This is a genomic window from Maridesulfovibrio pacificus (SeqCode) (genome assembly GCF_048612815.1).
In the GTDB taxonomy this organism is placed as follows: domain Bacteria; phylum Desulfobacterota; class Desulfovibrionia; order Desulfovibrionales; family Desulfovibrionaceae; genus Maridesulfovibrio; species Maridesulfovibrio pacificus.
In genome coordinates this window covers 228,740-344,082 of record NZ_JBLZNE010000002.1, presented here as the reverse complement: position 1 = coordinate 344,082, position 115,343 = coordinate 228,740, and the positions used below count along the sequence as shown (strand labels likewise).

General features: G+C 48.1%; 93 protein-coding genes, 2 tRNA genes and 1 riboswitch (2 of these 96 running past the window's edge). Of the genes, 52 read left to right on the top strand and 43 right to left on the bottom strand.

Features of this window, described 5'->3' with window-relative positions:
* From ACNI23_RS18980 to dxs, 3 genes are all read left to right on the top strand, one after another.
* Window positions 1–122, top strand: partial view of an exodeoxyribonuclease VII small subunit gene (locus ACNI23_RS18980; protein ID WP_420250834.1) — the 3' portion only. Its footprint begins 115 nt before the window's first position; the window shows 122 of its 237 coding nt (coding positions 116–237); the start codon falls outside the window, past its left edge; the stop codon is at window positions 120–122.
* Entirely contained in the window at window positions 112–1,002 is an 891-nt protein-coding gene (locus tag ACNI23_RS18975) for a polyprenyl synthetase family protein (RefSeq protein WP_420250833.1), read from the top strand. The genes ACNI23_RS18980 and ACNI23_RS18975 overlap by 11 nt, the downstream gene beginning before the upstream one ends.
* Before the next feature lie 162 nt (window positions 1,003–1,164).
* A complete protein-coding gene (gene dxs / locus ACNI23_RS18970) occupies window positions 1,165–3,084 on the top strand; it encodes a 1-deoxy-D-xylulose-5-phosphate synthase (RefSeq protein ID WP_420250832.1) in 1,920 nt (639 codons plus the stop codon).
* Between the two features lie 82 nt (window positions 3,085–3,166).
* On the opposite strand, the gene ACNI23_RS18965 is transcribed toward dxs, so the two are convergent.
* The 4 genes from ACNI23_RS18965 to ACNI23_RS18950 form a co-directional block, all read right to left on the bottom strand.
* A complete protein-coding gene (locus ACNI23_RS18965; protein ID WP_420250831.1) occupies window positions 3,167–3,805 on the bottom strand; it encodes a hypothetical protein in 639 nt (212 codons plus the stop codon).
* Between the two features lie 80 nt (window positions 3,806–3,885).
* A complete protein-coding gene (locus ACNI23_RS18960; RefSeq protein WP_420250830.1) occupies window positions 3,886–4,401 on the bottom strand; it encodes a hypothetical protein in 516 nt (171 codons plus the stop codon).
* Between the two features lie 166 nt (window positions 4,402–4,567).
* On the bottom strand, window positions 4,568–6,250 hold the full coding sequence (locus tag ACNI23_RS18955) for a long-chain-fatty-acid--CoA ligase (RefSeq protein ID WP_420250829.1): 1,683 nt from the start codon (window positions 6,248–6,250) through the stop codon (window positions 4,568–4,570).
* Between the two features lie 186 nt (window positions 6,251–6,436).
* Entirely contained in the window at window positions 6,437–7,075 is a 639-nt protein-coding gene (locus ACNI23_RS18950; RefSeq protein ID WP_420250828.1) for a hypothetical protein, read from the bottom strand.
* A 232-nt stretch (window positions 7,076–7,307) separates the two neighbouring features.
* Here ACNI23_RS18950 and ACNI23_RS18945 point away from each other — a divergent pair, with 232 nt between their 5' ends.
* Window positions 7,308–8,261 (top strand): chemotaxis protein, encoded by a 954-nt coding sequence (locus ACNI23_RS18945; RefSeq protein ID WP_420250827.1) that lies wholly within the window; start codon window positions 7,308–7,310, stop codon window positions 8,259–8,261.
* Window positions 8,262–8,319: 58 nt separating this feature from the next.
* Here the strand turns inward: ACNI23_RS18945 and ACNI23_RS18940 are convergent, their stop codons facing one another.
* Entirely contained in the window at window positions 8,320–8,598 is a 279-nt protein-coding gene (locus tag ACNI23_RS18940) for a hypothetical protein (protein WP_420250826.1), read from the bottom strand.
* A 15-nt stretch (window positions 8,599–8,613) separates the two neighbouring features.
* On the bottom strand, window positions 8,614–9,603 hold the full coding sequence (locus ACNI23_RS18935; protein ID WP_420250825.1) for an NAD(P)H-dependent glycerol-3-phosphate dehydrogenase: 990 nt from the start codon (window positions 9,601–9,603) through the stop codon (window positions 8,614–8,616).
* A 189-nt stretch (window positions 9,604–9,792) separates the two neighbouring features.
* Here ACNI23_RS18935 and lpdD point away from each other — a divergent pair, with 189 nt between their 5' ends.
* On the top strand, window positions 9,793–10,161 hold the full coding sequence (gene lpdD / locus ACNI23_RS18930; protein WP_420250824.1) for a prenylated flavin chaperone LpdD: 369 nt from the start codon (window positions 9,793–9,795) through the stop codon (window positions 10,159–10,161).
* 45 nt (window positions 10,162–10,206) lie between these two features.
* Here lpdD and rhtB read toward each other — a convergent pair whose 3' ends face one another.
* The 3 genes from rhtB to ACNI23_RS18915 all read right to left on the bottom strand — a co-directional run bounded on the left by rhtB (window position 10,207) and on the right by ACNI23_RS18915 (window position 12,934).
* Window positions 10,207–10,833 carry a homoserine/homoserine lactone efflux protein gene (rhtB, locus tag ACNI23_RS18925; RefSeq protein WP_420250823.1) on the bottom strand — a complete coding sequence of 209 codons (627 nt, stop codon included), beginning with the start codon at window positions 10,831–10,833 and terminating at the stop codon, window positions 10,207–10,209.
* A gap of 160 nt (window positions 10,834–10,993) precedes the next feature.
* Window positions 10,994–12,346: a multiheme c-type cytochrome gene (locus ACNI23_RS18920; protein ID WP_420250822.1), complete on the bottom strand. Its 1,353-nt coding sequence runs from the start codon at window positions 12,344–12,346 to the stop codon at window positions 10,994–10,996.
* Window positions 12,347–12,364: 18 nt separating this feature from the next.
* Window positions 12,365–12,934: a cytochrome c3 family protein gene (locus tag ACNI23_RS18915; protein ID WP_420250821.1), complete on the bottom strand. Its 570-nt coding sequence runs from the start codon at window positions 12,932–12,934 to the stop codon at window positions 12,365–12,367.
* Between the two features lie 270 nt (window positions 12,935–13,204).
* On the opposite strand from ACNI23_RS18915, the gene ahbB reads away from it, so the two are divergent.
* The 8 genes from ahbB (at window position 13,205) to ACNI23_RS18875 (ending at window position 20,921) form a co-directional block, all read left to right on the top strand.
* Window positions 13,205–13,690, top strand: coding sequence for a siroheme decarboxylase subunit beta (gene ahbB, locus ACNI23_RS18910; RefSeq protein ID WP_420250820.1), 486 nt, complete (start codon window positions 13,205–13,207; stop codon window positions 13,688–13,690).
* Between the two features lie 103 nt (window positions 13,691–13,793).
* On the top strand, window positions 13,794–15,062 hold the full coding sequence (gene hemL, locus ACNI23_RS18905; RefSeq protein WP_420250819.1) for a glutamate-1-semialdehyde 2,1-aminomutase: 1,269 nt from the start codon (window positions 13,794–13,796) through the stop codon (window positions 15,060–15,062).
* Window positions 15,063–15,265: 203 nt separating this feature from the next.
* Window positions 15,266–16,291 carry a cobalt-precorrin 5A hydrolase gene (locus ACNI23_RS18900; protein WP_420250818.1) on the top strand — a complete coding sequence of 342 codons (1,026 nt, stop codon included), beginning with the start codon at window positions 15,266–15,268 and terminating at the stop codon, window positions 16,289–16,291.
* On the top strand, window positions 16,288–17,046 hold the full coding sequence (gene cobJ, locus ACNI23_RS18895; RefSeq protein WP_420250817.1) for a precorrin-3B C(17)-methyltransferase: 759 nt from the start codon (window positions 16,288–16,290) through the stop codon (window positions 17,044–17,046). Before ACNI23_RS18900 ends, cobJ begins: the two co-directional genes overlap by 4 nt.
* 138 nt (window positions 17,047–17,184) lie before the next feature.
* Window positions 17,185–17,589: a cytochrome c3 family protein gene (locus tag ACNI23_RS18890; protein WP_420250816.1), complete on the top strand. Its 405-nt coding sequence runs from the start codon at window positions 17,185–17,187 to the stop codon at window positions 17,587–17,589.
* 70 nt (window positions 17,590–17,659) lie between these two features.
* Entirely contained in the window at window positions 17,660–19,747 is a 2,088-nt protein-coding gene (locus ACNI23_RS18885) for a midas domain-containing protein (protein ID WP_420250815.1), read from the top strand.
* A 244-nt stretch (window positions 19,748–19,991) separates the two neighbouring features.
* On the top strand, window positions 19,992–20,189 hold the full coding sequence (locus tag ACNI23_RS18880; protein ID WP_420250814.1) for a hypothetical protein: 198 nt from the start codon (window positions 19,992–19,994) through the stop codon (window positions 20,187–20,189).
* The gene (locus ACNI23_RS18875) at window positions 20,190–20,921 is read left to right on the top strand and encodes a ubiquinone/menaquinone biosynthesis methyltransferase (protein WP_420250813.1); all 732 of its coding nucleotides are present in this window, start codon (window positions 20,190–20,192) and stop codon (window positions 20,919–20,921) included.
* Window positions 20,922–20,923: 2 nt separating this feature from the next.
* Here ACNI23_RS18875 and ACNI23_RS18870 read toward each other — a convergent pair whose 3' ends face one another.
* Window positions 20,924–21,133, bottom strand: coding sequence for a DUF2065 domain-containing protein (locus tag ACNI23_RS18870; RefSeq protein ID WP_015850645.1), 210 nt, complete (start codon window positions 21,131–21,133; stop codon window positions 20,924–20,926).
* 141 nt (window positions 21,134–21,274) lie between these two features.
* Here ACNI23_RS18870 and ACNI23_RS18865 point away from each other — a divergent pair, with 141 nt between their 5' ends.
* The 6 genes from ACNI23_RS18865 to ACNI23_RS18840 all read left to right on the top strand — a co-directional run bounded on the left by ACNI23_RS18865 (window position 21,275) and on the right by ACNI23_RS18840 (window position 32,467).
* The gene (locus tag ACNI23_RS18865; protein WP_420250812.1) at window positions 21,275–22,585 is read left to right on the top strand and encodes a nucleotide sugar dehydrogenase; all 1,311 of its coding nucleotides are present in this window, start codon (window positions 21,275–21,277) and stop codon (window positions 22,583–22,585) included.
* Between the two features lie 14 nt (window positions 22,586–22,599).
* Window positions 22,600–23,298: a futalosine hydrolase gene (gene mqnB / locus ACNI23_RS18860; RefSeq protein WP_420250864.1), complete on the top strand. Its 699-nt coding sequence runs from the start codon at window positions 22,600–22,602 to the stop codon at window positions 23,296–23,298.
* A 50-nt stretch (window positions 23,299–23,348) separates the two neighbouring features.
* Window positions 23,349–24,317, top strand: coding sequence for a polyprenyl synthetase family protein (locus tag ACNI23_RS18855; RefSeq protein ID WP_420250811.1), 969 nt, complete (start codon window positions 23,349–23,351; stop codon window positions 24,315–24,317).
* Window positions 24,318–24,345: 28 nt separating this feature from the next.
* Window positions 24,346–26,832 carry a GGDEF domain-containing response regulator gene (locus ACNI23_RS18850; protein WP_420250810.1) on the top strand — a complete coding sequence of 829 codons (2,487 nt, stop codon included), beginning with the start codon at window positions 24,346–24,348 and terminating at the stop codon, window positions 26,830–26,832.
* Between the two features lie 32 nt (window positions 26,833–26,864).
* Window positions 26,865–29,843, top strand: a complete 2,979-nt coding sequence (locus ACNI23_RS18845; protein WP_420250809.1) for a phosphoribosylformylglycinamidine synthase subunit PurS — start codon at window positions 26,865–26,867, stop codon at window positions 29,841–29,843.
* Between the two features lie 191 nt (window positions 29,844–30,034).
* The gene (locus ACNI23_RS18840; protein ID WP_420250808.1) at window positions 30,035–32,467 is read left to right on the top strand and encodes a glycosyltransferase; all 2,433 of its coding nucleotides are present in this window, start codon (window positions 30,035–30,037) and stop codon (window positions 32,465–32,467) included.
* A 157-nt stretch (window positions 32,468–32,624) separates the two neighbouring features.
* Here the strand turns inward: ACNI23_RS18840 and groL are convergent, their stop codons facing one another.
* Window positions 32,625–34,211: a chaperonin GroEL gene (groL, locus tag ACNI23_RS18835; protein ID WP_420250807.1), complete on the bottom strand. Its 1,587-nt coding sequence runs from the start codon at window positions 34,209–34,211 to the stop codon at window positions 32,625–32,627.
* Window positions 34,212–34,257: 46 nt separating this feature from the next.
* Window positions 34,258–34,530: a co-chaperone GroES gene (locus ACNI23_RS18830; protein WP_320007531.1), complete on the bottom strand. Its 273-nt coding sequence runs from the start codon at window positions 34,528–34,530 to the stop codon at window positions 34,258–34,260.
* 484 nt (window positions 34,531–35,014) lie between these two features.
* On the opposite strand from ACNI23_RS18830, the gene ACNI23_RS18825 reads away from it, so the two are divergent.
* The 3 genes from ACNI23_RS18825 (at window position 35,015) to ACNI23_RS18815 (ending at window position 38,513) form a co-directional block, all read left to right on the top strand.
* Window positions 35,015–35,287: an HU family DNA-binding protein gene (locus tag ACNI23_RS18825; protein ID WP_015850656.1), complete on the top strand. Its 273-nt coding sequence runs from the start codon at window positions 35,015–35,017 to the stop codon at window positions 35,285–35,287.
* A 191-nt stretch (window positions 35,288–35,478) separates the two neighbouring features.
* Window positions 35,479–36,849 (top strand): MATE family efflux transporter, encoded by a 1,371-nt coding sequence (locus ACNI23_RS18820; protein ID WP_420250806.1) that lies wholly within the window; start codon window positions 35,479–35,481, stop codon window positions 36,847–36,849.
* A 170-nt stretch (window positions 36,850–37,019) separates the two neighbouring features.
* Window positions 37,020–38,513, top strand: a complete 1,494-nt coding sequence (locus tag ACNI23_RS18815) for a hypothetical protein (protein ID WP_420250805.1) — start codon at window positions 37,020–37,022, stop codon at window positions 38,511–38,513.
* Window positions 38,514–38,587: 74 nt separating this feature from the next.
* On the opposite strand, the gene cbiM is transcribed toward ACNI23_RS18815, so the two are convergent.
* Window positions 38,588–39,196: a cobalt transporter CbiM gene (cbiM, locus tag ACNI23_RS18810; RefSeq protein ID WP_015850659.1), complete on the bottom strand. Its 609-nt coding sequence runs from the start codon at window positions 39,194–39,196 to the stop codon at window positions 38,588–38,590.
* A gap of 147 nt (window positions 39,197–39,343) precedes the next feature.
* The gene (locus ACNI23_RS18805) at window positions 39,344–40,972 is read right to left on the bottom strand and encodes a PAS domain-containing hybrid sensor histidine kinase/response regulator (RefSeq protein WP_420250804.1); all 1,629 of its coding nucleotides are present in this window, start codon (window positions 40,970–40,972) and stop codon (window positions 39,344–39,346) included.
* Window positions 40,973–41,198: 226 nt separating this feature from the next.
* Between ACNI23_RS18805 and ACNI23_RS18800 the strand changes: the two genes are divergently transcribed.
* The 6 genes from ACNI23_RS18800 to ACNI23_RS18775 all read left to right on the top strand — a co-directional run bounded on the left by ACNI23_RS18800 (window position 41,199) and on the right by ACNI23_RS18775 (window position 47,782).
* The gene (locus ACNI23_RS18800) at window positions 41,199–41,372 is read left to right on the top strand and encodes a hypothetical protein (RefSeq protein WP_420250803.1); all 174 of its coding nucleotides are present in this window, start codon (window positions 41,199–41,201) and stop codon (window positions 41,370–41,372) included.
* 135 nt (window positions 41,373–41,507) lie between these two features.
* A complete protein-coding gene (locus ACNI23_RS18795; RefSeq protein ID WP_420250802.1) occupies window positions 41,508–41,684 on the top strand; it encodes a FeoB-associated Cys-rich membrane protein in 177 nt (58 codons plus the stop codon).
* A 715-nt stretch (window positions 41,685–42,399) separates the two neighbouring features.
* Window positions 42,400–44,226 carry a biotin/lipoyl-containing protein gene (locus ACNI23_RS18790; RefSeq protein WP_420250801.1) on the top strand — a complete coding sequence of 609 codons (1,827 nt, stop codon included), beginning with the start codon at window positions 42,400–42,402 and terminating at the stop codon, window positions 44,224–44,226.
* Between the two features lie 33 nt (window positions 44,227–44,259).
* Complete coding sequence (locus tag ACNI23_RS18785; RefSeq protein ID WP_420250800.1) at window positions 44,260–44,538, top strand: OadG family protein; 279 nt, start codon at window positions 44,260–44,262, stop codon at window positions 44,536–44,538.
* A 9-nt stretch (window positions 44,539–44,547) separates the two neighbouring features.
* Window positions 44,548–45,675, top strand: coding sequence for a sodium ion-translocating decarboxylase subunit beta (locus tag ACNI23_RS18780; protein ID WP_420250799.1), 1,128 nt, complete (start codon window positions 44,548–44,550; stop codon window positions 45,673–45,675).
* Between the two features lie 361 nt (window positions 45,676–46,036).
* On the top strand, window positions 46,037–47,782 hold the full coding sequence (locus tag ACNI23_RS18775) for a phosphoenolpyruvate carboxykinase (protein ID WP_420250798.1): 1,746 nt from the start codon (window positions 46,037–46,039) through the stop codon (window positions 47,780–47,782).
* A 90-nt stretch (window positions 47,783–47,872) separates the two neighbouring features.
* On the opposite strand, the gene ACNI23_RS18770 is transcribed toward ACNI23_RS18775, so the two are convergent.
* Window positions 47,873–49,222, bottom strand: a complete 1,350-nt coding sequence (locus tag ACNI23_RS18770) for an L-serine ammonia-lyase (protein ID WP_420250797.1) — start codon at window positions 49,220–49,222, stop codon at window positions 47,873–47,875.
* Between the two features lie 95 nt (window positions 49,223–49,317).
* Between ACNI23_RS18770 and ACNI23_RS18765 the strand changes: the two genes are divergently transcribed.
* On the top strand, window positions 49,318–49,722 hold the full coding sequence (locus ACNI23_RS18765) for a 2-thiouracil desulfurase family protein (RefSeq protein ID WP_420250796.1): 405 nt from the start codon (window positions 49,318–49,320) through the stop codon (window positions 49,720–49,722).
* 175 nt (window positions 49,723–49,897) lie between these two features.
* Here ACNI23_RS18765 and ACNI23_RS18760 read toward each other — a convergent pair whose 3' ends face one another.
* The gene (locus ACNI23_RS18760; protein ID WP_420250795.1) at window positions 49,898–50,167 is read right to left on the bottom strand and encodes a hypothetical protein; all 270 of its coding nucleotides are present in this window, start codon (window positions 50,165–50,167) and stop codon (window positions 49,898–49,900) included.
* Between the two features lie 10 nt (window positions 50,168–50,177).
* Window positions 50,178–50,834 (bottom strand): YkgJ family cysteine cluster protein, encoded by a 657-nt coding sequence (locus ACNI23_RS18755; protein WP_420250794.1) that lies wholly within the window; start codon window positions 50,832–50,834, stop codon window positions 50,178–50,180.
* 385 nt (window positions 50,835–51,219) lie between these two features.
* Here ACNI23_RS18755 and dsrA point away from each other — a divergent pair, with 385 nt between their 5' ends.
* The 4 genes from dsrA (at window position 51,220) to ACNI23_RS18735 (ending at window position 55,574) form a co-directional block, all read left to right on the top strand.
* The gene (dsrA, locus tag ACNI23_RS18750) at window positions 51,220–52,533 is read left to right on the top strand and encodes a dissimilatory-type sulfite reductase subunit alpha (protein ID WP_420250793.1); all 1,314 of its coding nucleotides are present in this window, start codon (window positions 51,220–51,222) and stop codon (window positions 52,531–52,533) included.
* A 15-nt stretch (window positions 52,534–52,548) separates the two neighbouring features.
* On the top strand, window positions 52,549–53,694 hold the full coding sequence (dsrB, locus tag ACNI23_RS18745) for a dissimilatory-type sulfite reductase subunit beta (RefSeq protein ID WP_420250792.1): 1,146 nt from the start codon (window positions 52,549–52,551) through the stop codon (window positions 53,692–53,694).
* Between the two features lie 64 nt (window positions 53,695–53,758).
* Window positions 53,759–54,007: a dissimilatory sulfite reductase D family protein gene (locus tag ACNI23_RS18740; RefSeq protein ID WP_420250791.1), complete on the top strand. Its 249-nt coding sequence runs from the start codon at window positions 53,759–53,761 to the stop codon at window positions 54,005–54,007.
* A 181-nt stretch (window positions 54,008–54,188) separates the two neighbouring features.
* Window positions 54,189–55,574 carry a cobyrinic acid a,c-diamide synthase CobB gene (locus tag ACNI23_RS18735; RefSeq protein WP_420250790.1) on the top strand — a complete coding sequence of 462 codons (1,386 nt, stop codon included), beginning with the start codon at window positions 54,189–54,191 and terminating at the stop codon, window positions 55,572–55,574.
* 2 nt (window positions 55,575–55,576) lie between these two features.
* Here ACNI23_RS18735 and ACNI23_RS18730 read toward each other — a convergent pair whose 3' ends face one another.
* The gene (locus tag ACNI23_RS18730) at window positions 55,577–56,323 is read right to left on the bottom strand and encodes a hypothetical protein (protein ID WP_015850676.1); all 747 of its coding nucleotides are present in this window, start codon (window positions 56,321–56,323) and stop codon (window positions 55,577–55,579) included.
* A 109-nt stretch (window positions 56,324–56,432) separates the two neighbouring features.
* On the opposite strand from ACNI23_RS18730, the gene lgt reads away from it, so the two are divergent.
* From lgt to ACNI23_RS18710, 4 genes are all read left to right on the top strand, one after another.
* Complete coding sequence (lgt, locus tag ACNI23_RS18725) at window positions 56,433–57,245, top strand: prolipoprotein diacylglyceryl transferase (RefSeq protein WP_420250789.1); 813 nt, start codon at window positions 56,433–56,435, stop codon at window positions 57,243–57,245.
* Between the two features lie 246 nt (window positions 57,246–57,491).
* Window positions 57,492–60,320, top strand: coding sequence for a FecR domain-containing protein (locus ACNI23_RS18720; RefSeq protein WP_420250788.1), 2,829 nt, complete (start codon window positions 57,492–57,494; stop codon window positions 60,318–60,320).
* A 210-nt stretch (window positions 60,321–60,530) separates the two neighbouring features.
* Window positions 60,531–62,615, top strand: coding sequence for a FecR domain-containing protein (locus tag ACNI23_RS18715; RefSeq protein WP_420250787.1), 2,085 nt, complete (start codon window positions 60,531–60,533; stop codon window positions 62,613–62,615).
* 178 nt (window positions 62,616–62,793) lie between these two features.
* A complete protein-coding gene (locus ACNI23_RS18710) occupies window positions 62,794–63,375 on the top strand; it encodes a hypothetical protein (protein WP_420250786.1) in 582 nt (193 codons plus the stop codon).
* 100 nt (window positions 63,376–63,475) lie between these two features.
* On the opposite strand, the gene traT is transcribed toward ACNI23_RS18710, so the two are convergent.
* From traT to ACNI23_RS18690, 4 genes are all read right to left on the bottom strand, one after another.
* Window positions 63,476–64,216 (bottom strand): complement resistance protein TraT, encoded by a 741-nt coding sequence (traT, locus tag ACNI23_RS18705; protein ID WP_420250785.1) that lies wholly within the window; start codon window positions 64,214–64,216, stop codon window positions 63,476–63,478.
* A gap of 11 nt (window positions 64,217–64,227) precedes the next feature.
* Window positions 64,228–66,462, bottom strand: a complete 2,235-nt coding sequence (locus tag ACNI23_RS18700) for a S1C family serine protease (protein ID WP_420250784.1) — start codon at window positions 66,460–66,462, stop codon at window positions 64,228–64,230.
* 101 nt (window positions 66,463–66,563) lie between these two features.
* On the bottom strand, window positions 66,564–70,739 hold the full coding sequence (locus ACNI23_RS18695; RefSeq protein WP_420250783.1) for an acyl-CoA dehydratase activase: 4,176 nt from the start codon (window positions 70,737–70,739) through the stop codon (window positions 66,564–66,566).
* Window positions 70,740–70,788: 49 nt separating this feature from the next.
* Window positions 70,789–71,592 carry a glutaminyl-peptide cyclotransferase gene (locus ACNI23_RS18690; RefSeq protein ID WP_420250782.1) on the bottom strand — a complete coding sequence of 268 codons (804 nt, stop codon included), beginning with the start codon at window positions 71,590–71,592 and terminating at the stop codon, window positions 70,789–70,791.
* Between the two features lie 179 nt (window positions 71,593–71,771).
* Between ACNI23_RS18690 and ACNI23_RS18685 the strand changes: the two genes are divergently transcribed.
* Window positions 71,772–72,752 (top strand): tetratricopeptide repeat protein, encoded by a 981-nt coding sequence (locus tag ACNI23_RS18685; RefSeq protein WP_420250781.1) that lies wholly within the window; start codon window positions 71,772–71,774, stop codon window positions 72,750–72,752.
* Here ACNI23_RS18685 and ACNI23_RS18680 read toward each other — a convergent pair.
* From ACNI23_RS18680 to ACNI23_RS18670, 3 genes are all read right to left on the bottom strand, one after another.
* The gene (locus ACNI23_RS18680; protein ID WP_420250780.1) at window positions 72,749–73,411 is read right to left on the bottom strand and encodes a potassium channel family protein; all 663 of its coding nucleotides are present in this window, start codon (window positions 73,409–73,411) and stop codon (window positions 72,749–72,751) included. The genes ACNI23_RS18685 and ACNI23_RS18680 overlap by 4 nt on opposite strands.
* A gap of 99 nt (window positions 73,412–73,510) precedes the next feature.
* On the bottom strand, window positions 73,511–74,872 hold the full coding sequence (locus ACNI23_RS18675) for a TrkH family potassium uptake protein (RefSeq protein WP_420250863.1): 1,362 nt from the start codon (window positions 74,870–74,872) through the stop codon (window positions 73,511–73,513).
* Window positions 74,873–75,011: 139 nt separating this feature from the next.
* Window positions 75,012–76,937 (bottom strand): ATP-binding cassette domain-containing protein, encoded by a 1,926-nt coding sequence (locus tag ACNI23_RS18670; RefSeq protein WP_420250779.1) that lies wholly within the window; start codon window positions 76,935–76,937, stop codon window positions 75,012–75,014.
* 272 nt (window positions 76,938–77,209) lie between these two features.
* On the opposite strand from ACNI23_RS18670, the gene ACNI23_RS18665 reads away from it, so the two are divergent.
* Window positions 77,210–77,611, top strand: coding sequence for an Hpt domain-containing protein (locus ACNI23_RS18665; RefSeq protein ID WP_420250778.1), 402 nt, complete (start codon window positions 77,210–77,212; stop codon window positions 77,609–77,611).
* An 82-nt stretch (window positions 77,612–77,693) separates the two neighbouring features.
* Here ACNI23_RS18665 and ACNI23_RS18660 read toward each other — a convergent pair whose 3' ends face one another.
* Entirely contained in the window at window positions 77,694–78,134 is a 441-nt protein-coding gene (locus ACNI23_RS18660) for a flavodoxin (RefSeq protein ID WP_420250777.1), read from the bottom strand.
* 561 nt (window positions 78,135–78,695) lie between these two features.
* On the opposite strand from ACNI23_RS18660, the gene ACNI23_RS18655 reads away from it, so the two are divergent.
* The 3 genes from ACNI23_RS18655 (at window position 78,696) to metC (ending at window position 82,214) form a co-directional block, all read left to right on the top strand.
* Window positions 78,696–79,787 (top strand): bifunctional 3-deoxy-7-phosphoheptulonate synthase/chorismate mutase type II, encoded by a 1,092-nt coding sequence (locus ACNI23_RS18655; protein ID WP_420250776.1) that lies wholly within the window; start codon window positions 78,696–78,698, stop codon window positions 79,785–79,787.
* Window positions 79,787–80,872, top strand: coding sequence for a 3-dehydroquinate synthase (gene aroB, locus ACNI23_RS18650; protein ID WP_420250775.1), 1,086 nt, complete (start codon window positions 79,787–79,789; stop codon window positions 80,870–80,872). Before ACNI23_RS18655 ends, aroB begins: the two co-directional genes overlap by 1 nt.
* 181 nt (window positions 80,873–81,053) lie before the next feature.
* Entirely contained in the window at window positions 81,054–82,214 is a 1,161-nt protein-coding gene (metC, locus tag ACNI23_RS18645; protein ID WP_420250774.1) for a cystathionine beta-lyase, read from the top strand.
* 18 nt (window positions 82,215–82,232) lie between these two features.
* Here the strand turns inward: metC and ACNI23_RS18640 are convergent, their stop codons facing one another.
* Genes ACNI23_RS18640 through ACNI23_RS18630 form a run of 3 tightly spaced genes read right to left on the bottom strand, consistent with a single transcriptional unit; the run spans window position 82,233 to window position 85,502 of the window.
* Window positions 82,233–84,095 (bottom strand): ArnT family glycosyltransferase, encoded by a 1,863-nt coding sequence (locus ACNI23_RS18640; protein WP_420250773.1) that lies wholly within the window; start codon window positions 84,093–84,095, stop codon window positions 82,233–82,235.
* A gap of 3 nt (window positions 84,096–84,098) precedes the next feature.
* Window positions 84,099–85,094 carry a glycosyltransferase family protein gene (locus ACNI23_RS18635; protein ID WP_420250772.1) on the bottom strand — a complete coding sequence of 332 codons (996 nt, stop codon included), beginning with the start codon at window positions 85,092–85,094 and terminating at the stop codon, window positions 84,099–84,101.
* 60 nt (window positions 85,095–85,154) lie between these two features.
* Window positions 85,155–85,502: a pilus assembly protein PilZ gene (locus tag ACNI23_RS18630; RefSeq protein ID WP_420250771.1), complete on the bottom strand. Its 348-nt coding sequence runs from the start codon at window positions 85,500–85,502 to the stop codon at window positions 85,155–85,157.
* A gap of 283 nt (window positions 85,503–85,785) precedes the next feature.
* Here ACNI23_RS18630 and ACNI23_RS18625 point away from each other — a divergent pair, with 283 nt between their 5' ends.
* The 3 genes from ACNI23_RS18625 to ACNI23_RS18615 all read left to right on the top strand — a co-directional run bounded on the left by ACNI23_RS18625 (window position 85,786) and on the right by ACNI23_RS18615 (window position 89,990).
* Window positions 85,786–86,358, top strand: coding sequence for a DUF4136 domain-containing protein (locus ACNI23_RS18625; protein WP_420250770.1), 573 nt, complete (start codon window positions 85,786–85,788; stop codon window positions 86,356–86,358).
* Between the two features lie 138 nt (window positions 86,359–86,496).
* Window positions 86,497–86,690: riboswitch (cobalamin riboswitch) on the top strand.
* A gap of 76 nt (window positions 86,691–86,766) precedes the next feature.
* Window positions 86,767–89,040 (top strand): 5-methyltetrahydropteroyltriglutamate--homocysteine S-methyltransferase, encoded by a 2,274-nt coding sequence (gene metE, locus ACNI23_RS18620; RefSeq protein ID WP_420250769.1) that lies wholly within the window; start codon window positions 86,767–86,769, stop codon window positions 89,038–89,040.
* A gap of 68 nt (window positions 89,041–89,108) precedes the next feature.
* Window positions 89,109–89,990 carry a methylenetetrahydrofolate reductase gene (locus tag ACNI23_RS18615; RefSeq protein ID WP_420250768.1) on the top strand — a complete coding sequence of 294 codons (882 nt, stop codon included), beginning with the start codon at window positions 89,109–89,111 and terminating at the stop codon, window positions 89,988–89,990.
* A gap of 85 nt (window positions 89,991–90,075) precedes the next feature.
* On the opposite strand, the gene ACNI23_RS18610 is transcribed toward ACNI23_RS18615, so the two are convergent.
* The 3 genes from ACNI23_RS18610 to ACNI23_RS18600 all read right to left on the bottom strand — a co-directional run bounded on the left by ACNI23_RS18610 (window position 90,076) and on the right by ACNI23_RS18600 (window position 92,538).
* Entirely contained in the window at window positions 90,076–90,738 is a 663-nt protein-coding gene (locus ACNI23_RS18610) for a hypothetical protein (protein ID WP_420250767.1), read from the bottom strand.
* A gap of 163 nt (window positions 90,739–90,901) precedes the next feature.
* Complete coding sequence (locus tag ACNI23_RS18605) at window positions 90,902–92,212, bottom strand: tetratricopeptide repeat protein (RefSeq protein WP_420250766.1); 1,311 nt, start codon at window positions 92,210–92,212, stop codon at window positions 90,902–90,904.
* 239 nt (window positions 92,213–92,451) lie between these two features.
* Window positions 92,452–92,538 (bottom strand) — tRNA-Leu (locus ACNI23_RS18600).
* 192 nt (window positions 92,539–92,730) lie between these two features.
* Between ACNI23_RS18600 and ACNI23_RS18595 the strand changes: the two genes are divergently transcribed.
* Window positions 92,731–93,771, top strand: coding sequence for a hypothetical protein (locus ACNI23_RS18595; protein ID WP_420250765.1), 1,041 nt, complete (start codon window positions 92,731–92,733; stop codon window positions 93,769–93,771).
* Between the two features lie 2 nt (window positions 93,772–93,773).
* Window positions 93,774–96,239: a cytochrome ubiquinol oxidase subunit I gene (locus tag ACNI23_RS18590; protein ID WP_420250764.1), complete on the top strand. Its 2,466-nt coding sequence runs from the start codon at window positions 93,774–93,776 to the stop codon at window positions 96,237–96,239.
* Between the two features lie 55 nt (window positions 96,240–96,294).
* Here the strand turns inward: ACNI23_RS18590 and ACNI23_RS18585 are convergent, their stop codons facing one another.
* Together ACNI23_RS18585 and ACNI23_RS18580 are read right to left on the bottom strand one after the other, a co-directional pair.
* Window positions 96,295–97,860 (bottom strand): DEAD/DEAH box helicase, encoded by a 1,566-nt coding sequence (locus ACNI23_RS18585; protein WP_420250763.1) that lies wholly within the window; start codon window positions 97,858–97,860, stop codon window positions 96,295–96,297.
* A gap of 568 nt (window positions 97,861–98,428) precedes the next feature.
* Entirely contained in the window at window positions 98,429–99,292 is an 864-nt protein-coding gene (locus ACNI23_RS18580; protein WP_420250762.1) for a hypothetical protein, read from the bottom strand.
* A 188-nt stretch (window positions 99,293–99,480) separates the two neighbouring features.
* On the opposite strand from ACNI23_RS18580, the gene ACNI23_RS18575 reads away from it, so the two are divergent.
* On the top strand, window positions 99,481–100,467 hold the full coding sequence (locus ACNI23_RS18575) for a phospholipase D family protein (RefSeq protein ID WP_420250761.1): 987 nt from the start codon (window positions 99,481–99,483) through the stop codon (window positions 100,465–100,467).
* A gap of 75 nt (window positions 100,468–100,542) precedes the next feature.
* Here ACNI23_RS18575 and ACNI23_RS18570 read toward each other — a convergent pair whose 3' ends face one another.
* From ACNI23_RS18570 to ACNI23_RS18550, 5 genes are all read right to left on the bottom strand, one after another.
* Window positions 100,543–101,442, bottom strand: coding sequence for a hypothetical protein (locus ACNI23_RS18570; protein ID WP_420250760.1), 900 nt, complete (start codon window positions 101,440–101,442; stop codon window positions 100,543–100,545).
* Between the two features lie 170 nt (window positions 101,443–101,612).
* On the bottom strand, window positions 101,613–104,297 hold the full coding sequence (locus ACNI23_RS18565) for an adenosylcobalamin-dependent ribonucleoside-diphosphate reductase (RefSeq protein WP_420250759.1): 2,685 nt from the start codon (window positions 104,295–104,297) through the stop codon (window positions 101,613–101,615).
* Between the two features lie 547 nt (window positions 104,298–104,844).
* A tRNA-Leu gene (locus tag ACNI23_RS18560) sits at window positions 104,845–104,931 on the bottom strand.
* Window positions 104,932–105,144: 213 nt separating this feature from the next.
* The gene (locus ACNI23_RS18555) at window positions 105,145–106,434 is read right to left on the bottom strand and encodes a citrate synthase (RefSeq protein WP_420250758.1); all 1,290 of its coding nucleotides are present in this window, start codon (window positions 106,432–106,434) and stop codon (window positions 105,145–105,147) included.
* A gap of 411 nt (window positions 106,435–106,845) precedes the next feature.
* Window positions 106,846–108,219 carry a sigma-54 interaction domain-containing protein gene (locus ACNI23_RS18550; protein WP_420250757.1) on the bottom strand — a complete coding sequence of 458 codons (1,374 nt, stop codon included), beginning with the start codon at window positions 108,217–108,219 and terminating at the stop codon, window positions 106,846–106,848.
* 258 nt (window positions 108,220–108,477) lie between these two features.
* Here ACNI23_RS18550 and ACNI23_RS18545 point away from each other — a divergent pair, with 258 nt between their 5' ends.
* The 4 genes from ACNI23_RS18545 to ACNI23_RS18530 are packed head-to-tail and all read left to right on the top strand — an operon-like array spanning window position 108,478 to window position 112,253.
* Window positions 108,478–109,461 (top strand): 4Fe-4S dicluster domain-containing protein, encoded by a 984-nt coding sequence (locus ACNI23_RS18545; RefSeq protein WP_420250756.1) that lies wholly within the window; start codon window positions 108,478–108,480, stop codon window positions 109,459–109,461.
* The gene (locus ACNI23_RS18540) at window positions 109,454–109,924 is read left to right on the top strand and encodes an iron-sulfur cluster-binding protein (protein WP_420250755.1); all 471 of its coding nucleotides are present in this window, start codon (window positions 109,454–109,456) and stop codon (window positions 109,922–109,924) included. The genes ACNI23_RS18545 and ACNI23_RS18540 overlap by 8 nt, the downstream gene beginning before the upstream one ends.
* Window positions 109,925–109,974: 50 nt before the next feature.
* Complete coding sequence (locus tag ACNI23_RS18535) at window positions 109,975–111,603, top strand: tetrathionate reductase family octaheme c-type cytochrome (protein WP_420250754.1); 1,629 nt, start codon at window positions 109,975–109,977, stop codon at window positions 111,601–111,603.
* A 2-nt stretch (window positions 111,604–111,605) separates the two neighbouring features.
* A complete protein-coding gene (locus ACNI23_RS18530; protein WP_420250753.1) occupies window positions 111,606–112,253 on the top strand; it encodes a cytochrome b/b6 domain-containing protein in 648 nt (215 codons plus the stop codon).
* Between the two features lie 82 nt (window positions 112,254–112,335).
* Here ACNI23_RS18530 and ACNI23_RS18525 read toward each other — a convergent pair whose 3' ends face one another.
* The 4 genes in view from ACNI23_RS18525 to ACNI23_RS18510 are tightly spaced (at most 23 nt apart) and all read right to left on the bottom strand, a layout consistent with a single transcriptional unit that may run on beyond the window.
* Complete coding sequence (locus ACNI23_RS18525) at window positions 112,336–112,530, bottom strand: 4-oxalocrotonate tautomerase (protein ID WP_420250752.1); 195 nt, start codon at window positions 112,528–112,530, stop codon at window positions 112,336–112,338.
* Window positions 112,531–112,549: 19 nt separating this feature from the next.
* The gene (locus ACNI23_RS18520; RefSeq protein WP_420250751.1) at window positions 112,550–113,035 is read right to left on the bottom strand and encodes a hypothetical protein; all 486 of its coding nucleotides are present in this window, start codon (window positions 113,033–113,035) and stop codon (window positions 112,550–112,552) included.
* A gap of 23 nt (window positions 113,036–113,058) precedes the next feature.
* Entirely contained in the window at window positions 113,059–114,993 is a 1,935-nt protein-coding gene (locus ACNI23_RS18515; RefSeq protein ID WP_420250750.1) for a molybdopterin biosynthesis protein, read from the bottom strand.
* A gap of 12 nt (window positions 114,994–115,005) precedes the next feature.
* A protein-coding gene (locus ACNI23_RS18510) for a molybdopterin molybdotransferase MoeA (protein ID WP_420250749.1) crosses the window boundary here: on the bottom strand, window positions 115,006–115,343 show its 3' end. It continues 904 nt past the right edge of the window; 338 of the gene's 1,242 nt are visible here — the last part of the coding sequence; its start codon lies beyond the right edge, outside the window; the stop codon is at window positions 115,006–115,008.

The window sequence follows — 115,343 nt, the reverse complement described above, 5'->3', positions numbered from 1 at the left end:
CTCTTTCCAAGGAATGCGCCACACAGCTGGAAAAGGCCCGTAATGAAGTTAAAATAGTCACTGGCGGCGAAGTTGAAGACTTTGACGTTGAGACAGAAGAGGATACAGCGGATGACAGTTAAAGAAAAACTCGCAGTGCATGCTGCGGATGTTGAAAAATATTTGGGTGAATGTCTTAAGGGTATGGGGATTCCTGAGAATCTTCTTGAATCCATGGAATACAGCCTTATGGCTGGAGGCAAGCGCCTGCGCCCCGTGCTTGTTTTGGTCTGGGCTCAAATGCTCGGTGCCAAGAAAGAGGCGGTCATGCCTTTTGCTGCCAGCCTTGAGATGATTCATACCTATTCGCTGATCCATGATGACCTTCCGGCTATGGATGACGATGACCTGCGTCGCGGCAAGCCTTCGAACCATAAAAAGTTTGACGAAGCTACTGCGATTCTCGCAGGTGATGGCCTGCTCACCGAAGCTTTCGGTTTCATGGCTAAAGCTGACGCGCCTGCTGAATATGTGGTTGAAGCCATTTCATTGATGGCGAAATCCGCAGGCAGTCCGGGCATGGTCGGCGGTCAGGTTGTGGACATGAGCTACACCGGTCGTGATGGTGTTACCCTTGATGAGCTCAAGGTAATGCATTCCATGAAAACTGGTGCTCTTATTCTTTCTGCTTGTAAATCAGGCGCAATTCTGGCTAAAGGAGCAGGAGCGTCTGAAGATGATGTCAGACGAGCAGAAGAATATGGAAGACTCATAGGCGTTGCATTTCAGATCGTGGACGATGTTCTGGATGTTGTCGGCGATGAAGAAACCCTCGGCAAGCCTGTGGGTAGCGATATCGAGCAGGGTAAGTCCACTTACCCCAGCCTGATCGGACTTGATGAAAGCAAGGAACTGGCTCGCAAATATGTTGATGAGGCAGTTGAATTGCTTTCACCGTATTCTGGTGAAGAAGCCGAGTTCCTCGCAGAGCTGGCCCGCTATATAGTGGACCGGGTTTACTAGGACAAAGTTAAGTTCGGCTAGGAATAAATTTTTTATACGTTATGAAGTTAACAGCGTTAAGCAGTGTGCGCCAAGCAGTGGATTCCAGAGGGAGTTGGGGAGTTTGCTGTTACGCTGCTTAAGTTTACAGATATTGAAACCAGTGGTGAGGTTCATTGGAATATGAGTAAAAATGATTCTTCCTGCGGATGCGGCAAATATGAGCTTCTGCAGAAAATAAATAATCCTGCGCAGGTTCAGGAACTGAGTGACGAGCAGTTGACTCAGCTTGCTGAAGAACTGCGTCAGTGTATCATAAATACCGTTTCCGTGGGCGGTGGGCACCTTGCTCCTTCTCTCGGAGTGATTGAACTGACTTTGGCGTTGTTCAAGTGTTTCAATCTTGATCATGACCGTCTGGTCTGGGACGTGGGTCATCAGGCCTATGCCCATAAAATTTTGACCGGACGCTACAACGAATTTCATACATTACGTCAGAAAGACGGGATCAGCGGATTTCCGCGGATGGCGGAAAACACCTATGACCATTTCGGCGTAGGACATTCCAGTACCTCTATTTCCGCAGCTCTCGGTATGGCTGTAGCCAGTGATCTTGAAGGGGATAACCGTAACTGTGTGGCAGTTATCGGTGACGGCTCCATGACAGCCGGACAGGCTTTTGAGGGTCTGAACCAGGCCGGTGGCATGAAGCGTAAGATGGTTGTTATTCTCAATGATAACGAAATGTCCATCTCCACTAACGTGGGCGCTCTTTCTGCGTTCCTTAGCCGCAAGCTTTCCCATCCGGTAATGAACCGTTTCAAGAAGGACTTTGAGTCCATCTTGAAGCAGATTCCCAAAATCGGTGATGACTTGGCCATGTACGCCAAGCGTGGTGAGGATTCTTTTAAGAGTTTCTTCACTCCCGGAATGCTTTTCGAGTCCCTTGATTTCACGTACCTCGGCCCCATTGACGGTCATAATCTGAATGAGCTGGTGGATGTTCTGGAACAGGTTAAGAAAATGGACGGCCCGGTGCTGGTCCATGTCCTGACCAAGAAAGGCAAGGGGTATACCCCGGCAGAAGACAACCCCACCTATTTTCACGGCGTGGGCAGTTTTGAGCCGGAAACAGGCCGTGCCAAGAAGTTCAAGGGTGGACTGCCTTCCTATACTGAAGTTTTCGGTAATACCCTCTGTAACCTGGCGGAAAAGGATGACAAGATTGTTGCCATTACTGCCGCCATGCCAGAAGGGACCGGGACCGATAAATTCCGTGAGCGGTTCCCTGATCGCTTCGTGGATGTAGGTATCTGTGAGCAGCATGCGGTGACCTTTGCCGCAGGGCTGGCGACCTTAGGTTTTAAACCTGCGGTAGCAATCTACTCCACCTTCCTGCAGAGATCCTATGATCAGGTGGTACATGATGTCTGTTTGCAGAATTTGAATGTGAATTTCTTCCTTGACCGTGGTGGATTGGTCGGAGCCGATGGTGCGACCCATCACGGCGTATTCGACATGTCCTACATGCGCCATATTCCGAATTTGATTTTTATGGCTCCCAAGGATGAAGCAGAACTTTCCCGTATGGTCAGAACTGCCATTGATTTTGACGGTCCTGCTGCGGTTCGTTATCCGCGCGGTGTCGGTATCGGGGCAATCCTTGAAGAGACACCCAGTACTCTCCAAATCGGTGAAGGTGAGCTGCTGCGTGACGGTTTTGACGGAGTAGTCATCACTGTCGGCTCTAGGGTCTGGCCCGCAGTGGAAGCTGTAGAAGCGATTGATGAAGAATTCGGCAAGGCTGTTGCGGTCTTCAACGCCCGCTTTATCAAGCCGCTGCCTGAAAAACAGATTCTGGAACTGGCTTCTCGCTTCAAGAAGATCCTCATCGTGGAAGAGAATGCCAAGGCCGGCGGTTTCAGTTCTGCAGTAGTCGAACTTCTGGTGGACAACAATGCCATCGATGGGCACGAGATCAAGCGTCTCGGTATCCCTGATGAGTTCATCGAGCACGGAACCCAGCTTGAGCTTCGCAATGAGCTTGGCATTGATACCGCTGGTATGAAAAAAGCCATGGTCGAGATGCTTGGACTGGATTAATTACTCAGTTCTTATTTCATATAAAAAGTAAAGGGTTAGTCTCATATGAGACTAACCCTTTTTTGCTGGTTTGCGTAATAAATTAATTTTTGCTCAAAGCATCTGAAATTACCGGTGAGTTGATGATCTTGGTCAGCTGTTCCTCCAGTGCCTGCGGAACAACTTTCATGGCATGAGCGGGGGGATTCACCATGCTGCCGCCGAGTTCGTCTTCACCTTGCAGGGTTGTCTCTGTTAATTTTTTGCCGGATTCGTTGTAAACAGTAGCCCTGAAATCATAGTGCATGGCTACGCTGTACATTGTGTCTGATTTCCAATTGAGGATAGATACGAGCATGGAACGGCTTTTCTTTTCAGCAGACAACTTTGCTACAGCTGTTTCAGTCTTTGTCAGGGGAGAAATGCTAACTTTGCTTACTTTGTAACCCTGTTTCTCCATTCCGGCAGCAAGGGCATTTAAAATGTCTTCGGCAAGCGGATTGCCACTCAGGGTTGTTACGTCAAACGGGTTACCGAACCCTCCGCGTTGGAGACCAACAAAATTTTGAGTTTTATCACCATCGACTACATAAGCACGGGCATCCTGAACACCTAAGGCAACTTCATTATTAGACGAATGAGAAACTTCAGGAACGGCATTAGCCAGATCGTATTTGTTTCCTACAGCGCAGCCGGTGAGTGTTACTAACGATAAAATGCAAATTAAAAATAGTTTTTTCATAATGATATTCCGAAAGCAGGTTAGAAGTTTTTACGATTTTGGCTGCTTGTATATTATCGGAATAATAAAATCTACTTTTTTTAAATTTTTAGCAGGATCAGCCCGTCTTCGGATGGAAGTTCTTTCGGTGCATTCTCCTTCAGATATTTCAGTACTTGGGAAGATTCAACCACAACGCCTTTTTTCAGCAGGGTCTGTCCTGCCTCCTGCGCAATTAGGTTGAAGAGCTTGAGATAAATCTTGGCCTCTCCTGAATTGACTGTCTCGGAAGCTTTGGCGCTGATGTCAGAGCGGAATGCACCGATTGGGGTATCCCGGCACATGGCGATACCGCTGATTCCCGGCAGGGCACCGGAAAGCGATACTTCGTCCCCGTCCTTGATCTTTACACCGTCAATATCATCTACAGGGGAACCGTTCACGAAAATGGCCCGAACCCTTGTTTCGGCATAGTCCGGACTGAGTCCGATTTCATCAACCATGAATTGCCGAACACTCAGGCCGGAAGTAGTATGGATAAATACTCCCTTTTGCAGCAGGGTGATTGTTCCGGGAATTCCTTTTTGCATAGTTACGGTCTTGAAAGTATCGGGCACGGCAGTCCTCACAAAATGAATGTTTAATTGTGCTTGTTTTGGCATATTTAGTTGTAATTATTGATAAATATGCGCCGTAATTAATTGGCTGTCAAACGGCTGAATAAAAAAGCCTGCCTGTAATCATTACAGGCAGGCTTTAGTTGCTGATATATTTTGAAATAAACTATTTCATTTTTTTCTTCTGGGCTTCCTCTTCACGAAGGGCTCGACGAAGAACTTTACCAACCATGGTTTTGGGCAGTTCACTGCGGAATTCAACCTGTCTGGGGACTTTATAGCCGGCCAGCTTGTCACGGCAATAAGCAATGACCTCGGCACGGTCCATGCTCAGGCCTTCTTTCAACACGATATAGACCTTGATGATCTCACCACGTGTTTTGTGGGGTAATCCTACAGTAACAGCTTCCTTAATCTTTGGGTGTTTGTAGAGAACTTCATCCACTTCGCGGGGGTAGATGTTATAGCCGCTGGAGATGATCATATCTTTCTTGCGGTCCACGATGTAGAAGTAACCTTCCTCATCCATGTAGGCGATATCTCCGGTGTAGAGCCAGCCGTTGCGCAGGGTACCCGCAGTTTCATCCGGCTTGTTGTAGTAGCCTTTCATTACCTGCGGTCCTCGGATAACAAGCTCACCCATTTTTCCCGGAGGAAGTTGAACGCTGCCCACTTCCATATCTACAATTGCAGCATCAGTGGAAGGCAAAGGCATGCCGATGGAACCGGGCTTTTTCTTGCCTCTCAGCGGATTGAGGTGAGTTACCGGAGAAGCCTCGGTCAGCCCGAATCCTTCAACAATGGTTGCTCCGAAAACTTCCTTGAATTGCTTGATTCCCTCTACCGGCATGGGAGAGGAACCGGACAGACAGTATTTGACTGACTTTACATCGTATTTCTCAACTTCCTTTTGCTGGAGCAGGGAAATGTAAAGTGCCGGGGCTCCCGGGAAAAGGGTCGGCTTCAGCTTGTGCATGGTTTTGAGCACATCCAGAGGCACATAGCGCGGGAATGGAACCATGGTTGCACCGAGCAAAGTCGGGAAGTTCAGGCAGACAGTCAGGCCGTAGATATGGAAATAGGGCAGGATACCCATTACAATTTCTTTATCACCGCCAAGTCTGTTGAGCATGGCGTGGCATTGCTGAACGTTTGCACCGAGGTTTGCGTGGGTCAGGTTGCAACCTTTGGAGAGACCGGTGGTTCCGCCTGTGTATTGCAGCAGGGCAGTGTCTTCCGGTCTGATATTCTGTGCGCTGTAGCGTTCTTTGCCTTTACGAAGGATATCCCATTTGAGGATTGAGGAGTCGTTGTAAGGAACTTTGGGGGAATCTTTTTCCCGCATGCACTTCAATTTGTAGAGGCTGTTCAGTGGAAATTTGAGTGTGTCGGAAATTCTGGTGACCAGATATTTACGGACTGAGAGTTTGTCGCGCAGTTTTTCGATTTTGGACCAGAGCAGATCAATGGTGATCAGCATTTTTGCCCCTGAATCGCTGAGCTGGTGAACTATCTCGGTCTCCATGTAGAGCGGGTTGGTCAGGGTGACGACGGCTCCGGCTTTGAGAATTGCAAAGTAGGTCATGATCATCTGCGGGGTATTGGGCAGCATGATAGCGATCCGGTCTCCCGGTTCAATGCCCAGCTTGCGCAGGTTCGCAGCCATTATTTCAACTTCGCGTTGCAGCTTGCCATAGGTTATTGACCAGTTCTGGAATTCGATGGCCTTGCGTTTCGGCCATTTCTCGGCTGTGAGGTCCAGATATTCAAATAACGGGCGATACACAAAATTTACGGTCTGAGGCACATCCGGATCATAGTGATCCAGCCACGGGCGATTAATCTCCACTCCTTACCTTCCCTTATTCCTTAATCCAAAATCTTGAATTTTAATTCTTTTTTTCAAGAAATTGGCTGCTTTTCAAAAATTAGATTGCAGCACAACTTTCTCATCCCCCCGCACAGAGGATTCCGCTTCCCTTTGAGAGGGGCGAGTATATTGATCTGTTTAGATTCTTGCAAGTTTGTAAGTTTCTTAATTACGGGCGGATTTTGAAAAAACGTCCAGAAGGTATGCAGAAAGTGCCTGATTGGCTCCCTGTCCGCATTTAGAAAAGGGGCAGCCCAGTTCGTAGGGAACTTCCATGGGGCGCGGGGTGCCATGGTAGACTACGGAATCACGTCCGGCCTTTGATTCTTTGACCAGAATCTGCATGGTAATGAAACATGTGTTGGGACCACTGCGGATACGTTGTATTTCAGGGGTCCATTCATTAATCAGCACGGGGTATTCTGCGAAAAATGGATCACCGTAGAAACCATTGTTTGCAAATCCGACCCGTTGGGACTCCCCGGCGGCGGCAAGTTTAGGGGAAATTGAACCGATGCGGGCTTCAATCAGGTAATTGGCATTTCCATCAGGATCGTAGCTGTAGCCGATTCCTTCAAGGGATTGAATCAGGTTCTGTTCAATAGGCACCACACCTGATTCAACTTTATTAGGAAGTCCGTTGCCCTTGAGGTCGAAAAGCACAACCTGAACATTAAAAGATCCTGGGGTAGGGTTAAAAACTGTTATGGGAACGGTCGGCTTGGTTTCATGAGCGGCGCAGCCATACAAAAAAATGAACAAACAGAGACAAAAGAGTTTTACAAGGCTGATTTTTTTTAACATAACTACCCCTTTAGTTGTATTTTCGATCTTCTGTATAAGTTGTATATCAATACGTATGTCCTAGCAATAACAAGGCGTATTGTTTGACCTGACGTTTTTCGAAGAGCAATAACAAGTGTCTTTATTCTTAAAAAAAAGGTAATAGCTTGAAATAGTACGTGCAGGCATCTACAATAGAAGTCTATGCGGAGATCTGGTAGAATTAGGGATTGATTTTTGAGGGAGTCACCATATGCGGGATAATGAAATATTACTGGATACCGGGACTAACGAGTTCGAAATTATTGAGTTTTTTATCGATGAGGTTGACGGTGGTGCTGATGATCGTGACTATTTCGGTATAAACGTGGCAAAAGTGCTTGAAGTTGTTGAAGCTCCTGATGGCCTTGAGGCTGCTGAAGGTGCTCCGCATCCCAGTTATCTGGGTACCATGTCTCTGCGTGATATAATTCTTCCGGTTATTGATCTGGCGGTCTGGCTTGGTATCGAGCGTAAGGAGTCTGATTACGAACTGATTGTGGTTACCGAGATAAACAACGTAATCACAGGGTTTCTTGTGACCGGGGTAACCCAGATTCATCGGATAGGCTGGGGAGACCTTAAGACCCCCAACAAGTACATCGCGGACCTTGATACCAACTGCATTACCGGCACAGTGCATCTTGATGAGCGTTTTGTACTCATGATCGATCTTGAGCGAATTTTGGGTGAACTTGATCCTGAAATGGCTGAGCGAAGTGACGGTAATATCTATACCGCCCCGGAAAAGATGACCGCTGTTTTGGTGGACGACTCTGTTTCAGTTCGTGCTCTGCTTAATAAAAATTTTGAATCCGCCAACTTTGAGGTCAAGCTCTACACCAACGGTCAGGAAGCTCTGGAAGCACTTAAAGAAATAAATGCTGAAGCCAAAGAAAGCGGCGGATCAGTTGGTAATGTGATTGATATTGTCGTTTCAGATATTGAGATGCCCCAGATGGACGGCTATACACTGACTAGAAATATTAAGGAGCATGCAGACCTTTCCTGCCTGCCGGTAATTCTTTTTTCTTCTTTAATAACAAAAGGTCTTTACCATAAGGGTGAAGCAGTCAAAGCGGATGATCAGATTACCAAACCGGAATTTAACGAACTTACCGGCCGGGCCATAAGCCTGATTGAAAAGTATAGGGCTAAGCGGCAGTAGTTTCAGTTTCCGATCAAAAGCAAAAATCCCCTTCGTAGTTCTACGAAGGGGATTTTAATTATTTTTTGATCCAGCCGCGCCTTTTCATGCATTTTTCAAATGTAGTTTCGTAGGCATAGTTCTCGGAAAACTCGGCTTCGTAAGTGGTCGGTTCCGGTGGTGCGTCATCTGTCTGCGCTCCAACTGGAACATTCTGCTGATTCTGATTTTCGCAGAATTCCCGGTCGCGTTTGAAAATTTCCTTTTCCTTGGCCGGGTCGGAAATATTTGGGTTGTGCCAAGAACCGCATCCACCGAGCATCAACAAGGCCGCAGTCAGCAAAAGAATTTTTTTCATTCGAAACTCCTTAAGTTATTCCGCCTTGAGATCGCGGTTCATCAGATCGCAAACAGCAGTGGCGGGATCTTTGTCTTCATATAGAATTTTGTAAACCTGTTCGGTTATCGGCAGCTCTACGCCCAGTTTTTTTGCGAGAAAGTAAACTGATTCGGTTGTTTTTACTCCCTCGGCCACCATGCGCATTTTCAGGATTTCACTCAGTTTCATTCCCTGGCCGAGCTTTAAACCGACCTGTCTGTTACGGGAAAGGTCACCGGTACAGGTAAGTACAAGGTCGCCCATGCCGGAAAGCCCCATGAATGTGGAAGCTTGCGCGCCCATGGCTTCACCCAGTCTGCTCATTTCAGCAATCCCACGGGTGATCAGGGCTGCACGTGTGTTATGCCCGAATTTCAATCCGTCTGCCATACCTGCGGCAATCGCCATGATATTTTTAATGGCACCGCCCAGTTCTACTCCCCGGTAGTCCGGGTTGGTATAGATACGCAAATACGGGGTAGAGAAAATATCCTGCACCTCTGCGGCCAGTTTCTCGTCTTCGCAGCCGAGCACGATTGATGTCGGAAGTTCAGCACTCAGCTCATAAGCAAAGGTGGGGCCTGATAGGTGGGCAAATCTTGGATTTAAACCTTCCAATGATTCATATACCACCTGTGACATGGGTGCTCCGGTGTTCAACTCAATACCTTTGCTGGCGCAGATAACTGCAGGATTCTGCGGAAAGTACTGCTTCATATCCGCAAGAGCACTGCGCAGGAATTGGCTTGGTACCACAAGAAGGAAGTAATCTGCGCCCTCCATAATCTGCTGAGGATCACTGCTGCATTTGAGGTCCGGGGAAAGTTTGAAATCAGGAAGAAATACGGAGTTATACCCGGTGTTGCTTATTTCATCACAAAGCTCTTGTTCGCGGACCCAGAGGTGAGTGTTATGTCCTTTCTTGGCCAGAGTATTTGCAAGGGTGGTTCCCCATGCTCCTGCTCCGATTACTGCTATTTTCATCTATTATCTCCTTGGCAGTTGTAATCAGCGTGAATTTAAAATCGATTTTAAGTTACCTCCCACAGGAAAATTTGGCAACCTGTTCAAAAATGAAAGGGGTTTATCGATAATGAAAAAGAAAAATTGCGTGGATAGGGGCAGACGTATATCCTTATGTTGTTTTAGGAATTTTTAGAAAAGGACAGTCTTATGATCCGAATTGAAAAAACAACTGCCCGCTTTACCTTAATCATGACCATCGAGCGGATGGGCAAAGATTTCAATGTAAGCTTTTACGGCGGAGATGAACCGCATATAGGTGCTGTTGCCTTGGCTGTCCCGCATGCCGGATTGAGTGATCCTGCGAAAGTCGACAGCTCTGTTTCCCTTCTGACCGTTTGTGGACATAAAGAGGATGAGTTGGCCCGGAAAATTTCATATGCGCTGGCGACAACTTTTAATTGCACTGTCGCAGTAGCTTGCGGAATTCATATAGATAGTGCCACACCGCAGGAGATCAAAGACGTGCTTGAAGCGGCAGATAAGATGTTGGCTCAAATGGTGAGTGAGTTGTCCTAATTAATCAGTAGACAATGTTTATGGAAGGGCATTTTTCCCCTCTTGTTATGATGTCTTTTTAGCCGTAGCAAGAGCTAGTCCGGCACCCATAAAGAGAGTCCCGAAGATACGGTTTTGTACGAGAACTCTTTTAGGGGTGGTGAAGAAATTGCGGGCGGTTCCGGCTACGCACATGTATCCGATCATGACAAGAGTGTCGACCAAAAGAGTTGTAGCACCTAATACTAGATATTGCATCAAGGCTGGGGCTGTCGGGTCGATGAACTGCGGAAGAAAGGCAGCAAGAAAGATAATTGATTTAGGGTTGCTCAGATTAATCATCGTTCCGGTTTTAAAAAGGGAAGCAGCTGAAGTTTCATGGATTAAGTCGTTCTCCTGTGGCAGTACAGCCTGTTCTCGCCATTTTTTTATACCCAGCCATACTAGGTAGCCGGCTCCGGCATATTTTAGAGCTTCAAAAAAGAAGACGGAGGAAGCAAGTAGTGCCCCAAGGCCCGCAGCCACGCAGATCAAGTGGATAAGTAGTGCAAGCTGAAGTCCGGCTACCATGCATAAAGTTTTATTTGTTCCATACTTCATTGAAGTACTCATGGATACAACTGCTCCAGCCCCCGGTGAAATGCTAAAGATGATGGAAACAGCAATAAAAGATATCCATATGGTAAACGACATGGGCGGCATCCTCTTAAATAGGTAATATTTTGATGATCGGCTGAGCGCTGTATACATTTTTTTTATTACTTTTAAAAGCTGCGGACAGGCACTGAAATAAGAAAAAGCCCCCGAACTTATGTCCGGGGGCAGCGTGCATTCTTATTACAATCAAATCGGCTTAGATAGGACCGGTACTCATCACATGAGACAGTTCCTCGATCTTATTGTTCTTAATACGGTATTCGTAGAGTTTTTCCATGTCCTTATAAATCTGGAAGACCTGGAAGAAACCGTGCCAGTGTGAATAGTCAGGACCATTCATTGCGGTACCGTGACGTGCACGACGACCTGCATGGTGCCAGAGATAGTATTCCAGTTCCTGGAATCCATCGTTCCAAGGATCGTCCTTGATCAGGAGGCCCTTGTCAGCAAGTTCCTTCTTCATCTTCACAGCGCCGTCCCAGTATGCATTGTAGAGCTCTACAGCGCCGTCAAGAACTTTGCGCTGAGCGTCGGTGTGGGTTTTGCCGTGGCAGTTGGCGCAGACTTTACGCATGAGCTTATCGCCCTTTTCGCCATCGCCGCGTTCACCACTGCGGATAACGCTCTTCTTATGCATGAGATCCCACTTCAGACGTTCGTTGACGTTGTGGGTGGTATTGAGTTCGCCAATACCGGACATGTGGCAGACAGCACAGGTAGGTGCTTCATAGTCACCGGGCTGCCATGTGTCGGGAGCACTGTCCCATTTCCATTCTTCGCCGTGAGCCTCAAAGAACTGACCATGTTTGGATTCTTCGTAAATCTCTTTCTGCGGATGGTCGGGACCGAGGTGACAGGCACCACAAGCTGCGGGCTTGCGTGCTTCTTCGATGGAGAACTGGTGTCTGGTGTGGCAGACAGTACAGGTTCCGATGGAACCATCGGGATAACGGGTCCCTACGCCACCGGGCCAGGTAAGGTTGATAGGCTTGTTGTCCGGACCGAGTTCAACCTTGGTACCGTGACAAACCTGACAACCGGATGCGCGGGAAGAAATACTCGGTAATGAGCCTTCCTTCACACCCATGAAGATGCCACCTTCATAGTAGTACATCAGTTTTTGGAAGTTTTTGTTGTCGATGACCGGAGCACCTGCAAGCTTTGCATGACCACTCTTAAGGAACTGGTCAACTTCTTGCGGGTGGCAGCGGGAGCAAGTTTTTGATGACACCATAGGTGAAATGTAAATGTTTGATCCCTTAATGCCTTCACACTGGCTCGCCATTGGTGAGCTTTTCTCCACAACGTGGCAGTCGTAACAGGAAACGGTGGCGTGCGCCATTTTGCCCATTTTCCAGTTTTCAACGATTCCGGGTGTCTTTTTAGCGTGACACTCAATGCAGCTAGTAGCTTCTTGGGAAAATCCCCTTTTCACAACCAGTTCTTTCGGTGCGAGGTTAGGGAAAGGTGCGTCTGCGGCAAAACATACTGCTGCAGACATCACGATTGCCATTGCAATCGTCATAACTTTAACCATCTGTTTCAACATGATTACCCCCAGTTGGAATCATAAGTCCTTTTTAAAGAACTTGTTAGCCATTTCAATCATGTCTTTATGACCGACATGCGGGTGACAACTTGCGCATTTTTTGTCGGTCTGTCCGTAGAGATAAGCCCGGTGGGCGAGAAGAGCACCCGGTTTGACACCGACTGGCTCAAGTTTGATATGGCAGTGCCTGCAGGCATTATCATATGTAAATTTGAGCCGGTTCTTCTCTGCATTGGCGGCCCAGTCGTGCTCGGCTGGGTCGATGATGAGATTCATGATTATGTCGTGGGTTCCGGTGTAGGCTTTTGTAGCCATGTATTCCACAAAGTTTCCGTGCGGCAGATGGCAGTCTACGCATTGTGCTGCGAAGCCCTGCGGGTTCTGCCCCCCATGCACGGATTTTTGCCAGGAGGCCCGGAAAGGTTTCATGGCATGGCAGGTTTGGCAGAAGACGTCCGTGTTTGTGACATCGACCATATAACCTGATGTTAAAACCATAACCACTGCAATCAAGAGTCCCGATACAACTCCCCAACGCCATCTGCGACTGAATCCGCCTTCCCCTTTCTTTTTAGGGTTTACCGGCATTGTTCAGTCACCTCCATGCTGTTAGGAGTTATCTCTAATATCCTCATTCCACTAATTAAATTAGATCTGCCATACCTCCTTGATTGAAAATAAAAAGATTGCACACAGCTAATATCTCATATCTCTGATTTTTAATCTATGACTTAAGTCAAAAAATAAAACGGCTTCTATTGGTGGAGCTGACAAAAGAAATATTTCGGTCTCAGCACTTGAGGATGAAACAATATACGGGTATCAAGGGCTGACCAAAGAAAAGACCAAGGATGGGATATGGCAAAAAAATTTACTGAACTTGAGCATAATATTCTGGCGCTGGCGGGAACCAACCTTTCTTGGAGTGCAACTCCTTACGCAGACATTGCCGAGCAGGTAGGCTGTTCCGAACAGGAAGTGCTGGACCTTTTAAGTCGTCTTAAGGATGACAAGATCATCCGCCGTTTCGGAGCAACTCTCCGTCACCAGAAGGCCGGATATGGCGCAAATGCCATGGTCGCATGGCGTGTTACTGAAGATCAGGAACCGGAAAAAGTCGGCGAATTCATGGCCGCACGTCCTGAGATCAGTCACTGCTACCTGCGCCTCACTTACGAAGACTGGCCGTACAACCTCTACACAATGATCCACGGCAAAGGCCCGGATGATTGTAAAAACGTTGTAGCAGAACTTATGGAGCAGACCGGAATTACCGATCACTGCATCCTGCGCAGTCTCAAAGAACTGAAAAAGACCTCAATGGTCTACTTTGAAGAAAAATAATTTTTAAAAAGCCTCTTCGCAGTGAAGCCGAATAAAAGGCTTTAAGCCGCCGGAGGCGAAATCTTTTTATCAAAAGCGCAAAGCGCATCAAAAGGATTCTAATATGACTTCATCATCTGAACTTTTTAATAAAGCGCAGGAACTGCTCCCCGGCGGTGTTAACAGCCCGGTCCGTGCCTGCAAATCCGTTGGGTGCGACCCTCTTTTCATCGAAAAGGCCGAAGGCAGCCGTATGTGGTCTGTGGATGGTCAGGAGCTTATCGACTACGTAATGAGCTGGGGCCCGATGATGCTCGGCCACGGCTATGAAGCAATCAAAGAAGCCGCACACAAGGCTGTAGACATGGGCGCAAGTTATGGCGCTCCCTGCCCCGGTGAAATTGAGCTGGCGGAAGAGATTATTAAAATGGTTCCTTCCATCGAAATGGTACGTATGGTTAACTCCGGTACCGAGGCAACCATGTCCGCACTGCGGCTCGCACGTGGCGTTACCGGTCGCGATAAAGTCCTCAAATTTGAAGGCTGCTACCACGGTCACAGTGACTGCTTTCTCGCAAGCGCAGGTTCCGGTCTTGCCACTTTTTCCATTCCCGGCACTCCCGGTGTTCCCGAGGGAACAGTAAAAGATACCCTGCTTGCTCCTTACAACGATCTCGATGCAGTTAAAGGCGTATTCGAAAAAGAAGGCCAGAACATTGCTGCAATCATCGTTGAGCCTGTGGCAGGTAACATGGGTCTCGTTCTGCCCAAGGAAGGATTCCTTGAAGGGCTGCGTGCACTTTGCGATGAGTACGGTGCACTGCTGATTTTTGACGAAGTTATTACCGGATTCCGCGTGACTTCCGGCGGTGTCGGTCCCCGCTTTGATGTTACCCCCGACCTAACCACCCTCGGTAAGATTATCGGCGGCGGTTTCCCTGTCGGCTGTTACGGCGGTAAAAAAGAATACATGAGCCGCATTGCACCTTGCGGTGATGTTTATCAGGCAGGCACACTTTCCGGTAACCCTGTAGCCATGGCAGCCGGTGTTGCTACTCTGCGTTCTTTGCAGCAGCAGGATTACGATGCTCTTGAAGCTCGTACCCTCAAACTGGCGCAGGATATGAAAGCCGCTTTGGAAGCTAACGGTTTCAAAGTCAGCCTGAACCATATTGCATCCATCTTCACCCTGTTCTTCACTGATCAGGAAGTAACTGATTTCGAGTCCGCCAAGACCGGTGATGCTGAGCTTTATTCCAAGTTCTACCGTCATATGCGTGAGCATGGCGTGAATCTCGCACCTTCCAGCTTCGAGTGTACTTTCACTTCCTTCGCCCACAGCGAAGCAGACTACGAAGCTACTCTGGAAGCTGTTAAAAACTTTAAAGGCTAAGAAGCCTCCGGCGGCTGGGGAAGGGAAACTTTTGGGAAAAGTTTCCCTTCCCCAGACCCCATCCCTTCAATACTTTTTATTATGCTTCGCAGTTTCAAATTAAATTTGTCTGCCAACAAAGTCCGCAATAGTGATTGAAACATTGCGGATTTCTTTTTTTCTGAGTTGTGCGTAATTTAACGGTGTACCCTAGGAGGGAAAACATGTCTGCGAGAACAGCAATATATGCCTTAACCGCCAAGGGCGCGGAAACTGCTCGTAAACTTGCAGCTTCTTTGCGGGCCGATTGTTATGTGCTGGATCGCTATGCCGCAGAAACAGACATCCTTTTTACTTCTTTCAAAGATACTGTTGCCGATAAGTTTTCCGTATACGAGGCTCATGTTTTTGTTGCTGCTTCGGGAATTGTGGTGCGTATGGTTGCTCCGTTATTGAAAAGTAAAGATGTGGACCCGGCTGTGGTTGTTGTGGATCAGGAAGGGGAGTTCGCAATCAGTCTTGTTTCCGGTCATTTGGGCGGTGCTAATGAACTCGCACGTCTTATCGGAGATAAAATCGGGGCTACACCGGTGATTACCACGGCTACAGATTGCGCAGGAGTCCCGTCCGTAGACCAGATTGCCCGTGATCAGGGATTGGTCATTGGTGATATTGGTTTAATTAAGCATATTAATGCTGCTATTTTAGATGGTGAAAAGGTTCCGGTCTATGATCCTGACTGCTTTTTGAACCTCGATGATTTAAAAGAATATTTTTATGTGATAGATAATGTTGATATAATGCTCGAGTCTCGTTGTGGTATTGTCGTGGACTGGCGTGCTCATGATTTGCCGGAACGAGTGTTAGCCCTTTATCCACGTTGTTTGACGCTCGGGGTAGGGTGCCGACGTGGGGTGCCTGCTGATGAAATTTTGGATCTGGTTCGCAGTGTCGTTGCGGATAATGGCATTGTCCTTGAGTCAATATATTGCATGGGCTCAATAGATGCTAAAAGTGATGAAGCCGGGATGATCGAAGCTGCACAGGTTTTAGGACTGGATTTAGAATTTTTCAGTGCGAATGAATTAGCTGAAATTGAGGTCGCCAATCCTTCGGGCATGGTGATGAAACATATGGGAGTTAACGGCGTCTGCGAAGCAGCTGCGATGAAACTGGCAAATGCTACGCAGATTATGGTTCCCAAAACCAAGAGTGCGCGGGTGACCGCAGCTATAGCAAAGAGAAAATGAGTAAAGGTTGTATTAAAGTAATCGGACTTGGTCCCGGTGATGAATGTTTGCTGGCCCCGCAGGCCAGACAGACTATTGAGGAAGCGGATGTTGTTGTCGGTTATACCGGGTACGTAAAGCTGGTTGCACCGGAATTGCTTGAAGGACGGGAAGTCATTTCGACAGGTATGATGGCTGAGGTGGAGCGCTGCCGTAAAGCTGTGGAAGCTGCTGTTGCCGGACGTAATGTCGCTATGGTTTGCAGCGGAGATCCGGGTATTTACGCCATGGCCGGTCTGGTTATGGAGCTGCTCGAAGCCGGAGAGCTGTTTGATAAGGTTGATTTTGAAGTAGTACCGGGGATCCCCGCTTTCACTGCAGCAGCAGCTTTGCTCGGCGCACCTTTGATGCATGATTTTGCATCCGTCAGCCTCAGCGACCTGCTTACCCCGTGGGAAAAGATTGAAAAAAGGCTTGAAGCTGCGGCTTCCGCTGATTTTGTAATTGCAATTTATAATCCGCGTTCAAAAAAAAGAGCAGGGCACCTTGGAGAAGCTGTTGAAATTTTAAAAAAATATCGGGATGGGAGCACTCCGTTGGGCATCGTAAACCGGGCTTACCGTGAAGAGCAAAAGGTGCGGGTGGTAACTCTGGATACCCTTGATGTTAATGATGTTGATATGCAAACCGTTCTGATTGTTGGAAATTCTTCAACCCGTGAGGTTGCGGGGAAAATGCTCACTCCCCGCGGTTATGCCAACAAGTATGACATTTGATTAAGTGCTGTATAACTATTTGATACCGCTAATTTTAATCAGTATATTTTTTTACCATGCTTGACATGGTTTTTTATCTAAATTAAATCCACAAGAAGACTGTAATTAGGTTAACGTTATTCTAAGGAGGAACTGAGGATGAAAAAGACCCTGCTTATCAGCATGGTAACAGCTGCTCTGGTTTGCGCTTTTGCTCTGCCCAGCCTGTATGCTGTTGATGCACCCGGCGACATGGTTCTGAAAGCTCCTGCTGGAGCTAAAATGACCAAGGCTCCGGTTGACTTTTCTCACAAAGGACACGCTGCTCTCGACTGTGCCAAGTGCCACCACAAGTGGGACGGTAAAGCTGAAGTTAAAAAGTGTTCCGTTGAAGGTTGTCACGCAGACACCAGCAAAAAAGGTAAAAAGAAGCCTACTTCTTTCTACTCTGCTTTCCACGCTAAGTCTGACATCAGCTGTGTAGGCTGTCATAAGGCTATGAAGAAAGCTAAAAAGGCAGCTGGCCCCACTAAGTGCGGCGACTGCCACCCCAAGAAAAAATAAGTTTTCTTGATGTGTAATGAAAGGGGGCTGCCCGCCCCCTTTTTTTAAATTTTTTTTAAGAGGGTAGTCTATGACCCCGGATTCACCGGAAAAAAAAGGCGCGGAAGAGGTTCTCGACCTTAATGATGTTGCTGAAGAGGTTGATGTCAGTTTTGAGCAGGAACTTGAAGACCTTTTTTCTGAGGACCTTGATATTGAAGAGCCTGAATTGACCATGGATGATTCAGACGATCTTCTTGTGCTGGATGATGTCGTCGATGAAAGTGCTGACGATGATCTTCTGGTTCTGGATGACGTTGTTGAAGAAGCCTCCGGTGATGATTTGATCGAGCTTGAAGATATTGTCGAAGACGGGGAAGATGAAGCCCTTGTTCTGGATGACGTTGTTGAAGAAGCCTCCGGTGATGATTTGATCGAGCTTGATGATGTTGTCGGGGACGGGGAAGATGAAGCCCTTGTTCTGGATGATGTTGTTGAAGATATGCCCGGGGATGATCTCCTCGAACTCGATGATATCGCTGGAGAAGCAGAAGATGTGCTTGATCTCGACGAAGTTGCTGAAGAAGCAACAGAAATTTCCGAATCTCCGGTAGTCGAAGTTGATGCTGGAGACGACATTGATTTTGAACTCGGTGAGGCTGAACTCCTTGCTGCCGACGGTGTTGAAGGCGGTGAGCTCGATGCTGACGGTCTTGATGGTCTGATTGACAACCTCGGCGGCGATGCAACTATTGCCGAAGATGATGTCGAAGACATTGATTCCTTGTTCGATGAAGATTCCGAAGTTGAGAATTTGGATTCCCTGCTGGAAGAAGCCGGTGCGGATGAAGATGATGAGCTTGACGGTCTTCTCGGTGAAGTTGAGGACAAGGTCGATCTCGGTGAGCTTGGCGAGGATGTCCTTGCTGATGAAGATATTGAAGGCTTGCTTTCCGATGACCATGAGGAAGTTGTAGAGCTCCATGAAGAAGGGCTTGAACTGTTTGATGATGCGGATGAAGAACCTGTTATTGATGTGGCTGCTGAAGTTGAAGCTGTTGAGCCTGAAGTAGTGGAACCATTGGTCGAAGAATCCGTTGCAGAAGATAGCTCCATCGATGAAAGCGAAGTTGTAGATCCTGAGTTTGTTGCTGGGGATATTGATATTGCTGCAGATCTTGAAATGGTTGCAGACGAAGATCTAGAAGCTGATGCTGATGACCTTGATCTCGGTGAATTGCTTGAAGATGCAGAGATAGATTTTTCTGATCTTGATGCGGAATTGGAAAGTGACGAGGTTGAAGTTGGCGCTGATTCCGGTGAGCAGGCAGCGATTATCGAGGAGCTTGAACAAAAGGCGGCTTCTGCTGCAAAACGTGCCGAAGCTCTTGAAATTTCATTTAATGAAGCGACTGAGCGGATCGCAGTGCTGGAAGAAGCTCTGGATTCTGCCACCGAGCGCATTTCACAGATTGATACCCTTGAGTCAAGTATGACCGCTTTTGCGGAAAATATGCGCTTGCTTGAGGAAAAAGTGATGCAAGGATGTGGTGTTGAGTCTGCTGTAAGCCAGCAACTCAGTGAAGCTCTTCGTCCTGATTCAGCTGCAGTTGTAGCTATTGCCGCTGCCGCTGCTGAGGAACTGGGCGACAAAGTTAACGATCAGGTTCAGCTTGGGTTGCGGGAAGTTCGCGCTGATGCTGAGGAACGTATTTCCGCTATTGAAGCTAAGCTTGATGAAGGCCCGGATTTTGAACCGCGCATAGCTGCTCTTGAGTCACGCCTTGATGAGACTCCCGATCATGAACCTCGTGTAGCAGCACTTGAATCCCGCCTTGACGAAGCTCCTGATCATGAGCCGCGTCTGGCCGGAATCGAAGATAAAATTGAGGCTCTGCCTGATGTGGAAGAAATTGTTAGCAAGTCTCTTGAAAAAGAACTTGATCCCGATTCTCCGGCTTTTTACCGCATTAAGAGTCGGTTGACCGAAGACATCGAAGATTATCTCGCTCCGCGTCTGGTTGAGAAAATTGATGATATGAAGGGCGAACTGGAAGAATCTTTCAAAGCATCCGTCGAAGATTTGCTAGCTGATAAGCTTGAGCGGGCAGTTCCTGCTGAAGCTGCACGGATTATCCGCGAAGAAATAGCGGCTTTAGCCCGTGAACTCGAAGGTTAGCATTTTTAAATAATGTTCTTAAATCGGTCCGGCGGACGTATGTCTGCCGGACCGATTTAATTTAGATACTCAAAAATCAGCCATCAAGCGGGTCGACTATTTGGAGGTCTCATGCTAAAGAGCCTCACAAAAGAAGGGTGCTTAACAGGTTTTCTTCTTTTTACCCGCCCGGCGCCCTACCTGTGGAGGTCGTGGCCATTTCCCACCGGGCGGGGTTTTTCAAGCCCAATTAAGGATATACATCATGGATAAGATTCAGAAGCAGGCTTTGCAGGTCGCTAAGGAAATCGTAGTTAAATTTATCGAGGTTGGAAGAATTTCCCCCTCAAATTTTTCTGAGCATTTTAACGCTATCCACGCTGACGTAGTGGCTTCCATCGTGGAGCAGGAAAATAAGCTTGCCGGAGACGATGCAAGAGACGGCAACGGGGATGCTCGATAGATGGCGCAGGTATCCCATCAGGAACACGGTAAGAAAGTCCGGGATATGTTCGGCAGGATTGCCGGATGGTATGATTTCCTGAACCATTTTTTGAGTGCCGGACAGGATATTTATTGGCGTTACCGTCAAGTAAAGCTGGTGCGTCCCAGCAAAAAAGGTCTGGTGCTGGATCTGGCTGCCGGAACACTTGATGTTTCGGTGGAACTTTTGCGTCAGTATCCTGATGTGAAAGTTCTGGCCATGGACTTTACCCATCAGATGCTCGCCTGCGGTAAGACCAAGAAACTGGAAGGCAAGCATGCTGGACGCAGCGAAAGCATTGCTGCAGTTCAGGCAGATGGAAGGGTTTTGCCCTTGCCGGATAATTGTCTGGACGGCGCCACTATTTCTTTCGGTATCAGAAATATCCTTCCGCGCGAAGATTGTTATAAAGAAGTTCTGCGTACGCTTAAGCCCGGCGCGCGGTTCTGTATTCTGGAATTCGGTTCCGGCAGCAAGAAAATCTGGAAGGGTGTTTATAATTTTTACCTCAACAAGGTTCTGCCTTTGCTGGGTAAGGTTGTTTCCGGTGATTCCGGGGCCTACTCCTATCTGGCGGATACTATCCGGGCTTTCCCGGATGAGCGTGCACTTGCTGAGGAATTGCGTGAAGCAGGTTTCGGGCGTGTGATGTTTATCCCGCTACTTTCAGGGATTGTTTATATACACGTGGCTGAAAAATCTGAAGAATAGCGCTATAAATCGGTCAGTGACTGACCGAATGAGATGAGCAGCAAACCGAATATCATGGCAATGAGCCCGAGAATGCGTAATTGCCGCGGTCCTCGCTCAATGATTGAAATAAGGATCCTGGGCATACGCTCAGAAAAAACAAAATAGGGTATCCCCTCAATAATGAAGGCCAGGCCAAGGGCGGACAGAAGAAAGGACCAATCGATATGCATAATGATAGTTATGTATATGCGCTGCTTGATTATGTCTACCCTTACGAAACAAAGTTAGAGTGTTAAATTTTCAGGCCGGAATTATTATGTAAGTGTTTTAAGAGCTTATTTTGTTATCTAAGTAATAAAGGACAATAAGTTATGATTAAATTCTCAGACATTGAAGAAAAGAAAACAACTATCGGGGTTGTCGGCCTCGGATACGTGGGCCTGCCTCTCGCAGTTGCCCTTGGCCGTAAATTCAAGGTGCTTGGACTTGATATTTCCGAACAGCGCGTCAAGGAACTCAGCGAAGGTTTTGACCGCACCAATGAAGTTCTGGAAAATGATTTCCATAACTATGTTGAATTCAGCACCGATGCATCCCTGCTTAAAGACTGCAGCGTAATTATTGTCGCTGTCCCCACCCCCATTGATGAAGCCCGTAATCCTGATCTGAGACCTGTTGTAGGTGCTTCCACCATGGTCGGCGCGAATATGTCTGCCGGCTCAATTGTCGTTTATGAGTCCACTGTTTATCCCGGACTCACTGAAGATATTTGCGTACCCATCCTCGAAGAAAATTCCGGCCTCAAATACGGCAAGGATTTCGGCGTAGGATACTCTCCCGAACGTATCAACCCCGGTGATCGTGAACACACCCTGCAGACCATCGTCAAGGTTGTTGCCGGTAACGACGCTGAAGTGGCTGATCTGCTGGATAAATTATACTCTTCCATCATCACCGCCGGAACTCATCGTGCTTCCTGCATCAAGGTTGCCGAGGCCGCCAAGGTTATTGAAAATACTCAGCGAGATCTGAATATCGCGCTTATGAATGAACTTTCCATGATCTTCGATAAAATGGGCATCGATACCCTCGATGTTCTGGAAGCAGCAGGGACCAAATGGAACTTCCTGCCTTTCCGTCCCGGTCTGGTTGGTGGACACTGCATTGGTGTCGATCCCTATTACCTGACCACCAAGGCTGAAGAAATCGGCCATCATCCGCAGGTTATCCTTGCGGGTCGTAAGATCAATGACTCCGTAGGTAAATTTATCGCCGACACTACCATCAAACAGATGATTAACGGCGACAGCAAGGTAAAGGGTGCCAAAGTAGGTGTCCTCGGCCTTACCTTTAAGGAAAACGTTCCCGACCTGCGTAACACCAAAGTTGTTGACGTAGTGGACGAACTGAAATCTTTCGGCGTGGACGTGCTTATTCACGATGCGTACGCTGATCCTGAAGAAGCTGTGGAAGAGTACAATATCACCACTTCTTCTTTTGAAGAATTTAAGGATCTTGAGGCTGTTGTTCTGGCTGTTTCCCACGATAAATATCGTGACCTTGAGCTTGATACCATCAAGAGCTGGTTCAGAAACCCTGAAAACGCACTCATTATCGATGTTAAGTGCTTCTTTGACCGTAAGGAACTTGAAGACGCTGGCATCAGGCACTGGAGACTTTAGTCCCCTTGAAGTTGATGAAACCGATTCTTTTTGCAACGGCAACAGCCAAGGAGATGAAAGCCGCGCTGGGCGGGGTTTGCAAACTGCCTCGTTTGGAGCAGGGCAAGCCCGTGGAGTTCATGTTCGGTGATCGTCCCGGTCTGTTGCTGGTAACCGGAATCGGAGTAATAAATACATCTTTCGCTCTCGGGCGGGCATTGGCGGGAAATGATGTTGGTGTTGTAGTACTGGCTGGAATTGCCGGAACATTCAACGCTGACCGTTTTCCACTTTGTTCCGCCTGCGTCGTAAGCAAAGAAATTTGGCCCGAATACGGGCTGAGAAAAGGTGATCAGGTCGATCCTAAGGGGCTGGGATTCAGCCTTGCGGAGATTGACGGTCAGCCTGTCTGGAACGAAGTGGAACTAAGTTCCGGAAAAAGTCTTTTTGAATCAGGACTTGACCGATTTGAAAAACTGCCCGAAGCTGTGTCTTTAACCGTGAGCGGTGTGACCGCCACGGCTGAGGGAGCCGCTGCATATGTAGATAAATATGGAGCGGATTTAGAAAATATGGAAGGTTTTGCGGCTGCGTATGTGTGCGCCCTTGTCGGGGTGGGGCTATGTCAGGTGCGGACTGTTTCGAACCTTGTAGGATCAAGAGATAGTAATGATTGGGATTTGCGCGGAGCCCTTGCCGAGTTGGGGCGGGTCTGCTCAGCTCTGGTCAGGTAATTTCCCAAAACTGTTCTTGTTCTTTCGCAACCGGGATAATTCATACGCGGATGATTGAGTTATTAGCCTATTTTAAAAATGAACTGCCTCTCATTAATGGTTTTCTCGATGAGGAAACTTCTAAGCTTGAGGGGCTGGTTAAGGATGTAGCCAGACATGTGCTGCTTGCGCCGGGAAAGAGGATTCGCCCGGTGCTGACGATTCTTTCCGCCCGAGGACTGGGCTACGGAAAAGATGATATTTATCCTCTGGCTGGTTCTTTGGAACTCCTCCATGCCGCAACCCTCCTTCATGACGATATTTTAGATGATGCCGACCTGCGCCGTGGCGTAGAAGCTTCGCATCTTGTTTTTGGTTCCACCGAGACTATACTTGCCGGGGATGTCTTGCTGGCTCTTGCCAATAAGATCGGTGCCGATTACGGCAAACCCCGCATCAGTTCTGTGCTTGCTTCAGGCATCATGGCCACTGTTGAAGGTGAGATTCTTGAAATTGCCCATATTTCAGAGCCGCTGATGGATCGTGATACCTATATGGATATCATCATCGGTAAGACTGCCCGCTTGATTGAAACCTCTTGCCGTCTGGGAGCCATTCTTGCCTCCGATGACCGGGCAATGGAAGATGCAGTCGGCAACTTCGGCTTGAACATGGGTATTGCTTTCCAGCTTGTTGATGATGCACTCGATTATGAATCTCCTTCTGACGATACTGGTAAGCCTGAAGGCGGTGACCTTAAAGAAGGTAAGATTACTTTACCTTTGATTCTTTATCTTGAAATGCTACAAGAAAAAGAAGCAGAGTTGTTGCTTGCTGAAATCAAGAGCCAAACCCTGCCGGATGAAAAGCGTGACCATGTGCTTGCGGAAATCAGGAAGCACGGGCTGGGGGCCAGAACCAGAACCTATGCTGCGGAATATGTGGAAAAAGCCAAGTTGTGTTTGGACCCGCTCCCCGAAGGTGAGGAAAAGCAGGTGCTCAAGCAGGCAGCTGATTTTGTGCTGACCCGGAAAAAATAGGTGAGACTAAAGGAGAGGAGCTGTCGCTATGAGTCTGGATGATATTCTTGAATCACCACGATTGATGATGAAACTCAGCTTTCCTCCGGTCATGCTCCAGATGATGCAGGAGGCCTGCAAGCCTGAACCGGACTTTGCCGTACTGGGGAAAATTATCAGTATGGACCCGGCTCTTTCTACCACTATTCTCAACCTCGTTAATTCCCCATTTTACGGTCTTTCCCAGGAAATTTCAGATTTCAAAAGGGCTGCTGTTGTGCTTGGCACCCGTGAACTGCTTAATCTGGCAGTCACAGTGACTTATCAGAAGCATATCTGTAAGCACATGGAGCTGGATGGTTACAAAATCTATAATGACTGGATGCTTACCGTTTGGGGGGCCATTTCTGCACAGCTTATTGCGACGCGTATTTGTCCAGAGCAAGCGGATAAAGTTTACCTTTGCTGCCTGCTGAAGGATATTTCCCTGTTTTTTCTGCGTTGTGCAGCTCCGGGAGAATTGCCTGAAGAAATTTCAAAGGATTCGGTAACTCGCTCCGGTCCCGCTCAGTCTGATACTGAGAATGAAATATGGGGTATGAATCATGGAGCGCTCAGCCAGCTGCTTTTAACCCGCTGGAAGATGGACACTTTAAATTGTCCTTCCCTGCAGCATCACCATGCCATCGATGAGATTGACACTTTTGATCTGCCGACTCAGGCAGTGATTCTGGCTACGAGATGGGCTGAATTGGAGTTGGGTAGCAGCGCTGCTCCATTTAATGTTCTGCAATTTGAAGTTCAGTTGCAGCGTTCCCTTGATATGGATGAGGAAGCCATTGAAGGGTTCAGGGAAGTCTGCCGTACAAAATTTCAATCCATGCTCAAGAATTTAGGCATTTCTGAGGATGGTGAGGATGCTAATTTCTACAATCATTCCATAAAGAGTCTACAGTCCAGTTACTTTTTGAGTCTGGAACTTCTCACTGCTGAGGGCGGGATTGATTCCATTGCCCGGATAATAGGCAGACATCTCAAATTGAGCTGGGATATTGTCAGCTGGGAACTGGCTCTCAAGTCTCCACATACCGATAAATATAAACTTTACCGTATTAATGACGGTAGCGGTCTTGAACTGGCGGCCAAGGATTGTATCGCCGGAGAAATTCCCTGGCAAAAACGGGGGGACGGGGAAGACATCATAAGCCGGAAAATTCTGTTCGGCAGGTTTCGATTCAACTCCAAGAATATCAGGTCTGAAGATAGAAAGAACCTTAAACTTTATTTTCGGTTCATCGGTCAGGCTTATGAACATTATTGCGCCAAACAGCACCTCATTGAGGATCGTGCAGAGACTCTGGATACTTTGCCTTTGGGCGTAGCCAGTTTGGATATTCAGGGTGACCTGATCGATATGAACGAGGAGATGATCCGCTTGCTTGGCGGTGCTTCTATTTCAGGTACTAAAAATTTCAATGATCTTTTCAAACTCGGTGTTGGTTCCGGACTTGGGGCCAGCTGGCCTGCTTTTCTCGAAGATGAAAATAGAAAGTCCTTTAGCAAGATTGTCTGCGTGAGTCTTCGAACCGGGGGAATGCCACGTGACGCATGTCTCTATGTTTCCGCTTACAAGCAGGCTCGTGGCGGAGAACAACTGATTTCTCTGGTTATGGAAGATATCAGGGAGATGTCTGAGAGTCAGATTCAGGCCCTCAAACAGCGCGATTTTCTCGAAGGGCTTGTTGATTCTATGCGAGATGTTGTGCTTACCGTGGATAGACGCGGAAATATTACTTATGCATCTTCTCGTTTTTCAAAGATTTTTTTGGGCCGCAATATTTTTGATATTGCCACTCCCAGCGAAACTTTTACCGGCCGTTGGGGACCGGATATGTTTGAGCGGGATAAAACTGTAGTTGAAGTCCTTTTGAAAAGGACCGATACAGCCGGAAGGCCTTTTGAGTTTGTTGTCAGCAAGCTGGCAGGATCAGGGGAGAAGAGTCTTATTGTTGCCCGTGATCTTACCGCTATTCGCAGGCTGGAGGATAAACTCAAACGTCAGGCTATATTTGATGGTCTGACTGATCTTTTTAACCACACCCAGTTCAACACTCTGATGGCTCGCGAAATTAATCGCAGCAGGCGGACCGGACGTCCGGTAGGGTTGCTTTTCTTCGATCTTGACGGCTTTAAGGCTGTTAACGATAACGAAGGCCATCAGGTTGGAGATGACGTTCTCAAGGGAGTGGGAGAAATCCTGCGCAATGAACTTCGCTCAGGAATGGATTTTCCCTGCCGTTACGGTGGGGATGAGTTCGGGGTGATTGTCACCGAAGTCCGGGCTGAGGCTCTTGAAAAAATAGGCAACAGAATCAGGCTCCGGGTGGAGAAGAAATTTTCTGGTAAGGTCACAATCAGCGGGGGGCTTACCGTGCTCAAGGAAGGAGATACTTCCGTCAGCATGTTGAACCGCGTTGACAAAGCTACATATGAAGCCAAGGATTTGGGCGGAAATGTACTGGTCTGGGCTGAGTAGGTCCGGATTTTAATCATTAAGAGGAGATAGCCATGCTCTGGCGTGTCGAGGTCGCACTTAAAGACCATGTCCGTGATGTCCACGGTCATAAAGTTTCCAATAAGATCAAAGAAGAACTCGGTATTGAATCCGGTGAAGTCCGGACTATCAAGGTATATACTGTAGAAGGTCTTGAGAAAGACGAAATCGAAAAGGTTCTGGAACTGGGCGTTTTGCATGACCCGGTCCTGCATACTCCTTCGTTGGAGCCGCTGGCCAAGGATTTCGCCTGGAACCTTGAAGTGGGCTTCCGTCCCGGCGTTACTGACAACGAAGGTCGTACTGCCAAGGAATCCGTTATTCTGGTTACCGATTCTGCTGATGTCGAGGCAGTAAAAGTATACACCTCCACTCAGTACCTTTTTGCCGAAGATCTCGGTCTCGAGCAGGTCAGCCATATTGCAAAAGACCTGCTGGCTAACGAACTCATTCAGCGTTACGAAATCCGTTCCGCAGATGAGTGGGTTAAGTCTCCGGGGTTCGAAGCTAAGGCTGCCCGGGTTACCGGCAAGGCCAGCGATGAAGTTGCAATCATTGATCTCGCTGCCATGTCCGATGACGAAATGATGGCTTTCAGCCGTGAGAACACCCTTGCCCTCAGCCTTGAGGAATTCCACTGCATCCGCAATTACTATGCTGATCCTGAAGTGGTTAAGCAGCGCGAGGAAATGGGGCTTACTGCTCAGCCTACCGATGCTGAGCTCGAAGCTTTGGCCCAGACTTGGTCCGAGCACTGCAAGCATAAAATTTTCAGCTCAAAGATTGAGTACGAAAACAAGGAAACCGGGGTTTCCGCCACTGTAGACAGCCTCTACAAAACGTGCATTATGAACACCACCAAGGAAATCCGTGCTGAAAAGGGCGAAGACGATTTCTGCCTGTCCGTGTTCAAGGATAACGCAGGTGTTATCAAATTTAACGACAAGCTCAATGTCTGCGTCAAAATGGAGACCCACAACAGTCCCTCCGCTCTGGATCCTTACGGCGGAGCGCTGACCGGTATTGTCGGTGTTAACCGTGACCCCATGGGTACCGGACTGGGTGCAAACCTGCTTTGTAACACTGACGTATTCTGCTTTGCTTCTCCCTTCCACGAGGGCGAACTGCCCCCGCGCTTGCTGCATCCCCGCCGCGTATTTGAAGGCGTGCGCGAAGGTGTTGAGCACGGTGGTAACAAATCCGGTATCCCCACTGTAAACGGTTCCATTGTTTTCGATGAGCGCTACCTCGGTAAGCCTCTGGTTTACTGCGGAACCGTGGGCACCATGCCTGTTGAATCCGCAGGTCGCCCCAGCCACGAGAAGAAAGCACTGCCCGGTGACATCATCGTTATGACCGGTGGACGTATCGGTAAAGACGGTATTCACGGTGCAACCTTTTCTTCCGAGGAACTCCATGAAGGTTCCCCGGCAACAGCTGTCCAGATCGGTGACCCCATCACCCAGCGTAAGATGTATGACTGCCTGATGCGCGCCCGCGATATGGGCCTGTACAATGCTATCACCGATAACGGTGCCGGCGGCCTGTCTTCATCTGTCGGTGAAATGGCCGAGGACAGCGGCGGTTGTGATCTTGACCTCGCCAAGGCTCCGCTCAAGTATGACGGCCTCAAGCCTTGGGAGATCCTTGTTTCCGAAGCTCAGGAGCGTATGACTCTCGCTGTTCCGCCGGAAAAGCTGGACGAGTTCATGGCCCTTGCCGATGAAATGGACGTTGAAGCTACCGCGCTTGGTACTTACACCGACAGCGGCCTCTACAATATCCGTTACGGCGAGAAGCCCGTTGCCTGCCTGCGCATGGACTTCCTGCATGACGGTGTGCCTCAGATGCAGCTTAAAGCTGTCTGGGAACGTCCTGAAATCGAATTTACCGGTGAGCCGGAAGTTGCTGACCACACCGAGCTGCTTAAAGACATGCTCGGCCGTCTGAACATCTGCAGTAAAGAATATGTCATCCGCCAGTACGACCATGAAGTGCAGGGCCGCAGTGTAGTCAAGCCTCTGGTTGGTGAAGAGGAAGACGGTCCCGCTGATGCAGGCGTGCTGCGTCCTGACTTTGATGATGACAAAGGTCTGGTCGTATCACACGGTATCTGCCCGAAATTCTCCGATCTCGATACCTACTGGATGATGGCCAACGCAGTTGACGAAGCTATCCGTAACGCAGTTGCTGTCGGTGGTGACATCTCTCATATGGCCGGTATTGATAACTTCTGCTGGTGCGATCCGGTTCAGTCCGAATCCACTCCTGACGGTCACTACAAGCTGGCACAGCTTGTCCGTGCAAACCAGGCTCTGTCCCACTTCTGCCGTGCTTTCGGAGTGCCCTGCATTTCCGGTAAGGACTCAATGAAGAACGACTACAAGGGCGGCGGAGTGAAGATTTCCATCCCGCCGACAGTACTCTTCTCCGCAGTCGGTATTGTTCCGGACATCAATATGTGCGTGACTTCCGATTTCAAGAAGCCCGGTGAGTTTATCTATGTGCTCGGCCTGACCCGTGACGAAATGGGCGGCTCTGAGATTGCTTCCCAGCTTAACTTTGTACATGACAAAGTGCCTCACGTTGAAGCTCTCACCGCTAAAGCGCGCTACATGACCCTTAATCAGGCTATGCGTCAGCGTCTGGTGAGTTCCTGCCACGACCTTTCCGACGGTGGTCTGGGTGTTGCTCTTGCTGAGATGTCCCTTGGCGGACGTATCGGTTGTGAAGTTGATCTTCGCTCTGTACCCACCGAGTACGGCATGTCCACCTTGTCCGTTCTCTACAGTGAGTCCGCATCACGTTTTGCAGTGACCGTGGCTCCTGAGAATGCAGCCAAGTTCGAAGAACTCTTCGCAGGCCAGATCTGCCAGCGCATCGGTATGACCGTGGGCGGCAATTCCTTCGGCCTGGTGGAAGGTTCCGCTGGTATTGTTCGCTGCAAGACCGAAGAACTTGCTACCGCTTTCAAGGAAACCTTGAACTGGTAGTCTGACAGTCAAATAAAGAATCAAAGGCCGCGTTTCCAAAGGGAACGCGGCCTTTTTTTGTTTTCTCTGAAAAAACTCTTAACCGTAACCGAACCGTGTGACTGTTACGTCCTCCTGCACTTATTAGAAAAGGCGAAAATTAATTGTACGCCTTTTCGCTCCAGTGCGTAAAATTTTAGGAGGTTATTGCCATGAAAGGCTTGAATGTGAGGGTGGACCTGCATGTTCACTCAAAATATTCAACCCGTCCATCCCAGTGGATTTTGCAGAAACTGGGTTGCCCGGAGAGTTTTACCGAACCGTTGAAGATTTATGATAGAGCACTTGCCCGTTCCATGAATATGGTCACTATCACCGATCACAACACCATTAACGGCAGTCTGGAAATCGCCCACCTTGATAATGCCTTTGTCAGTGAAGAGATAACCACATATTTCCCGAAAGACGGCTGCAAGCTGCACGTTTTGGCGTATGATATCACTGAGGAACATCATCGCGAGTTTCAAAAGCTGCGTGAAAATGTTTTCGATCTTGTTCCCTATCTTCGCGGACAGGGAATTGTTCATGTGCTGGCCCATCCTCTTTTTGCAGTTAATGAAAGGCTCACCCCCGATCATTTTGAACAGGCCTTGCTCTTGTTTAACACCCTTGAGTTAAACGGAACTCGTGATGAAATGCAGAATTCAGCCCTGCGCACCATTGTCGATAACTTGACACCTGAAAAGATTGACCAACTCGCTAATAAACACGACCTAGAGCCTTATGGTGAGACTCCGTGGGTAAAGGGGCTTACCGGAGGGTCTGACGATCATTCCGGCATTAATATCGCCCGCGTATATACCGAGGTCGTAGATGTTGAGACTCCTCAGGAGATGCTTAAGGCGGTAAGTGAAGGACGGGCTATGGTTCAGGGTAAAGCGGCTACTCCGCATACAATGGCGCACAATCTATACGGCATTGCTTACCAGTTCTATAAAAGTCATTTTGATTGTACGAAACTCAAGCGCTCTGTCGAATGCTTCCGATACATAGACAATGTTCTTGATCCCGGCGATAAGGAAAATCCGTCTATCCTCGATAAGCTTCAGAGCTTCATTTACCGTCAGCGTTCGAAAAAATATTTCAAGACATCCGATTCAGTGCAGGCCGCTTTGTTGCGCGAGGCCAATCGAATTGTTGAAAGTGATGATCGTGCCCGCAATATAAGCTGCGGTTTCAGGTATAGTCCTGAAGAGTTGGAGGACGAGTGGTTCCGCTTTGTGGGAAATGCCACAGACAAGGTCCTTTCCGGTCTGGGTGATAAGATCATCAACAGTGCTTTGGGTGCGAATCTGTTCGATGTCTTCCACACAATAGGTGCGGCTGGTTCCCTGTATACCCTGTTGGCTCCGTATTTTGTTTCCTACGGACTTTTCGCCAGTGAACGAGAGTTTGCTCGCGACTGCCTATCCGCTTTCGGTCACGCGGACCCTTTGGAGGGGGAAACCAAGATCGCACATTTTACGGATACTTTCAGTGATGTGAACGGTGTGGCCTTGACTCTGCAGCATCAGCTTGATGTGGCCCGCAAACATGATAAGAAGCTGACCGTAATTACCTGCGGCTCAGATGGTTCAAGTGATCAGGTAGTAAATTTTACCCCGGCAGGAGAATTTGATCTTCCCGAATACCCGGAACTATCTTTTAAATATCCTCCGTTCCTGCGTGTCTTGGCTCATTGTCTTGAAAACAATTACACCCTGTTGCATCTGGCTACTCCCGGTCCTGTCGGGCTGGCCGGACTGGCTGTAGCCAAGCTGCTCAAGCTTCCGGTTCACGGCACTTACCACACCGCATTCCCGCAGTACGTACGGGCTTTCACCGATGACACGGGACTTGAAGACATAGCGTGGAAATTTATGATCTGGTTCTACAATCAGATGGATACGGTTTTCGTCCCCTCGGAGGCTACCGGGGATGAACTGGCAGATAAGGGCGTTAAGCCACACAAAATCAAGGTGTATCCCCGCGGGGTGGATATCAACCGCTTTACACCTGAAAAACGCAACGGCTTCTATAATGGACGTTTCAAGGTAAAGGAAGCGGTTAAGCTACTTTATGTGGGACGTGTGTCGCGGGAAAAGAACCTTGATGTCCTAACCGAAGCTTTTAAGACGGTATCAACTATCAGGCCGGAATTGCATCTGGTTGTGGTCGGTGACGGTCCATATCTTGAGGAAATGAAGAGAAGGCTGGAAGGGTGCCCGGTTACCTTTACCGGTTATCTTGGCGGTGATGAGCTTTCAGCATGCTATGCCAGTTCCGATGTGTTTGTTTTTCCTTCGGCAACAGATACCTTCGGCAACGTAGTCCTTGAAGCTCAGGCTTCAGGGCTTCCGGTAATAGTCACCGACTCAGGAGGGCCTTGCGAGAATCTTATTGAAGATACCACAGGATTAATTGTCGAAGCCGGAAATGCTGATGCTCTAGCCAGAGCCATTGTCCGCCTTGCTGATCATCCGGAATTGCTCCAGTACATGAAAAAGAGTGCACGGACATATACAGAGAAGCGATCTTTTGATGCCGAGTTTTTGAAGACTTGGACGTTGTATGAGGATTTGTCGAAAAGATCGGCAGTGCAATAACATTAACTTACTTTTAATCATTCGAAGTGGCGAAAACCCATTGAAAAAATTTGGGATTCTTAAACCCTTTTTCAAAAGGGTTTAAGCCGCCGGAGGCAATAAAAAAGCCCGGAAGCATTATGCTTCCGGGCCTTCCTATTTATCTGTAGCTACAGAACTATTCTTCGTCTTCGACTGCGTCTGCGATAGCGCATTCGGTGGTCAGCAGGAGGCTGGACACGGAAGCTGCGTTCTGCAGAGCGATACGGGTAACCTTTTTGGGGTCGATAACACCGGCCTTGATAAGGTCTTCGTATACACCGGTACCTGCGTTGAAACCGAAACCGTCTTTACCAGCGGCAACTTTTTCTACAACTACGGAACCTTCGAAACCTGCGTTAGCAGAGATCATGCGCAGGGGCTGCTGAGCAGCACGGCGGATGATGTTGATACCTGCCAGTTCGTCGTCGTTGCCTGCTTTGAGGTCGTCGAGGACTTTAGCGCAACGTACGAGGGCGGTACCGCCACCAGCTACGATGCCTTCTTCGACAGCTGCGCGGGTAGCGTTCAGAGCATCTTCAACGCGAGCTTTCTTTTCTTTCATTTCAACTTCGGTAGCAGCACCAACTTTGATTACTGCAACACCGCCAACGAGCTTGGCAAGGCGTTCCTGAAGTTTTTCACGGTCGTAGTCAGAGGAAGAATCATTGATCTGAGCTTCGATCTGCTTAACGCGGGCTTTGATTTCTTCAACGTTGCCTGCGCCGTCTACGATAACGGTGTTTTCTTTGTCTACGCGTACACGCTTTGCAGTACCCAGACCTTCAACGGTCATAGCGTCGAGGGAGAGGCCGATGTCTTCGGAAACAACAGTCGCACCGGTGAGGGTTGCGAGGTCTTTGAGCATTTCCTTGCGGCGGTCACCGAAGCCGGGAGCCTTGATAGCGCAAACATTGAGGTTGGCGCGCAGTCTGTTAACTACGAGAGTTGCCAGAGCTTCGCCGTCCACGTCTTCTGCTACGATGAGCAGGGGACGGGACATTTTCAGAACCTGCTCGAGGATGGGGAGCAGATCTTTCATGTTGGAAACTTTTTTCTCAACGAGAAGAATCATGGGATCTTCGAATTCGCAAACCATTTTGTCGGTGTCGGTTGCGAAGTAGGGGGAGAGGTAACCGCGGTCGAACTGCATGCCTTCAACAACGTCCAGTTCGGTTTTCATGGATTTGGCTTCCTCAACGGTGATAACGCCTTCCTTACCTACTTTGTCCATGGCTTCAGCGAGGATTTCACCAATGGTGGAGTCGCTGTTAGCAGAGATGGTGCCGACCTGAGCGATTTCAGCTTTGTCGCGGGTGGGCTTGGCAAGTTTGCCGAGCTCTTCAACGATAGCTTCAACAGCGGAGTCGATACCGCGTTTGATGGACATGGGGTTACGGCCTGCAGCAACGAGCTTTACACCTTCTGCGAAGATGGACTGAGCCAGAACGGTAGCAGTGGTGGTACCGTCACCTGCGATGTCGTTGGTTTTGGAAGCAACTTCCTTAACCATCTGTGCGCCCATGTTTTCGAACTTGTCTTCAAGGTCGATTTCCTTGGCAACAGTCACACCGTCTTTGGTGATGGTGGGAGCGCCCCAGGATTTTTCGATAACAACGTTACGGCCTTTGGGGCCGAGGGTAACCTTTACTGCTTCTGCGAGGGTGTCCACACCTTTTTTAAGGCGGTCACGTGCAGTTACGTCAAATTCAATTGCTTTTGCCATGTCTTATATTCTCCTGATCTGGAAAAATTAATTTATTAAGGGGATATTATTCGACAATTGCGAGGATTTCGTCTTCGCGCATGATGATGAATTCGTCAGCATCGATTTTCAGTTCGTTGCCAGCATATTTAGCGAAGAGAACTACGTCGCCTGCTTTAACGGTCATGGGGTTGTTGTCTTTACCGGGACCTGCAGCAACAACTTCACCTTTCATGGGCTTTTCTTTTGCGGAATCGGGGATGATGATGCCGCTGGCGGTCTTCTGCTCAGTTTCTACACGCTTGATGAGTACACGATCCTGTAAAGGCTTGAGATTCATGGTTCCTCCAGAATAAATAAACTTTTTTTAGATAAGATAAGTAATCCGCGAGTTTATGGCGGATCATACTTTTAAATTTCAAAGCCTGCGTCTCTCAGCAGGCCGGATGCTTCCGCAGAAGCTGACATAAATTAAGACAGTCTGGGGATATGTCAACACCGTGAGTCGAAAAAAAGTACTGCTTTTTTTAATCAGTTTCGATTGTGAGATTTCAACCAAATTTGAGACCATGCGATCCTTTTAGCGCAATCTGCTTGACATTCCTTTGTAAATGCTTGTAAGCCGCCCATTCCGCCCTGATTTTAGGGGCCCGCTGCACCGGCGAAAAGTTACTTTTTTGTGCTTTCTAATGAATATAATGTCCTATCAGGCTAAGATTTGCTTTTCGCTATGGCTTTTTCTAAATTTCTGGTGTAGTGGGCTTTAAGGGGTACGGATATCCGCCGCCTGAGCGCGGGAAAAAATACTTTTGAAGGAGTTAACTATGAGTAAAACTGTTCTTGTTAAGAAAATCCGGGAAAAACTGGAGCTGAGTGCAAAAGACGCATCTGCCGCACTGGACGGCGTTCTCAGCGCAATCGAAGACGGCCTCAAAGAAGAAGGCAATGTTACCCTTACAGGTTTCGGTACATTTAAGACTGTAGAGCGTTCCGCTCGCACCGGACGCAACCCCCAGACCGGCGAAGCTATCCAGATTCCCGCTTCCCGTGGCGTTAAATTCACTCCCGGAAAATTCCTCAAGGACGCAGTTAAATAATTCTGGTTCTGACGAAGCTTTAAAGCCGTTTCCGGGTAACACCGGAAACGGCTTTTTTTTATGTGTACAATATATAATATTACTCATAGCCTTCCTCTCGCTCTACTGCACTTCCAGTTGAAGATGATAAAAAATGTCATGCGCTAATTAATTATAATATCTAGCTGAGTTTCAAGCTATCGGAGTTGAAAATGATATCTTTATGGAACAAACCATTCGGATACAAGCATGTGCTTGATATAAGTATGCCCCTTGCGGTGAGTATGGCTTCCACCACCATAATGCAGGTGACAGACCGTATTTTTCTCGGTCGTTATTCCATGGAGGCCATTGCCGCCGCATTGCCTGCGGGAATTATGTCCTTTCTGTTCATTTCCTTTTTTATGGGAGTGGCCAGTTATATTAATGTATTTATCGCTCAGTATACTGGAGCAGCACGACCGGAACGAGTAGCCTCAAGCCTATGGCAAGGCATATATTTCGCGCTTGGAGCGTGGGTTATTCTCGGTGTTATGGGGTTCTGGCTGACTCCGCTTCTGGAAAAGGGCGGCCATCCTCCAGAAGTTCTGGAGCTTGAGATTCAATATTTCCGTATTCTCATGCTCGGAGCCGGACTTCCTGTGCTTGATACCGCGCTTTCGGGATTCTTTGCCGGACGCGGACTGACCAGAACCGTAATGGTCGTTAATATGATAGGCGCGGCCGTCAATATTCCCTTGGATTATGCACTGATCAACGGTTTCTGGATCTTTCCTGAGATGGGTATACGCGGGGCAGCCATTGCGACAATCACTGCCGGAGCAGTTATTGTCGCCATTTATATTCCCCTTATTTTTAACAGGACCAATGAGAAAGCTTTCAAGACCCGCAGTAATTACCGTTTTGAACCGAAACTTTTCAAGCGGTTCATCTCATACGGTCTTTCTAACGGCATGCAGTTTTTCCTTGATATCTTTGCCATCACTTTTTTTGTGTACATGGTCGGGAGATTGGGAACAGTAATTCTTGCAGCCAGCAATATTGTCCTTTCCATTGATGGGGTGTCGTTCTTTCCGGCTTATGGTATTGCCGTAGGAGTCAGCACCCTTGTGGGGCAGGCCATAGGGCAGGGCAGACCTGATTATGCAAGGCGGGCCACCAAATGTGCCTTGCATATTACCACCGTCTGGATGCTTTTTATGGGACTCATCTATCTGGTTTTCCCGGAACTGCTCTTGTCGTTGTTCCGCCCGGAAAATATTACGGATGCAGTCTTTGCTGATGTGTTGGATTACGGGACACATTTCCTGCTTTTCACCGCAGCATATATTCTCTTTGACGGTACCGCTCTTGTTTATTCCGGTGCGCTCAAAGGTGCCGGTGATGTTGTCTACGTTATGAAGAGTGTGGGTGTCTGTTGTATCGCGGTAATGGTTGTACCTTGCTATATGGGAGTAGAGGTGTATCCCTCCGGACCATATTTTCTGTGGGGCATATTTACCCTGTATGTAATTGTACTGGCTGCTGCTTTCTATTGGCGATTTAAAGGAGGTAAGTGGGAAAGTATGCGGGTTATCGAATAGCATGAGATCATATTATTAATGATAAGACCGGATCGGTATTAACCGATCCGGTCTTTTTATATTATATATATTAGTGTTTTTCTTCAGTTGTATTTTCTTGATCTATTTTTTCGAGCTTGGTAGTTCTGCTCATTCAATTGTAGAGGGTAATTATAATGGGGAGAAATATTGTGTCTAGATGTTTTATATCAGTATTAATGTCGATAATTATGGTTCTTGCAATCTCGTTTTTTGCATGTGCTGAAGATTTATATATAAGTAATTTGCCTGATGGTTCAATTTCAGTGATTGATTCTAATGATCATCCTAATCCTATTTCAAAGCGTCATATAGCTGGTGTTGATACTTTGCTCACAGGCCCCGATGTTTTCGGAATGTTTTTATACAGCAATGAGTTATTTGTGACTAATGATGCCAAGAAAACAATGCTTGTCTTCGATGTCAGTGTGAATGGAAACGTTACACCTAAGAGGAAAATAACAGGTTTATCAATGCCTAGAGGGGTTGTTGTATCAGGTGGAGAACTTTTTGTTGGTGATACAGTAGATAGAAAGGGTCAAATTAGTGTTTTTGATCTCAAAGCTAAAGATGCGGTGAGTCCCAAGAGAGTCATTAAGTGTGATTTTGATGATGTAAAACTTGGTGAAGTGTGGACATTAGCTGTTTCCGGATCAGAAATATTTGTTAGTGATGGTGACAAAATTTACGTTTTTGACGCAGCTTCCAATCTAAATACAAGGCCAAAGCGAGTGATTCAACACAAAAGCGATGCTTTTGGTGCTGCTTATGGACTAGATGCTGATAGTAAAAATATTTATGTAAGTGATAGTAAAAATAGAATTATGGTTTTTCCTATCGCAAGTAGCGGCCAGGTTGAACCCATTGCAACCATTTCAGGACTAGAAACTAAGCTAAGCAGTCCATATAGCCTTACGGTAAAGAACGAGTATATTTATTCCTCTCAATATAGTGGAGGTAAAATTAATGTATACAAAACAACTGATAATGGCGAAGTTGAACCTCAATGGAGCTACACCAGTGCTGATTTCCCTGTTGCATGGATGATCGCCGTGGAAAAAAACAACTATGTTCGTCCTTCCGAGCATCAGCAGAACGGTGTTAATGTCTCGATTATATCAAATGCAGAAAATGCAACGACAGATACAGTCTTGCAGTCTGCTTACCGTACACCGTCCAACTTTGAATTGCGTGCCCCGGTAGGTTCCTTTACCGCCACAGTGGATAGCAACGGTGCTAACGGGGTTTTCCGTTTCAATTCTACGAGCTTGAGCGGTACCACCAATAACGTCCGGTTGTATAAGTGTTACGAAACGAATGGAACCTCTATACCATTTGGGTCATATTCAATTGCTGTAGATCCTGATACAGAGGGGACGTGGTGGCTGGAAGATGATAATGGTAATTATATCGATCCCGGAACTTCCCTTACAAAAGGCACTAATTACTGGGTCAACTACGTTGTAAAAGACAACGGCATATATGACGAAGACCGGACTTTAGGTTCTATTAAGGACCCGGCAGCTCTTGGTGCTGTAAATGGCGGAGGCGGGTGTGTTATGAATCCTGCTGCCGGTTTTGGTTTGGAGTGGGTGTTTCTTGTATTTGCTACCCTGATTGGATTGGTGGGTAGAAGACGGAACTAGTCTCTTAAGCTAAATCAAAAGAAAAGGCCTGATCAGGAATTTCCTGATCAGGCCTTATTTTTCCAAATAAAATATCATGTTTCTTGCGTGGCCAGCAGCATTTCCGGTCTGACTTTTTGCAGGAAGCCGTATGCAGACGCGCAGATAAAGCCTTCGATGATCATGATGGGAACGTGCCCGTAAACAATCATCTGTGCCGCTGATGCGAAGCTCTCGTCAGTAAAGGACAGAGCCAGCGCGGTCAGAAGGGCGGAGAGGGTGATCGACATTGCGCCGCAAAGGAAGGCCCCGAGGCTCATGCTGAAAAAGTTTTTCTTGAGCAGTGGGCGGAACATATAGTGACAGGCCACTGCGGGGAGAGCCATGGTTGCGGTGTTGATGCCGATTACAGTCAATCCGCCGTATTGGAAGAGTACTGCCTGCAGCAGGAGGCCAGTAAGGATAGCCGGAAAAGCTGCCCAACCGAGAAGAAGCCCCATGAGTCCGCTAAGGATTAAGTGTGCACTGGAAGGTCCTATTGGAATGTGAATCAGTGAGGCAATAAAAAAGACCGATGAGAGCAGTGCTACGGAAACAAGTTTTTCCGAATCAAGCTTTCTCAGGCCGATCATGGTTCCTGTTGCTGCTACAACTGCACCGCTGGCAAGTACCGGCAGTGAAAGGACTCCTTCTGATATGTGCATACTCGTATTCCTTATTGATAATGAGTAGGGCAGCCCTAGATCTTTTTTAGGATTTGTGAGGCTTGAGCTGCATACTTTTTTTGAAAGTATAGCACAGTAGCGAGCGTGTCAAGAATGGGCATGGATTCTTTGTCCTGCATTGCGTTGTTAGCGGTACTTTTCGAGCATTTTCAGCAGGTTTTTGTTTTCAATAGGTTTAGCAAGATAATCGTTCATCCCGGAATCCAGGAATTTTTCCCGATCACCTTTCATGGCATAGGCTGTCATGGCGATGATGGGGATATCTTTGTTCTCTTGACCTGCCTTTCCCTTTCGAATGGCCTTAGTGGCAGATATTCCGTCCATAATCGGCATCTGGATGTCCATCATTATTATATGGAAATTGTCTTTGGCTGCTGCTTCTAGAGCAAGTTGTCCATTTTCGACTGCCGTTACTTCGCATCCGGCCAGTTCCATTTGCCGTTTGGCTGCGAGTCTGTTTATGGCTTCGTCTTCAACTAAAAGGATTTTAAGCTTGTTTTTAGAGGGCTTGATCTTGTTCGTCAAAATGGGTGCTACTGTGCCTGATGTAGGGAGACCAAAAGGTATACATAAATATACAGTTGTCCCAATACCTAACTCGCTTTCAATTGAAATATTGCCGCCCATAAGCTCCGCAAGCTGTTTGCATATTGACAAACCCAGTCCCGCGCCTTGATGGGGACGCCGGTAGCCTTCGCTAAGCTGTATGAAAGGCGAGAATAACTCTTCCATCTTGCTGTCCGGTATTCCGGGACCGGTATCGCTTACGCTGAAAAGGATTTTGGTCGTGCCGTCAGTGGTATGAGGCAGGGGGTAAGTCTCAACCTTGATAGCTCCACTATTTGTAAATTTAATCGCATTGCTTATGATGTTGGTTAGAACCTGCTGAAGCCGTGAGGAATCTCCGGTGATCTTTATTGTTGTGTCCGGGTGAAGGCTTAAATTGAGTTTGAGACCTTTTTGCTGGGCGGAAGGCCGGTATAAATCCGTCAGGTTTTGCAAAATTTCCAGTAGGTCGAAGGGGGCCGGATCAACAGTGAGTTTGCCTGCTTCGACCCGTGAAAGATCAAGGATGTCCGACAGCAGGTTGGTTAGCCTTTTGACACCCACCACTGCAAGTTCAATATATTCAAGTTGTTCTTCCCGTTGCGGCGTTGATTTGAGTAATTGCAGCATACCCAGCACGCCATTTAGCGGAGTTCGTATTTCATGACTCATATTTGCGAGGAATTCGCTTTTAGCCCTGCTGGCGGATTCAGCCTGTTCTTTGGCCGTAATCAATTGGCGGTGCGCTTTCTTAATTTCAGTAAGGTCAACATCTATACAATACATGTATTTTGATCCGTCTGGATTCTTCTGCATGGCGTGGGCCGAGTATACAGGCACGATGCTTCCGTCTTTGTGGATCAGGTCCAACTCACCTGCGGGGATACGGATACCTTTGTCGTGCCAGTCCCGGATGTGGCTGATTACTGCTTCTCGCATGTATTCTGGGATAATAAGTTCTTCCAGTTTCTTTCCCAGTGCTTCTTCCTGCGAATATCCATAGAGCTTTTCGCTGGCTTTATTCCAGAAAACAACTTCGCGGTTCTTGTTGTATCCTTGGACCGAAACCATCTCTACATGGTCTATGAGTTTTCTGAATCGTTCTTCAAGATAATTACCAGTGCCATAGAGCTGTTTTTCTAACTCAGCTATGCGTTCGTTTTTTTGTTTCAGTTCTTTGGCTAACTGCTCTTTGCTGATATCAATCATATGCTTCCCCAATGGTTTCATGTAGATTCTTATAAATATGCCATATTGCCCTACTCATGCACAGGGGAGATTTGATAAAAGGGAATGTCATCTCTGCCAATTTTATGACTTGAATTGGAAAGTGCGGTGAAGTGATTTATGATATGTATTTCAGATTGTTAAGCGATTAGCGGTTTTCAGGTTTCTTGGTACGCATGTTGCTTTCTCCCGTGCAGGAGGTAAACAAATGCGAAATAAAAGATTTTCTGAGAAAGCCATCCCTCTTTTTTTTGACGTTGTGGTCTGGGGAGGCTTTGCTGCCTTTCTGGTTGCGACATATATTGCCTGTCAGACTCTTTTGGAGCGCTTTCCCGGTCCTATAAATAAGATTATGAGTATGTTTCAGGATTTTGTCGCATGATTCCATGAGCCGTCGAGCGATCCCGGCATCTGATATGTCCTGGGCAAGGAGGAGAAGTTCTCCAATAGGGTTGACTTCATATAAATAGGGGTTACATTAAGATGAAAATGAAATCCCCTATCAATGGAGCTTTTGATGGAAAATTTAATAGTTTTCGGTGCAATTGGAATAGCTGCAATTTATCTGGCCAGAAAATGGTTTAGTAAAGGAGGGGGTGGTTGCGGCTGCGGTTGTAACTGCTCAGCTTCGAAAGATGGAGAAGATTGCTGCGGTGGAGATGGAAATTGTATCGATGATCTTCGACAAAAGTAGTAATAGCTAATAAAAACAAATATTTTTGTGTATTTACCTTTTGTTTTTTTGATCAACTTGGAACTAAGTTGAAACAAATGGTATTTTCAGCCGTCCGTTATTTGCGGACGGCTTTTTTTTGTTTTGACATGTATACATGTATAAACTGGTGCAGTTTTCATAATTAGCTACATAGGCAGTGGGTTTTTCCGTTAAAAGAAGTTGTTTCACTCGTTAAAAACAAAAATGTAAATCGAATTGTGAAAAAATGTTCAAATGTGTTGTTTTTCGGCCCAAAAAGGGTTCGATAATGAACTTTTACACTATAAATAATATGTGTGAACGAAAATGAGATTGCAGATTTGCTAAAGGGTACCGTAAAGGGGAAGGAAATGTCTGTAGAAAAATAAATCAATTAAATTAGTGTTTTGTGTTTGAAAGGAAGGTCTTTTTGCCTGTTTGTAGGGTCAAAATACGGTCTCAGGGAAAGGCAATTTTAAATAGTACTTACTAAAATTTTTTTTAGCTACTCTTTTTTGCTGAAATTGTCAGAGGATTGTGTTAAGTACTTGTTACTTTCAGCTCGTCTCATTGCCACGCTTTATTTCAGGCTAGACGAATTCGTTCTCGTAAATTACTGGTTTCCTTTAAAAAATTTGGGTTTAACAAGAATGTGTATCCGCATGCTCCCCCGCTTGCGGCGATGTGTTCCATTCTCAAACCATAGGGAGGGGAAGTGGCCAAGAAGAAGATTAGGTTCATGTGTACAGCCTTTCGTGACGGATTTCAGTCCGTTTACGGGGCCAGAGTTAAGACCGATGATTTCCTGCCAGCCGTAGAAGCGGCCAAGGAAGCAGGTATTGATTGGTTTGAAGCTGGCGGAGGCGCACGGTTCCAGGCCCTCTACTTTTATTCCAATGAATGTGCCTTTGATATGATGGACAGGTTCAGGGAGACCGCAGGTCCCGATGCCGACCTTCAGACACTCGCTCGTGGTGTCAACGTTGTCGGACTCGAATCTCAGCCCAGTGACGTCATCAAAGCCCATGCCGATCTCTTTGCCAAGCACGGCATCACCACCATCCGTAACTTTGACGCTCTTAACGACGTCAATAACCTGATCTATAGCGGCCAGTGTATTGCTGATGCCGGACTTAAACATCAGGTTGTAGTTTCCATGATGGAACTTCCTCCGGGATGTTCCGGCGCACACGATGCCGCATTTTACGAGAAGACTCTGCGTCAGATTCTTGATGCGGAGATTCCTTATGATTCCGTCTGTTTTAAGGACGCTTCCGGTACATCCACCCCGGCCAAGGTTTACGAGACCATCAAGGCCGCCAAGAAGATGCTGCCCGAAGACGTCATGCTCCACTTCCATACCCATGAAACAGCAGGAATCGGCGGACTTTGCTATCACTCTGCCATTGCAGCAGGTGCTGATGCTATTGACCTGTCCATGGCTCCCGCTTCCGGCGGAACCTGCCAGACTGACATCATCACCATGTGGCATATTCTGCGTGGTACTGATTATACCATTGATGTCGATATCGATAAGATTATCAAGGCCGAAGACGTTTTCCGTGACTGCATGAAGGACTACTTCCTGCCGCCCGAAGCGACTCAGGTCGATCCCATGATTCCTTTCAGCCCCATGCCCGGTGGCGCATTGACTGCGAACACCCAGATGCTCAGGGATAACGGTCTCATGGATAAATATCCCGAAATCATCCGTGCAATGAGTGAAGTTGTACGCAAGGGTGGATTCGGTACTTCCGTTACTCCGGTTTCCCAGTTCTACTTCCAGCAGGCTTTCAATAACGTTATGTTCGGGCCTTGGGAGAAGTTTGCTGACGGTTACGGCAAGATGGTTCTGGGTTACTTTGGTAAGACTCCTGTCGAGCCTGATCCGGAAATCGTCAAGCTTGCATCTGAACAGATGGGACTTGAACAGACCAAGAAAACTCCGCTTGAAATCAACGATGCAGATCCTTCCAAAGGTCTCGCACCTGCACGCGAAGTCTGTGAAAAAGAAGGTTTCGAGCTCACCGATGAAAACATCTTCATCGTGGCTACCTGTAAAGACAAGGGCGTCAGCTACCTTAAAGGCGAAGCCCGTGTCGGTGTCCGTTACAAGAAGGATGTTGAAGCCGAGCAGCTCAAGAAACTTGGCGCATCTGTCGGCGGCGGTTCCGGTTCCGGAACAGTCAACGTTACTGTGGACGGTCAGTCCTACACAGTTAATGTCGACGGCTCCACCGCGACTGTTAACGGCAAGTCCTTCAACATCGGTGCCGGCGATGCTCCCGCAGCCGGCGGCGCAGCACCTGCTGCCTCCGCAGGCACAACTGAGCCTGTAGCCGCTCCCATGCCCGGTTTGATTATCAGGCTGGCTGTTGAGCCCGGAACACAGGTTCAGGAAGGGCAGACCATCGTAGTCATGGAAGCCATGAAGATGGAAATGGAAGTTAAGGCGCATAAGGCCGGAACTGTGAACTCCTTCTCCGTTACCGCGGGTGATCAGGTGCAGCAGGGACAGCCTCTCGCTCAAATGACAGTCTAGTCTCCTGACAGATAAGCTAAAAAGGAGATTCAAATGCAACAGATGTTGTTCAGTTGGAACAACGTGGTGGCGGGTGACGGCGTAGCACTTTCTGTAACAGGTATGAGTATCGTTTTCGTAGCTCTGCTGCTGGTTAGTGTTTACATTGCGCTGCTTCCCAAGATTGCTGCGTTCTGCAATAAGATTATTCCGCCTTCAGCCCATCACAGCGGGCCGGTGGCCAGTGCACCCACTCCTCAGGTCAAAACAGGGCCTTCGGAAGCGGAAGTTGTGGCTGCTGCAGTGGCGTATCTGCATAAAAACAAGGGCTAGACGGACGTTATGGATATACTTCTGCACTTCATGAGCACTACGGGCTTTGCAGAGATGACTCCCGGCAACTTCATTATGATTGTCATCGGAGCCATATTCATTGCCCTTGCTATTATTAAGGACTACGAGCCGCTGCTGCTCCTGCCCATCGGGTTTGGTGCAATCGTCGGTAACATCCCGTCTATTGCCGGGATGCCGCTGAGCGTTTACGACGAAGGCAGTGTGCTTTACTATATCTACTTCGGGGTCAGTAAAGGGATATTCCCTCCGCTGATTTTCCTAGGCATCGGAGCCATGACCGACTTTTCGTGCATGCTCTCAAACCCGAAACTGGTACTGCTCGGTGCAGCAGCCCAGATGGGTATTTTCGCAACTCTTATTGGAGCCATGTATATGGGCTTCACCCCCAGTGAAGCCGGTGCTATCGGCATTATCGGCGGGGCGGACGGGCCTACGGCCATCTTCCTCTCCTCTAAGCTGGCACCGCATCTCCTAGGGGCTATCGCTATTGCCGCGTACTCATACATGGCACTGGTTCCGGTTATCCAGCCTCCTATTATGAAGCTGATGACCACAAAGAAAGAGCGTCTTATCCGTATGAGCGCGCCTCGTGAAGTTTCCACCCGTGAAAAGATCCTTTTCCCGGTGGGCGGCTTCATCATTACCGCGCTTATTGCTCCGGGCTCTCTTGCCCTGGTGGGTATGCTCTTCTTCGGTAACCTGCTTAAAGAATCCGGCGTTACCGAGCGTCTGGCCGAGACCGCACGTACTGCGCTTATTGACTCGGTTACCATTCTGCTCGGTTTCTCTGTTGGCGCATCCACTCAGGCTCAGACCTTCCTGACTCCTGACAGCCTGCTCATCTTCGGGCTGGGTGCTGCCTCCTTCTGTGTTGCTACTGCCTGCGGTCTGGCTTTTGCCAAGTTTATGAACCTGTTCCTTAAGGACAAGATCAATCCGCTGGTCGGTGCTGCAGGTGTATCCGCTGTTCCTGACTCCGCACGAGTTGTTCAGATGGTAGCCCGCGACGAAGATCCTCATAACTTCCTGCTCATGCACGCCATGGCTCCCAACGTAGCCGGTGTACTCGGTTCTGCCGTTGCAGCAGGTGTTCTCTGGTCCGTTCTGGCACTTTAGGAGAAGTTAAGATGAATAAGCTTTCCAAACAAACCGTAATGACCAAACGCAAGCGTAAGCTCGCGATGGCGACTAACGAAAAACCGGAAAGCAAGCTGGAGACAGCAGGTCGCAACTGACCGAATACAAGGCGCATTCCCTAGCGGGGAATGCGCCTTTTCATTTGTGATACCCCGGCAGGGGGAAGTGTGAACATTATTGGTCTAATTGTGTAAAAATTTGCGAAGCCGAACAGGGAAGCTGTTCATTAGGGAAAACTTATTAATTTTAAGTAAATGAACAGTGGCATTTTATCGCAAATGGCGTTAATGGCGACTTCCAGAAGTCGTGACGACTTACATTTTCTTTGGAGGAAAAAACAGTGGCTAGTCAGTCAACCTATGAGTTTTACAAAGATGACCTTTCCAAGATTCCGCCTCTCCGGGCGATTGCGGAAACTCTGCTTGCAGATAAACGGGTAAGAAAAGTTAATGCGGCAGAAGCCTATGAGCTTGCCCGCAAGCAGTGGGATGTAATGGAAACAGATCATCCTATTTATCCTGAAGCAGCAAAAAGACTCGGCCTGCCCGAGGGAGCAAAACTGCTCAATCATTGCCACGGAAAAATTGTAGGCCGTACCGCTATGGCCCGACGTTTTTACAACCGTCTGAACGGACCTGATCAGCGCAAGGTTCTCGGAGATTTACGGGAAGCAATCTCTGATATGCAGGAACGTCCGCTCATCAAGGCCGAGGCTATTGTCGGTCTGGATCAGGACCTGATGATCAAGGCTACCATCCTCGGTGGCGAAGATGATGCTGCTAATATTTTCAACTGGCTGGTCAATTTCACTCCCTTTGACGAACTGGCGGAAGAATACGCCAAAAGCGCAAATCTGCCCATTCAGGATATCATCATTATCGGTGACAACCTCTGGCGCAACGATGACCCTTTCTATCACAATCAGGGCAACCCGCAGTTGGCCCTTGTTGATGAAGAGTGCAACGTTATCTACAATTTCGGTATGCGCTACTTTGGTGAGCGCAAGAAGGGAACACTTACCCTCGCTTGGACTTCCGGTATTCGTGTAGGTATGGCTGCCTGTCACGGCGGTATCAAAGAGATCGATTTTGCCGATTGCAAGGATGCTGCAATTAAGAAGCTGGGCAAAAAGTCTATCGCCTTCTTCGGACTGTCCGGTACAGGGAAATCCTCCCATACCAACTCCCACGACAATGGCGGAACCCTTCCCGAAGGATTTGCCAAAAAAGTACTGCACGATGACGCTTTCCAGATCGATACTGAAAACCGCGTCTGCCGCGCCTGGGAACCGACCCTTTTTGATAAGACTGACTCCCGTCCCTTAGGTAACCCGGACTGGAAATATATGATTTCCGTGATGAACCACGCTATGCTGGAAATCGACGGAAAGGTGATGCCTCTTGGGCAGGATATCCGTAACCCCAACGGACGTGCACTTATCGACCGCGATGTTATCGGTGACCACGTCAACCGTTGCACATTCCCGGATTCTCTGTGCTGGCTGATGAAAGATACCTGTCTGCCTCCGATTATCCGCTTCACCGACACCTATCTTGCTGTTGCAATGGGTGCTGCGCTGATGACCAAGCGTAACCTTGCAGAAAACGTTTCTGAGGAAGAACTTAAGAAGCTGGTTTTCATCCCTTACGCCAACCCCTTCCGTGTTTACGAACTCTGGAAGGATGTTGAATCATTTGCGCATGTATTTGATTGCGGTGCACACGGCTACAGCTTCAACTCTGTCGGCTTCTGGCGCTCTTCAGATACTGATCTTAATCCCATTCCCCTGCAGACTTCACTGACCCTGCAGACTATGATTCTGACTGACCAGTTGGAATGGGAAGATTGGGACCTGCTGCCCGGGGCGCAGATTCCCAAGCGGAATTGTATGGAAAAAGTGCTGCCCGGTTTTTACGACACCTACAATCCGGCTAACGTGGAACACAGAGCAGAGTATTTCCAGACTCTCAAGGACCGCTTTGCACAGCGCAGGCACTTCCTTGAGCAGACCGATGATCTAAACTGCAAGCCTGAACTGCTCGCAAAGCTGACCAATGCTTTGCACATTAAAGGCTGGTTTAAATAAATTCTGCAACACTTGTATGTGTTAAGTTAAAAAGGTCGCAATATCCTTCAGGATATTGCGACCTTTTTTGTTATGCATTTGAAATTAATATTAACAGTTAGGCACTGACACAGCCAGTCCGCCCAGCGAAGTTTCTTTGTATTTTGAATTCATATCCTTACCTGTTTCGGCCATAGCCTTGACAACTTCATCAAAACGGACTTTGTGGAATTCTTCATTTTCCACGGAGGCAATGAGGTAAGAATTGTATGCCCGGACAACTCCCATAGCATTGCGCTCTATGCAAGGGATTTGCACGTATCCGCCTACAGGGTCGCAGGTGAGACCAAGATGGTGTTCAAGAGCTGTTTCTGCGGCATTCTCAGTGCGCCAGAAACGGTGCCCGTTGGCATAAGTAATCAAACCGGCCGCCATAGCCGATGCTACTCCGACTTCGCCCTGACAGCCCACTTCGGCTCCGGCAATACTGGCATTATGTTTGGCAATGAAACCCAGTGCAGCGGCAATAAGCATCCCTTCGCGAACTCGCTCGCGTTCTATACCCAGCTCCTCTTCAAGGGCATAGACAGCAGCAGGAATAACCCCGGCGGACCCGGAAGTCGGAGCTGTGACGACTATATGTCCGGCAGCATTCTCTTCAGATGCGGCAAAACCGTAGGCGTTAAGGCGTAGCAAAAAACTATCGGCACAGTTGGGTTGAGTGCTGTTATCAAAAAGACGTTTGGCCTTGCGGTGTAACCCGATAGGGCCGGGTAGTATCCCTTCCGCAGCAAGGCCGTTGCGCACAGCCTGTTTCATGGCATCAAGAATATCATCCAGTTTCTCATATATTTCCTCTTCGGAAATTCCGCTGATAGCTGTCTCGTTAGCTAGAATAGCCTGATGCATGCGCAAGCCTTCATCTGATAGAATGGCTTTAAGTTCATCCATATTTGAATATTGATGAGGGGGAACACGCGGGATCTCGGATTGTTGTCCTTTCCATTTAATAAAGCCGCCGCCGATGGAGTAGTATTCCTGTTCAAAAAGAATTGCTTCACCTTTGCGAAGTCGCAGGAGCAGGGTGTTCGCATAGGGGAAATCATTCTCAACTTCTGCAAAGACAACGTCTTTAACGCTCAAGCCCAAAGATATCTGGCCGCTTTCAAACTGGCGGGAAGCACCATCGGCCAAAGAATCAAGAAATTCACATTCAACATTATCCGGCTTGAACCCGAGCAATCCGGCAATAACGGCCCGGTCGGTTCCGTGGCCTTTTCCGGTGGCGCTGAGACTGCCGTACAACCTGACTTCAATGTTGTCGGGGTGTTCATCAAATGAAAGGTCTGCCACGGCTTGATGAAAATTGTATCCGGCTTTCATGGGACCGATCGTATGGGAGCTGGAAGGACCGGGGCCAATTTTGAAAAGTTCAAAAACAGATGTGGTAATGGCGGTCATAACTCCTCCTTGACCGAGGTAATTGTTTATGAAAATTATCATTAGCACATTGCGCAGAACCTAACAATGCAGATCCTTTTTCGGAGGTTAAGTATATGTATATAGTAAGCGGCTGTCTGGCGGGACTTTGTTGCCGTTATGACGGCGGTGACAATGCGGACGAAAGGGTAATGAAGCTGGTCTCTGAAGGTAAGGCTATCCCGGTCTGTCCTGAGCAATTGGGTGGACTGACAACTCCTCGTCCTCCATGTGAAATAGTGGAAGGAAGAGTACTCAGCAATCAGGGTGAGGATGTAACGGAACAGTTCAGGCGCGGTGCAGAGGAAGCTCTAAAGCTCGCAAAGCTTGCGGACAGCAGGAAAGCTATCCTGAAGGCTCGTTCTCCTTCATGTGGTATCGGCAAGATTTATGACGGTACTTTCGGTGGAAACTTGATCGATGGTGACGGACTATTTGCCGACATGCTCAGAAAAGAAGGCTTTGAGCTGGAAACAGAATAAAAAACATCCCGGAAATCTAAAAAAGATTTCCGGGATGTTTTTTTGCTAAAGCAAGATTAGCCCTATGAAACGGCGAAGCCATACTAAAAAAGTTTGGGATTATTAATCCCTTTTCAGAGGGTTTAAGCCGCCGGAGGCAAATTCGTATTAAAGCGCGTAGCGCAACATTAAACTCCTAGTGAGTAATCTTGTCTTCTTTAATAAGTTGCTGGGCAACGCTGAGATCGTAGAGTGCCAGAGGGTTACGGTCTGAACCGCGTTTTTTATATTCTTCAGCAGCTTCCATGATCACGTCAAAGGGCAGCCATTCGTGCTGGTCCCAGATAGTGGGATTGTCGTTGGACCAGAGTCTGAACTCGATTGATCCTTCATTTTCCCGCACGTACATCTTGGTGTCACGGGTCTGCAGGGACGGGTAGTAATAAAGTCCACGTTGGTCTTTCATTATATAATCCTTAGAGTTTGCGCAGTGAAAAAGATTTTCCGTTGGGAGTAGCAATGATGCCGTATCCTTTTATGAGGACGGTCATTGGTCTGCCGAAGAAGAAATCCATGGATTCTTCCGGGAGTCCTGCTTTTTCCATGACAAGTTCACGAATAGAACCGTCGAAAATCAGCATTTCGCGCAGGTCTGCCTGAATTTTTCCGCTTTCATCCCAGTTATTAACAGCTGCAGCAGCAAGCTCTGACATCTTGGCGGGATCACATTTCTTGTCATGCTCTTCGATGAGCTCAAGAACAGGATGCCCTTCAGGAAGAACGTCTTTTCTGGATAGACGGTCCTTGCTGTAGACTTCCATCAGAGGTTCCGGGGCTTCGCAGAAAAGTTTTTGACATTCAAGGGGGCGGCTCTTGTAAATACGGCAGACATTTGAAGCCTGGGCAAGAAATTTACAGATCCATTCGCCGCCGGATCCTTTAATTTTGAGAATTTCTTCATCAAGGGGAACTACTGCTCCAACTGGCTGGTCGTAAGCAAGCTCACCCTTGCGAAGGGTAACAATATCAGTAAGGTCAATGCCGTCTGCTTCTTTCAGCAGGGGCAGGTCCTGAGTGTGTAGTGCCGGGCCGCCTTTACGGCAGCAGGTACCGCATTGTTTGCATTCGTTCATATTTTAGGAATCACTTTTTCAAGTTTATGTTGCTGGTTATCAAAAATTTTTGTAGGAAATATTGCTACTGACGCACCTTGTGTTCGGGATGAGTAAATACGCTGAATCCGGCTAGCTTGGCAAGTCCGAGTTTTCTCAATTCTGATAATTTGAATCATGTATTGACAACGGGCGTATCCGGCGTGTTAGTTAATTATCCAGCACTATAGGTTGTGTTTTTTTTCACTTAAGGGTATCTTTCCCTCCCCTTGCATCGTAACGATGAGGGGGTCTCGCACTAAGAGAGGAAAGCAACCGGGCTAAGGTCGGTTTACCGGCTGACGTACCGGATGCCTAATTTGTATTGGTAGGTATATCTTATTAAACTTTATGGAGGTTTAAGGGAATGGCGAAACACAAAACTCCCTTGTTGGACGAACTTGAAAGCGGGCCATGGCCTAGCTTCGTGTCCGACGTTAAACAAGAAGCCGAAGTTAGAGCAAAAAACGAGAAGGGCGTGGAATATCAGATTCCCGTCGAAGTTTGTGATGACCTTCTCGGTGTTCTCGAGCTGTCTTATTCTGATGGTGAAACTCACTGGAAACACGGCGGTATCGTTGGCGTTTTCGGTTACGGCGGCGGCGTTATCGGTCGTTACTGTGACCAGCCCGAAATGTTCCCCGGCGTTGCACACTTTCACACCGTTCGTGTTGCACAGCCCACCGCTAAGTACTACACCACCGAGTTCCTGAACAAGATCATCGACATTTGGGATATGCGCGGTTCCGGTCTGACCAACATGCACGGTTCTACCGGTGACATCGTCTTCCTCGGTACCACCACTCCTCAGCTCGAAGAAATCTTCTTCGAACTGACCCACAATGCAGACGTTGACCTTGGTGGCTCCGGCTCCAACCTGCGTACCCCTGCAGCTTGTCTCGGTATGTCCCGTTGTGAGTACGCTTGTTACGACGCACAGGCACTCTGCTACGATATGACCATGGAATTCCAGGACGAACTTCACCGTCCCGCTTTCCCTTACAAGTTCAAATTCAAATTTGATGCTTGCCCCAACAGCTGCGTATGTGCTCTCGCACGTTCCGACTTCTCTGTTGTAGGTATCTGGAAAGACGAAATCCGCATCGACCAGGAAGCTGTTGCAGCTTACGTTGGTGGTGAGTTCAGACCTAACGCTGGCGCTCACTCCGGCCGTGACTGGGGTGCATTCGACATTCAGAAAGAAGTTGTTGATCTCTGCCCCGGTAAGTGCATCAAGTACGCTGACGGCAAACTCGAAATCAACGATAAAGAATGTATGCACTGCATGCACTGCATCAACACCATGCCTCGCGCACTGATGATCGGTAACGATCGCGGCGCATCCATCCTTTGTGGTGCTAAAGCTCCGATCCTCGACGGTCCTCAGCTCAGCTCCCTCCTCGTACCCTTCATCAAGGTTGAAGAGCCTTTCGACGAAGTTAAGGAAGTTGTTGAAAACATTTGGGACTGGTGGATGGAAGAAGGTAAAAACCGTGAGCGTCTCGGTGAGACCATGCGTCGCATGGGCTTCCAGAAGCTTCTCGAAGTTACCGGAATCAAGGCTGATCCCAGACACGTTCAGGAACCCAGACATAACCCCTACATCTTCTGGAAAGCTGAAGATGTTGATGGTCCTTGGGAACGTGACGTTACCGAATACAGAAAAAGACACCAGAGATAATACGGGAGGACAGACATGGCGTTCGTTTCTTCTGGCTACAATCCAGACAAACCGATGGAAAACCGGATTTCCGACATTGGACCTCGCGACTTCAGAGAGTTCCTGCCTCCGGTTATTAAAAACAACTACGGCAAGTGGCTCTACCACGAAATCATTGAACCCGGCGTACTGGTACACGTTGCCGAATCCGGCGACGAAGTATACACCGTCCGCTGCGGTACTGCTCGCCTCATGAGTATTACCCTGATTCGTGAAATGTGCGAAGTTGCTGACAAGCACTGCGACGGATACCTCCGTTTCACCACTCGTAACAACGTTGAGTTCATGACCGACTCTAAGGACAAAATGATTGCCCTTAAAGAAGATCTGCTTAGCCGTAAGTTCGAAGGTGGTTCCTACAAGTTCCCCGTCGGTGGTACCGGTGCTGGTGTATCCAACATCGTTCACACTCAGGGTTGGGTTCACTGCCACACCCCCGCTACCGATGCTTCCGGTACTGTTAAAGTCATCATGGATGACCTCTTTGAAGAGTTCACCGGCCACAACATGCCCGCACCCGTGCGTATCGCTGTTGCGTGCTGCCTGAACATGTGTGGTGCTTGCCACTGCTCCGACATCGCTGTTGTCGGTATTCACCGTAAGCCCCCCATCATTGACCACGAGTACCTTGACAACCTCTGCGAAATTCCTCTTGCAGTAGCTTCCTGCCCCACCGGTGCAGTTCGTCCTTCCAAGATCGAACTCGATGGTAAGCAGTACAAGACTGTTGCTATTAAAGAAGAACGCTGCATGTACTGCGGTAACTGCTACACCATGTGCCCCTCCCTGCCCCTCTCCGATAAGGAAGGTGACGGTATCGCACTGATGGTTGGTGGTAAGGTTTCTAACCGTATCTCCATGCCTAAGTTCTCCAAGGTTGTTGTTGCATTTATTCCTAACGAACCTCCTCGTTGGCCCACACTTACCAAGACCATCCGCACAATCGTGGACGTCTACAAAGCTGAAGCTAACAAGTACGAGCGTCTGGGTGACTGGGCAGAGCGTATTGGTTGGGAACGTTTCTTCGAGAAAACCGGTCTGGAGTTCACTCCTCACCTGATCGATGATTTCCGTGATCCCGCTTACTACACCTGGCGTCAGTCCACTCAGTTCAAGTTCTAATTCGAATTGAGAAATACGGGGTGCGGCATTTTGCCGTACCCCTTTAAAAAGAAAGGGGCTTATTATGCCGATCGATATGGATTCCGCTAAAGTAGAAATCCTGGACTTCCTTGAGAAGAAAACAGGTGCTAAAAGCAAATTTTACTTCAATGACTTCACCAAGCTCTTTCCTGATGCAAAGGGTCGCGAAGTTAAGAAAGTTCTGACCGCTCTCGTTAAAGAAGAGAAGGTTGAATACTGGTCCTCCGGTTCTACCACCATGTACGGTCTGACCGGTGCTGGTAAGCAGAGTGGTGCTGAACACGAAGATTAATTTTTCGTTTAGTTCGACTCTTAAATGCCTTGTCCCTTGGGACAAGGCATTTTTTTATGCTTCAGCCCTTATTTGCACTGGAGGGAAGGGGGATTTTCCTTGTCTTTTTTACGTTGAAACACTACTGAATCCATTGTGCATACGAGCATTATTTAGAATTTTTAAGGGCGTGAGCAGCGAAATGAATTTTCCACGTATTGTTTTGGCCGGACTCAGCGGCGGCACAGGTAAGACTATTGTCACTCTCGGGCTTTGCCGGGCCTTCCGCAATCAGGGCAGGGCGGTTAAGCCGTTCAAAAAAGGGCCCGATTATATTGATGCCCGCTGGCTTGGGTTGGCTTCAGGTCAGTACGCCACCAATCTTGATCCTTTCCTCATGCCCAACGATAAGCTCATCTCCCTTTTTCTGGAAAAAGGTCAGGGGGCTGATATTTCCATAGTAGAAGGTAACCGTGGCCTTTTCGATGGTAAAGATGTGGACGGCTCGTGCTCCACAGCGGAACTTGCCAGGATTATCAAAGCTCCGGTTATCCTGACTATAGACTGCACAAAGATGACCCGTACTGTGGCTGCCATTGTAGCCGGGTGTAAAGCTTTCGAAGACGGTTTCAACCTTGCCGGCGTAATTCTCAACCGCACAGCCGGGGAACGCCATCGCAATATTCTTAAAAATTCCATCGAAGCATATACCGATATCCCGGTACTGGGCATGCTGCCTAAATTGAAGGAAAATCCCATCCCTGAGCGGCACATGGGACTTGTTTCCAATACCGAATATGATGCGGTGGATAAGGCTCTGGATACACTTGGTCAGATGGCTGAGGATTGTCTTGATCTGGAGGCAATCCGCAAAATTGCTGAGAATGCCTCTTCAGAACTTAAAGCAGAAGAGTCGGCATGGTCTGGTATAGAGCTTTCCAGCGATTCTAGGCCCGTTATCGGTGTTGTGCGCGATGAAGCGCTCTGGTTTTATTATGAGGAAAACCTCGAAGCCTTGCGCCGGGCCGGAGCTGAAGTAAAAGAGGTTTCCATTTTTTCAGCAGCACCTTGGCCTGAAATCCACGGGCTATACTTGGGTGGTGGATTCCCGGAGACCCTTGCTCCTGAAATTTCCTTGAACAACGTTATACGTGAACATGTGCGGAGCCTTGCTGAATCCGGCCTGCCCATTTTTGCCGAATGCGGCGGTTTTATGTATCTCGGACGTGACGTTGAGTATGAAGGGCAGAAATACGCTATGTCCGGCGTGCTCGACCTTTCTACCCGTCTTTGTCCACGTCCGCAGGGTTTAGGGTACACTTCCGGTAAAATCGTCCACGAAAATCCCTTCCTGCCAGTAGGGACCGAAGTCATCGGTCATGAATTCCACTATTCACTCTGTGTTGATAATAACGAAACCGCGCCGAAATACGCACTTGATATGTCACGCGGTAAAGGTATGGCCGACGGACACGACGGGCTGGTCCGCGACAATATCTATGCAGGTTACAACCATATCCACGCCCTGAGCATGCCATGCTGGGCCAATAATTTCGTTAAGGCTGCTGAAAAATATAAAAATAAATAGATTTATGGCATAAATGCTCTGGCGATGCGGAAGATATCGTCATAGCTGAGTTTAGCCCGGATGCCGAGGCTCATTTCAGAAGCCATATCCATTTTTGTTTTGGAATAAGCTAAAATTTGTTCGGCCTGAACTTTGAGATTGGACTTGAGTATTCTGTGGTCAAACCCGTCAATAACCTGAGTTATGCCGTTGGCGTAATAAGGCGTTTTGATGTGTGGAACTAACTGCTCGAGCTGCTGTTTGCCTTCTTTGCGGCTGAGTATGATGTGGAAGAGCATTTTTACCAGTAAGCGGTCCGGCTGTAATTTATGATCGAATTCAAGAAGCAGGGCCGGATCAGATTGTGTATCCAGCAAACCGTCCAACAGTCCGTGGGCTAGGGTGAATGCTTTTTTTTCAGAAATTACAGATACAGGATAGTGCGAAGCCATGCGCACAAAGCTGATGCGAGGATTTTCTTGCGATGACATAGCCAGCAGTGCTATCTGCATGGTCTCCAGCTTGCGTGAGTATTCTTCAGCCAGTGTGGTTCTCTTGGCTTCAGCAAGGCGGCGCACTGTTGTTTCGTCCAGCTCGGAAAAAGCAGTTTCCAACAAAAATTTGATGTAAGGTTCGCGCGTATAGCGTATCTCTTCCTCAAGGACTTTTCTGCTACGCTTAACATCAATAAGTTTTTTGATTGATAGCCAGTATGCGGCAAGCCCCTCGGCGGGCATTTCCAGAATATCAAAATCTTTTTGTTCTTCCATGGGATTTCCTTGTATTTCCTGTGTACAGATTGTAACTGAATTTGTCCGGGAAACATAGTCCGTCCGGGGCAGTTTTTTGTTTAAGGATTTTTATAAGTAGGTAAAGAATATGATTGTATTGCCGGAGTTTGATACCGTTGCTTTTAGATTAGGACCTCTCAAGGCCAATTGGTATGGCCTGATGTATATGATCGGTTTTGCCATAGCGTGGACCTTGGGGCGCTACAGGGCGTCTAGAAAGACAAATAATTGGACTGCACAACAGGTCGATGACTTGATCACATGGCTGGTGGTCGGTCTGGTGGTAGGTGCGCGTATCGGTTACTGTCTGATTTACGAACCTGAATATTTTATAGCCAATCCCATGGATATTTTGGCGGTCTGGAAGGGCGGAATGTCTTTTCACGGCGGTGCTGCCGGTGTAGCAATTGTCGCATGGAGATTTGCAAAATCCACCAACAGGACAACTCTTGATGTAGGTGATTTTCTTGTTCCTTTGGCACCGCTAGGGTTACTCTGCGGTCGTTTGGGGAACTTTATTAATGGAGAGCTCTGGGGCCGGGTGACTGATATGCCTTGGGGTATGGTTTTCCCAAGTCAGCGTGCAGGGAATCTGCCCAGGCACCCTTCGCAACTCTATGAAGGAGCACTTGAAGGGCTGTTGCTTTTCTTGATTCTCTGGGTCTGGTCAGCAAAACCCCGTCAAAGGGGGACCACTACAGGAATATTCCTCATGGGCTATGGCTTCTTCAGAGCCTTTGTGGAGTTTTTCCGTCAGCCTGACCCCCAGCTTGGCTTTATCGCCTTCGGCTGGCTGACAATGGGGCAGTTGCTTTGTGTCCCCATGATTCTAGCCGGGTTGGCTTTGTTTCTCTGGGGGCTGAAGAAAGGACCTATTCCTCCTGCTGTCGATCCAGTATAATTGACCTTTAATAATCATGATGAACATGTGCCTCCTGCTCGAAAGTGCAGGAGGTATTTTTTTTAAAATTAATTGCCATTACCATATAATATATTATTCGTTAGTTTGAGGGGTTGAGTTGATAATGATTATTGTTCTAGAATAGCGATAGGTTACGAGCAATAAAAGAGTGTGTACTTACCTTGCAAAGGTAGAATTAAGACTTACCCTACCATTAGGGTCTAAATTTTACCTGCGGGGTGAGCCATGTCCCCTGAAACGGTCACTCAAAACGCTATCGGCGTTATCCTCACTGCCAGTGGTGAGGTGTCGCTCAAGTCTTATGAAGGTTTGAGATTGGCTGAGTCCGGCTCGTCGGTTTTTCGTGGCGATGAGCTTATTACCGGAGCAGACGGGCAGGTCGAAGTCCGTTTTGCTGACGACACTCTCCTTTCTCAGGGCGCACAGTCCTCCATATCCCTTGATGATTATGTCTACGATGAGGTGGACGAAGGTTCTTCGGACCTCTTCTTTAAGATGGGTACCGGGACTTTTCGTATGGTCACCGGTAAAATTGCCGAGCAGAACCCTGAGCGGTTCAAGATCGGTTCTCCTCTTGCCACTATCGGTATCCGCGGGACCATCACCGTTCATGAGATAAGTCCTGATGGCGAAAAGCACGGTGTTGAAGAAATCCACAGTGGTAAAGCGCTACTGGTACAAAGTATTGATGGTTCCATCCGTCAGATTGCTTCTCCTCGTGCATTGGTTGATATTGCAAGTTCAGGGTTGATGAGCAGTGTTCGTGTTATGACTGTTTCTGAATTCAACCAATTTCAGTCCATCGCTCCTGCCGCAATACAAGAGGAGCAGATAATCGAGGAGCAACAGAGGGAAGAACAGCAAGAGCAGCAGGATTTGCAAGGAGGCGAAGAACAGCAGAACGAAGAAGGTGAAACCTCTGAACAACAAGGGGATGAAGAACAGAGTGAACAGCAGGTAGAGGGAGAACTACCGGGGGAAGTAGGAGGCGAAGCACTGGGATTTGGAGGAAACGGTGTCTTGTCTGGTGGTGAAGGTGTGTTTGGCGAACAGGAACCTGTAGATGTCGCCATGTTGGCTGCCGCAGAAGATATTTTTGGAGCTTTGGCCGAAGACGATGTTAATACTGCCACTGAATTGCTCGAAGATTTCGCAGGTGATGCTACTGGGGATTCAACCGCTGACAATGCCGGTGAAGATGTAATTGATGATTTGGTTGAAGGGACCGAGCCTGATCAGGAAGAAACGACCAGTGAAACCTCTAGCGAAACTACTGATCAAACTACCAATGAAACTACCAACGATACTTCCGGAGACGGCATTGATTGGGGCGATGCCACTGAAAGTGCTGATCGTTGGATTGGAACTGAAAACACGGATTACTATGATGGCCGCGGCGGCGATGATTACATAGATGGAATGGAGAATAGCGACACCCTCAAGGGTGGTGATGGCAATGATACTATCTATGGATGTATGGGTGATGACAGCATCGAAGGTGGTTCCGGTAACGACCTGATTTACGGAGACGCAGGGCGTGATGTTATTGATGGCGGTTCAGATGATGATTACATCCTTGCCCTTCAGGACGGAGATATCATCATAGGTTCAACCGGAATAGACACAGTCTCCTATATGTCAGTCGCTGAACGTGGAGTTAACGCCAATCTTGCAACCGGAGTTGTTTCAGGCGGTATTTACGATGATTCATTAAGTGGAATAGAGAATCTCGTCGGGTCTGGCTATGCTGATGTCATCGTCGGCGATAGTGCTGGTAACACTCTCAGTGGTTTGGCCGGTAATGATTCCATTTCCGGTGGCGCTGGAGATGACCTGATCGAAGGTGGAGCTGGTGCTGATACGCTTGATGGCGGAGCCGGACAGGACATCTTCCGCTACACTGAAGCGGATGGTTTGCCTGGTGAAGAACTGCGGTATTTTTCAAGTGCTGATGATACCCTTGACTTCAACGGCGAAAATTTCAGCGAAACTGCTGCGTTCGCTACTATTGAGTTGAACGACTATACTGGTACTAATGCGACTATAGGCACCACCCCTGTCTTTGTTTTCGATGCAGGCGGCAAGCTCTGGTATGATTCCAACGGCGAGGATGCAGGGGGCCATACCTTGATAACCAAGGTTAGCGGTGACGCTGTTGTAGCTTCAGATCTCACAGTTGACGGTGTAGCTATCGAAGAAGCTGTGCAGTGGGAAACTGGTGCAGAGTCTGGCGAAACGTGGGTCGGAACTTCCAAGACCGACTATTATAATGGTGCAGGCGGCGATGACTCAATCAGCGGCAAGCAGGGTGTTGATACTTTGCTCGGTGGTCTCGGTGACGATTATATTGATGGTGGAAACGGCGCGGACAGCATTGATGGCGGTGGTGGCAACGATACCATTTATGGTGGTCAGAATGCGGACTATATTGATGGTGGAGCCGATGACGACCTTATTTTCGGTGGTCAGAATGGGGATACCATGGATGGTGGCGACGGTAATGACACTGTCTCATACGAAGGCGGATCTGCTGTGCAAGTCGACCTTGCGGCAGGAACTGTTTCCGGCGGTTCCAATACAGATACGCTGGTAAGCATAGAAAACGTCATTGGTACTGATAACAACGATGTTCTTAATGGTTGTGATGCTCCCAACTCACTTACCGGGGGAGCCGGGGACGATACGCTGTACGGTTCAAGTGGTGCAGACTATCTGTCTGGTGGAACTGGAAATGATGTTTTCTCCTATACTTCTTCAGCTGAAGGTCACGATACTATTGCCGATTTTGTGAGCGCGGATGACAATTTCTATTTCTCCTCGGAATTCAATTCAAATTACACTTTCATTAATGTGACTCCCGGAGAAGGTGTGTCCTATGATGGTCAGACCGGTCCGGCCGACGGTTCCGCTTATTTTGTTTTTGACTCGGACAATGGTCAGCTTTGGTATGATCCTGATGGAAGTACCGTTAGCTCCGATCATGCACTTATAGCTACTGTTTTTGGTGATTCTGTTGTGGAAAGCGATATCTCAGTGGATAGCGGAATGTTTTGATTGTTGTTTATGGAGTAAGTTGAGTTTATTAGGTGACGATGGTGATGTAATTGAGGTGTTTTGTCTTGTTGATGGTAGTGATGTGCGCAGTGTGAGTGTTGCTATTGTTCTTGTGATTTGTGTCTCGCTGCTTGTAATTGTTGACTTGTAGGCTTAAAATCTATTATTGTTTGTTAATGGTGGAGTACTTATAAAAAGTAGAGGGGATTTATGCCTCCTGAAGGAAATCAAAATTCTATCGGTGTTGTCCTTGCAACAAGCGGTGATGTCTTCTTACGTTCCGAAGCCGGAATCCGGCAGGTAGAGGCGGGGGCTGAAGTCTTTCGGGGCGAAGAGCTGGTGACCGGATCAGGCAGTACTGCAGAAGTTCGTTTTATGGACGATACCCTGCTTTCTCAGGGTGCTGATTCGGCAATATCCCTTGATGATTATGTATTTGACGACTCTGCATCTGATGCCGAACTACTTTTCAAAATGAGTCAGGGTACCTTCCGTTTGGTGACAGGTAAAATTGCCGAGCAGAATCCTGACCGCTTCCAAGTCGGTACTCCTCTTGCTACCATCGGTATCCGCGGTACCACCATTGTCAGTGAAATCAGTCCCGGCGGTGGGCAGAAGATTGGTGTTGAAGAAATTCATGCCGGTAAAGCCCTGCTTGTCCAATCCATAAGCGGCGAAATCAGGATGATTGCCAACGCCCGTGAACTGGTTGATATCGCCATGTCCGGTCAGCTCGGTTCTGTGCGTCCTATGACTGCCCGTGAATTTGATTCATTTCGTGAAATTGCTCCCTCGGCTATCCGTCAGGAGCAGGAAATCCAGCAACAGCGTCAGGAAGAGGAACAGCAGGACGATCCTCAGGATCAGGGACAGGACGAACAAGGTCAGGATGCTCAGGGCGAAGGGGATCAGCAAGGTGAAGCCGAAGGAGGGGAAACCGGAGGTCCTGCAATTCCCGGTCAGGGTGTGCTTGATCCGGGGCTGGGTGTAGTTGATCCTGCTGGCGGTCTTGCTGTGAGCTACCCTGATTTGCAGGTGGCTGTAGCAATTAGTTCAATCTTGGGACTCGAGGCTAGTGTAAATGAAATTGAAGGTTTATTGCAGGGAGTTGCTACAGATATATTTGATGCCTTAGGTGTTGGTGATCTAAGTAATGCACAGCAATTGTTAAATAATCTCGAAGCTCTGACCGATGATATTATAGATGAATTGCTCGAGGATCTTCCTGAAGGCGACGAAGGTCAGACCTATACCGACAGCGATGGGACTAATTATATTTATGGGACCAGCGGTGATGATACATGGGAAGGCACCAGCGGAGTTGACTATTACGACGGGCTGGGCGGGAATGATACCATTAGTGGTATGGAAGGCAATGATGTTCTCTACGGCGATACCGGTAATGATACTATCTATGGTAATTGTGATAACGATATGATTTATGGTGGTGCCGGAAACGATACTATTTCCGGTGGTGCCGGTTCAGATACCATCGCTGGTGGAGACGGAATCGACATACTTTCATTTGAAGATAGTCTTGCCGGAGTTGATGCATATATAAGCGGTGGAACAGCAATTAGTGACGGTGAGGTTGATTATTTCACAGGAATAGAAGCTCTGAAAGGATCTAGCTATGACGATACCCTTTCCGGTAGTATGACAGCTCCGACTACTTTTTACGGCAGCAGTGGGAGTGATGAAATGAGTGGCTTTTCCGGTCAGGAAAACTGGGTTTCGTATTTTGAAGCCAGCAATGGCGTTGATATTAATCTCGCTTCCAACAGTGTAACAAAGATTGGAACATCTGATACAGATATTATCCATGAGATTAATCATGCAATAGGATCGTCCAACAACGATACCATTACCGGATGTACTGGTAGCAACACACTTATGGGTTTGTCTGGCAATGATACCTTGACTGGCGGATTTGGTTCAGATCATTTGTATGGCGGTGCCGGCAATGATGTTTTCAATTATACGACATCGGTTTCCGGCGAAGGTGGAGATACTGTTTACGGTTTTGAAAGCGGCGTAGATAAGTTTTATTTTTCCGGTAACGGAGGATTTAACTCAACTTGGACTTTTGGCACTGTAAGCAGTTATAACGGATCAAGCGGAATTGGTGCTGGGGCGGAGTTTATATACGATACTTCAGATAAAGAGCTTTACTATGATGCAGACGGCAGTGGTTCCGGGGCCGGAGTACTGATCGCAACCCTTGATGCAGACAGCGACCCAATATCAGCTGTTGATAGTTCTACTGCTGGTGGTGATATCGCTGTTTACGTTTAAATTTGCCATGAGGAAGCCGCCTGAAGCAGTATGTTTCAGGCGGCTTTTCTTTTTACCTTTTGCCAAATTTTCTTGCCAATTATACCAATTTTTTATCAACTACGATGAATGACACCTGAAACCGGGGCTCGCCCCGAATACTGTATCTGAACCTGTGACTGAAAAAGGAAGGTGCCACGTGAGCAGAATTGATGAAATTCTTGGTAGAATGGATGCCTTGGAAAAGGAACTGCGCGTTGAATTAAGCGATAGGAAAAACGAGTTCCTCTACACCATACAAAAAAAGAAAGTGCGCTTCAGTGCAGAGGTGCGTGTGGCGCACCGTGAGCTGGCTGCTAAGTGGAGCGACTATGTTTATGATTCCGGCGTCTGGGTTATGCTTACGCTGCCTTTTATTTTTATGCCGCTTATCCCAGCCCTGATGATTGATGTTGCTGTCTGGCTCTATCAGCTGATGTGCTTTCCTGTTTACGGCATACCCCGGGTAAGGAGACGCGATTATGTAGTCATAGACCGCCATAGCCTTAAATATTTGAACCTTATTGAAAAGGTAAACTGCTACTATTGCGGTTACTTTAACGGCTTGATCGGGTTTGTGCGTGAGGTGGCAGCCCGTACAGAGCAGTACTGGTGCCCGATCCGGCATGCACGTCCGGTAAAGTCTGTACACAGCCGTTACCGTCATTTCTTCCCCTACGGTGATGCAAAAGGGTATCGTGAAGGGCTGAATGAAGTTCGTACCCGTTTTGACGATGTGTAGTTAAAAAAACGGCGAAGCCCTATTGAAAGTTTTTGGGAGAGTCCAGAGAACCCTTTTGCAAAAGGGTTCTTTGGTCCCCGAAGGCCGCCGGAGGCATGCTTTAAATAATATCCTGCAGAATTCTCTTAAATCTTAAAGTAACTCCGCGCACGATTTTGCTTTGCGCGGTGTTATCCCCGCCTGCATAAACCGCCGCTTTGATGCGTTCGCGAGAACGGTAGGAAGTGAAACCGTCGTCCTCGTCTTCCCATTTTATCCGGGTATCATCGAACTGGACGATAGCTTTACGCTTTTTGGCGTATTTATCCACGACTCCAAGAATCACGTCAGCGACCATGACGTAGGTGTCCTGCGTTGTGTACTGTCCGATAATGGCCCCGATAGCCGCACCGGAGGCGGAACCGAGTATCATTGAATCTAGGGTCTGTCCCAAGGTTGCTCCTAAATAGGCACCGCCCGTTCCACCCCATAGACTGATTTCATCAACCATGTTTTGCGAAATCTGACCTGAATAGCGCAGGTTGATATCCAGATGTGCGGAATATTTGCCAGTTTTTACTACTTTGTAGCCCTTATCGATATATGATTTTTCAATGCTTTTGCGCAGGGCCTTGAGGTTTATCGCCGGGTCACCGGAGGTGTTGCGGATAGTCAGCTTCAGTATCGGAGTATCGAACTGGGAGGGATCGACCATAAAGTTACCGCTGGTCATGGAGCCGTAGAGTAGGCCGGTACTCTGCTCGCGGACCATACCCATACGCTGCTTGCTGCGGCATCCGCTCATGATTACCAGCGCTGCGAGCATTGCCACTGCTATTAATATGAGAATGCTTTTTTTCAATTTAAGGCTCCTTATTTGCGGTATTTTATGCCGTATTGTTCAAGAAATTTGATTACTTCAGCGTAATGGACAGCAAAGGCTAGGTTGTCTATGTCATCTCCAACCCTTTTCCATGAGTTAACTCCGACAACTTTATTTTTATAAAACAAAGGTCCGCCGGAATTGCCGGCGTTTATGGCTGCGTCAGTCTGGATGTAGCGCACCATTTTTCTAGATGGGAGCATATGGGATTTTCTCTTTCTATATGCGCTGAATACTCCACGGGTTATGGTAAAAGGATATCTTTTCGGGTGTCCAATGGCCTCAAGAGTAACCCCGGCAGGGAGGCTTTTCTGGGTATAGATTCGTACAGGTTTGCCGTGGGTATTTACCTTGACCAAAGCGAGGTCTTTGTACAGATCATAGGCCATAACTTTACCGAATGCTTCAATTTTGTTGTGTAGTTGAATTTCCACAAATTCATTTTTCTCCACAACATGATAGTTGGTAAGGATAATATTGTCGGTCACAAAGAAACCGCTGCCTGTCCCTCTGCGATCCGGGCTCAGGACCATGACTGTGGAATCAAAACGTGGATCATTCCCGGTATCGGATTGATATTTATCGCTGTAAAATGTCGCCAATGCCTTGTTGCGGTTATTCATAATTGTTTTTTGAATGCGGGCCATGCTGCGATACTTTTTGTCTTTTTCCTTATGATCCAGATAGTAGTTGAGCATGTCAGATAGGCGAACTGCAACAGGTTGTTTTTCCCAGTTACGCAATTGCTTTTCAGTATTGAAGCGTATTTCAAGATTGTTCCGGTCAGGATCGTCAATCTGTATGCCATAAGCTATTTTGAAATTCTTTTCCTGAACAATATCAAAGAAGTCTGTGAAGTAGGTGCGCGATTTACGGTCGATAATTATATATTGCACCGAGGCCACTTTTGTTGTGCGTAGCGGGACAACACTGAAGTGGTATTTTTGATAAATGGGCTTGTCGATCATACGCGGAATGCTCGTGGCATTCGCCACTGCTTCGTTGTATTTTCTTTCTTCCTGAGCTGCCATATGGGCAGCGGAGGTGATGTCATTCGCCCCGAACCAGCCCAGAATGTGAACGTTGTTGCGTTCGTTCAGCTCTTGCCGTTTCAGTTTTAATTGTTCAAGGCGTAGCTGGGCCTGATCATATGCATGGTTGTATCCTTCCTGATATCCGACAATATTTTTGCTGCTGTATGCCTTGGGACGGAAAGTCTTGCGGTCAATTCTGGAGACCACCTCGTTGATGAGGATGACGATGTCAGCATCCTTGGCGGTTTTGGAATTGAACATGTGCGCTTTGGCCAATGTCTCGGTTTGCATGGGCAGGTCAACATCAAAACCCAGCCCGAATTCGATACCACGCTCTTTCATCAAGCTTTTACTGGTCACGCGCACAAAGGCGATCTTGCAGTCTGGAACTTCGGTTATAGGGAAGCCTAATCTATTGGCTTCATTCATGGCTTTAAGAACAGTGCGGAAGGAAGGCTTCTTACCTTTAGCTTCTTTTTTGAGCAGGTCCCGGAAGTACTGTCCTTCCAAGTTGCGCATGGTTTCGGCAGGGATGACGTTACCGTACTCCTTAATCATATGCGGCACGCCTTTTCCGTTAGCTGATGCTACTGCCTGTTCCAACAAAGCAGCTTGAGATTTGAGAAATTTTTCTTCGTCCAGTTTTACGGGGTAGATGGAAAAAAAGTTAGGTCCGGTCTGAATCGGGTAATTCTTAAATTGCGCCTGCGCGTCAGCTTTGATCTTTGATTCTTTCTCGCTAAATTTCTTTTTCAGCTTATCAAGGCCGCGGGGAATTTGTCCCAGATCACTGAGGATACTACTGGATTCGATTTCGTCGATTAAATTACGGGCATTATCCAGCTTAAGTCGGATTAAAGTCCACTTGGCGGATTTTTCAGGCCAGTGGATGGAAAGAAGATTGATAGTGGCCGCGGAAATTTTCGGACGGTAACGTTTTTTGAGATCAGAGGCAGCTTTGGTTATCTCGTCCATGGCTTTCGGTTTCTCAAGAAAATACTCCTGATTATCAAGCCATATTTGTTCCGCCTCTGAAAACTTATTGCGGTCCAGAGCCCGGGAAAACTTATCTTCCGGTTGGGAAGTGATTACTGTTTCTTTGATATTGGTTTTTATTGATCTGACTGTCCTGCATCCACAGATTGTAATCAGCAGTATCAACAGACCTAAACCGACAATTCTTCTATCCAAAGCTCTTCTCCCCCCAGACAAGCGTTTCCGCTTAAATTTACCCTGAGGGGTGGTAACATGACAGCTTGTGCTATATCAAGAAGAACTGATCTGGTGTTATTTTAAGATCTTCCAGTTTGTGACATACGTTTATGGAGCCGTTTTGCCTGTAGGCAGAATGCTTCCAGCCGTGCTTCGATCAGTTGCGGAAATGGATTACCGTCAGTTTCAATGGCCAGGAAGGGCAGCCGCGAGTCTTCCTCAAGTACGGACGTTGCCTTTTTGCCTGCTGATCCGGCCCGGAATTTCTCGCTGAGTACGGCTTCAGCAACACGCGAGGGCATGCATCCGAATGGTCCTATGGAGATCACTCCGCAGGATGGAGACATGATTTCATGCAGTGATGCCCCCACAGTCAGGATTGCCTCTCCGGTCAGCTGTTCGGAAATGTGCGGCTTGCCGTGGCTGACCACTTGGCGCACATTCGGTCCCGGATAGAAGAGCAGCCCGCTGTCAGCAAGGATGTGGCGGATGCGACGTTCAAAATACGATTTCACTCCTTGGGTGATCAGGGTCTTGACCCCGGCCTTGCCTTCAATACTATTGCGGTTCAGCCAGTCTGTGTATTTCATCCACTCCAGCACCGGAGCCACGCGGACAATAAAACCCTGCTCAGTAAGGATTTCCGGCAGGTTGCGCCTAGCTAAGGGATCATGGCGGACGTATATTTCACCCAGCAGTGAGATGACCGGATATTCCTGCACAGGCTTAGCCAGCTTGATAGTGGACAGATCGATAGCCGCTTTGCGCAGGGCTTTGGAAAATTGTTTCCAGCTGGCCATGCTGTCCAGCAATTCCTGACGTACCTGCCAGAAAAGTTTCAGGGCCGCGTCTTTGTCCTTTGCTGCTGCACAAATGGTGGCGTGGATGTCCTCAAGAATGGAACCGGCGACGATGCCCTGCCACATGCCTAGGGTGACACCGGTACTTAATCCACCATATCCGTCAGTGGAACTGGGTGCGAAAATTGCCAGATTCGGGATTTCCAAGCGCTCGATAAGATCGTTCATGAAAACGGAATACTGCCCGAAACGGCAAGGCCCTTTAGCCTTAGGCATCAGGAAAAGTGCTATTTCGTTTTTATCACGGTTTTCCAGATGTTCCAGCAAAGCTCCGGCTGTCAGCTGCAAGGGCAGGCATTCTTTGCAGGATGAATTGTTGCGGCCCATTTTCAGAGCGGCTTCACTGGCATGAGATAGCACCTTGTAGCGGATGTTATCGCGCTGCATGGAAGCGGCCAGAAAATCTGTGCTGATTTCGCCAAGGCTGGGAATAATCAAGGTTACAGTCGGATCATTCACCGCATGCCATTTGCCGCTGGAGTCAGTGATTCCGGTAATTCCGTCACGCACTTCACAGCTAGCGGCACGGAAAGGCCGGGCTACGGAATCCTGCGGTTCTTTCATACGTCTGAAACCATCCACAATATCGAGAAAGGCTTCGATGCGGGTTTCGATTCCCGCATCAGCGGTATGGCTGTCCAACTCAAGGGTCAGCGATGGCTTGCGGCCCATGACCTTGCGGAAATGACCGAGCAGGAATGAATCAGGGCCGCAGGAGAAATTGGTAATGTATGTGCCGAAAAGTCTGGGATGTTCTGCCACCAGTTTGGCTGCATCCATGATCAGTTCTCCGGTGGCCCAGTACATGTTCAGCTCATTGCCGCATTTTTCGCTGCGCGGGAGCATATCACAGGGAATGATTTCAACACCACGGGTGGCAAATTTAGCAGGGATTGATTTGTTGGCCCAAGAACTGAAAGCATTGTATGGCCTGCCGAAAAGGACCATGGCCTGTTGGCTTCTACTATTCAGTCCGGCCATAAATTCTTCACCCTTGATGCGCAGGTCGCTGAAGAATTGTTCTTGCTCGGCAATTGCCGCTTCAAGAGCATCCAAGGCTTGCTGAACATTTACTTTCAGTTTGGCAGCGGTTTGGAGCAGGGCCTTGCGCAATTGCTCTTCCCCGTTCTGCATATGGATGACCGGGATAAGCAGAGAACGCTTTTCCAACTCAGGGAAGGCTGATTTTAAATAATACGGTTCGCCCTGAACCAACACGCAGGTGCAGGAACGGTCACCGCTTTTAAGCGGCATGGAGCGCAGGTGGGGCAGGAAAATATGATCAGTCTTAAGCTTAAGCAGCTCACCAAGACCGCCGTGAGCAAGTTCCACTGGATGGCAGAAAGGTGCGCCTTTTTGTTCTATGGCATCGGGATCGAACTTTTCAGGCAGGCGAACTCCGAAGCCCATCTCTTTGAAAAATGTGTTGAAGAGCGGGAACCACGTATTCATGAGCAGGGAGCGGTTCATGCCGATGACCGGCTGACCTTCCTGCGGTTCGCTCAAGTCACGGAAAACCCGTTTCTCCCGCCAGAGCACAAGGTCTTCTGCGGGCTTGGTGTCCTTGGCTACCTTTGAATTATCAAAGCGGTTGCAGATGCCTCCAAAAGGAAAGGTTTTACCTTCGACTTCAATACGGGCAATGGTGCAGCCGAGATCACAATCCCGTCCGGCTCCTTTGCAGATGAAGGGTGATTTATAGCTGACTTCGCGCTCGGCGAGTTCTGCGGGGTCGAATTTTCCGGTAGCAATGCTTCCTTGTTCCGCTCGTTTTGCAGCTTCAAGGGCGACTCCGAAGGCTCCGGTCAATCCCGGATGGGGCGGGACGATGATTTCCTGTCCGGTCAGTGTAGCCATTGCAGTGGGGACGGCTTTATTGTAGCAAACCCCGCCTTGCATGAAAATTTTCTGTCCTACGGTGCGGTTGCCTTTAACGCGGTTGGAGTAGTTGATGCAGATGGAGTAGACCAGTCCGGCAACCATATCTTCCAGCGCAACACCTTCCTGCGCCGCAAGCTTAAGGTCTGAACCGATAAATGCAGCGCACTGGTCGTTGAAGTTGGGCGGATTAGTCCCCTTGAAGGCAATTTCAGCAATGTCGGTAACAGCAATGCCGAGTGTTTCCTTGGCACTTTCTTCGAGAAATGATCCTGTTCCGGCGCTGCAGGCTTCGTTCATGGCATAGTCACATGGTACCGAGTTTTTCAGCCATGTGTATTTTGCGTCCTGTCCGCCGATTTCGAAAATTGTATCGACATCAGGGTCGTAATGTACGGCGGCAGTGGCGTGGGCGGTAATTTCATTGATGATTCCGTCCGTTCCCGCATGCAGTCCGGCTATGTTGCGGCCCGATCCGGTTACTCCCATAATTTCGGCGGTGGTTCCGGCTGGGACCTGACTTGCCAGTTCAGCGTAAACCCTTCGTGATGCTCCGATGGGGTCGCCGTCCGTGCGCAAATAGCAGGAAGCAACAATCTCTGATTGTTCCAGATCAAGAAGGACGCCTTTAGTCGTGGTTGAACCTACATCAAGACCCAAGGCCAGTCTGTTACCGGAGATGAATTCCGCTTTGGAGCTTTCATGAAATTTTACGGAATCGGTATAGTCTTTAAGCGGCTGCAAGAAAGTGAACGCTGTGTCACCTTTGCGGATAATTGTGCGGCAGTCTTCGGGAAGGTTCGCACCGTTTTCAGCCGCCCAGATTGCCGCGCCTAGGGCTTCGAAGCAATGTCCGTTCTCGGGCAGAAGCAGTGACGGTATTTCGCGGCGCAGTTCATTGACCATGAATTTGTTTTGAGAGCAATTACCGATCAGGGCAACTTTCTCAGAAGGCAGCTTGCGCAGAAGCTCAATGCATTTCCCGGCCATCATGCGGGCGAGTCCGGCAACAACCGCTTCTTTTTCCACTCCCTTATTCAGGGCGTGGGTACAGTCGCTTTTACAGAAAACAGAACAGCGACCGGAGACTTTGTGCGGTTCGCTCATCTCCATGCCTGACATATCATTCAGGCTTAGACCCATGCGGCCCAATTGTTGAACCAGAAATTCCCCGGTACCGGAGGCGCATTTATTGCCGGTGTGTACGGTTTCCACCTTGCCGTCATTATCGAGCAGGTAGGCCATGAAGGTTTCCCCTCCGGCGCTGAGGACCGTACGGTAGCCGTCGTTTACGAAATTTTGATGTGCTAGGGCTGTTTCCAGGGCCTGCGGTTCTGAAATAGTCGGCAGGTCCAGCAGATGACGGAATTTGCGTCCGGTTACTGCCGCGTGGATATTCTCAGGCAGATCCAGTTCCTGCAAAGCTGTGATAACGGTTTGCGCGGGATTACCTTCGTGGTTCAGTGAAATTGATTTGAGTATTTCAATCCTGCCGTTATCGTTTCCGGTCAGAACCATGCTGACTGAGGAAGCTCCGGCGCAAATGCCCAGCGAAATTGTCATCTGATCAGTTTGAAGCGGGCTTATTTTCAAGTGCGGGTAGTTCAATTTCAAAAACCTTATTCCAGAATTTTCCGGTCACGAAGAGTCTTTTTTCAGCAGCATCCCATGCGATACCGTTAGCGGCTTCGGCATTTTTTCCGGCAAGGGGACGCAATGATGATATATCAAGCCAGAATATGACTTTTCCTTTCTCAGGATCAATGATTGCAATGCGGTCCTGTTTCCAGATATTACTGAAAATAAGGCCGTTTATGTATTCAAGTTCGTTAAGGCGATGGATGTTGGCAATGCCGTCGGTTATCCGCTGCCTTTTGATGCGTGCGAAATCATAGGGATCCCTGAAGGTAATCACTGACGAGCCGTCGCTCTGGTATAAGAACTGTCCGTCAGTGGTCAGTCCCCATCCCTGCCCTTTGTATTTGAAGAAGCCCTTGGGAGCAAGGGAAGCTGCGTCATATATGAAACATTTACCGGAATGCCATGTGAGTTGGTAAATTCTGTTGTTCCAGAAGCATATACCTTCGCTGAAAACTTTTTGGTCGTTCTTGATCATTATGCGCACTATGCCGCTTTCCAGCTCCACCTTGCGCAGCGAGGAACGTCCGCGCTTGCCTGTGCTTTCGTATAAGTAACCGTCGTGGTATAATAATCCCTGTGTGAAAGCCGTATCATCATGCGGGTACTGGTTGAGCAGTTTGCATTCGATGATAGGTGCGCCTATTCTTTCTCGGGCGTAGCTTTTTAGCCCGAAAAAGTGCAATATAAAGATGGCGGTAATTAGAATTAATATTGGGCGGTATTTGTTCATTGATGTGAAGCCTAGCTAATTTCCCTGTTAAGTTCCAGATACAGAAAGCTTCATTTTTCTTTAGGCACTGGAACTCTAAATGGAAATGGATTAAATGCCGATCAAGCTGGTGTAGATGAGGGGTCTGCAACAATATCAAGCCCGATCCTGTTTTCTTTGGATCTCCGGAGGCTTACTTCATGAGTGGTGAATCCTCATTATTTAATTATACTCCTCCTGTCGAGCAGGAAAATAAAGAGGAAACCGAATTCGTTACGGTGGTTTCCCTGCGTTCTGACTCGCATAAGATAAAAGGCAAGCAGTACTGGTTGGCCAGCAAGCTGGATGACGAAAGTTTTGAGCTGTTGCTTTTGAATGAAAACAGGGTTCCTTCGGGCGACCCAAAGGTGATCAGCAACGGGGAGTTTGCCGCCCATTATACTCTTGAACTGGATTACTATCAGCAGCATGTCCGTCCAGCCATGGAGCAGCAGGACAATAGATTGAGCAGGGGGGAGGCCCATCGTGAGCAGGGCGAGTTCTACAGCGCGGAGATGGAGTACGTCGAAGCTCTGGATGTGGATGAAAAGAATGTTCGCGCAACTTTCGGCCTCGGCCTGACCTATCTTGAGAAAGGAGATGTGGAACGGGCACAGGAGGTGTTTGCGAAAGTTTTGCAGCTCAAGTCTGCTTTTCAGACTGAGCATAAACATATGTTTAATGATTTCGGCATATCCATGCGTAAGAACGGCATGTACCGTGAGGCCTTACAGTACTACAACCGGGGAATCGATCTGGATAGTGACGATGAAAATCTTTTCTTCAATATCGCCCGCACCCATTACGAAGCAGGAGACTGGGAGAATTGCTTCCGTTACCTGACCATGTGTCTTGAAAAGAACCGCGGTGTTCAGGAAGCTCAGAAATTCTGCCATTATCTGATAAAGAAAACCGAAGAAGATGAATCCATGCTTCGCGAAATGGGAAAAGGGGAGAATGGCAAGACCCTGCGTAGCGACATCCTGAATCTGCTACGCAAGATGCAGGTTGCCGCCGGGGTGGAGCTGGATGATGCCATTGAAAAGACCCACGAAATCCGGGACCGCATGATAGCCCTTGAAGAAGAGGATATGCAGATGAAGGAAATCGAAAAAGATCTCTATAATGTAGATGATCTTTAATTGTCCGGTAGTTTAAGCAGGTTTTCCCGCGCCCCGATCATGATCAGCACATCATTTTCACCCAGAGGCTTATTTGCTTTGGGTACGAAGTTAAGTTCTTCCGATCCATTTTTGCGGATAGCGATGACCTGTACCTGATAATTATTGGTCAGGTCGAGGTCGATGAGAGTTTTGCCTGCCCAGTCCGCGGCCTGACGTTCTTTGATCAGAATGTCTTCACCCATGGACAGGTATTCGATCATGCCCGGAGTGGACAGCTTATAGGCCAGCTGTTTAGCTGCGAAATGTTCAGGGAAAACAACATAATCCACGCCCATTCTGCTAAGCACTTTCTTATGTGCCACGCTGATGGCTTTGACCCAGATCTTGTTGACCCCGATTTCCTGCAGGTTAAGAACCACCAGTACACTGGCTTCCAGCGAATCTCCGGTGGAAACCACCACGTAGTTGAAATCCTGAAAGCTGAGTTGCTCCAGCGTCTTGGGGTCGGTGCCGTCAGCCTGAAATACCTGTGCAAGGTAAGGCTTGGCTGCCTTGACCCGTTCTTCACTGGTATCAATGCCCACAACATTATGGCCGAGCTTGCGCAGGTTCAAGGCCAGCTCCAGACCGAATTTACCGAGGCCGATAACGCCTACTTCTATTTTTTCTTTTGCCATATTTTTATTGCCTCCGGCGGCTTAACCCCTTTTGCAAAAGGGGTTAAGAATCCCAAAAACTTTTATCAGGTCTTCGCCGAGTTGTATGTGAAATTTGTTTTAGCCCAACGGTAAATCATCTTCCGGCAATCTATAGCACGGCTCTTTCTGCCAGCTGTTGATAGCTGTCAGCAGCCATACAGGTCCCAATCTTCCTACGAACATCAGGGCTATTATGATTGATTTGCCCGGTCCGCTCAAGTCCGGCGTGACTCCGGTGGAGAGCCCCACTGTGGCAAAGGCTGAGATTGCTTCGAAGGTTATTTCGATGAAGTGTCCGCGCACTTCGCTGTGCGGCAGGTGGCTTCCTTCTGTTATGCTCAGCAGAATGATTGCCGAGCCGAGGATCACGCTGGCAATGGTCAGCAGGGTCAGGGCGCGGTTAACGCTTTCTTCAGTAAGGGCGTACCAGCCCACTTTGACCTGTGAATGGCCTTTGACCTTGGAAATAATGAAGCCAACCCATGTGCGGAAGGTGGTCGTTTTCAAGCCACCAGCACATGATCCAGGTGAACCGCCGATAAGCATCAGGCCGATCATGGTCAGCAGGGAAATATTGGTCAGCCCGGAAATGTCCACGGTATTGAAGCCTGCTGTGCGGCAGGTTACGGACTGGAACAACGCTGCAATTTCATTGACCACAGCACCTTTTACCACATGAACTTTAAAGCTTTCGGCAAAAAAGATAGCCAGCCCGCCGACTACGATCAGGAAAAGGCTTGTCTCCAGAACAATGCGGGTATGCCAGCTTAAAGTATGGGCTTTAATTTCACCTCTGCGTCTACGCACAAAGTTCATGAACTTTTGCCATAGCTCGCTCATGACATAGAAACCTAAGCCGCCCATGATGATCAGGGCCATGAAAACGGAGTTGATTCCCAGATGATCTTTCCATGTTGTCAGGCTGTCTGAGTAAAGCGAGAACCCCGCATTGCAGAAAGCTGAAATGGAATGAAAGACCGCCGAGAACGGATAGAATCCGGTCGGATCCATGCGGTTAAGCAGCAAAGCTCCCAGAGCTTCAATGGACAGCACCGCCGTGACCACGCCGACAATAAATTTGCCGATATTAAATGAAGGGTCATGGATCAAGGTCTGACTGACAGCTATCCGGTCCGAGGCACTGACTTTTTTACCCAGCAGGTAAATTACCAGACTGGCATAGGTCATAATACCCAGTCCTCCCAGCTGGATCAGGAAGAGAATCACGCTCTGTCCGGTCCGGCTGAAAAAGGTCCCGGTGTCCACTACAGCAAGTCCGGTTACGCAGACCGCCGAGGTTGCCGTAAAAACAGCATCAAGAAATGAAAGCTCCTTTCCCGGATGGCAAATGTCCAATTTCAGCAGCATTCCGCCAATCAAAATAGTAGCTAGAAATGCGTAAATGGGCACCCAGAAAGGAGAAGTCGCTTTGGAATTCATATAGTTGTATTTACGCTTGAGTTTAAAAGATGGCAAGAAAAGCCATTCACAAGACGTTCCATCGCGCCATATGCGAAGCTTAATAAAAGTTTTTGGGATTCTTAAACCCTTTTTGCAAAAGGGTTTAAGCCGCCGGAGGCTATGCTTTCCCTGTTCTTATTCTGTATTCTTCTAACTTTTCTTCCACTTCTTCCCAGCGCATAAATGTGGTTTCGTGCTCAGCTTCGAGGTTTTCGAGCTTGGCTTGGGCGGCGGCCATTTCTTCGCCGGACTTCTTATAGAATTCCGGGTCGGCCATGAGATTCTGCATTTCTTCGATTGACCCTTCCAGTTCTTCGATTTTGCCGGGAAGCTCGGTGATTTCAACTTCAAGTGCTTCGAATTCACGCTGTTCCTTGTAGCTGAGTTTTTCCGGGCGCGCGTCCTGTGCCTTTTTCGGCTTGGGCTTGGTCGCCTTGGGTTTTACCTCTTCTTCAGGCTGCTGACGCTGGCGTACCCAGTCATCGTAGCCGCCAACGTAATCGTTGACCTGCGCATTGCCTTCAAAGGCCAGAGTTCCGGTAACAACGTTGTTCAGGAATGCTCGGTCATGGCTGACGATAATCACTGTGCCGGGATATTCCATGATCCGGTCTTCGAGGAGTTCAAGGGTCTCGGCATCAAGGTCGTTTGTAGGTTCATCCATTACCAGCAGGTTGGAAGGGCGGGTGAACAAACGGGCTAAAAGCAGGCGGTTGCGTTCCCCGCCGGAAAGTACGCTTACCGGGGAGTTGGCACGGTCCGGGGAGAAAAGGAAATCTTTGAGATAACCCATGACATGCTTGTTGCGGCCATTGATGGTCACGGTATCGTTGCCGTCAGCAACAGAGTCGCGCACGGATTTATTCGGGTCGAGCTGCTCGCGGTGCTGGTCAAAGTAGGAAATTTCGAGTTTGGTGCCAAGCTTAACAGAACCGGAATCAGGCTTGAGATTGCCCAGCAGTACTTGGATCAGGGTTGTTTTACCTGCCCCGTTGGGACCGATAATCCCGACCCTGTCTCCACGCATGATGGTGGTGGAAAGATTCTTGAAGATCGGATTGTCGTCCCATGCGTAGGAAGCGTTTACGGTCTCAGCCACAACCTTACCGGAACGCGCTGCTTCCTGAATTTCGATGGTCGCTCTACCTGTTCGTTCACGGCGCTGCTTGCGTTCATCTCGCAGTTTTTTCAGCGCACGCACGCGGCCTTCGTTACGGGTGCGGCGGGCTTTGATACCCTGTCTGATCCATACTTCTTCACGAGCAAGTTTTTTGTCGAATTCGGACCAGTTTTTCTCTTCGGCATCAAGGAGTTCTTCCTTGCGCTTGAGAAAGGTGTCGTAATCACAGGACCAGTCTGCAAGGTTGCCGCGGTCCAGTTCAATGATCCGGGTCGCTATCTTGCGCAGAAACATGCGGTCGTGAGTGATGAAGATCAGGGTGCGGATGTTTTTGACCAGAAATTCTTCAAGCCATGCGATTGAGTCAATATCAAGATGGTTGGTAGGCTCGTCCAGAAGCAGGACATCCGGTTTGGAAGCCAATGCCCGGGCCAACAGTGCTCGCCTTTTCAAACCGCCGGAAAGTGTCTCAAAACGCATTTCTGCACTGAGCGACAGGCGGGATATGACCATTTCGATTGTGGTCAGAGCTTCCCATCCGCCGTGTTTCTCCATGATTTCTTCCACTTCGGAAAGCTTGGAAACATCTCCGCCATTGGCAACATCAAGACTGACTGTATGGTAGCGGGTCAGGGCATCACCCAGCTCGCCAAGGCCCCCGGCAACAACTTCGAAGATAGAGCCTTCCAGTGCCTCTGGAACCTTTTGGGAAAGGCGGGCTATGCTGACCCCTTTCTGATAAGAGATGTTTCCGCCGTCAGGCACAAGGTCTCCACTCATGAGGCGGAGCAGGGTGGATTTACCTTCCCCGTTACGCCCTACAATACAGATACGTTGACCCTCTTCCACCTGAAAAGAAACTTTATCCAGCAGCTGGGGGCCGCCGAAGGTCATGGAAACATCATTTACACTCATCAAAGCCATTAGTTTAACTCCGCACTATACTTGATTAAAAATATAATATAATTAAAGATAAGTATTATTAATTTCATTAGTATTCCAAACTTGAGGGCGGCAGTGTAGAATTTTGCCGCCAAAAAGGGAAGTCTGTTCCGAGAGCCTTAAAAGTAGTGCTTTGGGTTACAAGCTGTTGACGAAAGCTTAAGCTTAGGGCAGATAACCCATAACGTATCTCCTGCGGAGTCTTTTCATTTTGATTTTCAACCCCCGCTGTAAGAGCGGGCGGGATATATAATATGAGTACCGGCGATAGATTACTGGACATCTTTCAGGATGAAACATTGGAACGGCTTGATAATATCGAGACCGGCCTTTTGCAGTTGGAAAACAGCCCTTCTGACCTTACCCCGGAATTGATCAACTCAATTTTTCGGGACGCGCACTCTATTAAGGCCGGTTCAAACCTGCTTAAGCTGTCTGTCATTGAGGAACTTTCCCACAAACTGGAAAATGTTCTGGAAATGATTCGTTCCGAGGGATTGATTCCCACAGAACTGATCATTACAGCTTCATTGGAGTCAGTTGATAAATTGCGCTCCCTGACCGAAGATGTGCTCAACAGCAATACAAAAAGTATTCGCTTGCAGAAAACCATGCTTGAGGTTTCTGTGCAACGTGCACTGGCCGGTGAGAATTAGCTCCAAAGCTATGTAGAAAAATTTTAGCCCCCGTACTGAAAAATCAGTGCGGGGGCTTTCTTTGGATTAATGGGAATGAAGCTTAAATTTTGTCTGCTATTTCTGAACCCCAGCCGACAATCTCGTCGCGGTCCGGATCGCCGTCAATCTTAAGGCTGTCACCGACAACAACAGCCCCCATCTTTTCGAGCTTTTCTTCGATGGCATCTACTGCCCCGCAAAAATAAGTGTAATCGGAATCACCGCACCCGAAAACTGATACTTTCTTGCCTTTCAAGTCAGCGTTTTCAAGGGAGTCGTAGAGGGGGATGAAGTCGTCCTGCAATTCAATTTCTTCTTCGCCCCAGGTTGAGCAACCGAAGAGTACGATGTCGTATCCATTACCGAGATCGGCAACGCTGACCTCGGTAACATTTTTAAGTTCCACATCAATTTCTTTGTTCTCAAACGCTTCAGCCACGTATTCAGCGGCTGTTTCGGTATTTCCGGTAGTTGAGCCGTAAACGATCAGTGATTTGGACATGGTGTCCTCCTTATAAGTCTGTAATCGGTTTGATAACGTTGTGTTATTTTGTAGTGAGAGTGAAATTCAAAGTCAATGTCAATTTATAAAAATGTTAAGAAAACATGAAAATGTCAGCCAATAGGTAATTGAGTGTTTACGCCGCGCCTGAGTGGTGTTATGCACTCCTTAAGACTGACCGGTATATCTCGGTTCGACCCGCGCCATTAAATGGTCTGGCCAGCGTAGCGTTCTCAAAATGTTTATTTTGAGAAAAATATAATTTTATTGTTATCGTTAAATTCTTGTATATGAATTTAACTCGCTCTGAACCGTGCTATATCGGATCCTGCCTCCCCGGCAGGGTGCAAGGTCCAACTTCATTATAAATTGATATTGATTGCGTGAGATTGACATAATCTTCCGCGTTCGGTGCATTCCTTTTTATCCCGGCCGATTTTTCCTGCTGTTTTCTGCATAGTCTGTTATATTCAGATTTCATCTTTGCAGTATCTTTCCATTTAGCGCCATCAAACCGGCCCGGACTTCTTTTCAACTTCAAATACTATGGAGGTCACTACCATGAGTGTACAACTTGATGTAACCGGTTTGGATTCCTGGGGTTTCAACAATGATGGTCCGTTAATTATTGCAGGACCATGCAGCGCGGAATCCCGCGAACAGCTTCTTGAAACTGCCCGTGGTATTAAAGACAAAGGCGTGCATATCCTGCGCGCAGGTATCTGGAAGCCCCGTACCCGTCCCGGATGTTTTGAAGGTATGGGCGAGGAGGGCCTCAAGTGGCTGGTTGAAGCCAAAGAGGAAACCGGGCTGCCCATTTCCTGCGAAACTGCCACTCCTGAGCACGTGGAGCTTTGTCTTAAGTATGGTGTAGACATGATCTGGGTCGGTGCCAGAACCACTGTTAACCCTTTTGCGGTGCAGGCTTTGGCTGATTCCCTTAAAGGAACCGACATTCCTGTGCTGGTCAAAAACCCCATCAACCCCGATGTGGAACTCTGGCTCGGCGCACTCGAACGCATCAACAAGGCCGGTGTTACCAAGCTCGGTGCTATCCATCGCGGTTTTTCCTCCGCCCGTCCCAGCGAATACCGCAATGCTCCCAACTGGAGAATTTTCATTGAACTGCGCCGTCGTACTGACGGCATGCCTATCATCTGTGACCCCAGTCATCTTTGCGGTAAGCGTGAACTGATTCCCGCAGTGGCTCAGAAGTCCCTTGATCTCCTTTTCGACGGTCTTATGATCGAATCTCATATCAATCCTGATGTGGCTCTCAGCGACAGCAAGCAGCAGTTTACTCCTGAAGATCTCGGCAAAGTGCTGGACGCCCTTGAAGTGAAGTATTCCGTAGCCGAAGACAAAGAATTTGCTCTGCAGATGGAAAGCAAACGTGCCCGTCTTGAAGAAATTGACGATTCTATTGTTGAACTTCTTGCCGAGCGTATGGCTCTGGGCCGCAAGATCGGTAAAATGAAATGTGAGCGCGGTATTGCTCTCCTGCAGCCTGACCAGTGGAAGAAAACTGTTGAAAAGCGCACTCGCGAAGGTGTTGCTCGCGGAATGGATGAACATTTCATGCTCCGCATTTTCCAGTACATCCACGAAGAATCCCTGCGCCAGCAGGAATGCGTGCTGGCCGGGGAAGAGTAATGCCCACGGTCAATGTTGAACTGCGCGGTGAGTTCGATAATTCCTATGAGATCAGCGTGGACTACTCTGTCATGGATGAAGTTGTCGCAGACCTTAAAGCTAGGAAGTACGGACATACTCCGGTAGTTATCTGCGATGAAAATACCCGTGAGCTTTTCGGCCATTCACTGGTCGAAAAGCTTGCTCTTGCAGATGTTGATCCGTTGCTGCTCACTGTTCCCGCCGGGGAAACCAGCAAGTCCCTTGATGTTTTCGGTTCTCTGCTGGAAGCCATGCTCGAAGCCGGGATCACCCGTCAGGATGTTGTGGTAGCCCTTGGCGGCGGAGTGGTCGGTGATTTGTCCGGCTATGTTGCCGGGAGTTACATGCGCGGCATTAATTTCGTGCAGGTGCCCACAACTCTGCTTTCACAGGTGGATTCCTCTGTGGGCGGCAAAGTTGCGGTGAACATCAAGCATTGGAAGAATTATTGCGGCATGTTCTATCAGCCCAAGCGGGTATACACCAATATCTCAGCTCTTGAATCCCTGCCTGAAAGGGAAATTCTCAGTGGGCTGGGCGAAGTGGTCAAGACTGCTTTTATTGCTGACCGCAAGTTGGTTGATTACCTCTCCGCCAATGCGGATAAGGTCCGTTCTCTTGACCGCGAGGTTATGGCCAAGGTCGTGTCTCGTTGCTGCGAGATCAAGGCTGATGTTGTTATCCGTGATGAGAAAGAGGGAGGTGTGCGCCGCATTCTTAACTACGGTCATACCGTGGGCCATGCCATTGAAACATTCGCCGGATATAAGATTTCACACGGAGAGTGTGTTGCATGGGGCATGCGCATTGTTGCCCGGGCCTGTCATAAGGCCGGGATGCTCAGCGCTGAGGACCTAGCGTTGCATGAGGAACTCATGGACAAGCTCGGCCTTGCCACCGGAAAGCTCGATATTGAGCCAGCCAAGATCATGGAGCTCATGAAGAAGGATAAGAAGGTCAAGAAGGGGCAGGTTGTGATTGTCGGTCTTGATAGATTGGGCAATGCAGTTGTTCGCGAGGACTTTCCGCTTGAGTTGATTGAAGCTGAATTGAAGAATATATGAACTAATGAATACCTCCGGCGGCTTAAACCCTTTTCCAAAAGGGTTTAAGAATCCCAAAACGTTTTATTAAGCTTTGCTCTTTAGCTTAATAGGCTGTCAAAGAATAATATATTTGCGGGGAACTGGTTGTTTTTCCAGTTTCCCGCTTTATATTTTGAGCCAGAAACAACAAGGAGTTCCCATGAAAGATATTTCCACCAAGCTGATCAATGCGGGCAAAGATGAGGCCCTGAGAACTATAAATACCATTAATCCGCCCCTGCATCGTGCTTCTACCGTGCTTTTTGATTCTTACGCCGATATGCTCAAGGCGAATAAGGGTGAATTCGAGGGCGTTGAGTATGGCACCAGCGGCATGGCTGCGCAGAAAGCCTTCGAAGCTGCCATGGTTGAACTTGAAGGTGCGTACGGCTGCAAAACTTTTCAGTCCGGCATCGCCGCTATTGCTATGGTGCTCATGGCCTACACAAAGCAGGGTGACCATATCCTGATTTGTGATAACGTCTACGGTCCTACCCGCCATTTTTGTGATGGTTTCCTCTCCAAGTACGGCGTTGAAGCTGAATATCTTCCTTCCGATTCCGGAGCCGGGGTAGCCGAATATATCCGCGAGAATACTACTTTGCTTTTCATGGAATCTCCCGGTTCCAATACCCTTGAGATTCAGGATGTACCTGCTATCACCGAAATCTGCCGTGAAATGGGTGTCGTTTCGGTTATCGATAATACTTGGGCCACTCCTTTATATTTTAATCCCTTTGAGCATGGCGTGGATGTTTCCATCCAGTCCTGCACCAAATATATCACCGGACACTCCGATATCCTGCTTGGCTCGGTTTCCACTAATGAGCAGAGCTGGGCTGCTTTTGAAAAATGTTGCGGTCTTTTTGAAGTCTTTGCTGCTCAGGAAGATTGTTATCAGGCATTGCGCGGGTTGCGGACCCTGAAAGTTCGTCTCAAAGCGCACGAAGAAGCTGCCCTTGAGATAGCAAAATGGCTGGAAGGTCATGAAATGGTGGAGTCCGTCATCCATCCGGCTCTTGAAAGCCACCCCCAGCATGATCTTTGGAAACGCAATTTCAAGGGTTCAAGCGGACTGTTCGCTTTTACGCTCAAGGATGAATATGAAGATATCGATCATTCCCCGTTTGTGGATAACCTTGAGCTTTTCGGCCTCGGTTACAGCTGGGGAGGCTACAAGAGTCTGATCACCGGAGGTAAATTCCGGCGCACTAACCATTTCGGTTACGAGGGCAAAACAATATTCCGCTTGAATATCGGGCTGGAAGATGTGGAAGATCTCAAGGCTGATCTGGCGCAGGGGCTGGATCGTTTGAAATAAAGAACAGAGTTCCTCTACTTAGTTGTCTTTCAGAGTAACTAGGTAGAGGATTTCATTTTTCCATTCATGACCAAGGCCTTTTACAGCAACAAATTCTGTTTTAGATTTGAATGTATTGAGTGACGGTAATGATCTATATAGCAGACTGACTTCAATGTTGTTCAGGATCAGGGCAGTTTTTTCAAATTTATTTGTGTTGAGAAAATCATAAAGCGGGGTCTGTATATTCCCATTTTTTTCTGTTCTCAGAATGCTGGATGCAGACGCCGGATCAATTAATATTCTAGTGAAATTATGTGTCTGGAAGGGCAGGGTCGTCAGATATCTTTTGCCTTTGCGATTAATTGTATTGTGCAGGAAAAAGTGCAGCTCAGGGTGAATCCGCAAGGATCTTCTGGAAGCTATGAATATATAATTATCCTGTGCAGCTATGGATCTATCTATCGTATTGGCCATATTTTTAGCCAACAGGGTGTCAGGCTTTAGTTGTCCATTCGTATCAACGTCCGGTGTGGCATTGAAATAGAATGGATAAAACAGCAGCATGCCCCCAAATGCTATTGCGAGGAATTTAGCCGGTTTTTTATATAGCTTCAGCCCCGCCAGGCCTATGGTTATCGATAAGGCAAAAGTCGCAATAGCAAAAGGAATAGCCTGAGTTTGGAAATCGCTGATCTGTGCATTGCGCCACAGGTTTACGGATATTTGACCGCTGTAGAGGACTATGACTCCTATCACAGTTGGGATAAGGGCCACCAGCACGGTGCAAGCGTAAAATATTTTTTTGAATAGTCCTTCCCGCTTGGCAGTAAGTATCCAGTTTACTGCTATTATTGATAGAATTGGCATTAGTGGTAGAAAATAGCGGTGCGCCCTGAGCCTGAAGACAAACATATTCAGCAGCAGGTAGAATAGGCCGCTCCAGAGCAGATAAATTGTATCTCCGGTCCGGTCTTCCTTGTAGCGTAAAAGGAAGTATATTGCGCAAAGGCCGAAAATTCCCAGTGGGAAGAAGACGATACCTGTCTCATAAAGATAAAAGCCGATACTCTGCAGGTGATGGAGCAGAACCGGGGTTTTGTATGTCGTGTTCTGCGAAACATCATTGAGCATGCCGGACAGATAATCCATGCCGGATGAACTTGCTGCGGCAAGCCATAATATGAACGGCAGGCAGGCCATTAGTGCCAGCAGAACTGGCGCGGCTTCTTTTTTCAGGGTCTCCGGTATAGCACGGTAGAATGGTATCGTTCTACGTGATTTATTCCTGAATATTTCCGCCAATAAATATCCGGCCAGTGGCGGCAGGGCAAAAGGTCCTTTGCTCAGGACTCCAAGGCCCAAGGCTATGCTTGCCCCTGAAAGATTCAATAGCCCTCGTTGACCCTGCAATCGGCGTAAATAGAAAAAACTGCTCCACGTAACAGCCGCCGTATAGATGATATCTGCCTTCAGCAGCATCCCTTCGATTTTAAACGGCGGGGCAACTGCCAGCAGTAATCCAGCAAACAATCCGCATTTTTCACCGCCAAGTCTCCTGCCTATCAGGTATGTGGCGGCTACAGTCATAGCAGAACCCAGTATTGCCGGAATTCGGGCGATAAATAGCTGTGTTCCCGTGCTGAATCCGGTGCCGAAGAAATCAATCACTGCGGCGGTCAACCAGTAAGGCAGAGGAGGCTTTTGCATCCGGGGCAGACCGCCGAACATTGGGTGCAGCCAATCTCCGCTGCGGGCCATTTCCATGGCGGCAGTGATATATTTGGGTTCATCAATGTCAAAGAAAAAAGGGCGCCACTCTCCCATGCAGGCAAAGCAGAAGGCGAAAAGGATCAGACATGTGAAAGCAAGCGGTCGCTGATATGTAGAATTTGAATCCATTAGTTAATTCTTTGCTGCTTCCAGATAAATTTTCTGAAATTCGGGTATTCCTACTTCCTCGGCCCAGTGCAGGTAGAGCGATTTGAGGAAATTGCGGCGCAACTGAGGTGCTGCGGCGATACGGTTATTAATGGCCGCTTCTACGTCCATTTCTTCAATTACATTGTGCAAAGTCAGTGCCCTGTGGATGATACGGTGCGAGCTTTCGATCAATTCATTGCCCTGACGAGCAAGACGTTCACGTAATTCTTCGTCAGCCATTAGAAGAGCATATTTTTTCAGAAGGTCTTCAACGTTGTTGGGTTCATAGGTCAGCAGATGAACTCCATCCTCAAAAATATCAAAGAATCCGTTTTCGATTTTGGGAGTCAACAGACATGCGCCGCAGGCGAGGGCCTCAAATACCCGGAAGTTGAGGTCGCCGCGTTCGGCAATGTTGAGCACTACTTTTGCTTTGGGGAAAAGTTTGCTGAAATCGCCTTTGGTAATGTGCAGACCGGGGACATGCTCAGCTACTTTATCGAGAAAAATTTTTCTTTCCGGGGTCAATTCCGCACTTACATTACCTACAAAGAGCAGGTCCCATTCTTTTTGTGTTTCGGATGGAACATGGTAGTCCATAACAATAGGCGGGAACCAGAGCAGGCGGGAGTCTTTCAACCTTGGGTTGAAACGGTCCAAATGGTCTTTCAGGCTGACCAGACATATGTCGAACCCTTGAGCGTAAAAAGGATACCAACTGTGGATGTGGGTATCGATGCAGTGAAAAATGGTCAGGCAGGGATAGTTTTCCACCCCGGCCAGCGGCGGGGCAATGGACCGGTCGGCATAAACCACGGCAAAGGGTTCTGTTCCGGTTTTTTCAATGATGTCCTGCCATGTGAATACCTGTTGTCCCCGGATTGGAATATGGACTGTCTTGTAGCCCAGTTCATCCATTCCAGTCCGGAAAAAGGTATTACCGATCCATGCAATTATTTTGGGTTCTTGCTTACTCACAAGCGGAAAGTAGCAATTTATTCTGTTCTTTGAAAGAGGGGTAAATCAGCAACAGGCGGTTTATTTGAGCATGTTGAACAATGAAGGTTCATCAAGGTCGAGGGAAGGGGTGAATTTTACTCCAAAGACTGTCTCGTCCTGCCAAACGGTAACGGCTTTTTGGCTGCTGAGAAATCCGATTCTGTCATTGAAAATACAGCCGCGGATAAAGAGTTCATCGTCCAGCTTTATTCTCTCGGAATCATTCTCTGAATTAATTTTGAACTTCATTCCCCTTTTGGAAATATTGAGGATAGTGATATCTATATCTCCACCGGAAGTTGCAGCAACATCACATTGCCGGAAAAAGCTGTTGATGGAGTTCAGCTCAATCCTTGCGTGCTTTCGTCTATCTGATAACGTGTTCATATTCACCTCTCCTGCGGAACAGACTAAATTTTTAATAACTGCAAGTGAATTATTTTTTTTGTGTGGTGGTTTTGAGATATATTAGGCCTTTTAATCAGCAATCGGGTTTGCTTTTGCGATTAATATTTACAATCCAGAACTATTTCCCCCATTGAAATTGTTTTTACTCTTGGCTAAAGCCGTTAAAAAAGTTAAATGGTTATGCTATAGGAAAGTGTAATAATGCTTTTAATGCGGCCTGAATTTCAGGGGAGGTCGTAACTAATAAAGTCAGGAGAATAAGGTGAGGAAGTTACTCGTTGTTTTTGCATTGATCGGAATGATGCTTTCCGGGTGCGTATACGTAAATATGGATGTTGAGAATAAACCTGTTCCGGGTGCTGATTTCAATGGTTTGAAGACTTTTGCTTTTAAGCAGAAAAGTGAATCCAAGAAAGATCTGGAGGCTATTCTGCTTAACACTGCGAAACTGGAGCTTGAAGCAAAAGGGTTCAGCTATGATCCCAATTCACCGGATTTTATGGTTGTGGTGAATTTTGGTTCCAAGGCTTTTATGGAGCGGGGAGTAACTTACAAACGTGAAGCCTACGAATACGATTACATCAGTAAGACCAATACCGATATCGGGGTGGTTAAGACAGCTGATGCTCCTCGTGTGGACAACACTGTGCGTATCTATCTGATGACTCCCGAAAATGAAGGGATGAAGACCTACCTCTGGCGCGGTATGGCTACAAGTCAGGACCGCGAAGGTCTCGATATTGTAGGTAGATGTCTGGTTAAGGGGGCATTTTCTCAGTTCCCTGCTGCTAATGGAAAGTTCCGCGAAAAATTAAATGTTAGAGATTGCGAATAGTATAAATCAATAGCACAGATTTTATCCAAGGCCCCCGGAGTTTTTTCGGGGGCCTTTTTGTTTGGCTCAACAAAATCTTGCAGCAACCCTTGACTTTGGGGGTGAAGAATGTCATTTCTTCATCACTATATAACAATATTTTTATATATTGAATTTGATTTGTATGCGCCCGCAGGAAACGGAAGACGGTGAGAATCCGTCGCAGGCGCGCTGCTGTAACCGGGTAAATCAAGAAGGATATGGTGTCGGCCCACTGTTGGAAAACGGGAAGGAGCGGCACTGTGCGTCGAACAGGCCCGGAAGCCAGAAGACGTCCTGCAGGAGCAAGTGTCGGACCTCGCGAACAGGTCTGAGAACAGGGACAGTAGTCCCGCCGCTAAGCGGACACTTTTAATATGGAGAACTGCAATGCTGACGCACACACTAGGCTACCCAAGAATGGGCAGCAATCGCGAGCTTAAACGAAAGCTTGAATCCTACTGGAGAGGTGAAGCCGGGGCGGATGACCTAGCTTTGACCGCTAGAAAACTCCGTGAAGAGCACTGGGAAAACCAGAAGCAGGCCGGAGTTGATTTGCTGCCGGTGGGTGATTTCTCTTACTACGACCATATGCTTGATAATGCTGTGAGATTCGGCGTTATTCCTGCCAGATACAATGCGGAAGGCGCTAAGGCTTCCCTTGATGATTATTTCAGGATGGCCCGTGGCGAAGCTGGAGAAAACGGCGTGGCCGCCATGGAAATGACTAAATGGTTTGATACCAACTACCATTACATAGTGCCGGAATTCAGTAAGGATCAGGATTTTTTTCTTGCGGACGAAACCCTTCTTGGACAGGTGGAAGAAGCATCTAAGCTGGGACATAGAGTAAAGGCTGTTCTGCCCGGACCGCTGACTTTTCTGCTGCTGGGCAAATGCTCAGATCAGGAATTCGATCGCCTGGACCTGCTGGAAAAGCTTTTGCCTGCCTATGCGGAACTCATTGAGAAGCTTTCCGCTAAATGCGAATGGATTCAGTTTGATGAGCCTGTTTTGGCTCTTGATCTTGAAGAGTCTACACGCAAACTTTTCAATCCTGTTTATCGCACCCTCAAAGAAGCTGCATCAGATACAAAAATTTTGGTCGCTGCTTATTTCGGCGGTCTTGGAATCAACCTTGAAACGGCAGCATCTCTGCCTGTTGATGGTTTGCATGTGGACCTTGTGCGTGGAGCGCAGGATCTTGAGCCACTGTTAGCTAATATATCAGATAACTTGAGCCTTTCCCTCGGCGTAGTAGACGGCAGAAATATCTGGCGCGCTGATCTTGAGCGGGCTGTGGCTGCGGTTAAGTCCGCACATGTCATACTTGGCAAGGAACGTGTGCTGGTGGCTCCATCCTGCTCACTTCTGCATGTTCCCTTTGATCTTGATCTGGAAACAAAGCTGGACCCCGATATCAAATCATGGATGGCTTTTTCCCGTCAGAAATGTGCTGAAATCAGGATTATTGCAGATGCTGTAGAAGGGAAGGATGTAGAAGCTGTCCTTGCTGAGAATCGCAGGGTTCTAGAATCCCGCAAGATTAGCCCTAGAGTGCACAATCCAGAGGTTGCCCTGCGGCTGGCAGCGCTTCAGCCTGAAGATTACCGCCGTAATTCGGTTTATGAAAAACGTGCTGAAATTCAGCGAGATCTTGGTTTTCCTGTTCTGCCGACTACCACCATCGGTTCATTTCCTCAGACCCCGGAAGTGCGGTCCACCAGAAGCGGTTTCAAGAACGGGCGTATTGAACGTGCTGAATATGAAAGATTCATGCGCGAATACATTGAGGATTGCATCCGCCGTCAGGAGGAAGTCGGTCTTGATGTGCTGGTTCATGGTGAACCGGAACGTAACGACATGGTTGAGTATTTCGGGGAAAATTTTGACGGATACTGCTTCACTTCGAACGGTTGGGTTCAGAGTTACGGTTCCCGTTGCGTAAAGCCTCCGGTTATTTTCGGGGATGTTTCCCGTCCCTCGCCCATTACCGTGGAATGGATCAACTATGCCCGTTCTCTTTCTGATCGTGAGGTCAAGGGTATGCTTACCGGTCCGGTCACCATCCTTTGCTGGAGTTTCGTTCGTGATGACCAGCCGCGCAGTGAAACCTGCCGTCAGATAGCACTGGCAGTACGTGACGAAGTCGCAGACCTTGAAAAGAGCGGGGTCAAAGTCATTCAGATTGATGAACCTGCCCTGCGAGAAGGTCTGCCCCTGCGTAAGGGGGAGCAGCCGGAATATCTGAGATGGGCCGAAGAGTGCTTTCGTCTTTCCGCATCCTGCGTGGAGGATTCAACCCAGATTCACACCCACATGTGCTACTGCGAATTCGATGAAATCATCGATTCTATTGCAGCCCTTGATGCTGACGTTATCAGCATTGAGGCCAGCCGCAGCCGCATGGAACTTTTAGGAAGCTTTAAACGGTTCAGCTATCCCAATGAAGTTGGTCCCGGTGTTTATGACATTCATAGTCCTGCCATTCCAGCGGCCGATGATATGGCTCAGTTGCTTGAAAAAGCATTGGAAGTCATCCCCGCAGAGCGGCTCTGGGTAAACCCGGATTGCGGACTCAAGACCCGCAAATGGGATGAGGTTGTCCCGGCGCTTAAAAATATGGTTCAGGCGGCGGAAATTGTTCGCCGCAAGATTCAGTAAACAACAATAAATTTCCCGGGCCGTGTCTGCGGTCCGGGAATCAAGAAGATAATAAATGGAGAATTAAAATGCAGGTGGCCCAGAATATCAATGAAGCTGGACAGTTTTTTTCTTTTGAATTTTTTCCTCCCAAGGATAAATCCACATGGCCTGTATTTATGGAAAGGGCCGCAAGACTGGCCGCACTCAAACCTCTTTTTGCTTCAGTCACATACGGAGCAGGGGGCACCAGCCATGATAACTCTCTTGAGATTTGCTCCCTGCTTAAAAAAGATATGGGTATTGATATTATCGCCCATTTGACCTGTGTCGGTGCCAGTGAGCAGTCCATTGACGAGTTTGTTTCCCGCCTTTGTGAAACCGGGGTCTCGGATATTCTGGCTCTTGGCGGTGACGGGGTTAAAGATGTAAATGGAGAAGGACAAAGCCGTTTTTTTCACGCGTCCGACCTTGTGGAATATGTTGATGATAAATTTTCTGAAGTAGGGATTGCAGTGGCCGGATATCCCGGAGGTCATCCGGACTCACCTTCCATTGCCAAGGATATAGAAATCCATAACTCCAAGTTATCCAAGGGGGCGGATTTCACAATGACCCAGCTTTTCTTCGATAACAGGCTCTACTTTGATTACGTGGAGAGGCTGGCCGAACTTGGCAGTACTGCTCCGGTAATTCCCGGTGTTCTGCCCATCCAGTCTTTAAGTTCTTTGCGCCGGATCATGTCTCTTTGCGGTGCAGGCATTCCCGGTGATCTTTATTGCGGTGTGGAAAAGGCTTTTGAAAAGGGCGGTGATGAAGCTGTCATGGAATTCGGTTTTGACTTCGCCCGTAAACAGATTGCAGACCTGCTGGATAAAGGGGCTCCGGGAGTTCATATCTACAGCCTGAACCGTGCAGCAATGTGCGAAAGATTGATCACTGATCTGAAGAATGACGGATATTTTAATTAGTCTTATCTTCTGCCCCATAAAAATCCCGTCAGCCTGAGAGGTTGACGGGATTTGTTTTATTCAGGATTCCAAGGGCTCTTTTTTCCTACAAAAAGCCTTTAAATGCATCGGCGATCTGGGCGGCTGTCTTCACTCGCTCCGGACCGTTCTCAATTATGAAAGGCAGAATTTTATCGGAATATTCACCCAATCCGGAAAGCAGGGTTTCGCTGATTCCCTTGGAGGAGGGGGAGGCGATGAAGTCTTTGATTTCCGTGTACAGGGTTTTGGCTTCACTTACGGAACTGTTGCCGGATGTGTAAGCGGTGGAGGCGTGATCGTATACTTGCTTAGCCTTATCAAAGTTGCCGGGAGTAGTGATGATTTTGGTCAGTTTAGATGTCAGGGAAGAGTCGGTTGTCCCGGCATCCATGCTTTCGGAAAATCCTACAAGCTTGGCAAGCCTGGTGAAGGTGGAGCCGGAATTGATGTCACCGAGCTGCGAAGTCAGGGCCGCGCCTTCTTCGGGGTTGAGCAGGCTCATGGTCACGGTCTGGGCATCCACAAGGTTTTCTGTTGAATCGTAAAACCCGGTATAGACGCTTTTGGCCCGGTCAAGCAGGCTTGCACCTTCTGCTGCGCTTTTTGCTGTTTCAGCGGAAGATGACAGATCGTTCAGGCTGAATGCCAACACAGCAGAGGCCTGAAAAAGCATACATGCAACGGTCAACAGGGAAACAGTTATCATGCGGGAACAGTAATTTTTCATTTTTCTTTCTCCATGTTCATTTGGTTTAGGTCTGCAGTATACTCTATTGAGGGGATTTTTCCATTAGAAAGAATCTTAACTGATGTGCAATTGAGGCAATCTTTGATTAATAGAAATAGCTGTTGAATCAAACTGTCGATCTGGTGTTTATTAATTCAACGTTTCAACAATACTTGAGTTTTTTCTTTGCTTTCTTGTTTTGGGGATTGATTTCCAAAGCATGTGTAAAGAAATGCCGTGCGGAATCTTTATTTCCGTATTCAAAATAAATTGAGCCCAGGTTGTATGATACTGCCTCATTGTTCTTGTAGAAAGAGTCGTCTAAGGAGAGGGCTTTATCTATGTTTTCTAAAGTTTTTTCCCGGTTTCCCCCATTGTGAAAAGCCAAGGCAGCGTTGTAACAGAGCACTGGGTCGTTAGGTGCAATATCTAGAGCCTTTTTATAAATTTCTATAGCCTTATCCCATTCGCCTTTATTTTTGTATGTCATACCAAGCTTGTTGAATATGGGCAGGTCAAGCTCGGTGAAGATCTTTCTGTCTTCTATTGCTCTGATCAGATATTTTTCAGACAGTTCTGGAAGTTGCTCAGATGCAATGTCGGCAATTTTCTCAAATATCTCTGCCAACATTTCGGGATGGTCCTGATGAGCCTGTGCATATCCGGTTTCCAGAAGTTGTCCGGCTTTCTCTTTATCTCCAGTACGCAGGTGGATTTCAGCCATTTCAAGTTTTCTGTTCGGGTTGAACGGGCTTATTGAATCTATTTTTTGTAATGCGCTAAGGGCCTTGTCGTCATCAACATGTTTGTACAATGCAGCGATGAGATTAAGGGGAGCAATGTATTCTGGGTTGATTTCCATGGCTTTTTGGTATGCTGACTCGGCTTCTTGTTTGTTTCCTTCAGAAAGAAACGCATTTCCTTTCAGGTAGTAGGCGAGACTGCTGTTTGGATTCTGGCTTAGATATTTGTCTATAGCCTCAATTGCTTCATTGGGGGCGGCTGATGTGATTAATTCTTGGACATAAGAAATCAGGGCCTGCTCTTTTGATGACGAGATACAGGATATTATTTTATTTAAGATTGAGTCAGCTGAAAAAGGTTTGATAATTACGGCCTTGACACCAATTTCATAGAAATATTTGGTCAATTCATCAGTGATTTCTGAGTCTATCACAAATAGACATGCTTTCGGGTACAGGCGGGCTATGCGCTGTATGGCGTCAGTTGTTTTTTGTTGTTGGATTACATGGTCTATAAAAACTATGTGGGGAATATTTTTTTGCTTGAAGGTTTCTAATAGATTTGTCGCTATTTTGAAGTCTTGTTGAAAATGGATTAATTCGCTGTCTATCTTAATATGTGGTGTCAATGCGAACCGAATAGCCCGGACTAGAGCAAGGTCTTCAGTGATGCATAAAATTTTCCCGTTCTGGTCGACTAAGAAATTTTGGAGTGTATTTGCAATAGGCATAGGTTTCCTTGGTTTTAAAGGAACGGACTCTGGTTGTTTTTATATGAAATATATCGAATATTGATGTAGCGTCAAAGATATTGTCGGAAAAGAAGATAGTTAAGCAGATTCGTAATGCTGATTTCTGTTCAAGCTATAATCATGATTTGATGAGAAGGGCATTTTATAGGAAGGGTTTGGCATATTGAACAACAACGAAAAAAGCCGCAACTTTCGTTGCGGCTTTCTTTGTTTACGAGTGGTGCCGAAGAGAAGACTCGAACTTCCACGGAGAAACCTCCACTAGACCCTGAACCTAGCGTGTCTACCAATTCCACCACTTCGGCACTCGGTAAAAAAGGGTTTATTGATTTCGACCTGCTTTGGCAAGAACTTTTTTTGTTAAATCGTAAATAAATTGTAAAAAAGCCGTTAGTGCGAAAAAAAGTGTCACTCAAAAAGTAATAGTTTTCTAATTGTGGAGCCCGTTTTCTCTTGTTATAGAAAGCCTAGTAAGAAAATTAATAAGGGGGAATTTCATGGACCCGTCTACGCTGGTTCCGGCTGCTATTGGTATTTCAGTTCATCCTATCTGGCCGGTAACTCTTTCAATCATCACTTTTTCCGTTCATCTGTTGCTCATGAATGCAGTTTTCGGGGGAGCGGCTATCGTATTTGTCCACTCCGTTTCCGGAGGTACAGCTATTTCCAGAAATATTTCCAAGAAATTGCCTACACTGCTGGCTTTGGCGATTAATGCCGGGGTTCCGCCGCTCTTGTTTCTACAAGCAGTTTACGGCCAGTTCAGCTATGTGTCCTCAATTCTCATGGCTGTATTCTGGTTAGCAGTGATTGCTGCCTTGATCGGCGGCTATTATGGTTTGTATTTTCATAATTATCGTTATGAAAAGCTGGGCATATCAGGCCGCAGGCTGACCATGGCAGCGGTTCTGGCTGCAATTGTATACATCGGCTTCATGCTCTCTAATAAAATGACCCTGATGCTGCGCCCGGAGGTCTGGCCTGAATATTTTAATAATCCGCACGGATTCAACCTAAACCTGAGCGATCCTGTTCTTTATCCGCGGTTTATGCATTTTGCCATATCCGCGCTGGCTGTGGGCGGGCTTTTTGTTGCTCTGGTGGGCAAGCGTAAAGGGTATTCTGACTTTGTTGACACGGGCATGAAATGGTTTTCCCGTTCCACAATGGTAAATGTTCTCATGGGCTTCTGGTTTTTGGTGGCTCTTCCCAAAGAAGTCATGCTCATCTTTATGGGCGGTGACATGCTAGCCACGGTTCTGCTCGGTGTGGGATTGCTTGCAACTTTCGCCATGCTCCATGCCGGATTCACCAAGAATGTCTACTGGGGCGTAGCTGCAACTGTTTTTATTGTCCCGGTTATGGCGGTCATGCGACATCTTGTCCGTCAGAAATATTTGGAACCGTATTTTACACTTGATACCGCTCCCGTGTCAGGGCAGTGGTCTCCCTTCTTACTTTTTGTTGTCTCACTTATCGCAGGTGGATTTTGCATCGTCTACATGTTGAAACTCATGCGCAAGGCTGAAAGGAGTTAATGATGGAATATCCAATCTGGCATTTAACGACTTTCGGAGGTGGATTCTGGATCGCGGTCATTGCTACTATCCATGTTTTCGTGGCTCAGTTTGCCGTTGGTGGCGGGCTGTTTTTAGTAGTAACTGAAAAGCTGGCTTACAAGACGGAATCAGGCGAGTTGCTTGATTACGTTAAAAAGTATTCCAAGTTTTTTCTGCTGCTGACCATGGTTTTCGGTGGCGGGACCGGGGTAGCCCTCTGGTTTACCATGGCCCTTCTCAGTCCGCAGGGAACCCTTGTACTGGTCCGTGAATTCCTCTTTGCATGGGCTACGGAATGGGTCTGGTTCGTGGGTGAGATTGTAGCTCTGCTCATCTATTATTACTATTGGGACAAGATGAACCGCCGTGATCACCTGATTATCGGCTGGTTTTATTTTATTTTTGCTTTCCTGTCCCTTTTTACCATTAACGGTGTGGTTTCCTTCATGCTCACCCCCGGAGTCTGGCAGGAAACCAGAAGCTTCTGGGATGGCATCTTCAACCCAACCTTCTGGCCCTCACTCTTTTTCCGTACCGCACTTTGCGGCATGCTTGCCGGACTGTTCGGATTTGTGACCGCGGCACGTATCAAGGATAAAGACCTGCGTTGCATGCTGGTCCGTTTCTGCGGCATCTGGACCCTGACCGGATTGGTTCTGACCGTATTTTCCGGTTACTGGTATATGGGCAGCATCCCCGCTGAACAGGTCATGCAGGTGATTAACAAGTCACACCGCGTGGCTTATTTCATGGAAGTATTTAAGTATACCGCTCCTGTTCTTCTTTTCGGTGGCCTGTTTATGGCTATCTGTGCCCCGCGCCGGGTCAATTTCAGCTCGGCAATGATAATGCTGGTGGTGGCATTGATGTTTTACGGTTCCTTCGAGTTCATGCGCGAGGCGGGACGTAAGCCGTATGTTGTCTGGGGTGAGGTTTATTCCACCAACGTCACTGTGGAGCAGGCAAAGAAGATGCACGGTGAGTCCATTCTGCAAAATGCTAAATGGATTCCGCAGGACCTGCGCGAGATAACAGACCAGAACCGCCTGAAAGCCGGATTATGGCTTTATCAGATGGAGTGCGGCCCGTGCCATGCTGTGAACGGTCCCATGAATGACATTGTACCCCGAATATCGAAATATACCACTGCCGGGCTGGATGCCTTTATATCCGGCATGGGCAAGGTTAATAAGTATATGCCGGAATTTATCGGCAATGCAGATGAACGCAGAGTTCTTGCGGAATATATGCATTCTGTAGGTTCTGGTTATGATCCTGTCCTGCCGGAAACCGAAGAAGCAGAACTGAGTCCCGGCCCCTTCAAAGCTGATCAGGAGTATGTACTCATGGCTTGGCCGCTGGAAGGACTGCGTTTGGTCATCGATAAAGACCGGGCCATGTCCATTACAGACAAGGGCAGCACTGTACGTGCTCAGCTTTTACTGCGTGGCGATCCACCCGAAGTTATCACTGATGATGTTAAGATAGTCTGCAAGCCTCAGGGTATGGATAAGAGTTTTGAACTTGCGGTCAAAGACGGTTATTTTCAGTCCGGTCCAATAGAAATTCTACCTTACACCAAGGAAGCTTACCAGCCCTTGCCTCCGGTGGACGTTCAGGCTCTTGATGCGGAAGGTAACGTTCTCGCAAGCACAACCATCGTGCTTCCGGTTTCCACTCGTCCGGGTTGCAATAATTGTCACGGCGGCGGTTGGGATATACCGGAACAGGGTGGATTCTCAGCCCGCACAGCTGTGGATATCGCCGGGGTGCATGACCGCGATAATAAAACCAACTTCAAGCAGCGTCTCAAGGATAACGAGATAATTGATTGCATGGGATGTCATGACGGTGAATTGCAGCTTAACCTGTCCACCGCCCTGCACGGTTTTCATGCGGTTTATCTCTCCGGAAGGGAAAACGACGCCTGCATGATGTGCCATCCGCAGGAAAGTCTGCGCGGGGTGCATGTTGATGCCGGAATGGAATGCGTGAACTGTCACGGCTCTATGGAAAATCACGCTCTTGCGCTTCTTAAAGCTGAAGAGCAGAAGCCTGTAGCCAAACAGCTTATTAAGCTGATTACTCCGGTTGATTATGAGTTCGAAGAGATCAACGCACGTCAGCCCAATGAGCAGCAGCCTGATTGTCTGACCTGCCACGTTGAGTTCGCTGCTCCTGATTCGGATTCGGCTTTCAATGAATGGACTGAGGATAGCTCCGGGCTGTTTCGTAATCGCAAGGATGAAATGGATGCTGTAATGTGTGCAGCCTGCCACAATGCACCGCATGCAATCTTCCCGGCAGCAAATGAGCGCGATAATCTGCGCCCGCTGCAATACATGGGCGAGGCACAGCCCATAGGAGCAGCCGGAACATGCACGGTCTGCCATGAGGATGACATGGGCTACCCGGCCCACCATCCCGGAATGGGACTGGAAGAGTAAATAAAAAAATCCCGGTTCGAACATAATTCGAACCGGGATTTTTCATTTTTATAAACTAGCCGCGTTTGAGCAAAGGTCTTTCGTTTTGGGAAGCCCTGTTCACAGCGCGCATTACGTTATCGGAATCACCTGCGGGCACGGTGAAGGTGGACTGGCGTCCCTGAATCTTCACGTGCTGGATGCGCACGGGGTTGATGCGTGCGCGGCGGCAGATCATATCTACCAGTTTACGCGGGGTCATGCCGTGGGAACGACCTACGCCTGCGGTGAAGCGGACGCGACCACGGTTTGCAGCAGGGCCACCGCATTCTTCGATCTTACGGTAGCTGCGTTTGTCGAGAACGCTGCCCTGAGAGTGTTTGAGCAGTGCTGCAACTGCTTCGATGGGATCAACTCCTTCGAGCAGTTCGTGGGCGAGATCAAGGTAGGAAAGATGCTTGCCTGCTTCGACAATTTCGCTAAGCTCTGCACCCATGCGGGATTTTTTCACATCGATAACCTGATCGATGGTCGGCAGGGGCTTTTTGTCAACACGGAGCTTGGTAATCTTAGTGATGTAACGCAGTTTACCGAATTCGCGGGGGGTAATAAGGGTTACAGCAACACCTTTTTTACCAGCACGACCGGTACGGCCTACGCGGTGTACAAAGCTCTGCGGGTCCTGCGGCAGGGCGAAGTTAACAACATGTGAAAGATCGGGAACGTCGATACCACGGGCGGCAACATCGGTAGCCACGAGGATTTTACAGCGGCGTTTACGGAAACGCATGAGGATATCTTCGCGGCGGGCCTGAGAAAGGTCACCGTGGATGGGCTCGGCAGGGTAGCCGCGCTCTGCGAGAGTTCCGGCTACGCGATCAGCATCAGCGCGGGTGCGGCAGAATACCAGGCCGTAGAATTCGGGCTGGGCATCAACAACACGGCAGAGTGCTTCAAAGCGGTCACGCTCGTTTACTTCGTGGAAGATGAGCTCGGTCAGCTGTGCTTCGTCTTTTTCGCGCTTTACAGTAACCACGTCGTAATCGCCCATGAATTTCTTGGCGATGTTCATTACTTCGCGAGGCATGGTAGCGGAGAAAAGCAGGGTGCGGCGATCTTCGCCAGCATTTTCCATAATCTCGGATACTTCTTCAAGAAAGCCCATGTTGCACATTTCGTCAGCTTCATCGAGTACGAAGTTGTTGATTTTGGAAAGGTCGAGGGTCTTTCTGCGGATGTGGTCCAGAACACGGCCGGGGGTACCGACAACGATATCCGCACCGCGTTTGAGTGCTTTCAACTGCGGAAGCATGGGCTGTCCGCCGTAGACGGTTGCTACGAAAACTTTGCGTGTACCGCGGAAAGAAATGATTTCATCCGCAACCTGCATAGCCAGTTCGCGGGTAGGGGTCAGGATGATAGCCTGAACGTGTCCTGCGCCTTCGCGTACATTTTCAATGATAGGCAGGCCGAAAGCTGCAGTCTTACCGGTACCGGTCTGAGCCTGACCTACGATGTCCTTTTCACCGGAAAGGAGCATGGGAATGGTTTTTTCCTGAATAGGGGTGGGCGCGGTGAAGCCTTTTTTCTCAAGTGCTTCAATAATGGCATCGGAAAGGCCGAGATTTCTAAATTTTTCCATAATGTATGTATCTCTCTAAAATGTAGTGAAAATAAAAGTTATATTTAAAAGGGCAATAAAACATGAGCGCGTCTCAGTTCTCAACTGGGCGCGTGTTAATTCCCGTTTCAGCTGGGCCGGATTTATTAAATCGGGTCGTTTGTTATCACTGGCAAAAAGTACAGCAACACGAATCAGCAAACCGCACTGGCGGTCTGATCCGGGGATGCTCCGGTATTGCGGAAATGGGGGTGAAAAACAAAGCAAGGCCCGCCCCTTAAATGCAGGGGAGGCTTCTAGCTACCGTAATTAATGTCCGGTATTTTTGGAGGGACCGTCCGGTTATCTCGATCTACAAAAGGTGGGTAAAAAACTCACAAAGGCAGATCGTACTTTTTCCTGAAACAGCAAGGCGAACTGCCTGCATAACTGGTCCCAATCTCTTAATTAGGTTTCAGGAAAATCGTCACATAAGGACGATGTACGAAGCAAGTACACTGCCCTTGTCTTAAAACTCGGGTCTCTCTGGACCCAAAACAACCGGATATGGACGGACGCGAGGAGCTTTAAGCACCGAATTGATGTTGGGTCAAGGATTTTCTTTAGGGGGAATTGTTTCAATTTGCTTTTGTAGGGTTCTAATTGTTTCTAAAATTTCTAGGAAGTTAGCATTCTCTCTTAGTTTATATGGTAAACAATCGATGAAGTGTTCTACGTCAATGTTTTCTAATTCTATGCCGTATCGTGACGCGTAATTTGTTAGTTCTTTCTGTAGTAGTTTTTTATCAAAGAAGGACCGATGACGGCTGGAAACAAAAGGTTTATGAGGTGGTAACATGTTTGATTTTATGGAATTGATCTGATTTAACATGTGCTCTTGGTTTCTTATGATAAGATCCATTGCACTAACTTCTTCCGTTTCAATCGCAGAAACAGTTACATTTTTAAAGTTTGTTAGAAAAGGCGAAAAGTCGTCACTCTGCGCTACTTCGAACGTCTTAGTGATTGCTCTTGCTAGTTTTGATTTAAATTCTTCGATCTTCCCGTGTCTCAGATCTCTTGGATACTGAATATGTTCGATTATTCCCGTATCGAATGAATACTCAGTTTGGTCGTCTTTGACGATTACTACTGGTTTATCAAAGGCAAGGCGCATCCCAAGTTCAAACATTACATTTGGATTCTTGCTACTGACGTCGCATACGATAATAGGGTCATTATATAGATTGGTAACAATACGTTGGTGGATTATCCCTACTTCATCAGCATCGCTGACCATTCTAGACTCAAAACCGGCATTTTTTATGGCGCTTTCAAGAATCGCACGAACATCTGACCAGTGTTCCTGCGGGCAGTCTGGCATGCCTGAGATTGGCATTACGAGGCCACACATCTTTTCATTTTGAGTGCAGGCTTCAGCTTCAGAAGTATTCTCTTTTGTTTTTTTATTCATGAGTATTGTATTTGTTTAGTAATTTAGGTTTATGAAATGTGTTAGTTGTGAAATTATACTCTGTCAATACTGTATGTGGATAATGTCTTCCCCAATTACCTACCAACTCACTTCCCACAAAATTGTATTGAAATTAAATTCCCCCTCACTTAGATTCCCGTCAGGACTCTTAACAGTTCGGAGGCATTATGAAACTGTTGAAAACTGGTGAAATACGCGGAGCGGTTGGGCGTTGCGAGCCTGAGAGGATCGCTGTTGCGTATGTCGGGTTGGACTGGGAGAAATTTATCGACAAAGAGAAAGTCAAAGAAGTCGTGGTTTCTCCCACTGAGGGGTCGAATCCAAAGGGAATTCAGTCCCTTGTTGATTGCCTTTCATGGGACAATGTACACTTTCTGGATAACCTGCATTGCAAATTTTACATTGGCGAACAGTCCGCCGTACTTGGAAGCCCCAACTTAAGTAGAAATGGAATCGCTGAAACGGGGTTGGAAGAAGCTGCTGTGGAAATTACTGATCTGCGGGAAATTGAAAATCTCAGCTCCTATTTTTCTGAAATCAAACAGAGCGCCATGGAGAAATATCCAGCGGAGGAAATGAAAAAGCAGGCTCTTTCTGATCTGTATAATATCTGGCGTGAGCGCGAGAGAAGCAGAGGTGCTGAGGAAATAGAGGAGGACGGCGAGGAACTCCTCGATTACGCCGTGCTTAGTGAAACCGACTTTTATATTGCATGGTACGGTGACAGCGACAACGTTGAATACAGCGGCGACATAGAAAACTACGAAAGTTTTATCGATGATGAAATGCACTTGGCTGCAGGCGATAAGATCAGAAAAGGAAAGTGGGTTCTGTGTTGGAATATCAACGAAAATAATCAGCCGAATATGCAGGTTAAGCCACACTGGTTGTTTATTGATGAGCTTTTTGAAAATGCCGCATATCTCAAAGATGAAAAGTACGACTATACCACTGTCGCTGTAATGCGCTCGGACAAGGAACCGGTTAAGCCGCCGTTTGAACTTACTCCCAATGTCATTCGCGCTTTCAAGGAACTGATCAGTTCAGATAAGTACCGAAGCACATTTGTCGGTGGTGAAGGTGTTTTTTATATCAAGGATACATTTCCGGTGTTCAAGCAGTTTATGGCTGACTGGAAAAAGATGGTTTCCTGATTTTAAGTTAAAACCGTTGAATGCAAAAAAGCCGCAACATTTGTTGCGGCTTTTATTCTTATTGCAACTGTTAAATCAGTTCAATCCTGCCTTCATCTTTTCGCCATTTAAAATTGTCCATGAATCAGCGTTCGGATTAAACATTCCTGCTTGAGTGAGAATCTTGTGGATGAAACCTTGTTTGCGCAGTTCCTTAAGTCCTTTTTGTAAAGCCCCATAAATTTTTTCACCTTCGGGATGGGTTTTGGAAATAAAGAAATGTCTGCTCTCGAGGAGTGAGAACTTGACCCCCGGAATAGGGACAAGATGAACTCCGTAGAGGGTCATGCTGGAATCCTGGGAGTTGGATATTTCTAACGGAATCCAGTCAGCCCGTCCTGCCTTAATCATTTTGATCATGCATTCGAAGGTTGGGGCATCTATTAAGTTTGTGATGCCCATATCCTTGAGAACCTTTTTATCGTTGTACCAATGCTGTCCGACAATTCCTTTGCCGTTTAAGTTTATTTCATCTGCATTGGTGGCAGAAAGTAGCGCAGTGTTAGATGGAAGGCAGTAAAAGGCTTTTTGAAATTCTCCAAATCTTGTGATCGGATCGCTAACCAGAAAACTTTTTTTATATCTTGGAACATCCAAAGTATTTAAGTTTAGCTGATGGGGGTAGAAGGCCACCAGACCATTTGCCGCATCTTCGGTGGCTCGTCTGCTGTTGGGGATAGCTTTAAAAACAAATTTCGGTTCTATTCCGCCAAGTCTAATGGCTTTCTGGGCAATGATAACATCTGCGAGAGATCTGCTGATCTTTGATTTTGGGAATTCGTCCAATAGGTACGGTTGTTTTTTGGAAAGGGAGAGCAATTCATTGTAGTTCTCAAGCGTATCTTGCAGGATAGTTACAGGTATTATCATTTTTCCTTGGCTTGGAGACGGAAAAGCAAGGATGATTATAAATAGTAAAAAGAGTGTTCTTTTCATATATGAGTGGTTTTAGTTATATTTGTGATAAGCTTGTGGATGTGTTGCACGAAAGAGCATGGATGTAAAGAGGGGCTTGGAAGTAAGTGGTTCAAACGCAAAAAAGCCGCAACAAATGTTGCGGCTTTTAAAATAGTCAACATTACCGGATAATTCCGGCCTGATTCAATCTACCCGCAGGTGGTGTACCCGCAAGCCTTGCAGATCTTGCATCCGCCCTCGGGAACGTATGCTTTCTTGCTGCATTCGGGGCAGGGATCGCCGAGACCTTTGGAGACGATGGTCTGATCATCCATGTCCAGTGAGATGTACTGGCGCAGGATACGGGAGATTATCGCCGCCGCATCGATGATGTTGTAGCTGGAGCGGTCCAGCTGGGTCAGGATGCGGTCAATGGGCATGCCTACGCGCAGGAGCATGCTGGTCAAGCGGGTGATGGTTTCCCAGAGGGAGTATTTCTCCTGAAATACCTGTTCATTGTAAAAACCGTCTCCGGTTACTCCTGCTTCTTTGGGTAGCTTAACGAATATTTCAATGGGATTGCCTGTTTCATCCAATGATACGATGATGTACATCTTGGAGCCTTTCCACATGACCCGGTGCCGCTCGGCGCGTTCAATGTCGCCAAGTTCCCTTTCAATTAAAGTCGGGTTCTGGCCCTTCATGGTCGGATCGGCTTCCTTGGAGTCCTCTTTCTTGCTCAGCACACCTTTTTTGCAGCCGTTGCGGAAGACAGTCACACCCTTGAGTCCATGTTTCCATGATTCGAGATAGATTTCGAATATGGTTTCCTTGGGTGTTTCTTCGGCAAGGTTGATGGTCGAGGAAATGGAACTGTCAGTATACTGCTGGATAGCGGCCTGCATGCGGATGCGGTCCATGTAATCCAGTTCGTCAGCCTGCACGTAATTCAGCTTTTCCTTGAGCTGCAGGGCAGTGTATTTGCCAAACAGGTGTTCCTGATTTGTTTCCAGCATCCATTTCAGCGGCGGCATGTGGATGAACTCAAAGACCTTTCCGGCCTCAAGTCTTGTCTCACGGGCATAGCTGAACATGAAAACGGGCTCGATGCCGGAAGTGCAGTTGTCGGACATAATGGAGATGGAACCGGAAGGCCCGACGGTGTTGAATGCTGTGTGGCGCAGTCCTGTTCTCAGGATTTTCTTTTGCAGCTTATTGGGAAGTCCAAGCTTGCTGATGTAGGGGCAGTCCAGAAAACGTTGGCGTGCATCCTTATTTTTCAGCGCTTCGACTTCACCGAAACGTTCGGCAATATCAGCACTTACTGAAATTTCAGTGATGGCCTTGTCGCGCATGATTTCTTTGATGAATTCAATGGATTCCTTGCTGCCGTAGCGCATGCCGAGCATTGCAAGCATGTCGCCCAGTCCGGTGAACTCAATTCCGATCCTTTTGCCGTACTTGTCTGCGTCCCTGTGTTTCTGCAGGGGATGCTTGTTCTGGTTAAGGTCGGACATGGTATCCATAAAGGCCATGGTCCGGGTCAGGTCATCGTGGAAGAGATCGCTGTCGAAACGTGCTTCCTTGGTGAAGGGGTTGACCACGTAACGGTACAGAACCATCGCTCCGAGCAGGCAGTTGCTCCAGTAACCGAGGGCCTGTTCGCCGCAGGGGTTGGTGGACATGGGCTTCAAGCGCAGGGGATCGATGTATGTGCCGGGGGTATTGCGCTGGGTGGTGTCCTGATAAAGAATACCCGGATCGCCGGATTTCCATGCGGATTCGCTGATTTCTTCGAGCAGGTCCCGTGCTTTAACTGTATCGTACTTTCTGAGGGGGAGTCCAAGCTCCTGCCAGCGGCTGTAATCACCGTCCCAGAGGGTGTTGTAAACGGACTTTACCGGATCAAAGATGTCGGATGTCTCGTTGCGCTTTCTGGAGAGAATGAAGGTCAGGTTTTCCTTGGAGAGGGATGCATTGTCTTCATTGACCGGCAGGTCCGGCTGCACCTTGAGCTGGTGTTTTTTGGAATCAATCCCGATAACCTTGTAGGTGATCTCCGCTTCTATGCGGTCTCCTACCTGAGGATTCAGGGCTTCGTATACTTCGGGCAGCAGTTGCAGGGTGGACTCGTTAATGATTTTACCGCTGATTTTGAATCTGTCGGGAAAAATAAAGGTCCAGTCTTTATCCTCTTCCACTGCCTGCATGAATTCATCAGTGACTTTAAGGCTGATATTGGCCCCGAAAACATCCTGAATTTTTCCTGTCAGGGAATCGACTCCGAAAATTTCTTCAGGTTTGCTCTTGCACCAGATGAAACGGCGGGTCTCAGGGTGTCTGATGTCTAAGGAGATCATCAGTGCACCGCGCCTGCCGTTCTGACCTATAGTATTGGTCAGTTCACTGAAAAGAGGCATGAAGCTTACGGCACCGGACGAGGTGACCGCAGCATTGTTTACCGGGTCCCCGGAAGGACGCAGAATGGTGATATCAATGCCGCTTCCGCCGCGATAGGAGTAAGTGCGGGCAAGTTTTTTCTGGGCTTCGAATATTCCTTCAAGGGAGTCTGATTCGATTTTGGCAAGGTAGCAGTTGCTGAGCGAGCATTTTGCGTGCTCATTGCCAAGGCCGGAAAGAATGGAACCGGCGGGGATAAAACGTCCGGACTGGAGCATTTCGCAGACCTGTTCGTTCTCGTTCTTTTGAAATTGGGAATTCTTTAAGAATTCACGGCAGAGTCTGTTCTTTACGTCGTTAAATGAGTGTTCCTGAAGACGTCCTTTGCGGTCACGGATCTGATATTTTTTGGAACTGACGGTTTCCTGAAAACGGGTGTGTTCTTCCAGGGCCATTTTAGCTGATTCGCGGGTGATAACAGAATGTTCAGTCATTATGATGAAGTTCCTTTAGAGGGCTTTTTTTACCCTAGAGTCGATAATTAGCTGCTTTCAAAGCAGGGCGCATGTGTCTCGTTAAATTGTTTTGACTTACACAGAGCAAAACATAGCCATTGAACAAATAGTATCTCACTTAAATACATTTGTCGGCAATAATACTCCCATAGCGGAGTCATAATTCTTGATTTGTGTTGCAGGAAGCCCAGAAGGCGTAATCTGCTTTTTCGAAGAGATGACGTTACTGATCTGCTTAGCGCAGAGATGCTTCAGGCAGGGGTGCTGGCTTTTCCTGATCCATGAAATGGAGGAATCACAGCGGCAGAACCGCCCCGGATTTTAAACGGGTTCCCTGATTAATTGAAATGGTCCTGAAGTGAAAAACACAACGAACAGAAGCTTAACAAACCGTGCTCTGCGGTCAATAATTTTTTCTGGTTTTTGTTTAGAAATCTCCTCAGCCCTACTCCCCATTGGGTTGATGGGTTTTCTAAATCTCGAAAACAAAAAAGCCGCAACATTTGTTGCGGCTTTTTCAGAAATATGGTGCCGAAGAGAAGACTCGAACTTCCACGGAGAAACCTCCACTAGACCCTGAACCTAGCGTGTCTACCAATTCCACCACTTCGGCACGGCGAAGAACTGTTTATAAATATCGCTTGTGAATTGCAAGCTTTTTCTTCAAAAAAAGTTAATTTTAATGAAAATAATCGAAATTACAAGCTGTTAAAAAAAGTATTGCCCGTAATCTCACCCCTTGTGTGGAGCGGGATTACGGGCATATCCGGGTAGGTATATCCATCGTTCCGGGGCCGGATAAGCCTCGAACCGATATTGACTAGATTTACTTCCTAAAATCTATAGGTACGTAATTTCTCGGAGTTTCGCCAGTGTAAATCTGTCTCGGGCGGTTAATTCTTGAAGTCGGGTTAGTGTAATCCTCGTACCAGTGTGCGATCCAACCGGGCATACGGCCGATTGCGAACATTACCGGGAACATGGCAACCGGGATTCCCAGCGCGCGCAGGATGATGCCGGAATAGAAGTCCACGTTGGGGTAGAGCTTGCGTTCGATGAAGAAATCATCGGAAAGGGCACGTTCTTCAAGCTGCATGGCGATGTCCAGCAGTTCATCGCTGAAACCGTGCTGAAGCAGGTCATGGGTCGCTTTTTTGAGGATTTTCGCGCGGGGGTCAAAGCTCTTGTAAATGCGATGACCGAAACCCATGAGGCGGCATTCCCTCTTTTTCACTTTCTCGATGTATTCATCGATGGTGTAATCGCCGTTGTTGATGGTTTCGAGCATGTCGATAACCGCAGCGTTCGCGCCACCATGCAGACGACCCCAGAGGGCGCAGATACCGGATGATACAGAGGCAAAGATGTTTGCCTGAGTGGAACCGACCATTCTTACAGTGGATGTGGAGCAGTTCTGTTCGTGGTCCGCATGCAGCTGGAAAATCAGCGAAAGAGCTTTAACAGCTTCCTCCGGCGGATCGTACTGCTTGTAGGGGATGGAGAACATCATATGCAGAAAGTTGTGGCAGTAGCTCAGATCAGGGTCCGGGTAAACAAAGGGCCGTCCGATTGATTTACGGTATGAAAAGGCCGCGATGGTTCTTACCTTAGAGATGATCTTACCAACTGCGAGGAAAAATTCGGACTTGTCGTTAATGTCGTAGAGGTCAGGGTGGTGGCTGCCCAGAGCGTTGATAACTGCGGACAGGATCGCCATGGGCTGGTTTTTATGGGACGGGAATCCCTCAAAGTGGTGCCGCAGGTCTTCGTGGATAAGTTCTTCAGCAGTAAGCAGAGCTGAAAAACGGGCAAGATCTTCCTTGAGCGGAAGTTCGCCGAAGATGAGCAGCCATGCGGTTTCAATGAACTTACCATGCTCGGCAAGATCTTCGATGGGATACCCTCGGTAACGCAGAATCCCTTTTTCACCGTCAACAAAAGTGATGTTACTGGTGCAGGAACCGGTATTGCCGTAGCCCGGATCATAAGTGATCAGGCCGCTTTGCGATCGGAGTTGAGTGATGTCGATACCGGTTTCGCCCTCTGTTCCATGGATTACGGGCAGTTTGTATTCTTTGCCGTCATACTTAAGGATCGCAATGTCTTTATCGCTCATTTCGTGTCCTCCGGTTAAGTGTCTATGCCGCTATTATGAAGTTCTGTTTCTTGGCAAAATCAAGCACCACTCAAGTGCAGGATCTGCATACTGTGAGCCAGTTAATTGCAAACCTGCATGATGCCGGGTCTTGCGGTCCGGGGGCAGGGGCTGAAGCCTTGCTGGTCCGGATATGTAAGCGGGCAGAAATGTGATTTCTTTCGGACTGGGGCAGGATGGGATTCACTGCCTACCAGTGTAAATGGTTGTACGGCGCTTTGTGGGGAATCAGCGGATGCTTTTTCCCGATGTTGAAAAAGTATTTAATCAAAAACAGCCTAAAAGTCCAGTGCTGCCAACAGTATAATCTTTCTATAACGATGAAATGGTCCGTATAAAATTCAGCATTCTTGCGGATATTCAGGTGTGTAATTACTCCTCCAGCCGATATTGAACCGAATATTTGCGCATGCGGTTGTGAACTGTTCCCCGGCTGACCCCGAGGAGCTTTGCGGCTTTGCTTTTGTTGCCTCCGGCCTGCTTCAGGGCAGTGATGAGTTTCTGTTTCTCGTCCGGTTCTGTGGCTGGAGCGGGTTCGAGACATGGGCAGAAATCAGCTGCAACAGAGTTTATCTGGGGCGGCAGATGTTCCGGTTGGATCGGGCCGCTGTCCTTGACCACTGCGGCATATTCCAGAGCACTTTTCAGTTCACGCACATTTCCGGGCCATTGGTATTCCATCAGCTTGCGCATGGTTTCCAGGGCCGGACCTTCGTTGTGGTCGAGGTGGTCGATTATATTGATGAAATGATCCACCAGCAGGGGCAGGTCTTCCTTTCGTTCGCGCAGGGGGGGCAGGTGTACCGGGATTACATTGATGCGGAAAAAGAAATCTTCCCGGAATTGTTTGTCCTGCACCAACTGGTTGAGATCCTGATTGGTGGCTGTGATCAGTCTGGCTTCCATGGACAGGTTGATGTTCTCCCCGACCCGTTCAAAGGAACGGGTTTCCAGAACCCGCAGCAGCTTTACTTGAATGGGTAACGGAACATCTCCTATCTCATCAAGAAATATGGAACCATCAGCAGCTTCCTCAAAACGGCCCTGCCTATGGCGGTATGCTCCGGTGAAGGCTCCTTTTACATGCCCGAACAATTCACTTTCCAGCAGGGACTCATTCAGCGCGGCGCAGTTGAGCTGAACAAAAGGCTTGTCTGCGCTAGGGCTCATTTCATGGATGGCCTGTGCAGCCAGTTCCTTGCCTGTGCCAGATTCTCCGTAAATTATGACCGGAGCATCAGAACGGGCTGCTTTGCTCAGCAGGGTGTAAACTTTTTGCATTGCCGGGGAGTGCCCCACGAATCCGCAGAATCCGTTTTCTTCATGTTGGAGTTTCTGGGAGAGTTCCCGGATTTTCAGTTCCTTGCGGTCCAGTTCACTGATGTCCGTGACTGTTTCCACCGCGCCGAGGATATTATCTTCGTCATCCCGGAGCAGTGATGCGTTTTTCAGTACATGCAGGTAGTTTCCGTTTTTATCAATGATATGGCAGTTCTTGCGGCTTTCCTTCTTCCTTTCAAACAATCCGCACCAGTGTCCGTCAGCTTGTTCGCGCACAATCCGGCAGGCATCGCAACCAAGCACTGAGCAGGGCTTGTTCAGCAGTTCATCTTTTGAAAATCCGGTCATGCGCAGCAGGGCGTCATTAACCTTCATGATGATCCCGTCAGGGCTTACAATGATCAGCCCATCATTCATGGTGTCGATTACTTCCCGCAGATAAAGATCGATATCCTGTTCGGTCATTCGATAGTTCCGGTGTTTAAAAAGTGTTCAATTGTTCAAAAATATGTGTTTGATTGTACATATGTTTAATCATGTGTGCAATATTATGATGTCTTCAGAAAAATAAAAATAGGCTCATCGTACCGGTAAACTAGCCATTAACAGTGTAAATATGGTAGTTATTCTCATAATATTAAAAATAGGTACGGATTCTGCTTTGCTCTGATCAAATCGTTTCATGATGAAGTTGAAAATATCGCAGTTAATAAAGGATAATATATGACAGACAAGAAGAATGGAATTTCCCGCAGAAATTTCCTGAAGGGGCTGGGAGCCGGAAGTGCTGCCATGCTCCTGCCTGCGCGTGAGGTTGTGGCAGCAGGCAGCAGCGAAGAAGAACTCTGTACCCTGCTGGATCTTTCCAAGTGTATTGCATGCGGTGAATGTGTTTCTGCATGCCGTGAAGTAAATGCTCCTAAGTTTCCCGAACCCAAGAAGCCTTATCCGGAAATGTATCCCACCTCCCGGGTGAAGGTCGAGGATTGGTCGGATCGCAGAGATGTTGATGACCGCCTGACTCCCTATAACTGGCTCTACATTCAGAGTACCGAAGTGGAGTTCGAAGGTGAGGTACATGAAATCAATATCCCCCGCCGTTGTCTGCACTGTCGCAATGCTCCCTGCGCAAATCTCTGTCCTTGGGGTGCAGCTGGGAAGCAGAAGAACGGTATTGTACGCATCAATGAGGATGTATGTCTTGGCGGTGCCAAGTGTCGCAAGGTTTGTCCGTGGCACATTCCCCAGCGTCAGACCGGGGTGGGCCTGTATCTGAGGCTTCTGCCGAATCTGGCCGGGAACGGTGTCATGTACAAGTGTGACCGCTGTTACAATCGCATAGATCAAGGCAAGCTCCCTGCCTGTATCGAAGCATGCCCGGAGAATGTGCAGACTATCGGCCCGCGCAGTGAAATCCTCCAGAAGGCCCATGAACTGGCTGAGCAGAACAATTGGTTCATCTACGGCGAGGATGAGAACGGCGGTACCAATACTATTTATCTTTCTCCTGTACCTTTTGAGTTGCTCAACAAAGCTGTGGATAAGGGGCCCGGGAAGCCCGGGCTTGCTCAAGTGGAAGACTCCATGGCTGATGAGGAGAAGCTGGCTTATGCAGTGGGGATCGCTCCCTTTGCAGGGATAGCAGCCGGTGTAATAAAGGCCGGAAGATTTCTTGCTTCCGCAGCAGGAGGGAAGGACAATGACTAGCCCTTTCTTTAAGCGTATTTTCAAGTTGACCATTCTCGTTATGGCCCTGACCGGAGCAGGCCAGATGCCTATATTCAAGCGTTACTATATATCGGATATTCCGGGCTTGGGCTGGCTTGCTGATTTTTACCTGACTAACAAGCTTCACTACATATTCGGGGCCGTACTCCTTTTCATGGCCATGTACCTGCTGACCATGTTCATTATGGCTGGAAAGCAGTATTTCAAGCTGTCTTCTTCGGGCATGCTGCGAATTTCCCTATACGGGGCTGTCATCGGTACCGGAGTTATGCGGGTGATCAAGAACCTGCACTCGGTGACTCTCGATCCGTTCACGGTCATGCTTATTGACTGGACTCATCTGGGATTTGCAATGCTGCTGGGTATGGTAGCCATGTATGCCTTTTTCAGAGGGCGAAAACCGTATCTGGAAAAGGTGTCAGGGCTTGGATTTATGAAGTAAATAAACCGGGGCGTTTGTTCCGGTAGTTCATAAACTAACGGAGGGTGGACATGAGATTCATGCGGAACTCAGTACTGCTGTTGTTGGCGGTGGTCTTTCTGGGCGCGAGTGCATTTGCCGCCGGGGATACTGCTCCCGGCAGGGAAATGGCCCGTCAGGCCACCAAGGGCAAGGAGTTGTGGATTACGGCTGACCATTCCAAGTTCGATGCGCTGAAGCAACCATTCAAGAGCGGCCCGGAAGTAACCAAGGCCTGCCTGACCTGTCATACCGAGGCCGGACATCAGTTCCACAAGACCATTCACTGGACATGGCTTGATCCCAAGGCGGATAAGGAGTTGAAGGTCGGTAAGGGCGGTCTGGTGGTCAACAATTTCTGTATCAATATCCAGTCCAACGAACCCCGCTGTACATCCTGCCACGCAGGGTACGGCTGGAAGGATAAGGATTTTGATTTTACCTCTCAGGAAAAGATCGACTGTCTGGTCTGTCATGAGCAGACCGGAACTTATAAGAAGTTCCCCGCCGGGGCCGGGAATCCTGCTCCGCCTCCGGGTAAGAAGTTCAAGGGTAACGGTAAGTTCTACGCCTCCCCCCAATGGAACAAGGTGGCCCAGTCCGTAGGTCGCCCGACCCGCAAGAATTGCGGAACCTGTCATTTCTACGGCGGTGGCGGTGACGGCGTAAAGCACGGTGACCTCGATTCATCCATGCTTAAGCCTTCAAAGGCTCTGGACGTGCATATGGGCATGGACGGGCAGAATTTTACTTGTGTCCGTTGCCATACCACTGTGAAGCACGACATCGCAGGACGTATCTATTCAACTCCTGCTGCCACCGAGCGTAAGTCACTGCTGGAAGATGACCTCGGTTCCAAGATCATGTGTGAATCCTGCCACAGTGACCGTCCTCATAAGTCCGAGCTGGGCATGAAGCTCAACGATCATACTGATAAGCTGGCTTGCCAGAGTTGCCATATTCCGACCTTTGCACGCGAACTGCCTACCAAGATGTGGTGGGATTGGTCTTCCGCAGGTAAGCTCAAGGACGGCAAGCCCTATGTTGAAAAGGGCGAATGGGGTAAGCCTGTATACATGTCCAAGAAGGGCGATATGCGTTGGGAAAAGGATGTTGTACCTGAATACTACTGGTTCAACGGTACTATCGACACCATTACCGCTCAGACCACCATCGATCCGACCAAGCCTGTGCAGGTTTCAAAGCCTGTCGGTTCAATTGAGGACAGGAACTCCCGGATTATGCCTTTCAAGGTGCATCGCGGTATGACTCCCTACGATAAGGTCAACAAGAACATGGTTATCCCGCATCTGTTCGGTAAGGATAACGATGCCTATTGGAAGGGCTTTAATTGGGAAAAGGCCGTAACAGCGGGTATGAAGTATGCCGGATTGCCGTTCAGCGGTGAAGTGGGCTTTGTGGAAACTGAATTTGTTTATCCGACTACCCATATGGTTGCGCCCAAGGAGAATGCGGTAGCCTGTGAGGAATGCCACAGCAAGCAGGGCCGTCTTGATAAGATGACCTGTTTTTACATGCCCGGACGTGATGCTTCCGCCATTGTTGATGCAGGGGGCTGGTTCATAGTGCTTGCCTCGGCAGTAGGTGTTATCCTGCACGCCCTTGGTCGCATTTTCATGTCAGGACGTAAGGAGGACTAGCCATGAGCGGACATAACATGAAGAAGATTTACCTCTATTCGAAGTTTGAGCGTTTCTGGCACTGGACCCAAGCCATCCTGATCATGCTTCTCATGCTTACCGGGCTGGAGGTGCATGGTGTATTCACCCTTTTCGGCTTTGAAAAGGCCGTGGAACTGCATAACACTCTGGGCATCAGCTGGCTGGTTCTGTTTGTATTCATCATCTTCTGGCTGCTGACCACCGGGGAGTGGAAGCAGTACATACCCACATCCAAAAAGCTTTTCGATGTAGCCATGTATTACGCTTCCGGTATCTTCAAGGGTGAGTCTCATCCGGTGCAGAAGAGCAAGGATGCCAAGCACAACCCCTTGCAGCGTCTGGTCTACTTAGGCCTCTCGGCGATCCTGCTGCCTTTGCAGATGATCACGGGGTTGCTTTACTGGACCTACAACGATTGGGCTGCCTACGGCTTGGATTTCCTGAGTCTTAATGTGGTAGCCAATGTGCACATGGCCTGCGCCTACGCATTGCTGGCTTTCCTTATCGTTCACATCTACATGACCACCACCGGACATAACATAACCGCCCACATCGCCGCCATGTTCTCCGGCTGGGAAGAAGTTCCCGAGGATTACAAGGCTGAGGAATGGGAGGTGCATGAGAAGTAGGGTGTGGTTAGGAGAACTGACATAAATAAGCCCCGGCAGGATTATCCTGCCGGGGCGTTATTGCTGCAATTATGAGGAAAAATTAATCCGGATACTTATCCGAGCAAAGCTCTCCACCTGCTCCCCAGTTTTCCTTTTTCACTTCATCAATGACAACATAGATTGATTCCACGCTGCATCCGGTGATGCGGGCGGTTTCTTTGGAGAGCACTTCAACAAGTTCTCGCTTCTGTTCGATGGTTCTGCCTTCGAACATTTCTACTTTAATTACGGGCATTATCTTTCTCCTGATATTTTTACCATTTAAAATGATCTTTCACCCTGCAAAACAGTCCCTTAATCTTTTCGTCATCCATCCATTCAACTTCCCCGATACGCATGTAGAGGTGTTCAAGAAAGAAGGGTATAAAACAGTGATTAATCAACTTGGGTATGTCAGCAGGCATTTTGTCAAAATAAAAGCTGAATTCGTGCATGGCGAAATTTTCGTTCTGCTCGAATTCAGCTGAATTGCGTAATGCGGTCAGTAATCCTTTGCGGGCTATGGGGCTGAAGTCGAGCCGTCCCATGCGGTCGAGGATATCGTTGTCGGTCTCAATAGTATCGGAATCGAAGATGAAGGTCAGCACCAGATGTCCGCCTTCTTTGTCATCAAATACACCGATGTTGAGCAGGCCTTCGCGGATGAAGCTGCCTTTGCCGAAGCGGTAGCGGAACGGGGCAAAGCCGATCACGTTTTCATGGCATTTCTGCCTGATGATGTGCTCTTTGTCCTTGTTCATACCCCCTCCGGCAAGATGTTGTATTAGTATCCCAGACTTACTCCCGGTTTCATTCTCTGCCCGGTAAGATCTGTGTCATAACCACCCAGTTTGCTGATAGCCTGTTTGAGCTTATCAGATTTTATTAATGTGAGCAGTGTTTTTATCCTACGGTCTTCCATGTGTTTTTGCGGGATGATCAGATCGTATCTTTCATGGGCCAGCGGCACGAAATCTAAATCCAGTGCCTTGGCTGCCGCAAAAATACCCAGCCCGCAATCAGCGGCTCCGGTAAGTACGTTGGCAGCCACGGCCATGTGGGTGAATTCTTCGCGGTCATAACCGAGAATGTTAATAGGTTTCAGACCTGCTTTTTTCATGTGGTAATCAAAGAGTATTCTGGTTCCGGCTCCGCGTTGGCGGTTGATGAAATTAATATCAAGACCGTCCAGAGATTCAATGCCTTCGATGTTTTTAGGGTTGCCTTTGGGTACGATGAATCCCTGATGGCGGATGGCGAGGTTAACAACAGTTACATCCATTCCGGGCAGGTATCTTTCGATGAATGGGAAGTTGAAATCATTAGTTTCGGGGTCGAACAAATGTGCCCCGGCAAAAAGAGCCATGTCATTTTTTAGCGCGGTAAGTCCGCCCATGGAACCCGCATGAGTTGACACCAGACGTAGCGGATTATTTTCGCCCATGAGCATGTCAGCAATCAAGTCGATGGTATTGTCGTGGCTGCCTACATGCATGAGCACCTTGTCCAGCTCGGTACGGCTGGAGAACAGCTCAACATCCACGGTGTCATTCAGCTCGACTCCTTCACTGTCCGCAGGGACACGGGTGAAGCCCTGCGCTTTGGTCAGGGTCGTAATCATACCTGCTCCGCGGGATAGGGGGACACCGATGTATTCATCGCCAACCTGTCCCACTGCCAGCCTCACAATTTCTTCCTGTCCCATTTTGGACGGGGTACGTCTTGCCAGCCGGACCTGTACTTTGTCCCGCTGCGGTTCATGTTTGCCTGCCAGCCATGAAATTATCGGGGTGAGCACGTCTTCGAAGCAGACCACTGCGCTGACCGGGTATCCCGGTGCCCCAACCAGCAATTTGCCTTGTGCGGTTCCCAGAACAGTAGGTTTTCCGGGCATGACCGCAATACCGTGAACCAGCAGTTCTCCAAGTTTTTCAAAAACTATGCGGGTAAAATCCTTGCTGCCGGCTGAGGAACCTGCACCGACCACCACAATGTGTGAGGTTTTGAGAGCTTCTTCCACTGCCGCAGTGAGCTTTTCCTCGCGGTCTTTGACCGGAGCGGTAAAGCTGAATTCTATATCAAGTCCGGCGGCCAGTGATTTGAATACCTGTGAGTTGGACTCGATTACTTCACCCGGTTCGGGGGTGGGGCGGTCTGCAAAGGGCAGGACTTCATCTCCGGTTGGGATAAAGGTCATGCGGATTCTTTCATAAACCTTGATCTCGTATATCCCGGCGGAAAGCAGCGCGCCCATATCGAAAGCGGAAATGGTGTGCTTGCGCGGGAGCAGCATCTCAGTAGCCACAATATCTTCGCCTATGCGCCGTACATGTTGCCATGGAAATGCCGGTGCTTCGATTGAAATATTCTCACCTTCATCCACAACATGTTCAATCATGATGATGGCATCCAGTCCGTCCGGAAGTGGATTTCCGGTGTTGACCGCAATGCATCCCTTATCCTTTTTCAGCAGCAGGGGCTGTCCTTCACGGGCGGTGAAGGTGGTCTCGCTTTTAACAGCATAACCGTCCATTGCTGCCGAATGGTAGGTAGGAGAGGAGCAGCGGGCAATTACCGCTTCAGCAGTGACTCGGCCAAGGGCTTCGTGAACCGGAATGGTTTCGGTCTGTACCAGTGAATCGCGGTCAAGATTGTCCATGGCAGTTTTTACAGCTTCAGGGACAGGAATGGTCTTCAGGTAGATATTGCGGTCACTCATGAGGTTTCCTTTTTAAATTTTCCAGATATTTACTGTGTTTCCGGCGTAGAATCCTTCGGTGTCAGCGGGGATGATCATTAAACCGTCAGCTTGGATCATGGTTTTGAGCAGGCCGGATTTACCGTAAATCGGTTCAGCCAGAGGCAACTTACCTTCGCGGTAGGTCAGCTTCATGCGGACGTAATCTTCGCGTCCCGGTTTGGACACGGTGTTGCGGCCCAGTTCGGCCTGCACCATAACTCGATCAGTACTGGAGAATGCATTTGTCTGGCCCATAAGCTGGCGGATAAAAGGGACCACCAGAGCAAGCATAACCACTTGAACGGAGGTGACCTGTCCGGGTAATCCCA

Excerpts from the sequence above, each read along its gene's own strand:
- ACNI23_RS18975 (WP_420250833.1), top strand. The coding sequence starts at position 112 with ATGACAGTTAAAGAAAAACTCGCAGTGCATGCTGCGGATGTTGAAAAA.
- dxs (WP_420250832.1), top strand. The coding sequence starts at position 1,165 with ATGAGTAAAAATGATTCTTCCTGCGGATGCGGCAAATATGAGCTTCTG.
- ACNI23_RS18965 (WP_420250831.1), bottom strand. The coding sequence starts at position 3,805 with ATGAAAAAACTATTTTTAATTTGCATTTTATCGTTAGTAACACTCACC.
- ACNI23_RS18950 (WP_420250828.1), bottom strand. The coding sequence starts at position 7,075 with ATGTTAAAAAAAATCAGCCTTGTAAAACTCTTTTGTCTCTGTTTGTTC.
- ACNI23_RS18945 (WP_420250827.1), top strand. The coding sequence starts at position 7,308 with ATGCGGGATAATGAAATATTACTGGATACCGGGACTAACGAGTTCGAA.
- ACNI23_RS18940 (WP_420250826.1), bottom strand. The coding sequence starts at position 8,598 with ATGAAAAAAATTCTTTTGCTGACTGCGGCCTTGTTGATGCTCGGTGGA.
- ACNI23_RS18935 (WP_420250825.1), bottom strand. The coding sequence starts at position 9,603 with ATGAAAATAGCAGTAATCGGAGCAGGAGCATGGGGAACCACCCTTGCA.
- lpdD (WP_420250824.1), top strand. The coding sequence starts at position 9,793 with ATGATCCGAATTGAAAAAACAACTGCCCGCTTTACCTTAATCATGACC.
- rhtB (WP_420250823.1), bottom strand. The coding sequence starts at position 10,833 with ATGTCGTTTACCATATGGATATCTTTTATTGCTGTTTCCATCATCTTT.
- ACNI23_RS18920 (WP_420250822.1), bottom strand. The coding sequence starts at position 12,346 with ATGTTGAAACAGATGGTTAAAGTTATGACGATTGCAATGGCAATCGTG.
- ACNI23_RS18915 (WP_420250821.1), bottom strand. The coding sequence starts at position 12,934 with ATGCCGGTAAACCCTAAAAAGAAAGGGGAAGGCGGATTCAGTCGCAGA.
- ahbB (WP_420250820.1), top strand. The coding sequence starts at position 13,205 with ATGGCAAAAAAATTTACTGAACTTGAGCATAATATTCTGGCGCTGGCG.
- hemL (WP_420250819.1), top strand. The coding sequence starts at position 13,794 with ATGACTTCATCATCTGAACTTTTTAATAAAGCGCAGGAACTGCTCCCC.
- ACNI23_RS18900 (WP_420250818.1), top strand. The coding sequence starts at position 15,266 with ATGTCTGCGAGAACAGCAATATATGCCTTAACCGCCAAGGGCGCGGAA.
- cobJ (WP_420250817.1), top strand. The coding sequence starts at position 16,288 with ATGAGTAAAGGTTGTATTAAAGTAATCGGACTTGGTCCCGGTGATGAA.
- ACNI23_RS18890 (WP_420250816.1), top strand. The coding sequence starts at position 17,185 with ATGAAAAAGACCCTGCTTATCAGCATGGTAACAGCTGCTCTGGTTTGC.
- ACNI23_RS18885 (WP_420250815.1), top strand. The coding sequence starts at position 17,660 with ATGACCCCGGATTCACCGGAAAAAAAAGGCGCGGAAGAGGTTCTCGAC.
- ACNI23_RS18880 (WP_420250814.1), top strand. The coding sequence starts at position 19,992 with ATGGATAAGATTCAGAAGCAGGCTTTGCAGGTCGCTAAGGAAATCGTA.
- ACNI23_RS18875 (WP_420250813.1), top strand. The coding sequence starts at position 20,190 with ATGGCGCAGGTATCCCATCAGGAACACGGTAAGAAAGTCCGGGATATG.
- ACNI23_RS18870 (WP_015850645.1), bottom strand. The coding sequence starts at position 21,133 with ATGCATATCGATTGGTCCTTTCTTCTGTCCGCCCTTGGCCTGGCCTTC.
- ACNI23_RS18865 (WP_420250812.1), top strand. The coding sequence starts at position 21,275 with ATGATTAAATTCTCAGACATTGAAGAAAAGAAAACAACTATCGGGGTT.
- mqnB (WP_420250864.1), top strand. The coding sequence starts at position 22,600 with ATGAAACCGATTCTTTTTGCAACGGCAACAGCCAAGGAGATGAAAGCC.
- ACNI23_RS18855 (WP_420250811.1), top strand. The coding sequence starts at position 23,349 with ATGATTGAGTTATTAGCCTATTTTAAAAATGAACTGCCTCTCATTAAT.
- ACNI23_RS18850 (WP_420250810.1), top strand. The coding sequence starts at position 24,346 with ATGAGTCTGGATGATATTCTTGAATCACCACGATTGATGATGAAACTC.
- ACNI23_RS18845 (WP_420250809.1), top strand. The coding sequence starts at position 26,865 with ATGCTCTGGCGTGTCGAGGTCGCACTTAAAGACCATGTCCGTGATGTC.
- ACNI23_RS18840 (WP_420250808.1), top strand. The coding sequence starts at position 30,035 with ATGAAAGGCTTGAATGTGAGGGTGGACCTGCATGTTCACTCAAAATAT.
- groL (WP_420250807.1), bottom strand. The coding sequence starts at position 34,211 with ATGGCAAAAGCAATTGAATTTGACGTAACTGCACGTGACCGCCTTAAA.
- ACNI23_RS18830 (WP_320007531.1), bottom strand. The coding sequence starts at position 34,530 with ATGAATCTCAAGCCTTTACAGGATCGTGTACTCATCAAGCGTGTAGAA.
- ACNI23_RS18825 (WP_015850656.1), top strand. The coding sequence starts at position 35,015 with ATGAGTAAAACTGTTCTTGTTAAGAAAATCCGGGAAAAACTGGAGCTG.
- ACNI23_RS18820 (WP_420250806.1), top strand. The coding sequence starts at position 35,479 with ATGATATCTTTATGGAACAAACCATTCGGATACAAGCATGTGCTTGAT.
- cbiM (WP_015850659.1), bottom strand. The coding sequence starts at position 39,196 with ATGCACATATCAGAAGGAGTCCTTTCACTGCCGGTACTTGCCAGCGGT.
- ACNI23_RS18805 (WP_420250804.1), bottom strand. The coding sequence starts at position 40,972 with ATGATTGATATCAGCAAAGAGCAGTTAGCCAAAGAACTGAAACAAAAA.
- ACNI23_RS18800 (WP_420250803.1), top strand. The coding sequence starts at position 41,199 with ATGCGAAATAAAAGATTTTCTGAGAAAGCCATCCCTCTTTTTTTTGAC.
- ACNI23_RS18795 (WP_420250802.1), top strand. The coding sequence starts at position 41,508 with ATGGAAAATTTAATAGTTTTCGGTGCAATTGGAATAGCTGCAATTTAT.
- ACNI23_RS18785 (WP_420250800.1), top strand. The coding sequence starts at position 44,260 with ATGCAACAGATGTTGTTCAGTTGGAACAACGTGGTGGCGGGTGACGGC.
- ACNI23_RS18780 (WP_420250799.1), top strand. The coding sequence starts at position 44,548 with ATGGATATACTTCTGCACTTCATGAGCACTACGGGCTTTGCAGAGATG.
- ACNI23_RS18770 (WP_420250797.1), bottom strand. The coding sequence starts at position 49,222 with ATGACCGCCATTACCACATCTGTTTTTGAACTTTTCAAAATTGGCCCC.
- ACNI23_RS18765 (WP_420250796.1), top strand. The coding sequence starts at position 49,318 with ATGTATATAGTAAGCGGCTGTCTGGCGGGACTTTGTTGCCGTTATGAC.
- ACNI23_RS18760 (WP_420250795.1), bottom strand. The coding sequence starts at position 50,167 with ATGAAAGACCAACGTGGACTTTATTACTACCCGTCCCTGCAGACCCGT.
- ACNI23_RS18755 (WP_420250794.1), bottom strand. The coding sequence starts at position 50,834 with ATGAACGAATGCAAACAATGCGGTACCTGCTGCCGTAAAGGCGGCCCG.
- dsrA (WP_420250793.1), top strand. The coding sequence starts at position 51,220 with ATGGCGAAACACAAAACTCCCTTGTTGGACGAACTTGAAAGCGGGCCA.
- dsrB (WP_420250792.1), top strand. The coding sequence starts at position 52,549 with ATGGCGTTCGTTTCTTCTGGCTACAATCCAGACAAACCGATGGAAAAC.
- ACNI23_RS18740 (WP_420250791.1), top strand. The coding sequence starts at position 53,759 with ATGCCGATCGATATGGATTCCGCTAAAGTAGAAATCCTGGACTTCCTT.
- ACNI23_RS18735 (WP_420250790.1), top strand. The coding sequence starts at position 54,189 with ATGAATTTTCCACGTATTGTTTTGGCCGGACTCAGCGGCGGCACAGGT.
- ACNI23_RS18730 (WP_015850676.1), bottom strand. The coding sequence starts at position 56,323 with ATGGAAGAACAAAAAGATTTTGATATTCTGGAAATGCCCGCCGAGGGG.
- lgt (WP_420250789.1), top strand. The coding sequence starts at position 56,433 with ATGATTGTATTGCCGGAGTTTGATACCGTTGCTTTTAGATTAGGACCT.
- ACNI23_RS18720 (WP_420250788.1), top strand. The coding sequence starts at position 57,492 with ATGTCCCCTGAAACGGTCACTCAAAACGCTATCGGCGTTATCCTCACT.
- ACNI23_RS18715 (WP_420250787.1), top strand. The coding sequence starts at position 60,531 with ATGCCTCCTGAAGGAAATCAAAATTCTATCGGTGTTGTCCTTGCAACA.
- ACNI23_RS18695 (WP_420250783.1), bottom strand. The coding sequence starts at position 70,739 with ATGGTTCTGACCGGAAACGATAACGGCAGGATTGAAATACTCAAATCA.
- ACNI23_RS18690 (WP_420250782.1), bottom strand. The coding sequence starts at position 71,592 with ATGAACAAATACCGCCCAATATTAATTCTAATTACCGCCATCTTTATA.
- ACNI23_RS18685 (WP_420250781.1), top strand. The coding sequence starts at position 71,772 with ATGAGTGGTGAATCCTCATTATTTAATTATACTCCTCCTGTCGAGCAG.
- ACNI23_RS18680 (WP_420250780.1), bottom strand. The coding sequence starts at position 73,411 with ATGGCAAAAGAAAAAATAGAAGTAGGCGTTATCGGCCTCGGTAAATTC.
- ACNI23_RS18675 (WP_420250863.1), bottom strand. The coding sequence starts at position 74,872 with ATGAATTCCAAAGCGACTTCTCCTTTCTGGGTGCCCATTTACGCATTT.
- ACNI23_RS18670 (WP_420250779.1), bottom strand. The coding sequence starts at position 76,937 with ATGGCTTTGATGAGTGTAAATGATGTTTCCATGACCTTCGGCGGCCCC.
- ACNI23_RS18665 (WP_420250778.1), top strand. The coding sequence starts at position 77,210 with ATGAGTACCGGCGATAGATTACTGGACATCTTTCAGGATGAAACATTG.
- ACNI23_RS18660 (WP_420250777.1), bottom strand. The coding sequence starts at position 78,134 with ATGTCCAAATCACTGATCGTTTACGGCTCAACTACCGGAAATACCGAA.
- ACNI23_RS18655 (WP_420250776.1), top strand. The coding sequence starts at position 78,696 with ATGAGTGTACAACTTGATGTAACCGGTTTGGATTCCTGGGGTTTCAAC.
- aroB (WP_420250775.1), top strand. The coding sequence starts at position 79,787 with ATGCCCACGGTCAATGTTGAACTGCGCGGTGAGTTCGATAATTCCTAT.
- metC (WP_420250774.1), top strand. The coding sequence starts at position 81,054 with ATGAAAGATATTTCCACCAAGCTGATCAATGCGGGCAAAGATGAGGCC.
- ACNI23_RS18640 (WP_420250773.1), bottom strand. The coding sequence starts at position 84,095 with ATGGATTCAAATTCTACATATCAGCGACCGCTTGCTTTCACATGTCTG.
- ACNI23_RS18630 (WP_420250771.1), bottom strand. The coding sequence starts at position 85,502 with ATGAACACGTTATCAGATAGACGAAAGCACGCAAGGATTGAGCTGAAC.
- metE (WP_420250769.1), top strand. The coding sequence starts at position 86,767 with ATGCTGACGCACACACTAGGCTACCCAAGAATGGGCAGCAATCGCGAG.
- ACNI23_RS18615 (WP_420250768.1), top strand. The coding sequence starts at position 89,109 with ATGCAGGTGGCCCAGAATATCAATGAAGCTGGACAGTTTTTTTCTTTT.
- ACNI23_RS18610 (WP_420250767.1), bottom strand. The coding sequence starts at position 90,738 with ATGAAAAATTACTGTTCCCGCATGATAACTGTTTCCCTGTTGACCGTT.
- ACNI23_RS18605 (WP_420250766.1), bottom strand. The coding sequence starts at position 92,212 with ATGCCTATTGCAAATACACTCCAAAATTTCTTAGTCGACCAGAACGGG.
- ACNI23_RS18595 (WP_420250765.1), top strand. The coding sequence starts at position 92,731 with ATGGACCCGTCTACGCTGGTTCCGGCTGCTATTGGTATTTCAGTTCAT.
- ACNI23_RS18590 (WP_420250764.1), top strand. The coding sequence starts at position 93,774 with ATGGAATATCCAATCTGGCATTTAACGACTTTCGGAGGTGGATTCTGG.
- ACNI23_RS18585 (WP_420250763.1), bottom strand. The coding sequence starts at position 97,860 with ATGGAAAAATTTAGAAATCTCGGCCTTTCCGATGCCATTATTGAAGCA.
- ACNI23_RS18580 (WP_420250762.1), bottom strand. The coding sequence starts at position 99,292 with ATGAATAAAAAAACAAAAGAGAATACTTCTGAAGCTGAAGCCTGCACT.
- ACNI23_RS18575 (WP_420250761.1), top strand. The coding sequence starts at position 99,481 with ATGAAACTGTTGAAAACTGGTGAAATACGCGGAGCGGTTGGGCGTTGC.
- ACNI23_RS18570 (WP_420250760.1), bottom strand. The coding sequence starts at position 101,442 with ATGAAAAGAACACTCTTTTTACTATTTATAATCATCCTTGCTTTTCCG.
- ACNI23_RS18565 (WP_420250759.1), bottom strand. The coding sequence starts at position 104,297 with ATGACTGAACATTCTGTTATCACCCGCGAATCAGCTAAAATGGCCCTG.
- ACNI23_RS18555 (WP_420250758.1), bottom strand. The coding sequence starts at position 106,434 with ATGAGCGATAAAGACATTGCGATCCTTAAGTATGACGGCAAAGAATAC.
- ACNI23_RS18550 (WP_420250757.1), bottom strand. The coding sequence starts at position 108,219 with ATGACCGAACAGGATATCGATCTTTATCTGCGGGAAGTAATCGACACC.
- ACNI23_RS18545 (WP_420250756.1), top strand. The coding sequence starts at position 108,478 with ATGACAGACAAGAAGAATGGAATTTCCCGCAGAAATTTCCTGAAGGGG.
- ACNI23_RS18540 (WP_420250755.1), top strand. The coding sequence starts at position 109,454 with ATGACTAGCCCTTTCTTTAAGCGTATTTTCAAGTTGACCATTCTCGTT.
- ACNI23_RS18535 (WP_420250754.1), top strand. The coding sequence starts at position 109,975 with ATGAGATTCATGCGGAACTCAGTACTGCTGTTGTTGGCGGTGGTCTTT.
- ACNI23_RS18530 (WP_420250753.1), top strand. The coding sequence starts at position 111,606 with ATGAGCGGACATAACATGAAGAAGATTTACCTCTATTCGAAGTTTGAG.
- ACNI23_RS18525 (WP_420250752.1), bottom strand. The coding sequence starts at position 112,530 with ATGCCCGTAATTAAAGTAGAAATGTTCGAAGGCAGAACCATCGAACAG.
- ACNI23_RS18520 (WP_420250751.1), bottom strand. The coding sequence starts at position 113,035 with ATGAACAAGGACAAAGAGCACATCATCAGGCAGAAATGCCATGAAAAC.
- ACNI23_RS18515 (WP_420250750.1), bottom strand. The coding sequence starts at position 114,993 with ATGAGTGACCGCAATATCTACCTGAAGACCATTCCTGTCCCTGAAGCT.